Here is a 113,413-nt window from a genome sequence, read left to right as displayed (position 1 = left end):
CGCTCATGGCGTACCGAATGGCCTACATCGCTCGTCGGGTCGGCTCGGATCGCAGGCAATCTGGAGGCGGCTGGCTTCAGTCGCTCAGGAGCTCTCAGTGCTCGTTGACCGCGGCGCCGAGCTTGATCAGGCTCAGTGAGCGGTTCGCGGTCTCGCGCAGGCGGCAGTAGCTCGCGTCGCCCGGGTACATGCCGGGCTCGACCTTGTCGAAGACCGCGCAGAAGCGATCACGCGAGGCGGCGAAAGTTTTCTGCGAGTCATTGACCGCCTTGATCACGTCGGCGAACCCGCCGGCCTGAACCTTCTTTAGCGCCTCATTGGTTTTCTGCGTCCAAACGGCGAGTTCGCGCGCCGCGCAGGCTTTCCATTTGGCGACATCGTCATTCGCGCCCTCTGCCGCTTTGATGCAGGGGTCGGCGACGAGCCCGACGCACGCGCCGCCGAAACCGCCGGTTTTCTCCGCGGTCTTCAGGCAGCCATCGATCACCGCAAGGTCGGCTGGAGCGGTGCCCTGGGCGAAAGCCATCGATGCGAGCGGGAGGCTTGCGGCGAGCATCGCGGCGGCAAGTTTGAGCTTCATTGGAGATCTCCGTTCGGCGCACCGAAAATATGGAAAACAATACCACTGCGAGCGCATGAAGCTCAGCGAGACGGTAGACCGGCGGGTGTGGCGGAAGGGCCGGACGGCGCGTGGGAAGGGAAAACGAGGGGGTATGCTGCTTCGGCTACGCCCTCTCCAATCGATGCCTTTGAATGCGCCTTGACCTGACTTACGAGATTTTCGACCAATAGGTGATACATGCAACTTTGGTCATCGAAGGCCCAGCGTTGGTTCACCTGAATGTGGAACAGGAGCTACGCTGACGAATAATGACGGCGGGACCGGTTAAGGCACGCACGGGCACTGCCTCTTGGGCGTTAAAATTTTCAAGTCGGAACAGCCGCTTGGAGGCTTTCGAAGCCGGCCGTCGGGCCGATTTTTCATTCCGCCAAACCCCATCGATTGCACCGTCCGAATTTACCCCACTTTAGACAAACTGGCCCTAAGTCAGCGGGCAGGCTCGCATCCGGCCGTCGGCGAGCACGGAGCCATCGGGCTCGCTTTGGCGTGAGGGAAACGGTGGATCAGCACCAGGTCTGGCACGAGCCGGCATTCGACAGGGTTGCGAACGCGATCAGCGCGCTCTTCCTGAGATCGGGAATTTATCTGTTCCTGATCTCGTTCATTTGCCTGTTCTATGTCTTGAACGCACCGCTTCTGCTCGGTCACTACGATCTGGGCTGGCATCTGGCGGCCGGGGATCTCATCCGGGAACGCAACGCCATCCCGCTCCACGACCCCTGGTCGTTCACCCACGGCGACAAGCCGTGGCTCAATCTGTCCTGGCTCTGGGACGCGCTTGCCAGTGCGACGCTTCAATACGCGGGCTTCGGCGGCCTCGTCCTGTCGACAGTGGCCTGTGGCGCAGCGATTGCCGGCATCCTGACTGCGATCTCTCTCGGGTACGGCGCCTCGGCGATCGCGGTTTGCGTGGCGGTCTTCCTCGCCTGCCTGCTCTATCCGGCCTACGAAGTTGCGCCGAACATGTATCTCGCGGTCGCGCCGAATACATGCACGATGCTGTTCTGCGTCGTCTTCTATCGCGAATGCCTGCGACGCACGCGATGGTTCGTGCTTCCCGTGTTGATGGCGTTTTGGGCCAATCTGCACGGCGGTTTCCTGCTCGGGTTTTTCGTGATCGGCGTCTTCTGCGGCGCCGCCTTGCTCAGAGCGGCCTGGGCCGATCTCAGGGTCCTCGTTCTCGCGGGGATCGGGTGCCTTGCTGCGACGCTCGTCAATCCGCTCGGCTGGAATATCTATGCCGGTGCCGCCGCGACGATGGGGCACTTCGTCCAGGGTAATATTACCGAATGGCGGTCCTACTACGCCAACATTGAAATACCCGGCAGCATTCCCGGTATCCTGTACATGCTGGCCTTCGTCGCGCTCGAGCTTCGCTACAGAAACTCCAGGCCAATCCCGCTCGAACCGAGATTGATGTCCTGGCTGTTCCTGATTCTCGGATTGTATCAGTTCAGGTACATCGCGTTCTTCTTCATCTTCTCGACCGCGCCGATGGCGCTTCACCTCAGCCGCTTGCTGCCTCGGCGTCTCACCGACGTTGACGTGCGTGGAGCGTTGCTGGCTGCCGGCATCGTCGGTCTCGGCACCCTGCCGCTGGCTTACTTGCGTGTCGCGCCCGCGCTCGCACTGCCGACGATGCTGTCGAGCGAAGATGCCGGTTATCTGCAAAAGCATCTCACCGATGCGCGGGTCCTGAATCATTGGAATATCGGCGGCTACCTGATTTTCGCAACGCACGGCACCGTTCGCCCGTTCGTCGATGGCCGCGCCGCGACCGCCTATCCGGACGATCTGCTGCACGACTATTTCAAGCTGGTGAGCTGGGAGATCGACGAAGCGGCGTGGGACGCGGTGCTCGATAAATATCGAATCGACGCCGTGCTGTGGGTCAAGGCGCACGAACAGCTGCGGCAGTTCCTGGTGGAGCGGCGAGGCTGGCGCGAGCAATACACCGGCGCTTACGTGACCGTTTACGTCAGGCCCCAATCCGGTTTGGCTGGCGAAGCCAAAAGACGATGACGACCAGCGCCGCAGCTCTGCCCGCCATCGCGCCCGCGGCCAAAGCCGAAAGCTTCGCGACGCGGTACGGCGCCTTGTGCGCATTGCTGCTGCTGGCTGCGGCAGTCCGGCTGCCGCTCGCCTTCTGGCCGAACATCGTTCACGTCGACGAGCTGTATCAATATCTGGAGCCGGCCTGGCGCCTGCTTGGCCACCAGGGGGTCGTCACCTGGGAATGGCGCGACGGCATCCGGAGCTGGTTTCTGCCGACCTTGTTCGCAGGGCCGGTCGCTCTCGGAGACTGGCTTGCGCCGGGCGGGTGGGGCGCCTTCGTCGTGCCTCGCCTGGTGGTCGGGCTCGCCTCGCTCTCGATCGTCGTCACGGCCTGGCATTTCGGCGAACGCATCTCCCGGTCGCATGCCGTCGTTGCGGCGTTTGCCGCCGCGGTCTGGTTCGAGTTGGTCTATTACGCGCCCCACACGCTGAGCGAACCGCTGGCGACGGCCGTGATCCTGCCGGCGGCTTATCTGCTGACGGGCGAACTCGCGCGCCACCGGCTCTTCACAGCGGGCGCATTGCTTGCTCTCGCCTGCGTCTGGCGCTTTCAATATGTGCCGGCTTGCGCGGTGTTTGCGTTGGCGGCGTGCTGGCGCGACCTGCGAAACGCGATCGCCCTGGTCGCGGGCGGATGCGTGGTCCTGGTGCTGTCCGGCGCCCTCGACCTGGCCCACGGCTCACCGCCGTTTGCGTGGCTTGTCCGGAATATCCAGCAAAACCTCCTGCATGACCGGGCATCGGAATTCGGTGACGCGCCGGCGGCCGCCTACGTCCTGCAGGCTTCGATTCTGTTGTCGGGAGCGACACTGCTGATGCTGCTGGCGCTCTGGCGCGGCTGGCGACATGCCCCCCTGCTGATCGTCGCGGCCGTCGTCAACGTCGCGTTTCACAGCATGATCGTGCACAAGGAATACCGGTTCATTTTCCTGTCGATCGCCCTGCTGATCATCGCGGCGGCACTTGGCTCCGCCGATTGGGTCCAGATGGTGCGCCGGCAAAATCCGTGGCGCTCACTTGCCGTCGTATGTGGCGGCTGGCTGCTGCTCTCGCTCGGTCTGTCGGGCGCAACGCTCATCATGCGTGACAATTGGATGCGCGGCATCGGCGTGGCCCAGTTGATGGCGGAGCTCGAGGCCGATCCTGAATTTTGCGGTCTGGCCCTGTACGGGATCAACTATCCCTTTGTGCCCGGACGCGGGCAGCTCGCGGCCCGCCGGCCGATCTATTCCTTTTATCGGGACGACCCCCTGGCCAAGGGGCGACTTCCGGCTGTGGTGAAGACGCACCAGGCCGGGTTCAACCGCATCATCGGCCCGGCGAGCCTGGCCAGCGAATTGCCGGCGGATTTCTCGCAACGAAGTTGCGCAATGATGAGCGATGACAAGCCGGCCTGCGTCTTCGCGCGGCGCGGCGCTTGCGATACGTTCGCCAGCCCCTTCGGCGTCAATGACGTGCTCGTGCGCCTGAACTACTAGCCGCGTCGGATGCTTGCGCCGGCGGCTGCCAGCGGATACATCGCGGCCGGCCCTCGCCAGCGTCTGTCCCGGGGATTAGCCTGCAAAAGCGCACCGATTCGATTGAGGTTTGAAACGTCATGACCGTACGCCTGCACCGCGGCGACCTGCCCGATCTGTCCCGCTACACCGGAGCGGTGGCGATCGACACCGAGACCATGGGCCTGAACCCGCATCGCGACCGGCTCTGCGTGGTGCAGCTCTCGCCCGGCGACGGCAGCGCGGACGTGGTGCAGATCCCCAAAGGTCATACCGACGCGCCGAACCTGAAGGCGCTGCTGGCCAATCCCGCGAACACGAAAATCTTCCACTTTGCGCGGTTCGACGTCGCGGTGCTGTATCAGACGTTTGGCGTCATGACCGGGCCGATCTACTGCACCAAGATCGCCTCCCGCCTGATCCGCACCTATACCGACCGCCATGGTCTCAAGGACCTCGTGCGCGAGGTGCTCAATGTCGATCTCTCCAAGCAGCAGCAATCGAGCGATTGGGGTTCCGACAGCCTGACCGAGCCGCAGCTCGCCTATGCCGCCTCCGACGTGCTGCATCTGCACGGCTTGCGCGAGCGGCTCGATGCCATGCTGGCGCGGGAAGGCCGCACCGCGCTGGCCAAAGCCTGTTTCGACTTCCTGCCGACCCGCGCCTTGCTCGACCTCCAGGGCTGGGCCGAACAGGACATTTTCGCGCATTCCTAGCGTTTCGCGGAACGGCCAGGTGGGGCGGTCGCCCCGTTTCAGACACTTTCGTGACGGCCTGTCGCTGGCTGCATATTTTGGCGCTGCCGGCTACAATGGGGCGCCCGCCAGCCGGACCAGGCGGGCGACACCTCAGGAGCCCAGGTGAATTCGGCCCATAATGTCACCTACGACGCCGCGCTTGCGGCGAAGTTCGCCAGCGCGGCGCGACACAGCCGCCTGGTGCGGATTCTGCGCGTCGCGGTGCCGGCGACAGTGGCTGCGGCGATGGGTCTGCTCGTCCTCATCTCGACCATCTTCAACCCATTCCAGATCCCCGTGAAGCTCGACTCCGGAAATCTCGTGGTGACAGGCACCAAGATCACGATGGAATCGCCGCATATGTCCGGCTTCACTCCGGATCAGCGGCCCTATGAGCTCTGGGCCAAGACCGCGACCCAGGACATCACCGATCCCGATCATGTCGATCTCCATGATCTGCGCGCGAAAGTGCTGATGGAAGACCAATCGACCCTGTTCCTCGATGCCCGCACCGGAAGGTTCGACAACAAGCAACAGCAGCTCGACCTGCACAAGGACATCTTCCTGCGCACCTCGACCGGCTACGAGGCGCGGCTGAACTCGGCCTTTGTCGACATGGGCAAGGGCACGGTTTCCTCGGATGAGCATGTCGACGTCAAGCTGACCAACGGAACGCTGACCGCCGATCGGCTGCGGATCACGGAGGGCGGCGACGTCATCCGCTTCGAAGGCAATGTGGTGATGCACCTCGACAAGCTGGACGATCCCGCCGCCGCTCAGCCTGCGCCGGCCGAACCCGCGCCGGCGGCGAAGACACGTACGCCCCAGAACAAGTCCGCCAATTCAAAGTGATTTTCATGATCAGGTTTTTCCCGCGCAACGACAAACGGCGCGTCATCCTTGGCGCGGCCGCGCTCGCCGTCGGCATCGCACTGATCGCAACGGGTGTGGCAAGCGCGCAGAGCACGATGCAAGGCGTGCCTAACGCGATGCAGGGTTTTTCGCAGAACCGCGATCAGCCGATCCAGATCGAAGCTGCCTCGCTCGAGATGCGCGACAAGAAGAAGGAGGCGACCTTCTCCGGCAATGTGAAGGTCATCCAGGGCGACACCACCATGACCTCGAAGACGCTGGTGGTGTTTTACGATTCGGGCGGCGACAAGCCAGCCACGCCACAGCCTGCGGCAAAGGCGACAAAGGGGGCGCCGATGCAGTCGGCGACGCCGGGCCCGGGCGGCAACTCCTCGATCAAGCGGCTGGAGGCGCGCGGCAATGTCGTCGTCACCCAGAAGGACCAGGTGGTAACGGGCGAGACCGCCGTGTTCGACACCCGCACCAACCTCATCACCATGCTTGGCGGCGTCGTCTTGACGCAGTGCAAGAACGTGCTGCGCGGCGACCGGCTGGCGGTCGACATGACCACGGGCGTGTCGCGTGTGGAATCCGACAGCGGCCGGGTGCAGGCGCTGCTGCCGCAGGGCGGCGGCAATGATTGCGGATCCGGAGGCGCGGGCAAGCCCGGCGCGGGACCTCTGCAATTGCCTGGCGCAACCAAGCCCAAATGAGCTGAAGCCAGTCAAAGTAAATTTGAAGAATGATTTCAGATGGTTGGGTTGATCCCTCCCGATCCGAGGTTGAAGCTTGCGCGCCGAGACTGTATCTAGCGCGAAGGGCTTTCGAAGCGGGGTTCGCCGCTTTTCGGGCGTGTTTCACTGGGCATGAGACATCCCTTCATTCATGCTGCGTCGGCGAATCCTGAGGCCGGCGCGGCAGATCGCGCGAATATCGCGCAGGATCGTCGCGAAAGGCTAGAAGGCGGGGATGGTCGATCTCTTCAGCATGTTCCGTCGGCGCCCCGCCAAACGCGGCCGGCCAGGATTTGCGCGCCAGGACATCACCGCGCTCGGCGACAGCGTCGGCGGTCTCGTGGCGAGCCCAGTGCGGGACGCGCCGCCGATCGCCCGTAACCAGCCGATGCATGCACCCGATCAGTTCCAAGGGGACTATCAAGGCGACTATCAGGCCGAGCCGCCTCGGGCCCAGGCGGTTCACCCCGTGCGGGCTGCCGGCAGGCCCAACGGGTCCGGCGGGCCGCAGCTCTTGAAGAGGCCGGGCTTCCTGGCTGTGCATAGCGTGGAAAAGAGTTTTGGCAGCCGCCAGGTCGTGCGCGGCGTCAGCATCTATGTGCGCCGCGGCGAAGCGGTCGGCCTGCTCGGGCCCAACGGCGCCGGCAAGACGACCGTGTTCTACATGATCACCGGCCTGATCAAGGCCGATCGCGGCGCGATCGAGCTCGACGGCCACGATGTCACCAAGCTGCCGATGTATCAGCGTGCGCGGCTCGGCATCGGCTATTTGCCGCAGGAAGCCTCGATCTTCCGCGGCCTCACCGTCGAGCAGAACATCCGCGCCGTGCTCGAAGTGGTCGAGCCCTCGCGCAAGAAGCGCGAGCAGCAGCTCGACTCGCTGCTCGACGAATTCAACATCACGCGCCTGCGGAAATCGCCGTCGATCGCGCTGTCCGGCGGTGAGCGGCGCCGCGTCGAAATCGCGCGCGCGTTGGCGACGCGTCCGAACTACATGCTGCTCGACGAGCCCTTTGCCGGCATCGATCCGATCGCGGTCGGCGACATCCAGGACCTCGTCCGCCATCTCACCAACCGCGGCATCGGCGTGCTGATCACCGACCACAATGTGCGCGAGACGCTCGGCCTCACCGATCGCGCCTACATCGTCTATGCCGGTGAAATCCTGACCGAGGGGAGCCCGGATGAGATCGTCGCCGATCCGGACGTGCGCCGCCTTTACCTTGGCGAGGAATTCCGCCTCTAGCCCGTTTTTCCAATTCGTCAAGACGTGTACATCGGGCTTGGACTAGGATAAGCAAAAATCGGACCAACTTTTTGGGATCGGTTCTTGCTTCATGGCGCTTTCGCAGAGATTAGAGTTCCGGCAATCGCAGTCGCTGGTCATGACGCCGCAGTTGATGCAGGCGATCAAGCTGCTGCAATTGTCCAATCTCGATCTCACGACCTTCGTCGAAGAGGAACTCGAGCGTAACCCGCTGCTGGAGCGGGCCAATGACGAGCCGCCTGCGGGCGAGGGCCCGGCCGAGACCGGCCAGTTCAACGACAGCGACGGCGGCCACAACGACGAGCCCGGCGGCGGCCCGGGTGAAGCCTTCGAGCCCGGCCAGGAAGAGTGGATGAGCAAGGATCTCGGCACCCGCGCCGAGATCGAGCAGACCATGGACACCGGGTTGGACAACGTCTTCTCCGAGGAACCGGCCGAGGCGGCCGCGCGCAACGCCCAGGATGCGGCGCCGACCACCTATACCGAATGGGGCGGCGGCGCCTCCGGTGACGAGGACTACAATCTCGAAGCCTTCGTCGCCGCGGAGATGACGCTCGGCGACCATCTCGCCGAGCAGCTCTCGGTTGCCTTCACCGGCGCCGCGCAGCGCATGATCGGCCAGTATTTGATCGACCTCGTCGACGAGGCCGGCTATCTGCCCCCGGATCTCGGCCAGGCCGCCGAACGGCTCGGCGCATCGCAACAGGACGTCGAGAACGTTCTTGCCGTGCTGCAGAAATTCGATCCGCCCGGCGTCTGCGCGCGCAATCTGAGCGAATGCCTGGCGATCCAGCTCCGCGAGCTCGACCGCTACGATCCCGCGATGCAGGCCCTGGTCGAGCATCTCGATCTCCTCGCCAAGCGCGACGTCGCGGCCTTGCGCAAGCTCTGCGGCGTCGACGACGAGGACATCGCCGACATGATCGGCGAGATCCGCCGGCTCAATCCCAAGCCCGGCATGAAGTTCGGTACGGCGCGGCTCCAGACCATGGTGCCCGATGTCTATGTCCGTCCGGGTCCCGACGGCGGCTGGCATGTCGAGCTCAACAGCGACACCTTGCCGCGCGTGCTGGTCAACCAGACCTACTATTCGCAGCTCTCGAAGAAGATCGGCAAGGACGGCGACAAATCCTATTTCACCGACGCGCTTCAGAACGCGACGTGGCTGGTGCGCGCGCTCGACCAGCGCGCCCGCACCATCCTGAAGGTCGCAACCGAGATCGTGCGCCAGCAGGACGGCTTCTTCACCCATGGCGTGGCGCACCTGCGACCGCTGAATCTGAAGGCCGTCGCCGACGCCATCCAGATGCATGAATCCACGGTGTCGCGCGTCACCGCCAACAAATACATGGCGACCAATCGCGGCACGTTCGAGCTGAAATATTTCTTCACGGCCTCGATCGCCTCGGCCGATGGCGGCGAGGCGCATTCGGCCGAAGCCGTGCGTCACCACATCAAGCTGCTGATCGATGCGGAGGCGCCGTCCGCGATCCTGTCCGACGACACCATCGTGGAACGCTTGCGCGGCTCGGGCATTGATATCGCCCGCCGCACGGTCGCGAAGTACCGCGAAGCCATGCGCATTCCTTCCTCGGTGCAACGCCGTCGCGACAAGCAGAGCGCTCTTGGTAACGTCCTCTCCACCGCCATGGCCGATCGCTCCCGCAATCCCGAACCAGCCTGATTGCGCCGGCGCCAAATCGCGCTACTCTCGATCTGCTATCCGGCCGAAATCCAGGCCAGGCACGGACCAAGCGAGGTTCACATGACTCTCCGCATCTCGGGAAAGAGCGTCAATGTCGGCGAGGCCCTGCGCGGCCGCGTCACCGACCGGACTGAAGAGGTCTTGCGCAAATATTTCGACGGCAATTATTCCGGCCACATCACGCTGAGCAAGGACGGCTTCGGCTTCCGCACCGACTGTGCGCTGCATCTTGATTCGGGAATCACGCTCGAGGCCGATTCGAACGCACCGGATGCCTATGCCAGTGCCGACCAGGCCCTGGTGATGATCGAGAAGCGGCTCAAGCGCTACAAGAGCCGCCTCAAGGACCGCTCCGCCCGCAAGGCCCATGTCGCCTCCGCGGCGCTGGCCGCCATGGATGCCACCAGCTACGTGCTGGAGGCCCCGGGCGAAGGTGAGGACGAGGACGAGATCACCGGCTACAGCCCCGTCATCATCGCCGAGGCCACCACCTCGCTGAAGCCGCTGTCCGTCAGCGAAGCGGTGATGGAACTCGACCTCAGCGGGGCGCCCTGCTTGGTGTTTCAGCATGGCTCCTCGGGCCGGGTGAACATCATTTACCGCCGGGCCGACGGCAATGTCGGCTGGATCGACCCCCCGGGGGTCAAGACGGATGGCAAGGCCTGAGGCCGTTGGGCGACACCCTGCGGCCCTGCGCCGGGGGCCTCTTTCCGCCTCAATAATGACCGGGGCAAAGCTGCACGCGGGAGTTGGCACCGGGATTGCGTTGGAGTAGAAGCCCCCCACATCAGGGGCGAGCTAAGTCCGCCTCCTGCTTCAACTTCTTGACGTCGGCCCGCCCAGGTTCTTTGTCCAGGCTGGCCAATTCGGAACCTGACGTTTTCATTCACCTCGGAAGACTTCCATGCCGATTACCGATCTGGTCGCGCCCGAGGCGATTCTCCCGGCATTGAAGGTCAACAGCAAGAAGCAGGCGCTTCAGGAACTCGCGGCCAAGGCCGCCGAGCTGACCGGGCAGAACGAGCGTTCCGTGTTCGAGGTGCTCCTGCAACGCGAGAAGCTCGGCACCACAGCGGTCGGCTACGGCGTCGCCATTCCCCACGGCAAGCTGCCCAAGCTGGAAAAGATCTTCGGCCTGTTCGCACGTCTCGATCGTCCGATCGATTTCGAATCGATGGACGGCCAGCCGGTCGATCTCGTCTTCCTGCTGCTCGCCCCCGAAGGCGCCGGCGCCGATCATTTGAAGGCACTGGCCCGCATCGCCCGTCTCCTCCGCGACCAAGACATCGCCAAGAAGCTTCGCGCCTCGCGCGACGCCCAGGCGATCTATTCGGTGCTCGCCCTGCCGCCGGCGACTGCGGCGTAACCCTTCTCCCTCGAACCGACGCAGCGCCGTCTGCGACTTATTGTCAGCCGGGTGCTGCGATATTTCCTCTCCGGCACGTTTCGGGGCGGGGATTTTTCAAGATGATTTGCGGTTCGATCGGGCGGGTTTTCGGTCTGCTTTGCTCCGCCACCATTATCGCCACCGCCGTGGCCCGCGCCGACGAGGCGTCCAACGATCGCGTCATCGCGGAGAAGACCGAGATCATTGCAGCCGACCCAACCAATGCGGTCGCTTACGAGCTGCGCGGCGAAGCCTACTATATCAAGCACGACTGGAATCGGGCCTTCGAGGATTGCAGCGCCGCGATCCGGATCGATCCGAATTTCGGGCGGGCCTATAATTGCCGCGGTCGCGCCTATTCTGCCAAAGGCGATCGCGATCACGCCATGATCGACTACAACGAGGCCATTCGCCTCGACCCAAATTATGGGCCGTCCTACACCTCGCGCGCCGAGGGCTATTTCAGCAGGGGCGATTTCGATCGCGCGATCGCCGACTTCACCGAGGCCATCGAACGCAGCCCCAAGCAGGCTTACCGTGCGCTCGTCATGCGAGGGGAGGCGTATGCAGCGAAGGGCGACACCGATCACGCCGTCGCCGATTACAGTGAGGCGATGCAGCGCAATCCGGCCGCCGCCTGGCCCTACGAGTTGCGAAGCACCATTCGCTCCCACAAGGGCGAGATCGATGCAGCTCTGGACGATTGCGACAGCGCCGTCCGCCTGGAACCCGGAAATGCCGGCGGCCACTACTGCCGGGCCATGGTGTTCCTGAAGAAGGACGATGCCGACAGCACCATCCGGGAACTGGATGACGTGACGAGGATGAGACCGTCTTTCGCAAAGGCCTATCTCGTTCGCGGCGTCGTCCTGCACGGAAAGGGCGACGACAAACGCGCCCTTGCCGATTTCGACGAAGTAATCCGATTACAGCCGGGGAATTGGGAGGCCTACAACAGTCGCGCCGGTCTGTTTCGGGACATCGGACAGCACGATCGCGCGCTCGGCGACTACAACGAGGCGATCCGGCTCGATCCGAACAGCCAGCTCGCCCTGGTCAATCGTGCCCTCCTCTACATGATGATGTCCGACCCAAAACATGCGCGCGCGGATTTCAACAGCGTGCTCGCGCTGCCACTGAGCGACAAATGGGCCGTGGACACGGCGCGCGAAGGACTCGGCTTTGTGAAGTGATCGCGGAGCCGGGGCCGCCATCTTCCGTGGGGCTTGGGACGATCTGCTTTGCTACAAACTCGACATCGCTTCGAGAGTCACGGGTGGCCGCATGAGCGTCTCGTCGCCGTGGCAGTAGAATTTGTGCGTCCACGGATCAAACACCGGCACGCGCGCTTCGACGAATTCGTCGATATCACGTGTAACAACAATCAGATCCTGTAGCGCGGCGATAGCCGCGATGAACAAGTCAGGCTGCCCGAACGTATGGCGGCGCTTGCGGCCCTCGACGACCATCGTTTTCCACCGCACGATGACATCTTCGGTGATGGGAAGAACCCGCCCCGCAAACAGCGGTCGCAGCGTGTTGTCTAACCACGATCGAAGGTCTGCGCGTCTGGTGGGATCGGACAGTTGTTCGATGCCGTAGACGATTTCGGCGAAGGTGACCTCGGTGACATAGAGATCACCGCCGTTTTGGCTGGCGACAAAATCGGCAACGTCAGGATTGGGTTTGGGCCGGCGTAGTTCCGAAACCACACTGGTATCGAGCAGCCATCCTCTCAAAGCTCGACGTCCCGAACTTTGGATTTGATCGTCAGGCGTTCAAATTCCACATCGCCCAACGGCGATTTGGCAAGGACCGAAACGATGTCGCGGCCGCTCACGGGACGTTGGAGGCGATCGAATTCCTCTGCCGCGATAATGACCGCGGCGTCCTTCCCGTGCAGCGTAACGCGCTGCGGTCCGGTGCGTTGGGCCTCCCTGACGATCTGGCTGAGGTGAGTCTTCGCATCCTGAAGGCTCCATCGCCCGGATTGGGGGCGCTTCTTCGACGAGGGACCCTTTGTCGACATGCTGTGCCTTCTGGTCGGATCAACCAGAATTTAGAGTATCCGAATTCGGCCGTCAAAGCAAAACGGGCACACCTTCCTGCGAAGGCATGCCCGCTTAAAACTCTATTCGTGCGACGTGCGCGTGCTCAGTGCACGCTCACCGCTTGCAGCTCGTTGCTCCAGGCGTTGGCGATCGCGGCTTCGCGGCTGTCGGTCAGCATGATCGGCGTGCCGTCGGCGGCGTGGAGCGCGAAGAGCTTGAGGCCCGGCGCGATCTTCGGCGCTTCGGGAAACAGGCCCGGCACATCTTCGGATCGGATCTGCTTCACATAGGCGATATGGCCTTCGCCGAGGGTTGCCAGCGTCTCTGCCGAGACGTTCTTGGCTTCGTATTCGAACGCAACGTGACCTTCACTCATGGTCTCGACTCCTTCACAGAAACTAAGCGGTCGAGTCCGCTACTCGTTCCATTATTCGTGCTCATTGATAGCGATTGTCTTAACGATCCTCTCCGGTTCCGGCCGGGCAAGATCGATCGCCAGCAATCCGTTCTTCAGATCCGCACCCAGCACCAGCATCCCCTCCGCCAGCACGAAGGTGCGCTGGAAGTGGCGCGCGGCGATGCCGCGATGGATGTATTGCCGGGTCTTGTCGTCCTGCTGCCGTCCGCGAATGACGAGCTGGTTTTCCTCAATGGTTACATCGAGTTGGTCGCGGGTGAATCCGGCGACCGCCAGCGTGATTCGCAAACGCTCGGGCTGGCCCTCCGACCGGTCGCACCTCTCGATATTGTAGGGAGGGTAACCGTCGGCACCTTTGACGACCCGATCGAGCACGCGCTCGATCTCGTCGAAGCCCAGAAGGAACGGACTGGAAAGCGTGGGAACACGAGACATAGTTTACAAAGTCCTCTCGAAGCGACTTTGGTGCATCAGGGCCCGTACAGGCACCCCTTGATCAGCAATATGGGCATATCCGCGTGTGGGTTCAAGGACGTAGCCGGGGGCTGTGGATGGGCCATTTCCGCTTACGTGCACCGTTGCTTCCGCATCGTCATGGCCGGGCTTGTCCCGGCCATCCACGACCTTTACTCGCGCGTGAAGAACGTGGATGCCCGGGACAAGCCCGGGCATGACGACGAGTTAGCCGGCCGAATTCTCTCAACGAAAACAAACCCCCTTCTACTGTGCATGGGGTTGTTTTCGCGCTTTTTGAGAGATCGACCTGCGGAACCGGTCAGGCCTCGATCCGCGTCCGTCCGTCGCCGCTGAACAGATGCAGCTTTTGGCGCATTGCTGCGACGCGGATCTTCTCGCCGATCGGCGGTGCCTCGGAGCCGGGAATGCGGACGATGACCTCGCCAGGCGGCAGTTCGCCGGGATTGGCGGCGATGCGCTGCTCGTCCTGAGCCCGCGTGCCGTAGACGAAGGTTTCGGCGCCGACGCGCTCGATCGCTTCCACGGTGAGCGGGAGCGCGACGCCGCCGGCAGGGGTCTGGTCGGTGATGACGAAATCCTCCGGGCGGATGCCGAGGATGCCGGCGTCGGTGCTGCCGAGCTGCGACTTGATCTCGTCGGCGCGGATCGACATCAGGTTCATCGGCGGCGCGCCGATGAAGGAGGCGACGAAGGTCGTTGCCGGCTTCTCGTAGATTGCGAGCGGATTGCCGACCTGCTCGACCTGGCCGCCATTCATCACCACGAGAATGTCGGCGAGCGTCATCGCCTCGAGCTGGTCGTGGGTGACGTAGATCGACGTCGTGTTGAGCCGGCGCTGCAATTTGCGGATCTCGACCCGCATCGCGATGCGGAGCTTTGCGTCGAGGTTGGACAGCGGCTCGTCGAACAGAAACACCTTGGGCTGGCGCACGATGGCGCGGCCCATGGCGACGCGCTGGCGCTGGCCACCGGAGAGCTGGCGCGGCTTGCGCTCCAGCATCGACGTGAGCTCGAGCACGCGCGCGGCTTCATCGACGCGGGTCTTGACCTCGGCCTCCTTCATGCCGCGGTTGCGCAGGCCGTAGGCCATGTTGTTGAAGACGCTCATATGCGGATAGAGCGCGTAGTTCTGGAACACCATCGCGATGTCGCGGTGGGCGGGCTCGATCTGGTTGACGATGCGGCCGCCGATGTCGATCTCGCCGCCGGTGACGGTTTCGAGCCCTGCGACCATGCGCAGCAATGTCGACTTGCCGCAGCCGGAGGGCCCGACCAGCACGCAGAATTGTCCGTCGCCGACATCGACGTTGACGCCCTTGATGGCTTCGAAGCCGCCGGGGTAGGTTTTGCGGACGTTGCGCAGGGTGACGTTAGCCATGGGATTTACTTTTCCGTCTCCACGAGTCCGCGCACGAACAATTTCTGCATCACGACGACGACGAACACCGGCGGCAGCATCGCAAGCACGGCGGTCGCCATCACGATCGGCCATTCGGTCAGCGCGTCGGTGGTGGTGATCATCTTGCGGATGCCGACCTGGATGGTCTGCATGTCGTCACGGGTGGTGATCAGCAGCGGCCAGAGATATTGATTCCAGCCGAGGATGAAGAGGATCACGAACAGCGCCGCCATATTGGTGCGCGACAGCGGCAGCAGCGTATCCCAGAAGAAGCGCAGGGGACCGGCGCCGTCGATGCGCGAGGCCTCCAGCAGCTCGTCCGGCACCGTCATGAAGAACTGGCGAAACAGCAGCGTCGCGGTGGCCGAGGCGATCAGCGGCAGCGACAGGCCCGCATAGCTGTCGAGCATATGCAGATCGGCGACGATCTTGTAGGTCGGATAGATGCGGACCTCGACCGGCAGCATCAGGGTGATGAAGATGATCCAGAAGATCGGCATCCGGAACGGAAAGCGGAAATAGACGATCGCATAGGCCGAGATGATCGAGATCGCGATCTTGCCGACCGCGATCAGCAGCGCCATCACCAGCGAGTTCAGCATCATGTTGCCGACGGGCTCGCGGGTCGAGCCGCTCGTGCCGACGAAAATGGTCTGGTAGTAGACCTCGAAGAAATGACCGCCCGGCAGCAGCGACATCTGCCCGTTGGCGATCAGCGCGTTGTCCTGGGTCGAGGCGACGAACGCGATGTAGACCGGGAAGGCGACGATCGCGATCCCGATCCAGAGGATGATGTGGGCGACGTAGCGCCGGAAGCCCTCTTCCTCGACCATCAGTAGGTCACCTTGCGTTCGACGAACCGGAACTGGATTCCGGTGAGCACGATGACCATGACCATCAGGATCACCGACTGCGCGGCCGAGCTGCCGAGATTGCCGCCGAGCAGGCCGTCGGAATAGACCTTGTAGACCAGCGTGACCGTCGACGTTCCGGGACCGCCGCGGGTCATGGTGTCGATGATGCCGAACGTGTCGAAGAAGGCGTAGACGATGTTGACCACCAGCAGGAAGAAGATGGTCGGCGACAGCAGCGGGAAAGTCACGGTCCAGAACCGCCGCATCGGGCGCGCGCCGTCGATTGCGGCGGCCTCGAACACGCTCTTCGGGATCGCCTGCAGGCCGGCGAGGAAGAACAGGAAATTATAGGAGATCTGCTTCCACGCGGCGGCGAGGATGATCAGCGCCGCGGCCTGGTCGCCGTCGAGCAGCGGATTCCAGTCGATGCCCATGTTGCGCAGATAGCGCGAGAGCACGCCGAGCGAGGGATGCAGCATGAAGATCCAGAGCACGCCGACCACGGGCGGCGCCACCGCATAGGGCCAGATCAGCAGCGTGCGGTAGAGCATCGAGCCACGCAGCGGCTTGTCCGCCATCACGGCGAGCAGCAGCGCGAAGGACAGCGACGAGACGGCGATGGCGAACGAGAAGAAGAACGTTCGGACGATTGCCTCGAAATAGGCCGCGTCCTTGAACAGCTCGATGTAATTCTCGAACCAGACAAAGGTGGTCGACAGCCCAAACGCATCCTGGAGCAGGAAGGACTGGATCACCGCCTGCAGGGCCGGCCAATAGAAGAAAATCAGGACGATCGCGAGCTGCGGCGCAACCAGCGCGTACGGTAACAGCCTTGACTGGAAAATGGCTTGCTTTTGCATGATGCCAGCAGAGCGGCAGGCCGGGTCGCGGCCTGCCGCTCATTGCCTCACTTGACGGCGGTCTTTTCGAACTGCCGCAGCATCGTGTTGCCGCGCTCGACGGCGGCATCCAGCGCCTGCTTGGCGGTCTTCTTGCCGGCCAGCGCCTGTTCGATCTCTTCCGACCAGACGTCACGGAGCTGCACCATGTTGCCGAGGCGCAGACCGCGCGAATTCTCGGTCGGCTCCTTGTTGGTCAACTCGAGCAGCGGCGTCTCGAGATAGGGCTGATCCTTGTAGAAGCCCTCTTCCTTGGCCTTGGCGTAGGCCGCCTTGGTGATCGGCAGGTAGCCGGAGGCCTTGTGGATATAGACCTGGCGATCGGTGTCCGAGAGGAAGGTCAGGAATTTTGCGACGCCCTTGTATTCCTCGGCCGATTTGCCGCCCATTACCCACAGCGAAGCGCCGCCGATGATCGAGTTCTGCGGCGCGCCCTTGACGTCCGGATAATACGGCATCGGCACGGCGGTGAAGGCGAACTTGGCCTGCGCCTTGACGTTGCCGAAGAACGCCGAGGAGGTCAGGTAGAGCGGGCATTCGCCCGAGGTGAAGCGACCTTCGCCGGTGTTGGTGCGGCCCGCATAGTCGTAGGTCTTGGTCTTCTGCAGCTCGACCAGGGTTTCGAGATGCTTGACCTGAAGCGGTCCATTGAACTCGAGCACGGTGTCGAAGCCGTCGAGGCCGTTGGCCTTGCTGGCGAGCGGCACGTTGTGCCAGGCCGAGAGCTGCTCGAGATTGACCCAGGTGACCCAGGAGCCGGAGAAACCGCAGGTGTCGTGACCGGCAGCCTTCAGCTTCTTGGCGGCCTCGAACGTTTCGGGCCAGGTCTTCGGGATCTCCACGTTCGCCTTCTTCAGCTCGTCGAGGTTCACCCACATCACGGTCGAGGACGAGTTGAAGGGGAACGACAGCATCTCGCCCTTCGACGTCGAATAATAGCCGGTGATGGCGGGCAGGTAGATCTTGGGATCGAACTTCTCGCCGGCGTCGGCCATCAGCTTGTAGACGGGCTTCACGGCGCCGGTCGCGGCCATCATGGTCGCGGTGCCGACTTCGAACACCTGCATGATGTGCGGAGCGTTGCCGGCGCGGAACGCCGCGATGCCGGCGTTCATCGTATCGGGATAGTTGCCCTTGTAGGTCGGGATCACCTTGTAGTCGCTCTGCGACGCGTTGAAATCGGTGGCGAGCTTGACGATGACGTCGTTGTTGGCGCCGGTCATCGCGTGCCACCACTGGATTTCGGTCGCGGCCAAGGCCGGCGAGGCCGATAGTCCAACCGTGAGCGCAATAGCGGCAGCCGCTCCAAAGTGTCTAAGAGCCATCAAGTAAACCTCCCTTGGCCGTTCTCTTGGGCCGTCAAAAATGATCGCTTGCGCTAGCAGCGCCATATGACGTTCACATGACTGTGTAAGCGGCCGAAACGAAAGCGGCAAGCGCGGCAAAAGGGAAGTCGTCAAATAGGCGAATGCCGCGCGCGCAGCGTCCTCCGTTCGCGGTGCACAGAGCGCCCGCGCCGCAGTGCGGCATTGCCGTCGGATGTGGAAGGCGAGGCGCTAGCGCTTGCGCTCGGGTCCGCAGACCGTGCCCTGCTCGACCATCGCGTCGATCTCGGAGCTGGAGTAGCCGAATTCGCCCAGCACCTCGGCCGCGTGCTGGCTGAATTTCGGCGGCAGGCGACGCAGGCTCGGCTTGCTGCGATCGAGCCGGATCGGCGACGCCACGCCCTTGTACCAATCCTTCTCGATGATATCGCCGCGGGCGATCGTGTGCGGGTTGGTCAACGCCTGGTCGATCTTCTGCACGGGGCCTGCGGGCAGGCCGGCGGCGAGCAGGCGATTGCACAGCGGCTCGGCCTCGTGCTGGCTGAACACGGCGGCGAGCTCGGCGCGCAGTGCTTCGCGATTGGCGATGCGGTCCTTGTTGCGGGCAAAGCGCGGATCGGTGCCGAGCTCGGGCTTGCCGATCTCCTTGGCGAGCTTGCGGAAGGTGCCGTCATTGCCAACGCCGATGAAGATGTTGTCGGTCTTGGTCGGGAAGATCGCATAAGGCACGAGGTTGGGATGCTCGTTGCCGGTGAGCGCCGGCGGCTTGCCATGCATGAAATAATTCGCGGTGTGCGGATGCATGATGGCGAGACCGGTCTCGTACAGCGTGGTCTCCAGGAACTGGCCCTGGCCCGAGCGCTGCCGCTCCGACAGCGCCATCAGGATCCCGATCGCCGCATAAAGGCCGGTGCCGATGTCGACCAGCGGCACGCCGATGCGCATCGGTCCGCTCTCGGGCGAGCCCGTCGCCGCGATCATGCCGGTCATGGCCTGGATGATGGCGTCATAGCCGGGATTGCCGCCGCGCGGGCCGTCGGCGCCGAAGCCGCAGATCCGGCAATGCACGAGGCGCGGGAATTTCTCGCGCAACACCTCGTTGCCGATGCCCCATTTCTCCAGCGTGCCCGGCTTGAAGTTCTCGATCAGGACGTCGGCACTCTCCAGCATCTTGAGCAGTACGGTCCGGCCGCCCTCGGAGGCGAGGTCGAGGCCGATCGAGCGCTTGTTGCGGTTGATGCCGATGAAATAGGCCGCGTCTTCTTCGTGGAAGGGAGGGCCCCAATCGCGCACCTCGTCACCTGCGGGCGGCTCGACCTTGATCACGTCGGCGCCATGGTCGGCGAGGATCTGGGTGCAATAGGGACCGCCGAGCACGCGCGTGAGATCGATCACGCGCAGGCCGCTCATTGCGCCCGTGGCGGCTCCAGAACTGGCGGCTTCAGTCATGCCTTCGCGTCCCCTGTGTCGATGTGATCACAGGCCTAACGAGGTTCGTCCGAGCCGGCAATGGCTTCCCGCGTAGGGTGTCATGCAGACCGCTCGCCGCAATCCCGCGGGATGGCAAATCAAGGAAAGCGGCCGGTCCGAGGGCATCCCGGGCCAGCCGCTTCAGCTAGCCAATCAGACGACCGTCAGGCGAACGTCGACATTGCCGCGCGTCGCGTTGGAATACGGGCACACCTGGTGCGCCTTCTCGACCAGCGCCTCGGCTTCCGCGCGGGCGAGGCCCGGCAGCGAGACGGCGAGGTCGATGTCGAGACCGAAGCCGCCGGCCGCGCGCGGGCCGATGCCGACGGTCGAGGTCACGGAGGCGTCGGCCGGAACCTTGGGGCCGCCCTGCGAGGACACGAACTTCATCGCGCCGATGAAGCAGGCGGCATAGCCTGCCGCAAACAGCTGCTCGGGATTGTTGCCGGCACCGCCTCCGCCGCCGAGTTCCTTCGGCGTGGTGAGCTTGACGTCGAGCGCGCCGTCGAGGGTCGCAGCATGGCCGTCGCGGCCGCCGGTGGCCTTTGCGCTGGTCTTGTAAAGGACGTTCACTGACATTTTCGTCTCCCTGTGTTTTTCGGGTGGGCTAGGATCCTTATCGCAAACAATTAGATTGTGCGCAATTGAAATTATGGGGCCTCACATTTAATTGTTCGCAATTGAATATGCCGCCGGCCGGCCCCAGAATGGAGCAAGTCCTGTGAGATTCTCCATGCCCCGGAAACATTCGGCAGCGGACGCGCCGCTGCGCCTCGAAAACCAGATCTGCTTCGCGGTCTATTCGGCCGCGCATGCCTTCAACCGCGTCTACAAGCCGCTGCTGGACCGGCTCGGCCTGACCTATCCGCAATATCTGGTGATGCTGGTGCTGTGGGAGCGCGACGACGTGCCGGTCAAGGACATCGGCGAAAAGCTGCACCTGGATTCGGGTACGCTGACGCCGCTGCTCAAGCGGCTCGAGGCGGCCCATCTCGTCAAGCGCACGCGCTCGAGCGAAGACGAACGTCAGGTGCTGATCGCATTGACCGCGCAGGGCCAAGCCTTGAAGGACAAGGCGCGCGCCGTGCCGCAATCGATCCTGGCGGCGTCGGACTGCTCGGTCTCGGAACTGGTCGCGATGAAGGACGAGATTGTGGCGTTGCGTGACAGGTTGAATGCGGTGATCGGGGAGTAGGATTAGAGGTGCTTCTTCGCGAAAGCGCGACCCGAACCAGATTTCAGATATCGCTCGAAGGCGACAGCGCGTGCCGCGTCATCAAACGCGAAATAGGTCCGAATTCGCCAAGGCCCGTACTTCGACGTGTGTGGCACCTCGCCGGCGTTATGCTTTGCCAAACGGGCTCGTAAGTCGTCGGTGATGCGAACGTAGAAGTGCTCGGAATCAAGGCTTTCGAGGATATAGACGTACTTCATTCCGCTTCCTCCCTGAAGGCAGGATAGCAGTTCCCGGGCGCCATAAGGTGCTTGCTTCGTCCGCCGTCGCCCTTCGGGCTATGGCGGGACAGCCTTCGCTCACTTCGCTACGAGGGACTTCCCGGGCTTGCCGAGCCGTAGCTGGCGAAGCCAGCGAAGGCTGGTGGAGCCAGGCGGGATCGAACCGCCGACCTCTTGCATGCCATGCAAGCGCTCTCCCAGCTGAGCTATGGCCCCTTAACCGTCCGACGCGCCTTGGGCGACGCGTCGGGAAAGACCCAGAACCACAGTTCTGGAATTATCTCAAGTCTCTTCGTCACCGCCGACATCACCAATGATGTCGGTGACGTCCTCATCGCCTTCTTCGTCGTCGGCGATAAAGGTCGAATCATCGTCGTCATCGTCCTCGATGGTCTCATCGACTTCGATGTCGTCCTCGGATTCGGGCACGACGGCCTTGACCTTGCCGGTGTTCTCCTCCGCATCGGCCTCCTCGAGCGAGACCTCCTCGACCTCCGCCGGCTCCGGCGTGGCGTCGGCGGCAGCGGCTGCGTGGCGGGCTTCGGCGCCGCGGGGTGCGCGAGCCGGCGCGATGGGCGCGATCGGCACGACTTCACCGGTATAGGGCGAGATCACCGGATTCTTGTTGAGGTCATAGAACTTTTTGCCCGTGGTCGGGCAAATACGTTTAGTTCCGAGTTCGGACTTGGCCACGGCAGAGGAATCCTGGAAATGTCTGAAAAGCGGTGCTTCACTTGGCTAGTTGGCGGCCCGCTGTCAATAGCGCATTGCGGGAGAACGACATGCCCGTGACGGCGGGGGGACCATGTGGTACCTGCCCCGCGAGTCCCGCAGGGACGTTTCGGGCCTATCCAAGGACACAAACTTGACCGATTCCGACAAGCCGACGCCGCTCCAATCGCGCGCCAGCGGTCCCCTGACCGGGAAAGTACGGGTGCCCGGAGACAAGTCGATCTCCCACCGTGCCCTCATCCTCGGCGCGCTCGCGGTCGGAGAGACGCGGATTTCGGGCCTCCTGGAGGGCGAGGACGTCCTTAACACCGCCAAATCCATGCAGGCGCTTGGCGCCAAGGTCGAGCGCACGGGAGATTTCGCCTGGAAGGTGAACGGCGTGGGTGTCGCGGGCTTCGCGGAGCCCAAAGCGCCGCTGGATTTCGGCAACTCCGGCACCGGCTGCCGGCTCGTCATGGGCGCCGTCGCCGGCTGCCCGATCTCTGCGATTTTCGACGGCGATGCCTCGCTGCGCACCCGGCCGATGCGCCGGATCCTGGACCCGCTGGAAAAGATGGGTGCGAAGGTCGTCGCCGGCGGCGAGGGCGGCCGTCTGCCGCTGACCGTCCAGGGTGCGCGCGATCCGCTGCCGATCACCTACAAGACGCCGGTGGCCTCGGCTCAGATCAAATCCGCCGTGCTGCTCGCGGGCCTGGCCGCGCCGGGCACCACCACCGTCATCGAGACCGAGGCCAGTCGCGACCACACCGAGCTGATGCTCAAGCATTTCGGCGCCGAGATCAGCTCGGTGCGGGAAGGTCAGCACGGCCGCCGTATCACGCTCGTAGGGCAGCCTGAGCTGCATGGCGCCAATGTCGTCGTGCCCGCCGATCCCTCGTCGGCGGCGTTCCCCATCGTTGCTGCGCTGATCGTCGAAGGCTCCGACCTCGTCCTGTCCGATGTCATGACCAATCCGCTGCGCACCGGTCTTTTCACCACGCTGCGCGAAATGGGTGCCTCGATCGAGGAAAGCGAAGTTCGCGGCGACGCCGGCGAGCCGATGGCAAAGCTGCGCGTACGCGCCTCGAAACTGCGCGGTGTCGAGGTGCCGCCGGAGCGCGCACCGTCGATGATCGACGAATATCTGGTGCTGGCGGTGGCGGCCGCCTTTGCCGAGGGCACGACCATCATGCGCGGCCTCCAGGAGCTGCGCGTCAAGGAATCCGACCGTCTCGAAGCCACTGCCGCCATGCTCCGGGTCAACGGCGTCAAGGTCGAGGTCTCCGGCGACGATTTGATCGTCGAAGGCCGCGGCCACGTTCCCGGCGGTGGCGTTGTGGCCACCCACATGGACCATCGCATCGCGATGTCCGCGCTGGTGATGGGCTGCGCGTCGGACCAGCCGGTGACCGTCGACGACACCGCCTTCATCGCCACCAGTTTTCCGGATTTCATCCCGATGATGCGTTCGCTTGGGGCCGATTTTTCATGATCATCGCCATCGACGGGCCCGCGGCGTCGGGCAAGGGCACGCTCGGCAAGCGTCTTGCCCACCATTACGGCTACCGTCATCTTGATACCGGCGTGATCTATCGCGCGGTGGCCTATTCCCTGATGCAGTCCGGTCATGATCTCCGGGACGAGGCAGCGGCGGTCGCTGCGGCGCTGGAACTCGATCCCGAGAAGTTCGGCAATCCCGCCCTGAAGACCCAGAAGGCCGGCGAGGGCGCCTCCATCGTCTCGGCGATCCCAAGGGTGCGCGAGGCCCTGGTCAGCTTTCAGCGGCAATTCGCCGCCGATCCGCCCGGCGCCGTGCTCGACGGTCGGGATATTGGAACGGTGATCTGCCCCCATGCCGACGTGAAGATCTTCGTCGTGGCCGACCCCAAGGTCCGCGCCCGCCGCCGGACCATGGAGGCCAAGGCGCGGGGCGAGGAGGCCGACGAGGCGGCCGTGCTCGCCGACATCATCCAGCGCGACGAACGCGATAAGAACCGGGCGATCGCGCCCCTGAAGCCGGCCGCGGATGCTTACTTGCTAGATAACTCCCAACTGGATATAGAAGGCGGCGTCCGGGCCGCCATCGACATTATCGAGGCCGTCCGAGCGGGCCGGTCGCGGGGTTAAGCCGCTGCCGTCATTGGAGGAAGCGCCCGCTCCCGCTCTTTGAGGTCGATACTCTCGGTCCCCGCTCGGGCCGACGCGATCCAGGTTCCGGACAAAAGATTTCCACGTATCGAATGCGCGGGCCTCAGCCGGCCCGCTTCCGCTGTTCCGCCCCCCAGGTCGGAGCAGCGAGCGGTCGCTCGAAGGTTCTGCGGACCTTCCGACACTGCGCGTACGATGCGCCCTAGAACCCAACGGCCGGCACGACATCCGCAACTGGAGAACAAATGGCTTCGACTTCTGCTGATACCTATAGCCCGTCGCGCGACGATTTCGCCGCGATGCTCGACGAGTCCTTCGCAGGCGGCAACCTGCAGGAAAGCTCAGTCATCAAGGGCAAGGTTGTTGCAATCGAAAAGGACATGGCCGTCATCGACGTCGGCCTGAAGACCGAGGGCCGCGTTGCCCTGCGCGAATTTTCCGGCCCCGGCCGTGACAGCGAGCTCAAGGTCGGCGACGAGGTGGAAGTGTTCCTCGATCGGATCGAGAACGCCCTCGGCGAAGCCGTGCTGTCGCGCGACAAGGCGCGCCGCGAAGAGAGCTGGGGCAAGCTCGAGAAGGCCTTCCAGAACAACGAGAAGGTCAACGGCGTCATCTTCAACCAGGTCAAGGGCGGCTTCACCGTCGACCTCGACGGTGCCGTGGCCTTCCTGCCGCGTTCGCAGGTCGACATCCGTCCGATCCGCGACGTTGCGCCGCTGATGAACAACTCGCAGCCGTTCCAGATCCTCAAGATGGACCGTCGCCGCGGCAACATCGTCGTGTCGCGCCGCACGGTTCTCGAAGAGACCCGCGCCGAGCAGCGTCAGGAGCTGGTGCAGAACCTCGAAGAGGGTCAGGTCATCGACGGCGTGGTCAAGAACATCACCGATTACGGTGCGTTCGTTGATCTCGGCGGCATCGACGGTCTGCTGCACGTCACCGATATCGCGTGGCGCCGCGTCAACCATCCGACCGAGGTGCTCTCGATCGGCCAGACCGTGAAGGTCAAGATCATCAAGATCAACCACGAGACGCACCGCATCTCGCTGGGCATGAAGCAGCTGTTGGACGATCCGTGGCAGGGCATCGAAGCCAAGTACCCGCTGGGTGCCCGCTTCACCGGTCGCGTCACCAACATCACCGACTACGGCGCGTTCGTCGAGCTCGAGCCGGGCATCGAAGGCCTGATCCACGTCTCCGAGATGTCGTGGACCAAGAAGAACATGCACCCCGGCAAGATCGTTTCGACCTCGCAGGAAGTCGAAGTGCAGGTGCTGGAAGTTGATTCCGTCAAGCGCCGCATCTCGCTCGGCCTCAAGCAGACCATGCGCAACCCGTGGGAGGTCTTCGTCGAAGGTCACCCGACCGGTTCGACGGTCGAGGGCGAGGTCAAGAACAAGACCGAGTTCGGTCTGTTCCTGGGCCTCGAGGGCGACGTCGACGGCATGGTCCATCTCTCCGACCTCGACTGGAAGCAGCCGGGCGAACAGGTGATCGACAACTACAAGAAGGGCGACATGGTGAAGGCCGTGGTGCTCGATGTGGACGTCGAGAAGGAGCGCATCTCGCTTGGCATCAAGCAGCTCGAAGGCGACCCCTTCGCCGAGCCGGGCGATGTCAAGAAGGGTGCGGTCGTGACCTGCGAAGTGATCGAAGTGAAGGAGAGCGGCATCGAGGTGAAGATCACCGGTACCGACTTCACCACTTTCGTGAAGCGCTCGGAGCTCGCCCGTGACCGCAACGATCAGCGCGCCGAACGTTTCGCCGTCGGCGAGAAGGTCGATGCCCGCGTGATCCAGTTCGACAAGAAGGCCCGCAAGGTCCAGGTGTCGATCAAGGCGCTCGAAGTCGCCGAAGAGAAGGAAGCCATCGCGCAGTACGGCTCCTCCGATTCGGGGGCGACGCTCGGCGACATCCTCGGCACCGCGCTCAAGAACCGCGACACCAAGTAAGCGAAACGCAGGTTTCGCTGCATCAAAGCCCCGGCGCAAGCCGGGGCTTTTTTTGTTGTTGAGGCCGTAGCCCGGATGGAGCGAAAGCGAAATCCGGGATTCGTGCGGCCGGCGGGATTGTCCCGGATTGCGCTCCGCTCCATCCGGGCTACGGACTCCAATCGGGCTACGCCGCAGCCGGCCTTGTTTTCTTCTAATTGCGCCGCAATTGATGTATCCAGATAAGCCAATGCTGACGCTGCGACGGCACAACGCGCTTGGCCTTTCATTTGGAGATATTGAGATGTCGCTCGATTCGGACATCATCGTCGATCGCCGCAGGATCCGCCGCAAGCTGACGTTCTGGCGCGTATTGGCCGCACTGATCGCGATCGCCGCGATCGCAGGCTTCGCGCTGGTCGCGACGCCGGGTGCGCGCGGCACGTTCGCGTCCGCCGGCTCGATCGCACGGGTCCAGATCGATGGCCTGATCCGCAGCGATTCCGATCGCACGCAGGCGCTCGAACGGCTGGAGAATTCGCAGGCTGCCGCCGTCATCGTTCACGTCAACTCGCCGGGCGGTACCACCGCCGGCTCCGAGCAGCTCTATGATTCGCTTGTACGGCTGAAGGCAAAGAAGCCGCTCGTCGTGGTCGTCGAAGGCCTCGCCGCCTCCGGCGGCTACATCACCGCGATCGCGAGCGATCACATCATCGCCCAGCAGAGCTCGCTGGTCGGCTCGATCGGCGTGCTGTTCCAGTTTCCGAACGTCTCGGAGCTGTTGAAGACCGTCGGCGTCAAGGTCGAGGAGGTAAAATCCACGCCGCTGAAGGCCGCGCCCAACGGTTTCGAGCCGACCAGCCCCGAGGCACGGGCGGCGCTCGATGCGCTGGTGAAGGATTCCTATGCCTGGTTCAAGGGATTGGTGAAGGAACGGCGTGGCATGGATGACACGCAGCTCGAGAAAGTGGTTGATGGCCGTGTCTTCACCGGACGCCAGGCCATCGATCTCAAGCTGATCGATCAGATCGGCGACGAGAAGACCGCGGTGACCTGGCTGGTCGAGCAGAAGGGCGTCAAGAAGGGGCTCTCCGTGCGCGATTACAAGCTGCAGCCACGCTTCAGCGATCTGCCGTTCCTCAAGGCGGCGGCCGCAGTGACGCTGGAAGCACTGGGTTTAGGCTCGATTGCGCATCAAATCGCGCAAACCGGCGTCGTGCAGGCGATCGATCGGCTCGGAATGGATGGGATGCTGGCTTTGTGGCAGCCGGCGGCGTCGAACTGACCGGAACCGGGCGAGCCCCAGAGGTTTTTCCCGTTCGGCGCGTGCAGGGCCAGCCCGCTTTTTCGGCATTTGTCACGTATTTTCACGACGCTCAACCTTCATTTAGCGTCTTGACAGATCACGGTATTTTCACGGAAATGGTCGTCCGCACGCTCCCGGGTCCTATCTCTCGATGATCAAATCCGAACTTGTTCAGCGTATCGCCGAGCACAACCCGCATCTGTACCAGCGGGATGTCGAGAACATTGTGAATGCGATTCTCGAAGAGATCGTAGCGGCTCTCGCGCGCGGTGACCGCGTCGAGTTGCGCGGCTTCGGTGCCTTCTCGGTCAAGCATCGCCCTGCACGCGCAGGGCGCAATCCGCGCACCGGCGCCCATGTGCCTGTCGATCAGAAGAGCGTTCCGTTCTTCAAGACCGGCAAGGAAATGCGCGAACGGCTGAATCGCGACCATCCGGATCCAGGCGCGCCAGACTGAGGTTCACCTCAGGGTTTCCCGCGGTCGCCAGCGATGCGGCCGCAAGCTTGATTCAAGGCGAGCGAGCCGAGATGCGAAAATTCCTGACCGCGCTGGTCGTGATTCCGCTGGGCCTGGTCCTGATGGTCTTTGCCGTCGCCAACCGGCATTTCGTCACGGTCTCGTTCGATCCCTTCGTTTCCAACGACCCGTCATTCTCGGTCACGCTACCGCTGTTCCTGCTCCTGATCGTGGTGGCCGCGCTCGGGGTGGTCGCGGGCGGTTGTGCCGTCTGGTTGGGCCAGCGGCACTGGCGGCGTGCGGCGCGCCGGCATGACGCGGATGCCCGGGCCGCGCGAGGCGAGCTGGCTGATCTGCGGGCCCAGTCTGCCGCAGCAAGGCCCGAGGCCCAGCGCCTCCCCGTTCCCTCCGGTGTGGGGCTTTACGGGCCCGTCGGGCGAGACAAGCAGCGCGCGACGTTGTAGAAGCGGCCGCAACCGAAAAGCCCGTCTTCCGGCCGCGGACCTGCGGCCTCCATTTGCTTTGAGCCCATATCCGTCGAGAACATGTCCCTGCTCGTCAAAATCTGCGGCCTGTCCACGCCCGAGACGCTCGAAACGGCGCTCGATGCGGGTGCCGACATGGTGGGATTCGTGTTCTTCCCGCCGTCGCCGCGGGATTTGTCGCTGGAAGCCGGCCGGGAGCTCGGCCGGCAGGTGAAGCGGCGCGCGCTCAAGGTCGCGCTCACCGTCGATGCCGACGATGCGACGCTCGACAACATCATGGACGCGCTGTCGCCGGACATTTTCCAGCTTCATGGCACGGAGAGCGTGGCCCGGCTGCGCGACATCAGGCAACGGTTCGATCGCCCGGTGATGAAGGTCGTGCCGGTCGCGACCTCAGCCGATCTCGCCGTGCTGCCCGGTTACGCAGAGGTTGCCGAACGCATCCTGTTCGACGCGCGCGCACCGAAGGACGCAACGCGGCCGGGCGGCCTCGGTGCACCGTTCGATTGGCATCTGCTCGGAAACCTGGAGCTCGCGTTGCCGTATATGGTCTCGGGCGGCCTCAGCGCCGACAACGTCGCCGAGGCCGTTCGCGTCACCCGCGCCGGCGGTGTCGATGTCTCCTCCGGTGTCGAGAGCGCCCCGGGCGTGAAAGACCCCGAGATGATCAAGGCCTTCATTCGCGCCGCGCGCGCAAGCCAAGATGCAAGTCAAGAGTTGAGCGTCCGATGAATGTTGTAAAACCAAATTCCTATCGCAGCGGCCCCGACGAGCGCGGCCATTTCGGCATTTTCGGCGGACGCTTCGTTGCCGAAACCCTGATGCCGCTGATCCTCGATCTGGAGAAAGCCTACACCGAGGCCAAGGCCGACCCGGCCTTCCAGACCGAGATGAACGGCTATCTCAAGAATTACGTCGGCCGGCCTTCGCCGCTCTATTTCGCCGAGCGTCTGACCGAGCATCTGGGCGGCGCGAAAATCTACCTCAAGCGCGAAGAGCTCAACCACACCGGCTCGCACAAGGTGAACAACGTGCTCGGCCAGATCATGCTGGCGCGGCGCATGGGCAAGAAGCGCATCATCGCCGAGACCGGCGCCGGCCAGCACGGTGTTGCCACCGCGACGCTGTGTGCGCGCTTCGGCCTGGAATGTATCGTGTACATGGGCGCCGTCGACGTCGAGCGGCAGCAGCCCAACGTCATCCGCATGGAGATGCTGGGCGCGACGGTCATTCCAGTGCAGTCGGGCACGCGCACGCTGAAGGATGCCATGAACGAGGCGCTGCGCGACTGGGTCACCAACGTGCACAACACGTTCTATTGCATCGGCACGGTCGCAGGGCCCCATCCCTATCCGACGCTGGTGCGCGACTTCCAGTCGATCATCGGCAACGAGACCAAGGTGCAGATGCAGGAGATCGAAGGCCGCCTGCCCGACTCGCTGGTCGCCTGCATCGGCGGCGGCTCCAACGCGATGGGCCTGTTTCATCCGTTCCTCGACGATTCCACCGTCGAGATCTTCGGCGTCGAAGCTGCGGGCCACGGGCTGACACAACTGCATGCGGCGTCGATAGCCGGCGGCCGTCCGGGCGTGCTGCACGGCAACCGCACCTATCTGCTGATGGATGCGGACGGCCAGATCCAGGACGCGCATTCGATCTCCGCCGGGCTCGATTATCCCGGCATCGGCCCCGAGCACTCCTGGCTGCACGAGATCGGCCGCGTGAACTATCTCTCCGCGACCGACGACGAGGCGCTCGCGGCGTTCCAGCTGCTGTCGAAGCTGGAAGGCATCATCCCCGCGCTCGAACCGGCACATGCCATCGCCAAGGTGATGGAGCTCGCGCCGAAGCGGACCAAAGATCACCTGATGGTCGTCAACCTCTCCGGCCGCGGCGACAAGGACGTCCCGCAGGTCGGCGACATCCTGAGGGGCAAGAGCAAGTGACCACGCGTATCGACACCCGTTTCGCCGAGCTGAAGAAAGCCGGTCGCGCGGCCTTCGTCACCTTCGTGATGGCCGGCGATCCCGATCCGGCGACCTCGCTGGAAATCATCAAGGCGCTGCCGAAAGCGGGCGCCGACGTGATCGAACTCGGCATGCCCTTCACCGATCCGATGGCCGACGGTCCCTCGATCCAGGCGGCCGGCCTGCGCGCGCTCAAGGCCGGCATGACGCTGAAGAAGACGCTCGATCTCGTGCGCGGCTTCCGCAAGGACGACAACACCACGCCGGTCGTGCTGATGGGCTACTACAACCCGATCTACATCTATGGCGTCGACAAATTCCTGATCGATGCGAAGAGTGCCGGCATCGACGGCCTCATCATCGTCGACCTGCCGCCGGAGGAGGACGACGAGCTCTGCCTGCCCGCGATGAAGGCCGGCCTCAATTTCATCCGCCTGGCGACGCCGACCACCGACGACAAGCGACTGCCGGCCGTGCTCGCCAACACCTCGGGCTTTGTCTACTACGTTGCGATCACCGGCATCACCGGCGCGGCGGCCGCGGACTCCACGGCCGTCGGCGAGGCCGTTATCCGCATCAAGCGGCACACCAAGCTGCCGGTCTGCGTCGGATTCGGTATCCGCACGCCGGAGAATGCCCGCGCGATTGCCTCGCATGCCAATGGCGCCGTAGTCGGCACGGCGCTGGTCGACGCCCTCAAGAACAGCCTCGATGCGGACGGGCACGCCACCGGCAAAACCGTCAATGCCGTCGCCGAGTTGACGGCGGCACTGGCCCAGGGCGTCAAGGGCGCGCAACAGGCGGCGGAATAGGCCATAATTCCGCTGCCAAGTCCGACGAGCAAGTCCGACGAGCAAGGCGGACGATCCGGCGGCTTGCCGGGCCGGGTCCCGGCCGCCATATATCCTTCAGGTGGTCCCCAGGCGGGATCGCACATCGGAGCAAACCATGAACTGGCTTACCAATGTGGTCCGGCCGAAGATCCGCAACATGCTGCGGCGGGAGACGCCGGAGAATCTGTGGATCAAGTGCCCGGATTCCGGACAGCTCGTGTTCTACAAGGACGTCGAGGCCAACCAGTTCGTCATCCCCGGCTCGAACTATCATATGCGCATGAACGCGGTGGCGCGTCTGAAGTCGATTTTCGACAACGAGACCTGGTACGACGTCGCGCTGCCCGACGTCACGCCCGATCCGCTCAAGTTCCGTGACGAGAAGAAGTACGTCGATCGCATCAAGGATGCCCGCGCCCGAACCAACCTCAACGACGCGATCAAGGTCGGCTACGGCAAGCTCGAAGGTGCCGCCGTCGTCGTCGCCGTGCAGGATTTCGACTTCATGGGCGGCTCGCTCGGCATGGCCGCGGGCGAAGCCATCGTGCGCGGGCTCGAGCTTGCGGTCGAGAAGAAGTCACCCTTCATCGTGTTCGCCGCCTCGGGTGGCGCGCGCATGCAGGAAGGCATCCTGTCGCTGATGCAGATGCCGCGCACCACGGTCGCGGTGCAGATGCTGCGTGAAGCGAAACAGCCCTACATCGTCGTGCTGACCAACCCGACCACCGGCGGCGTCACCGCGTCTTATGCGATGCTCGGCGACGTGCAGATCGCCGAACCCGGTGCGCTGATCGGCTTTGCCGGCGCGCGGGTCATCGAGCAGACCATTCGCGAAAAACTCCCCGAGGGGTTTCAGCGCGCCGAATACCTCAAGGAGCACGGCATGGTCGACATGGTCGTGCATCGCCACGAATTGCGTCCGACCCTGGCGCGGCTCTGCCGCCTGTTGACCAGGGCGCCGGCGCTGGAGAGCGCATCGAAACCGGTGCAGCCGGTCGTGAGCCCGGCGCAGATCGTATCGGCTCCTGAAACGGCGCCGGCCGCGCCGCACGCGTGAACGCTTCCTCTGACAGCGCAAAGCGGTCGCTCGACGAATTGATCGGGCGGCTGTCGGCCCTGCATCAGAAACGCATCGATCTCGGGTTGGAGCGGATGCACCGCCTGCTCGATCGGCTCGGTCATCCCGAGCGCAAGCTGCCGCCGGTGATCCACATCGCCGGTACCAACGGCAAGGGCTCGACGCTCGCTTATCTGCGCGCGACGCTGGAGGCCGCCGGCCTGCGCGTCCACGCCTACACATCGCCCTATCTCGTTCGCATCAACGAATGTTTCCGGCTCGGCCGCGTCGGGGGCGGCGTGCTCGTCAGCGACGACGAGTTGCGCGCGGCGCTGGAACAGGTCGAGCGTGTCAATGCCGGCGAGCCGGCCACCGTGTTCGAGCTCAAGACGGCGGCGGCGTTTCATCTGTTCGCGCAAAACCCGGCCGATGTGGTTCTGCTGGAGGTTGGCCTTGGCGGCCGGCTTGATTCAACCAACGTCATCGACGCGCCGGCGGCCTGCGTGATCACGCCTGTCAGCATGGACCACATGGATTTCTTGGGCGACACCTTGACGTCGATCGCGGGCGAAAAGGCCGCGATCATCAAGCGTGGCGTGCCCGTGGTGTGCGCCGAGCAGTCGGGCGAGGCGATGGCCGTGATCGAGGCGCAGGCCAGGCGCATGCGCGCGCCGTTGTTTGCCGCGGGCGAGAGCTGGCACGTCAATGTCGAGCATGGGCGGCTGGTTTATTCCGACGAGCGCGGCTTGATGGACCTCACCGCGCCGCGCCTGTTCGGCCGCCACCAATTCGACAATGCCGGCCTCGCCATCGCGACGTTGCGGGCCACCAACGCCTTCAAGGTCAACCAGGCGGCGTTCGAAGCCGGGATCGTCGGTGCGGAATGGCCGGCACGGATGCAACGCATTGCGTCTGGAGAGCTGCTCGCTTGGGGGCCGCAGGGATCGGAGATCTGGCTCGACGGCGGCCATAATGCGGAAGGCGGCCGCGTCGCGGCGGCCGCGCTTGGCGATCTCGAAGAGCGGGTGTCGCGGCCGCTGGTCGTGATCGCGGGCATGATGGCCAACAAGGACGCGCAAGGTTTTCTCGCCAATTTCGCCGGTCTGACCCGTCACATCATCGCGGTGCCGATTCCCGACACCGACAACGCGATGCCGGTCGACCGCCTCACGGATGCCGCCCGCAGCCTCGGCATGCGCGTCGAGCCCGCGCCCGGCGTCGAGGCCGCACTGCGCGCCTTGGCGAAACTCGCCTACGAGGTGCCGCCGCGCATCCTGATCACCGGCTCGCTCTATCTCGCCGGCCACGTGCTCGCCATCAACGGCACGCCTCCTGCATAGAGGTTGGGTAGCCCGGATGGAGCGCAGCGCAATCCGGGCCCGAACCAAAAGCGACAAAGGCCCCGGATTACGCTGCGCTCCATCCGGGCTACAGGAATCTCCATGCGTTTTGCAGCGATTGCCGACGTCCACGGAAACTACCTCGCGCTGGAAGCTGTGCTCGCCGACATCCGCGCGCAAGGCGTCTCCGACATTGTCAATCTCGGCGATATGCTGAGCGGCCCGCTCGATGCGCGCCGCACGATCGAGATTCTGATGAAGCTCGATGCCGTGCACGTGCTTGGCAATCACGACCGCTATCTGCTTGACCGTCCGCCGGAGAAGATGGGCTCGTGGGATCGCCCGGCCCATGCAGCGCTCGATGCCGCGCAACTCGACTGGCTGCGCGCGCAGCCGATGACGCGCGTGTTTCGCGAGCAGGTTTTCATGTGTCATGCGACGCCCGACAATGACGAAGTCTACTGGCTCGATACCGTGCATCCCGACGGCGCGGTGGCGCTGTCGCCGCTCGATCGCATCGAGCAGTATGCGCAAGGCATCGCGCAATCCCTGATCCTGTGCGCCCACACCCATCTCGCCCGTGCCGTGCGCCTTCGCGACGGAAGGCTGATCGTCAATCCCGGCAGCGTCGGCGGCCCGGGCTTTCGTGACAAGCATCCGTTCCCGCATGTCGTCGAGGCCGGCACACCTCACGCGCGCTATGCAATCCTCGAGTTAACGGATGGTGCCTGGCAGGTCACGTTCCGCCATGTCGTCTACGATCACCAGACGATGGCGGCGCTCGCTCTCCGTAACGGCCAGCCGGAGTTGGCAAACGCGCTGGCGACGGGATGGATCGGATAGTGGTCGGTTCGTAGCCCGGATGGAGCGAAGCGCAATCCGGGAATCGCACCACAAATGACGACCGCCCCGGATGACGCTGCGCTCCATCCGGGCTACCGGCTACAGCTGTTTCAACAGCTTCATCGGATCCGCCACCTTCTGCTTCAGCTGCTCGAAGCTGCATTGCCGCGGGGCCTTGTCGGGGCGCCAGCGCAGGATCGAGGTGCCGTGGCGAAAGCGCTCGCCGCTGAAATGATCGTAGCAGACCTCGATCACGAGTTTCGGCTTGAGCGGACACCACTTTGCCGAGCGATCGGTGGACCAGCGGCTCGGCCCGCCCGGCGCGTTGCCGGTGAAGCCCGGCTCGCCGATCAGCGCCTCCAGCCGATCGGTCAGGTCAGGCTTTTCCGTCGCCTTGATTGCCGAGGTAAAACCGACATGGTGCAGGAGACCTTCGTCATCGTAGAGTCCGAGCAGCAGCGACCCCACCACCTTGCGCCCGGCGATCTTGTTGGTGGCATAGCGGAAGCCGCCAACCACGCAATCGGCGCTGCGGAATTTCTTGATCTTCTGCATGCCGTCGCGATTTCCCGCCTGGTAGAGCAGGTCGATGCGCTTGGCGATGACGCCGTCCGAGCCGCCGCCGGATTGCGCCAGCCATTTTTTCGCGATGGCATAGCTCGTCGTCACCGGTGAGAGGCGGAAGAGGCTGCCTTTCAGATTGGCTTTGGCAAACGCTTCCAGCGCCGGTCGTCGTTCGCTCAGCGGCTGCTCGGCAAGCTGTTTCTCCCTGGTCGTCGCAAGCAGATCGAAGGCGAGATACAGCGCTGGCGTTTCCTGCGAGAGCTTCTTCACACGGCTCGCCGCCGGGTGAATCCGTTGCAGCAGCGCGTCGAAGGAAAAGCCTTTGCCGTGCGGTACGACGATCTCGCCGTCCAACGTGAAGCGATCCGCCTTCAGCTTTAGCGCCGCGGCGACGATCTCGGGGAAATAACGCGCGAGGTCCTCGCCGGATTTCGAGCGCAGATCAATGCTGCCGCCAGCGCGCGACAGCAGGCAGCGGAAGCCATCCCATTTCGGCTCGTATTGCCACTCCTTGCCGCGCGGGATCGCATCGACCGAGCGCGCCTCCATCGCCACGAGAGATGTCGATTTTCGCGCGCGTCTTGCAGGGGGAGGCACAGGCAGGGACTCGTCTTACGCTGGAACTGTCCCATCAACGCAAAACGGCCGGCTTTCGCCGGCCGTCTCCAAAAATAATTTCGTGCGAGGCGGATCAGACCGCGGAGGTGATCCACTGCTGCAGCTTCGCCTTCGGTGCCGCGCCGACCTGGCGGGAGGCCATCTCGCCGCCCTTGAAGATCATCAGGGTCGGGATCGACATCACGCCATATTTCGACGCGGTCTTCGGGCTCTCGTCGACGTTGAGCTTCACGATCTTGACCTTGTCGCCCATCGCGCCGGCGATCTCGTCGAGCGCGGGTGCGATCATGCGGCAGGGGCCGCACCATTCGGCCCAGAAATCGACGACCACGGGGCCGTTTGCCTTGAGCACTTCGGCTTCGAAATCGGTGTCAGAAACCTTACCAACGGCCATGGGAGTACCTCGTACCTGAGAGAAGGGCGCGACGGGAATCGCGCCCGAGATCATGGCGTCAACCTATGAATGGCTCCTTGCCGGGTCAAGGACGCTCACACCGAGATGAAGAGATGCCAGCGCCGCGTCCAGCGCGGGAGCCGAAATCTCCATATATTCAAGGGCCTCGGTCCAGAGCAGGACGGCGCGGACCGGCTTTTGGGGATAAAGCTTCGAAAGCACCGCCCGATATAGCGCCAGCTGCCGGACATAGGCGGCGGGCGCCGCGGCGGCGCTCTTGGGAGCCGCCTGATTGGTCTTGAAATCGACGATCAGGATCTCATCCGGCCGAACGACCAGCCGGTCGATCTGGCCGGACACCAGCGCTGGGGTGCGGCCCGGCCGTTCCAGCCGGCCGACGATCGCGACCTCCGCCCGGCTGCCGGCGGCAAACACCGGCGCAAACCGCGGCTCGGCGATCAAGGCGAGCACCTTGTCGGTCAGCCCGGCACGGTCGGCCTCCGCCCAGTCCGCGGCATTGCGCGCCATGAAGCCGAGCGCGGCCTCGCGCCGGCGCTCAGCGGCGATGTCGGGGAGCGATTGCAGCAGCCGATGCACCAGCGTGCCGCGTTGCAGCGCGAGCGCGCGGGACTGCACCGATTCTCCCGACAGCACGGTGCGGCCTTCCCCGGACGGCTGGCCGGAGGGGCGCACCGGATCGTCGTCGATGGTCTCCCGGGGTGCCGGCGTCCGCAGCCAGTCCGGGAGCGCAGTCTTCTGGTCCAACGAGGCAGCGGGCGTGCCCAGCGCCACGACATCCTCCGGTCGGGAGAAGCGCGTTACCTTTCCCAGCGGCGTCTCGATCGTCTCTTTCGCCAGGCCCGAGCCGGCGAGCCCGGTGTCGACCAGATCGTACCAGCTCAGCTTGCGGACGGTCTTCATGTTGCCGGGCATGCAGCCGCCGATGATGAGCCGGTCGGCGGCGCGCGTCATCGCGACGTAGAGCAGGCGGCGATATTCGTCCTCGGTCTCCTCGAGCATCGCCTTGCGGGCGTCGGCGACGGGCTTGGGATCGTCCGCCTTGCGTCCGGCCCAGACCACCACCTCGCCGCCATTGCCGCGCGGGACGTGGATCAGCCGCAGCCGCTGCGAATCCGCGGGCGACGACGTGGTGTCGACCATGAACACGACCGAGGCCTCCAGGCCCTTGGCGCCGTGCACGGTCATCACCCGCACCTCGTCGCGCGAGATCTCCATGTCGCGCTTCACCTCGGTATCGGCCGAGCGCAGCCAGGCCATGAAACCCTGCAGCGAGGCCGGCGCCTTGCGCTCATAATTCAGCGCCAGCTCCAGGAATTCGTCGAGCGCGTCATTGGCCTCATGACCGAGCCGGCGCAGCACGCGCGCGCGTCCGCCGTCGCCCCCGAGCAGCCAGGCGTAAAAGGCGAACGGCGTCTCCTCGCGGGCTCGGGTTTCGCAGGCTTCGAGGCGTCGCAACGCCGCGGTGAATTTTTCGCTTGTCGCGGCATGCTCGCTAAGCGCGCGGCGCAGCGATCCCTTGCGATCCCAGGCCAGCTGGAACAGATCGTCGTCGTCGAGCCCGAACAGCGGGCTCTTCAGCGCCACCGCGAGCGCGAGATCGTCCTGAGGCAGCAGCAGCGCGTCCGCAAGATTCATCAGGTCGATGATTCCGATGTGCTCGGTGAGCTTGAGCCGATCGGCGCCGGCGACCGGAACGTTGGCGTGCTTCAGCGCCTGGATCACCGCGTCGAACGCATTGCCGCGCCGGCGCACCAGGATCAGCATGTCGCCATAGCGCAGCGGACGCCGCTCGCCCTCGTGCCCGGTCAGCGTGCCGCTCTCCACCAGCCGCTTGATCTCGGTCTGGATCCGGCGCGCGAGCTTCACCTCGGGGCTGGTGGCGGCGACGCCGTCGAACGGCGCGCGCCAGCCCTCGATCTCCTGCCTGTCGTCGGCTTCCGCAAGGTCCCACAGCTCGATCACGCTCGGGCCGGCATCGCCGAGTGCATTGTGCAGGGGATGACCGGTCTCGACCGAATGGATGCTCTTGTAGATCGCGGGCTCGCGGAAGACGTGGTCGACCGAATGCAGGATCGCGGCGCCGGAGCGGAACGAATAGGTGAAGGCGACCGGATCGAATTTCAGTCCGGCCGCCGTGAACTTGCGGTGCAGCTCGCGTCGGCGAGCATCGAATTCCCGGGGCTGAGCCCCCTGAAACGAGAAAATCGACTGCTTCTCGTCGCCGACGGCGAAGACGGTGCGGTTCAGCCCTTCGCGCGCGCCCTCGCCGGCGGTGAATTCCGAGATGATGTGCGCGACGATGTCCCATTGCCGCGGACTGGTGTCCTGGGCTTCGTCGATCAGAACGTGATCGACGCCGCGGTCGAGCTTGTAATGCACCCAACCTGAAGAGACGCGATCGAGCATCGCCAGCGTCCTGTCGATGAGGTCGTCATAGTCGAGAAGCCCGCGCTCCTGCTTCTCGCGGCGGTAGTTTGCGGCAGCCGCGGTCGCGATATGCAGCAGGGCTGCGGTGCGATCGCGCATGGTCACCGCACGGCGCTTCTCGACCAACCCACTGACGCGCTGCGCCTCGTTCTCGAACAAGCGGGCGACGGACGGGTTGTGATCGCAAAACTTCTTGGTCAGTACCGCCTTGCGCGGCAGCTTTTCGTCGGTCAGGAAAACGCTGAGATAGGCATCGACCTGCGCGGCGCCGGAAAAGATTTTTGCCTCGCGGAGCCGGCAGGCCTGGTCGTTGTCGGACTTGCTGCCGTCCTCCAGTGCAAAAGCGATGTCGTCCCAGCGCGATCGCGGCAGGAACGGACCGTCGACAATCTCCGTCTCGACGTCCTCGATCCGGTCGCTCGCGTCCACGCCCAGCGCGGCTGCCATCTGCGCGGTAGCCAGCTCCGCGCTGCCGGCTTCGTCGGTCCAGGCCATGAAATGATCGCGGCTCAGGCAGGCCTCGCGCACCACTTCCTTGAAGGTCACGTCGGCCGCGCTCGCCATCGCGGTCAGCAGCGCGCGGCCGGTGATGCTTTCGGGGTCGCGCGCGGCCTCCAGCAGCACCTTCAGATTGGCGCGTTCCATCATGTCGGTCTGGTCGCGCTCGTCGATCACGGCGAAGCGCGCGGGAACGTTGGCCTCGAACGGGAACTGTTGGAGAAGGCGGGTGCACAGCGCGTGGATGGTCTGCACCTTGAGCCCGCCGGGCGTCTCCAGCGCACAGGCGAACAGCTTTCGTGCGTCGCGCCGCAATTTTGCAGTGGGGTGCGGGATGCCGACCGCGCGGATCGCCGCATCGAGTGCGGTGTTGTCGAGGGTCACCCAATGCCCGAGCGTGGTGAACACGCGCTCGGCCATATTGGCGGCAGCCGCTTTGGTGAAGGTGATGCAGAGAATCTTTTCCGGCGGCACGCCCGAGAGCAGCAGGCGGATCACGCGCTGCACCAGCACATGCGTCTTGCCAGAGCCGGCATTGGCCGACACGAAAGCCGACGCGGTCGGATCCGATGCCCGCGCCTGTCGCGCGCGCACCTCATCCGGGATGGGGCGCGGTGCCTTCACCATTCCTCGATCCCCAATCCACCGGCCGCGGACCATTCCTTGATCCGGGCAAGATCGTCATAGGCGCCGTAGCGGTTCGTCCACATCGGCAGGTTCAACGAGGTGTAGGGCTGGTTCTCGTCCTCGAAGGCGCGAATCAGCGCCTCGAGCTTGGCCCTGGCCTCGGCAGCCGCGGTGTCCGGCGGCTGCGGCTCGTCACCTTGCCTATATTTGAGCTCGAGAATGCGTTCTTCGCCCGGCGGATTGTTACCGCTCAGGCGCACATAGACGAGCTGGCTCACGGACGCGCCGGCGTCGATGTCGGGAAAACCGCCTTCGCGCAGGATCGCGGCTTCCAGCGTGAGCTGCGGCGACAGGCCCATGCGGACCTGCTTGCCGGTCGGCGGCTGGCCGGTCTTGTAGTCGAGGATGACGTAGCCGCCGCCCTGGCGCCGTTCGATGCGGTCGGCGCGGGCGGAGAGACGAAAGCTGCGCCCATGGTCGAGCGGGATCGAGATCTCGCCGCGAGTTTCCGCGGCGATCGCCTCGATCGCGTCGCGCCGCGCCGTCTCCCATTCGCCGAACCAGCGCGCGATCCGCTGGAAGCGCGGCCACCACAGCGCCCGCGCCTCGGGTCGCTCCATCAGCGGCGCGAAGTATTTTTCGCCGATCGCACGCAACACGGGCGCGGGATCGTCGGGCAGATTCGTGGCGTAGCGTTCCGTGAACTCCCCGAGCGCATCATGGATCGCCGAGCCGCGGTCGGCGGCCGACAGCGGCATGTCGACGGGATCGAGCGCGTCGAGCCGCAAAATGTGTTTTGCGTAGATCGTGTAGGGATCGCGGAGCCAGTCCTCGATCCCGGTCACAGACATCCTGAGCGGCCGGGTAGCGCGTGGCGGTCGCGGCTCGGGCTGCTTGATCGGTCTCACCTCGTCGGGCTGGTCCAGCGCGGCTGCGAACTGCACGTATTTCTCGCCCGCGCGAATCGCGGCCTTCCAGTGCGTATCGCCCGCGACCGCCTCCAACCGGTGCAGGAAGCGCGAGGCGACCGCCGGCGCACCGCCAGCCTTGGCGGAGTGGGTGAGAATGACCTCGTCGCCACCGAGCAGTTGCGCAAAATCGTGGGCGGAGAGGCCGATACGGCGTTCCGGCAGATCGAGGCCCAGCTGATGCCGCATCGGCCGGCTCAGCCACGGATCGACGCGCGGCGCCGGTGGCCAGACGCCCTCGATCAACCCGCCGACGATGATGCGGTCGGCCTGCATCAGGCGGGATTCCAGCGGGCCGTAGATCTGGAGCCGCGCGCCGGGCCTGTCCCGCCGCCGCACCGCGCGATCGCTGAACGCGGTCTGGAATACGTCCGCGTAGTCGGGCAGCGTGACCATCAATCCGCTGGTGGTGCCGCCGCGCAGGAGATCGTCGAAGGCGCTCGCGAGCGCGAGGCCCTCGCGCTCCTCGAATGCCAAGGAAATGCCCTGCTCGTCGCGCGACAGCTCGATCATGATCTCGCGATGCCGATGCGCGAGCTCGGCGAAGTCATACGGCTTTGATGAAGCAAGACTCTCGATCGGCGCCAAGGCTTGTCGCAAGCCATCGATCAGCGCCTGAATGCGATCGAGATCTTCCGCCTTGAGACGTGCCCGCGGCTCGGCCTTGTGCAGCGCGGAGACCTCGCTGCGCCACAGCTTTGCCAGCTCCTCGCGAAAGCGATTGAACTCGCGCAACAGGCCGGCGGTGCCCGCAGGCGGCCGCGTGCCGCGCAACAAAGCGAGCTCCAGGCTTTCGATCGCCGTCTTCCATGCGCCGGGCGCCCGGCCGAGCCGGCACAGCGGATGCTTCAGCATCGCCAGCAGCGTCGGCGGCTCCAATCCCTTGGTCGCCGCCTCCGCTGTCAGCCGCGCAAAGACGCCGGCGGAGGTTTCCATCAGGACGTCGCCGCCGGAATCATCGAATGCGAGATCCCACCGGCTCAGCGCGGCCATCACGCGCCGCGCCAGCGCGCGATCGGGCGTGACCAGCGCCGCGGATTTGTCGAGATGCCGCGCCTCGCGCATCGCAATGGCGATGGCGAGCGCTTCCATTTCAGGGTTGGGAGCTTCGACAACCGCGAGGTTCTTCATGCCGCCGGTGATCTTTACGGCCACATCCGGCTGCTTCAACCGGTCGTGCCAGATCTCGGTCTTGGCCGACGGCCGCATCGATTCCGAGGCGAGCAGATCGCGGCCGCCTTCCGCCGGAGGCTTGAGGATATCGACGTCGCTGCGCTTGATGCCAAAACGATCCAGCAACGCGTGCATGGCGTATTGCGGATGGTTCGAGACCGGATGCTCCGCGAACTTGCCGAGCGAGTCGCGGACGCCGCCGATGCTGCGCCAGGCATCGTCGTCGAGATCAGTGTCGAGGCCGGGCAGCACCACGGCCCCATGCGGCAGTGAGGCGACTGCGTGGAGAAATCTTGCCGTGGCCGGCATCGAGCCGGTCGAGCCGGCCGCGATCACAGGGCCATGGGGATGCGCGGTCAGCCGCCTGGCTTCGGCATCGATCAGGAGGTCGCGGCGGGCAGCGGGCTCGATGCGTTTGATCTCGGCGAGATGACCGGGCCAGGCGATGCGCGCGATGCGCAAAAATTCAAGCGAGTGCTGCCAATACCGGTCGAGCATATCAGGCACGAGGCCGTCGAGCGCGCTCCAGTCGACGCCCCGCGTGACCATGTCGTCGATCAGCCGCGCGAGATCGGACGCCAGTGCCAGCGTCGAGGCGGGGCCGCCGACGACCAGCGGAGACAGCACCGGGCCTTTGGCCCAAGCTGCGACGAGCTGCGCCAGCGTCAGCCGCCGTTCGAGCTCGCCGAGCCGCGGCGGAATGTCGAGCGGCGTTGCGCCCGAAAACTGTTCGCCCTCATCGGCGAAAGCGAGTTCATCCTCGTCGATGTCGCCGAGCGCGACGATGCGCGGCAGCACGACCGCGTCCGCCTTCATCTCGTCGAGGAAGATCTCGCGGACGATTCGCATGGCGCGTCGTGTCGGCAGGTACAGCGTGGCATCCGCCAGCCGTGCCGGCTCCTTGCGCGCCTCAAAGCCGTCGACCAGCCGACCGTCGAGCAGGCTTGCGACGACGGTGCGCAGAAACGGAACTGAGACTGGAACGCTGAAAACGCGCATGAGCTGCCTGATTCGGGAATCAGGCGCCAATATAGGGAGGCGGAGTCAAATGGATATGGGTGGAGGGGGGATAGTCCCCGCTGTTCGCGGCACCTGGACCGGTGTCATCATCCGCGAAGGCGGATGATCCAGTATTCCAGAGACGGTGGAGATTCAGCCGAGAAGCCGCGGCGTACTGGATGCCCCGCCCCCCGTACGCAATTGCGCACTAGGCGGGGCATGACGGCGCGGCTTACGCCACACTCTCCAGAAACGCCTCTTCCGCCGCGTGGACGGCATCAGGCGTGCCGACATGCATCCAGACACCGTCGAGGCGAAGGCCGAACAGCCGCTCCTGCTCGTTGGCACGGTCGAACATCTTGGTCAGCGAGAACTCGCCCGTCGGGGCATCGGCGAAGATCGACGGCGACAGGATCGCAGCGCCGGCATAGACGAAGGGCACGACCTCTTTTTCCTTGCGCTTGCGCAGGGCGCCGTCGGCCAGCATGCCGTAATCGCCGCGGCCGCTATAGCCGATGCTGGTCGCCGTCGGCGCCATCAGCAGCAAAATGTCCATTCGCGCGGGATCGAAGTTTTCGGCGAGCCGCGTCAGGTTCGAGCGCACGCCGTCGATCCACAGCGTGTCGGAATTGACGTGAAAAAACGGTGCGTCCCCGAGCAGTGGCAGTGCCTTGACCACGCCGCCGCCGGTGCCGAGCACCTGATCGCGCTCGTCCGAGATGGTCACGCGCGGATGCTGGCGGGATGCGGTGTGATCGATGATCTGGTCCGGCAGATAGTGCACGTTGACCACCGCCTCGCTCACGCCGGCCTGGCCGAGCTTGTCGAGCACGTGGTCGAGCAGCGGCTGGCCGGCCACCGGAACCATCGGTTTCGGCATCCTGTCCGTCAACGGACGCATGCGCAGGCCGAACCCTGCGGCGAGCACCATGGCTTTGGTCGGTTTGACGGACATCCTTCGCTTTCTCAGACCTACTGATTTCGCGTTCGCAGCAATCCTAACACGAGGTTCGACTGACCGCACCGCGTCTTAACCGCCTTAACCACCTGCCGTGACGCTTGTGCGACGGGTGTTGCCGTTACGCCCCGATGGATGTGGAACGCGCCTTTTTCTTCTTGTCGCCGAGCTTGAGAAAATTGACGCCGATCTGGTCGCCATTGACCCAGGCGAGCTCGCAGCGCCGGTACGCGAGCCCGGTGGACGACAGCAGCAGAAAGAATTCCTTCAGGTGCAGACCTTCGACGGAGCCGTCGATGGTCAGCTTGGCGCCGCTGTCGGAGACGTCCTCCATGGTGCAGTCGCGCCGCCAGGTGCCGTCGATACCCATCATCTGGGCCGCGATCCCGCGCTCGAAAACAACCCGGCTATTGCCGCGCTGGTCCGTCTTCACCGCCATCTGCCCTGCTCCAGCCCCGTAATCATCCGGCTGCTTCGTTCCCAGATTACCGGCGTCTCGGCTAACAGCCGGTAAATCGGCCCCCGAATCAGCCGTTTTAGCCCCTGCTGGCCTTTCGGCCTTGGCCTCAGCCCTGGGCCTGTCTTTGGGGCGGCGGGACGTTGGCGAGATACCAGTCGCGCAGATGAGCGAGCGCGGGATGCGCCAGGGAGCGCTGGAGATAGGTCCAGATCCGCGGCTGGTGACGCAGATAATGCGGCTTGCCGTCGCGGCGGTTGAGGCGGGCGAAGGTGCCGAGCAGACGCGTGTTCCGCTGCGCCGACATGATGGCGTAGAGCTCGGCGAAGCCGGCCGCGTCGAAGCTCGCGTCGCTGGCGCGGCGTGCCTTGATGTAGCGCGACAGCAGTGTCAGTTCGATCGCCTCGGGCACGTCGATGCGGGCGTCCTGGAGCAGCGACACCACGTCGTAGGATTGAGGCCCCAGCACGGTGTCCTGGAAATCGATCACGCCGACGCGTTCGATGCCGGTGCGATTGCTGAGCCAGATCAGGTTCGGCGAGTGATAGTCGCGGATGATCCAGGTCTTCGGCGAGGCCTGCGGCTTTTGCAGCAGCTCGCGCCACATCGCGAAAAATTCGGCGCGCTTCTCGTCGTCCAGCGGGGCATTGCGATCGGGCAGGTACCATTCCGGCATCAAGCCGATTTCAATCAGCAGCGCTTCGGCATCGAAGACGGGAATAGTGTAGGTCTGGCCCCCGAGCGGCAACGTTTCCGGCAGCGTCTTGCCGTGCAGCACGGCCAGCAAATCGACCGCGGCTTCGTAGCGTTCGGCGATCGGGCGCGGCGGATCACCCTCGATCACACCTTCGCTGCCGAAGTCTTCGCTGATCAGGAATCCGTGGTCGAGGTCGCAATGATGGATCGCGGGCGCGGAGATTCCTTGCGCGCGCAGGCCCTCGTCGATGGCGACGAAGGGTTTGATGTTTTCGGCGAGATGCACCGCGGCGCTGTAGGATTTTCCGTCGTACATGGCAGCGCCATCCGGGCGCTGCGGAGAATTCATGAGGATGACGATCTCGTCGTCGCGCAGCAGCCGCGCATAGGAGCGGGTCGAGGCGTCGCCCGCCATGCGTTTGCGCGTTGCCTCCATGTAGCCGGATGCATCGAGGAATTCGCGCAGCGCCCGTAGCCGCGCGACGATGGCGGCAGCCTTGCCATGGCCGGTGATGTCGGCGGCGCGTGCATTCGAGCCCAATGCCGGCCGGTGCGTCAGCGCGATGTCGATGCGGTCTTGAGGCATCGCCGACGGCGCGCGCTCCGGCCATTCGATCAGGACGAGGGTTGCTTCCGGCAACGGCGCCAGCCCGATCTCTTCGAGCTCGCTCTCGTCCTCGACGCGGTAGAGGTCGGCATGCATCACCGGGAATGGCGGCAGCTCGTAGCCCTGCACCAGCGTGAAGGTCGGGCTCGGCACTTCCAGTGCATCGTCGCCGGCGAGGTAGCGGATCATGGCCCGCGCCGCCGCGGTCTTGCCGGCTCCGAGATCGCCGGTGAGCGTGATGACATCGCCGGGGCCGACCAGCAGCGCGAGGTCGGCCATCAATTGCGCGGTGGCCGTCTCGTTGTGGAGCGCGACGGAGAATGTGGTTGACGCAGTCATTCGGCGGCGTCGCGATGCGCCGCCTGGTCGGTCGGGAAGTCACAGATCACGACCGTGCCCCTGCCCACGATCGAATCGACCCGGATATTGCCGCCATGCAGCTCGACGAAGGAGCGCACCAGCGACAGGCCGAGCCCGGCGCCGCGGTGACGCGAGCCTTGCGAGCGACTTTCGAACCAGTTGAACACCTTGTCCTTCATGTCGGCAGGTATTCCAGGCCCGGAATCTGTCACGGTGAAGACCACACTGCGTTCGGTGCGGCGGGCGCTGATGCCGACGGTGGAATCCGGGGGAGAAAACCCGACGGCATTGGCGAGGAGGTTATAGAGCACCTGCACCACGCGCTTCTCGTCGCCGGTGAAGCTGCCGACATCGGGCGCGATCTCGACCTTGAGGCGGATGCGGTCGGTGGCGAGCCGGTCCTGGAGACCCTCGGCGGCGAGCTCGATGGTCTTGCTGACGTCGACCGGGCCGAGTTCCAGCTTCATGGCGCCGGCGTCGATGGTGGCGAGATCCAGGATGTTGTTGGTCAGCGCCAGCAGCGCATTGGTCGATTTGGTGACGTAGTCGAGATACTCGGCCTGTTTCGGCGTCAGCGGCCCGGTCGAGGGATCGCTGAGGAAATGCGCGAAGCCGATGATGGTGGTGAGCGGCGAGCGCAGCTCGTAAGAGACGTGGTGGACGAAATCCACCTTCATCTGGTCGGCCGCCTCCAGCGCCTCGTTGCGCTCGCGCAGCGCGCGCTCGACGTTCTCGGTGTCGGTGATGTCCTGGAACGTCAGCATCGTGGCGCCGTCGTGCAGGGGCCGGATCATGCCGTCGAGCACGCTGCCGTCCTTGCGCTCCAGCTTCAGCGGAATGTCGGCGCGGCTCTCGATCGAGGTGACGGCCTCGCGGATCTGTCGCCAGACGATCGCGTCGTCGAACAGCTGATGGCACCAGCCCTCGACCGTCTGGATGTGCGGCTCGTCGCGCATGGCGTCAACGGACAGCTTCCACATCCGGACGAAGGCCGGGTTGAACAGCTGCGCCTTGCCGTTGCTGCCGAACACCGCGACGCCCTCGGCGAGGCTGTCCAGCGTCTCGCGCTGGACCCGGATCATGCCGTCGAAGCGGCGGGCGAGCTCGAGGCTCTCGGTGACGTCGTCGAACAGGTAAGTCACGCCGCCTTCGGGATTCGGCGTGGTGACGACGGAGAGCGCGCGGCCGTCGGGCAGGTACCAAGTGTCCTTGGCAGCCTCGACCGCGCGATAGGCCTCGTGCAGCTTGGCCTTCCAGGCGCGGAAGTCCGGCTGTTCCGGCAATTTGCGCGCGGCGCGGAGCTTGTCGAGCACGCTGGAATCATCGGGGTTGGCGTCGAGAAAGGTACGGTCGAGGTCCCACAGCTGGCGGTAGGAATCATTGTAGAAGGCGAGCCGGCGCTGGCCGTCGAACACGGCAACGCCGGAGGAGAGCTGGTCGAGCGTGCGGCGATGCGCTTCCGCCATCCGCACCAGCGCCGAGCTCAACGCATCCGCCTCGCTGGCATCGATGGCAACGCCGACATTGCCGCCGCCGACATTGACGGCGCGCACGTCATAGATGCGCCGCTCGCCACCGATCACGATCGGCAGGCGCGAGGTGAAATTGGCCGCTTCCTTCAGTCCCCGCTCCATCGCGCTCCGGTCGGCGCTGTCGAGCAGCTCGAGCTTGCGCTCCTGGGCGTCGGTGATGCTGGCCGCCTCGGTCGCACGGACATAGGCGGGGTTGGCGTAAGCCAGCGCGCCGTTCTCGCCCTTGGCCCAGATCGGCCAGGGTGCGGCGGTCGCAAAGCCGCGCAGCATCTCCGTCTCGTCGGAGAGTGCCTTGTAACGCAGATTGGTCTCGGCCAGATCGCGGCGGAGCCCTGAGAGTTCGCGAATCCTGACGATGGCCTGGCCGCCGATGGCGCGGCCGATCGCCTCCAGCGTGTGGCCATGCGCGGTGGTGAGCGTCAGCTGGAACCCGTCGCCGCGGTCGCGCAGCGCATCGACGGCGTGATCCATCCGGAGCGCCGGTTCCGGCGGCAACCAGGTTCCAAACGCCAGCACGCGTTGTGGAGAGGAGTCGCGCGGCAGCACCATGGAGGTGTCACCGGAGATCTGCGCGCGATTGTCGCCGGCCGGCCAGGAGATCAGGATCTGCGGCTCGGCGAACAGCAGTGCGCCGAAGCGGTCGGCCTGGAGCTGGAGTTCCCCGATCCGTGCGCGCAGCCGCGCCTCGTTCTTCGCCGTGCGCACGCGCGTGCGCATCAGGAGGATCGCGGCCACCACCGAGAAGCCGAGCAAGGCCAGCGCGGTGGCCAGCACCGCGAGCTCCTGCCGGTTGAAATCCAGCAACGATGAGAGTGTGTCGACGAGGTCGGCGGCTTCAGCCGGCGCAGCCGGCAGCAGCGCTGCGAGAGCGCTTCCCAACAAGCCGTTGCGCACGAGCGATGTGCACGACAGCAGCGTCCGACGCATCGACACGATCACGCCTGACATAGTTGCCCCAAGATCGCACGAATTTGCGCGCGGCGACCCCCGTCGCGCGCGAATCAAACGACAATACCCTCACCGTGACTCCAGCGGTAAGAGTCCAGATCGTGAACGCAAAGGCGGTCCCAAAAAAATGCGGGGCGCGGTGTTCCAATTCACGTAGTTCCTCGGTGATTCGGCCGGATGTGCCGCGCCTAGCGGCCGGTCGAGCCGAATCCGCCGGCGCCGCGGTCGGTTGCCGACAATGTCGCCACGGGAACCAGCGCGGCCTGCACCATTGGCGCGATCACCATCTGCGCGATGCGCTCGCCGCGCTTGACCACGAAGGCGGCCTGGCCGTGATTGATCAGGATCACCTTGATCTCGCCGCGATAGTCCGCGTCGATCGTGCCCGGTGAGTTCAGTACGGTGACGCCGTGCTTGGCCGCAAGCCCGGAACGCGGCCGCACCTGCGCCTCGTAGCCGGGCGGCAACGCCATCGCGAGGCCCGTCGGCACCAGCGCGTAGTGGCCGGGCGCAAGCGTCAGCGGCTCGTTCTCGGCCACCGCCGCCATCAGGTCGAGACCGGCGGCATCATTGGTCTGATAGGCCGGCAGCGGCAGCCCCTCCGCATGGGGCAGGCGTTGCAGTTCGACCGTGATTTTGGTGCTCAAGACGCGGGCTCCGGGGCTTTGTCGTTCAAGGATTTGCCGGTCACGCTCCTTGCGATATGCGCGACCAATTCAATGGCGACCTGTTCCTTGGTCATCACCGGCCAGGAATCAACTGCAATCTCGCCATCCTTCTCATCGTTCTTCTCACCGCTCTTGCGACTGATGAGGTGCACGGTGTTGCGGTCCCCGCCCATCACCCCGGTTGCGGGGGAGACGTCGTTGGCGACAATCCAGTCGCAGCCCTTGCGGGCAAGCTTCGACTTGGCGTTGTCGATGAGGTGCTCGGTCTCGGCGGCAAAACCGATCACCAGCGGCGGCCGCGTGTCGGTCAGTTTCGAGATCGTCGCCAGGATATCGGGGTTCTCGACCAGCTGGAGCGGCGGCATGCCGGCCGAAGTCTTCTTCAGCTTCTGCTCGCCTTCATTGACGACCCGCCAGTCGGCGACGGCGGCGGCGAAGATCGCGATGTCAGCGGGGAGCGCGGCCTGCACCTGCTCCAGCATCTGTCGTGCCGATTCCACATGCTTGACCGTCACGCCCTGGGGATCGCGAAGCTCGACCGGGCCGCTGACCAGGATCACCTCGGCGCCTGCGGCTTGTGCGGCGGCAGCGATCGCAAAGCCCTGCTTGCCGGAGGATCGGTTGGCTATGTAGCGCACCGGATCGATCGGCTCGTGGGTCGGGCCTGCGGTGATCAGCACGCGCTTGCCGGCGAGGGGGCGCGGCACCGGCGGCCGCAGCAGGCGCTCGGCGGCGGTCGCAATTTCGATCGCCTCGGACATGCGGCCGATCCCGGCTTCACCTGCTTCCGCCATCTCGCCGGAATTCGGCCCGATCAGCATCACGCCGTCGCGCTGAAGCTGCGCGACATTGCGCCGTGTCGCCGCGTTGTTCCACATCAGCGGGTTCATCGCCGGCGCGAGCAGGACCTTGCGGTTGGTCGCGAGCAGGATGGCGCTGGCGAGATCGTCGGCATGACCGTTGGCGATCTTGGCCATCAAATCCGCGGTCGCGGGCGCTACCACGATCAGGTCGCACTCGCGCGCGAGCCGGATATGACCAGCGTCGAACTCGCTCTGGGGATCGAACAGGTCGGTGTAGACGCGCTCATGCGAGAGCGCGCTCACGGCCAGCGGCGTGACGAATTGCTGCGCCGCCTTGGTCAGCACGCAACGCACCTCGATCCGCCGCTCCTTGAGCCTTCGGATCAGGTCGAGCGATTTGTAGGCCGCGATCCCGCCGCCGATGATCAGGGTGACGCTGGCTTCTGGGACGGCGCCGGCGCGTTGGGGCAGCGGGGTGACCGAGGCCGCGGGCGGCGCCGTGAATGGCGTCAGGGGCTCCTCGCGGCCCTCGATCAGCTCCCCGAGGATGACCCGGACCTCTTCCTCGACCGACCTGCGGTTCTTGGCCGAGCGCAGGCGGAGGAAAGTTTTGACGTTCTCGTCGAGCTTGCGGATGGTCAGACTTGCCATGGCACTCTCCGGCGCGGAATGATAGCGATGCTATCACTCGCATGATTGCACTGCAATCAAAGATTCCGGACGGCGATCAGGATGCCGATGAAGGTCGCGGCGATGATCCAGAGCGCCACGGTGCGCCAACGGTTCTTGCGGCCCTCGCTGCGGCCCATCGCCGCGATGCTCTCCGGCGACAGCCGGATCCCCTCCCGGGTCATGGTCTCCAGCTGTTCGAGCACCGCAACCGAGCGCGCGGCGATATCAGGCAGACGCATCAGGATGCGCGCGAGATCGCCGGTGCCGGAGATCGCGCCCTGGACCCGGCCGATCGGGCCGAGATTGCGCTCGATCCATTCCCGCACCACGGGGTCGGCGACCTTCCAGATGTCGAGCCTGGGATCGAAGCCGCGTGCCACACCCTCGACCACCACCATGGTTTTCTGGAGCAGGATCAGCTCGGGCCGTGTGGTCATGTCGAACAGGCCGGTGACCTCGAGCAGCAGCGTCAGCAGCCGCGCCATCGAGATCTCTTCCGCCGTGCGGTTGTGAATGGGCTCGCCGATGGCACGGATCGCTTGCGCGAAGTTCTCGACCGAGTGATGCGCGGGCACATAGCCCGCCTCGAAATGCACTTCGGCGACACGGCGATAGTCGCGGGTGATGAAGCCGAGCAGGATCTCGGCGAGGAAGCGCCGCTCCTTCATGCCGAGCCGGCCCATGATGCCGAAATCAACCGCGACGAGACGGCCCGCGTCATCCAGGAACAGATTGCCCGGATGCATGTCGGCGTGGAAGAAGCCGTCGCGCAGCGCGTGGCGCAGGAAGCTCTGAATCACCTTGCGGCCGAGATCGGGCAGGTCGACCTGCGACTCGGCCAGGCGCTTGTGATCGTTCAGCGCGATGCCGTCGATCCACTCCATCGTCAGCACGTTGTGCGTGGTACGGTCCCAGTCGACGGTCGGTACGCGGAAATCAGGATCGTCGCGCGTGTTCTCCGCCATCTCCGATAGCGCCGCGGCCTCGAGGCGCAGGTCCATCTCCATCGCGACCGAGCGAGACATGGTGTTGATGACTTCGATCAGGCGCAGGCGCCGCGCCTCGGACGAATAGGATTCGGCCTTGTAGGCGACGAAGAAGAAGTCGGAGAGGTCGCGGCGGAAGCGTGCGGCCACGTTGGGGCGCAGCACTTTCACGGCGACCGCCTTGTGGATGCCGTCGCGCAGGACCTCTCCGCGATGCACCTGTGCGATCGAGGCGGCTGCGACCGGCGCACTGAGGCTCACGAACACATCGGTCAGCGGCCGTTCCAGCGACGTCGCGATCACGGCTTCCGCTTCGACTTGCGAAAACGGCGGCAGGCGATCCTGCAGGCTTTCCAGATCACGCGCCATGGCAACGCCGACCACATCGGGACGCGTCGCCAGAAATTGTCCGAGCTTGAGATAGGCCGGGCCCATCCGGGTCAGCGCGCGCGACAGCCGCGGGCCCTGCTTCGGACCGCGCCGCTCGATGATACGCGCAAGTTTCAGCGCGAGCTGTCCGTGCGGCGGTACCAGACTCGGATCGACGGCGCCGAACACGCCCTCGCGTGCGAATACGAACGCGGCGCGCATCAGGCGCGCACTATGGGTTATGGCAGAGATCACAAACGCCAGCCCGAATGCAGTGCGACGATGCCGCCGGACAACATCTGCCAGTTCACGCGGGCGAAGCCGGCGTTGCGGATCATGTCGGCGAAGGCGTTGGGTCTTGGAAACTTGCGGATCGATTCGACCAGATATTGGTAGGACTCGGCGTCTCCCGTGATCATGCGGCCGAGCGGCGGGATCACCTTGAACGAGAACAGGTCATAAAGGCGATCGAGCCCGGGCATCTCGACGGTGGAGAATTCCAGACAGAGGAAGCGGCTGCCTGGCTTGAGCACGCGATAGGCCTCGGCCAGCGCAAGGTCGATCCGAGGCACGTTGCGAATGCCGAAAGCGATCGTATATGCGTCGAAGCTGCGGTCGGCGAAGGCGAGCGCTTCGGCATTGCCCTCGACGAAATCGACCTGGGTCTCGAGATGGCGCTTTGCGGCGCGCTCGCGGCCGACCTCCAGCATCCCGGAATTGATGTCGCAGACGGTGGCATGGAAGCCCGCGCCTGCGGCCTTGGCGGCGCGGAACGAGATGTCGCCGGTGCCGCCGGCAACGTCGAGCAGCGCGAACGGCCGGTCGCCTCTGGGCGGGTCGAGCGCGGTGATCATGATGTCCTTCCAGACCCGGTGCAGGCCACCGGACATCAAATCGTTCATCAAATCATAGCGCGACGCCACGCTGTGAAACACATCGTTCACCAGCGTCTGCTTGTCGCCCAGGGGCACGTCCCTGAAGCCAAAATGCGTGGTTTCGCCCGGCCGATCCATTACTCTACTCCACGAGGCGGACCATAGCGCGCCCGCCGCAATGGCGCTATCACACCGCCCTCATAAGGTGAATGCCTGACCATGCCCGAATTGCCCGAAGTCGAGACCGTCCGCCGCGGCCTTCAGCCTGTCATGGAGGGTGCGAAAATCCTGGTCGCGGAGGCCCGCAGGCCCGATTTGCGCTTTCCCTTCCAGCCCGACTTCGTGGCGCGGCTGAAGGGACAGGTCGTCACGGGGCTCGGCCGCCGTGCAAAATATCTCATGGCCGATCTCGCCTCCGGCGACGTGCTGTTGATGCATCTGGGCATGTCGGGCTCGTTTCGCGTCATCAAGCCGGACAACGAGGCTCAGCCCGGCGAGTTTCACTATCCGAAGGCCAAGGACTCCACGCACGATCACGTGCTGTTTCGGATGTCCTCCGGCGCCGACATCATCTTCAACGATCCGCGCCGCTTCGGTTACATGAAAGTGATCGCGCGCAGTGCCCTCGACGACGAGCCGCTGTTGCGCGGGCTCGGCCCCGAGCCGCTCGGCAACGAATTCGACGCAGCGATGCTGGCGCGGTCCTGCGCTGGCAAGACCACGAGCCTGAAAGCCGCGCTGCTCGATCAGCGCGTGGTCGCGGGGCTCGGCAATATCTATGTCTGCGAAGCCCTGCATCGCTCGCATCTGTCGCCGCGCCGGATCGCCGCGACGCTCTCGACCAAGAAGGGCGAGACGACGGACCACGCGAAGCGACTGGTCGGCGCGATCCACACCGTGCTGAACGACGCCATCAGGGCCGGCGGCTCCAGCTTGCGCGATCATCGCCAGACCTCGGGTGAGCTCGGCTATTTCCAGCACTCGTTCAAGGTCTATGACCGGGAGGGCGAGAAATGCACCACGCCGCGATGCGGCGGCACCGTGAAGCGGTTTACCCAGAACGGCCGGTCGACCTTCTGGTGTCCGAAATGTCAGAAGTGAAAGGCTATGCAGACACTGCAGCTTGAAACCGAACGGCTAATCCTGCGTCCGCTCGCGTTGTCTGATGCGCCGGCGATCCAGCGTCATTTCGACAATTGGAGTATCATTCGGCATCTCTCCACTGTCGTGCCCTGGCCGTATCCAGACGATGGCGCAGAAGCTTTCGTCAAACTGCAGTTTGACAAGGTCTCAGCCGGAGAGGAGATTTATCTTTGGGCGCTGGTGCTGAAGGGCGGCGACGGTGAGGCGATTGGAAACATTCATTTCCGGCCCCGTGCCGAAGGCCTGAAAGGCCATCGCGGCTTCTGGCTAGCCGAGCCTTACTGGCGGCGCGGGTTGATGACGGAAGCGGTCGCCGCGGTGAACGACTTCGCCTTCATTACGCTGGGCCTTGACCATTTCTACGTCTGCAACGCGGCCACCAACGAGGCCTCGCGCCGGGTCAAGCAGAAGACCGGTGCAGAGTTCGTCGGATTCGTCGAACTCGCGCATCACGGCGGACAGTCGAAAGCGGAGAAATGGATCGTGCGGCGTGAAGCCTGGCTGCGCGAGAGAGGCAATGTGCGGCTGGATTGAGCCAGCCGGGGCGGGGGTAGCGCGCTCCTCTCCTGCAAGTGCCGTAGCCCGGATGGAGCGAAGCGCAATCCGGGATCTTCGTGCAACGGATGGAGACGTCCCGGATTGCGCTTCGCTCCATCCAGGCTACGAAAGCGAATTCGCTGCGCTCGCAATGCCGATGGATGGAGTTTCCCAAAAACGCGAAGCGAAGCAATCCGACCGGGCTGGTGGCCGGATTGCTTCGTCGCTAAGGCCCCTTCCGGATGGTGAAGGGCCGGCTGGCGTCTGAGCGATTGCCCCGCTCAGGACGCCAGTATCGTGGTCTCGTCGGCTGCAAGCTCGGCGGCGACGTGCAACATTCCGTCCGCGGCCGCGATGACCTGGTCGATCAAGACATTGGTGGTGGCAGCGAGCTCGAGCCGGGTCTCGATCCAATGCCAGAGGCCGCGGATCTCCTCGGTCGACTTGCCGTTCGGGGCGAATTCGCTGACCGCAAGGCCGCTCGCAAGCGAGTCCTGGTGGTCGTTGCGCATCACGATCAGGGGCCGCGCGAGCACCTCGGCGAGATCGAGCGCGGCTTCCTCGGCGAGGGCATTGGCGGCATTGTCGATGCGCTGGCCGCGGATCGGGGTTTGGTTCAGCACGAAGCTGTAGGGGCGCTTCCAGGCGCGCGCGACGCTGAGCGTCGAAACGGTCGCCTCGATGTCGGCGACGCTCGGGCGGGCCGGGATCAGGCAGAGGTCGGAATGGCGGATCGCGGCGGTGGTCGCGGCGCTGAGGCCGGCGGCGGTATCGACGATGGCGAGCTGGAGGCCGCTGTCGGCGAGCATCTTCAGGCGCGGCTCGATATCGGCGGCGTGATAGATCGGCTCGACGACGAGATCATCGGTGGTGCGGCGGCGCTGCCAGTTGGACAGTGTGCCCTGCGGGTCGGTTTCGATCAGGCGAACGGTGAAGCCGGCCTGCTTGGCTGCCAGCGCGAGGCCGATGGCGAGCGTGCTCTTGCCGCTGCCGCCCTTTTGGGTGGCCAGTACGATCGTGTGCATTGAAGATCAATCCTTTGGAGTGCTTGGGTCTCGGGAAACGCCACGCGAACGTGCATCAATCTCGATGCTGAGCTCTTCTCGCTCAGGACGTGCCGGCCCAATCCAAAGGGGATCGCGGAGGTCCGAATCAGCAGTCACGATGATGTCGCAATCCGGAATGCCAGCGAATCCGTACCATTACTGGACCCGTACTCGTACGTGTGCTGTGCTTGCTGCCGTGAATAAGAAGGACAAGAGGCATGGGCGGAAACTGGCGCGACCGGACGGCGACGAATTTTGAATGCCAGAAGATGCCCGCGGTATCGAGCCGCGGCATGGTGGTCAGCAACCATCCACTGGCCTCAAGCGCCGGCGCGGAGATGCTGACCGCCGGCGGCAACGCCATCGACGCCGCAATAGCGACCCTGTTCACGCTGACCGTGGTCGAGCCGATGATGGTGGGCATCATCGGCGGTGGCATGGCGCACATCCGGCTCGCCGACGGCAGCCACCGTTTCATCGACGGGCAGAGCACCGTGCCCGGGGCGGTGCTTGACACCAGCTACACCCCCACGCCGGGTTCCGCGCATGACGTGTTCGACACCGTCGGCAATGAAAATCTCAACGGACCAAAGGCGGTCGCCACACCGGGTTCGCTGAAAGCCTGGTGCGAGACGTTGCGCCGCTTCGGCACCATGAACCTCGCCGACGTCATGCAGCCCGCGATCAAGCACGCCGCGCGCGGCTATGCGGCGACACCCTATCTGCACGAATGCATCAGCGAGAGCGCCGCCGAGATGCGCAAGGACAAGCCGATCGCGGCGATCTATCTGCCAGACGGCGAGCCGCTCAAGGTCGGCGAGCGCGTGGTACAGGCCGAATATGCCGAGACGTTGCGGCATATCGCCGACCACGGCGAAAAGGCGCTCTATGAGGGGCCGCTTGGCGACATCCTGGTCGACCACCTGGAAAAGGCCGGCGGCTTCATCCGGCGCAACGACCTCACCGGCTACAAGACCGTCGAACGGCAGCCAATCCGCGCCGATTACCGAGGCTGGACCATCTTTGGCCCGCCGCCGCCCGCGGCCTCGGGCGTGCATATCGCGCAGATGCTGAACATCCTGGAGGGTTACGACATCGGCAGCCTCGGCTTCGGCACACCGGAAACGATCCACTATCTCGCCGAGGTCCTGAAGATCGCCTTCGCCGATCGCGCCGCCGCCAGCGGCGATCCTGATTATGTCGGCGTCCCCGTGGAGCGGCTGACCTCGAAGGCCTATGCCGAGGAGCGCCGTGCTGCCATCGATCCGGCGCGGGCGCAGAGCTGGGGCGCCGGCGTGTCGCAGCTTGAAGGCACTCACACCACGCACATGACGGCGGCTGACGCGTTCGGCAACGTGGTTGCGACCACGCAGACCATCAACAATCTGTTCGGCGCCAAGATCATGATCCCGGGCCTCGGCGCCATCGCCAACAACTACATGAACCTGTTCGATCCGCGTCCAGGCCACGCGCTGTCGCTGGCGCCGGGCAAGCGGGTGACGACCTCGATGTCGCCGATGATGGCGCTGCATGACGGCAAGCTGCGCTATGCGCTGGGCTTGCCCGGCGGAAAACGAATCTTCCCGAGCGCGATGCAGGCGCTGCTCAATCTGATCGACCACGGTATGAGCTTGCAGGAAGCAGTCGAGGCGCCGCGGGTCTGGACGGAGGGCAATGCGCTCGAAGTCGAGCAGAAGGTGCCGGAGAGCGTGCGCGCGAAGCTCGAGCGCCTCGGCCACAAGGTGCAGCCTGTTGCGACAGTCGCCGGCGGCATGAACGGTATCGCCTTCCACGACGACGGCACCATGAGTGGCGCCGCTTGCTGGCGTGCGGACGGCACGCCGGTCGGGATTTCCGGCGGTCTCGCGAAGGCCGGGATCAGGTTCAGGCTGAGCTAATGGCGCGCTGGGTCGCGAGCTCGGTCAGCTCTTCCGCTTGTGGAGAGGTTGCGCGCCTTCGGCGAGCTTACTTCCGCACGCAGATCACGCGCACGACGGCGGCTTTCGCATCTGTGGACATGCCGTTCGCGGTGACGGCGCTGGCTTTCAGGAAATCACGTACGGTTTCCGCGGAGACCATCACCGCCAGCGACGCCGGCACCGACGTCGCGGCGCCCGCAACCATCGCCGGCTTCAACAGTGCGATGCCGGCGAACTTGCCGTCGCCGTCGATGGCGGCGCTGCCGGAGAAGCCGACAGCGGGTGGCGGTGAGAGCGGGGAATCGCCGCCACCGACAGATGCCAGCGCAGCCTTGAGGCTCGACACACCGGCGGCTCCGCCCTGGCTCTGCGGATCAGCGATACCGACGATATCGACGCTCGTCTTCGCCGCGCCGCTATCGAGGCTGAACGGCTTCAGACCGTGGGCCCCGTAGATATGCAGCAGCGCGAGATCGTGTTCCCGGTCCTCGGCGAGACGATCGGCGCTGCCATAGCCGGCGACCGTGATCGCGAGACAGGAATCGGTGACGAGGCGGTCGGTGACGATCGCACCATCGTCGCTGATGACGAGGCCGGTGCCATATTCGACGGTCTTGCGCGGCGGCGGCCCGGCTTGCGGCCCTGACGGAAACGCGTTGAACGCGCTCGACATCGCGATCACGACCGGCTCGACCGTGTTCTCGGTGGCCTGGTCGTAGAGGATCGTCATGATGCGGACTTCATCGCCCCGAGAAGTGCCGCGCATGTAAAATTTCTTCAGGCCCTGCAGACCCGACAGCACGAAGAAGTCCGGCTTCACCACGGTGTAGTCGACCTTGCGACCCGGCTCTTTCTTCTCCGCTTCGGCAAGCTTGGCTGCGGTCGGGTTCGCCTCCTTGCGGCGGCTGAGCAGCACCTGCACCGTACCGGTGGGCGAGGTCCATTTCGAGCCGTTGGCGTCGGTCGCCTGCTGCGGCACCAGTTTCGAGGGAATGCCAAGCCGCGCGCCGCTGGTCATCTCCGTCACAATCTTCCAGCCGACGCTCTCCTGTTTGCGGCGCGCGGTCTCGGCGAGCGCGGCGCGTTCCTGCGGATTGAGCACGCCGGTCGGCTTGCCGCCCTTCGCCTTCTGATACTCCTTGATCGCCTCGACCAGCCGCGCGCTGACGTCGCCGGTGATGGCGCCGTTATATTGGCCGACCCAGGCGAGGTCGGACTGCAGCGACAACCGCTCCGCCTGCGCCATGGCATCGGCCGTCGCAGCCGGCGTCTGCAATGCAGGAGGCCGGATCGGAACGGTCTGGACCGGCTTCGGCTTGGTGCCGGGGATCTGCGGTGTCGTCATCTGGGCGTGTGCGCCTGTCGCAGCCGCAAACATCAGTGTTGCCGCAAGCATCGATCTCATGACAAATCCAGCCAGCCCATTGAACGCAATGCCATTGAAGCACATCTCGTTGGTCGCGAACAATGTTGCGGTGGTTCAGGCGGGCAGGAGAGGTCTAGCTCCTCATCCTGAGGAGCCGCGTAAGCGGCGTCTCGAAGGATGAAGGCCGTGCAGCTGCAGCGGGGCCTTCATGGTTCGAGACGGCGCTTCGCGCCTCCTCACCATGAGGGGAGGATCTGGAAGGATAACGATGCTGAGCCCGGACGAACTCGAACGTTATGCCCGCCATATCGTGCTGCGCGATGTCGGTGGTCCCGGCCAGGCTGCGCTGAAGCGGGCCTCCGTGCTGGTGATCGGCGCTGGCGGGCTCGGTGCGCCCGCCTTGATGTACCTTGCGGCTGCCGGCGTCGGTACGCTCGGCGTGGTCGACGACGATGTGGTGTCGCTGTCGAACCTCCAGCGCCAGGTCATTCACACCACGCCCGATATCGGCCGGCACAAGGTCGAGAGCGCGGCCGAACGGATCACGGCGCTCAATCCGCATGTCAGCTTCGTCGGCCACGCCACCTGGCTCAATGCCGACAATGCGCTGGCGCTGATCGGCGACTATGACCTCGTGCTCGACGGCTCCGACAATTTCTCCACCCGCTATCTGGCCTCGGACGCCTGCTTCTTCGCCAAGAGGCCGCTGATCACGGCGGCGCTCGGCACCTTCGATGGCTCGCTCACCACGATCCGCGCCCATGAGAAGAACGAGCAGGGCGAATTCAATCCGACCTATCGTTGCCTGTTCCCGGAGGCGCCGCCGCCCGGGACCGTGCCGGCCTGCGCCGAAGCCGGCGTCATGGGCGCGCTGGCGGGCGTGATGGGCTCCATGATGGCGCTGGAGGCGATCCGCGAGATCGTCGGCTTTGGCGACGGCCTGGTCGGCCGTCTCCTGATGATCGATGCGCGCGCGATGCGCTTCGAGACGCTGCGTTACGCGCGCGATCCGGCCAATCCGCTCAATGGCGATGGGCCTGTGATCACTGACCTCAGCGCCCATCGCACCTGATCGCAGCCGCTACGCCGTGGCCGGTTTCTCACTGTCGAGATGCGCCATCTGCTCGGCGGCGTAACGCGTACCGGCGGCGACATCGGGTGGGAAGGCCTTTGCCAGCACCGCGAGATGAGCTGGCGTCAGCGTGACCCTGGCCGCACCAAGTGCCTCGCTGAGGCGGTTGCGGGTGCGGGCACCGACCAGCGGCACGATCTCCTTCCCTTGCGCCGCCACCCAGGCGATCGCGACTTGTGCCGGCGTCGCGCCAATCTCGGCGGCGATGGCGCGCAGCTGCTCCACCAGCGCCAGATTGACGTCGAGATTCGATCCCTGGAAGCGCGGCGTCATCAGCCGGTAGTCCTTGCCCGACTTGCCGGAGTCCTTCGACCAATGGCCGCTGATGAGGCCGCGCGCCAACACGCCGTAAGCCGTGATGCCGATGCCGAGCTCGCGGCAGGTCGTCAGGATGTCGCGCTCGATGCCACGCTCGATCAGCGAATATTCGATCTGGAGATCGGCGATCGGGTGCACGGCATGCGCGCGGCGGATGGTGTCGGAGCCGACCTCGGACAGGCCGATATGCCTGATGTAGCCGGCCTTCACGAGATCGGCGATGCCGCCGATGGTCTCCTCGATCGGAATGTTGGGATCGAGCCGCGCCGGACGGTAGACGTCGATGTAGTCGGTGCCGAGTCGCTGCAGTGAATAGGCCAGGAAGTTCCTCGTAGCGGCCGGCCTCGTGTCCATGCCGGTGAATTCGCCGGCAGGACTGCGCAGCGCACCGAATTTGACGCTGATCTGCACCTTGTCGCGCGGCACGTCCTTGAGCGCTTCGCGCACCAGCATTTCATTGTGGCCCATGGCGTAGAAATCGCCGGTGTCGATCAGGGTGATGCCGGCATCCAGCGCGGCGTGGATCGTGGCGATGCTCTCGCCGCGATCGGCGGGGCCGTAGACCTCGGACATGCCCATGCACCCGAGGCCGAGGCTTGAGACGGTCGGGCCGGTTGAACCGAGTTTGCGCTGTTCCATGATGGCTCTCCTCGAAAAGGCGCTGACTGCGCCGCGTGACGAGGCCTGATATGCGCCTGATCGATTGCGCCGATAAGCTGGACAATCGAGAATGGCTTGTTCACATTAGCGAACAATGACTGAGCCCGACCTGCGTGATCTCGACGTCTTCGTGGCGGTCGCCCGCACCCGCAATTTCCGGCGCGCTGCGGTCGAAATTCGCGTGTCGGTGTCGAGCCTTAGCCAACGATTGCGGGACCTCGAAGAGCGCCTCGGCGTCCGCCTGATGAACCGCACCACCCGCAGCGTCGCCCTGACCGAGGCGGGCGATCTGCTGCTGTCGCGCTTGGCGCCGGCGCTGCGCGATGTCGGCGACGCCCTGGATCAGGTCCGCGGCCTGCGCGAAGTGGCCTCGGGCAGGCTGCGCATCAACGCGCCGCCGCCCGCGGTCGATCTCGTGCTGGCGCCGATGATCGGGCCGTTCCTTCAGGCCTATCCGCAGGTCGACCTCGACATCGTCTCCGAGAGCGGGTTCGTCGATATCGTCAGCGCGGGCTTCGATGCCGGCGTGCGCTATGGCGAGCATCTCGCGCAGGACATGGTCGCGATCTCGCTGAGCGGCCCGCAGAGCTATGTCGTGGTCGCTTCGCCCGATTACCTCGCGCGCCGCGGCAAGCCTGAGCATCCGAAGGATCTGCTCGACCACGATTGCATCCGCGCCCGCTACTCCAGCGGTGTCATGCATGATCTGGAGTTCGAGAAGGCCGGTCAGCTGGTGAAAGTCGATCCGCCGGCAAAGCTGATCTCGACCAACATGGGCCTTTCCATGCGGGCTGCGCTCGACGGCGCCGGTGTCTGGGCGACGCTTGATGGTTATGTCGGCGAAGCCCTGAAGTCGGGCGCGCTGGTCAGGCTGCTCGAAGACTGGTGCGAGCCGTTTCCGGGCCCGTTCCTGTATTATCCAAGCCGGCGCCAGACCCCGCCGGCACTGCGGGCCTTCATCGATTTCGTTGCCGACTGGCGCAAGCGCGAAACACGCAACAAATAGACGTCACAGCATGCTTGGCAGCACGCGATCCGGCGGCTTGTGGGCGTCGAGGAAGGTGCGGATGTTGATGATCACCTTCTCGCCCATCTCGACGCGGCCCTCGATCGTGGCCGAGCCCATATGCGGCAGCAGCGTCACCTTGCCGGCCTTGGCGAGCCGCACCAGCTTCGGGTTCACTGCAGGCTCGTGCTCGTAGACATCGAGGCCGGCGCCGCCGATCTCGCCGCCTTCGATCAGCTTGATCAGCGTGTCCTCGTCGGTGACCCCGCCGCGCGCGGTGTTGACGATGTAGGCATCCTTGCGAATGAGCTTCAGGCGGCGCGCCGACAGCAGATGGTAGGTCGCCGGCGTGTGCGGACAGTTCACCGAGATAATGTCCATCCGCGCCAGCATCTGGTCGAGGCTTTCCCAATAGGTCGCGCCCAGCTCTTCGGCGATCTTCGGCGCCACCGGCCGCCGGTTGTGATAGTGGATCTGCAAGCCGAAAGCGCGGGCGCGGCGTGCGACCGCCTGGCCGATGCGGCCCATGCCGATGATGCCGAGGCGCTTTCCGCCGATGCGATGACCGAGCATCCAGGTCGGCGACCAGCCCGGCCATGGTTTTCCTTCCGTCAGGATCGAGGCGCCTTCGATCATCCGCCTGGGCACGGCGAGGATCAGCGCCATGGTCATGTCGGCGGTGTCTTCGGTCAGAACTTTCGGTGTGTTGGTGACGGTGATGCCGCGGGCATGCGCGGCCTCGACATCGATGTTGTCGACGCCGTTGCCGAAATTGGCGATCAGTTTCAGCCTGCAGTCGGGCTGGTTGACGATGTCGGCGGAGATGTGATCGGTCACGGTGGGGACCAGCACGTCGGCGGTGCGGGCGGCTTCCGCGATCTGCTCGGGCGACATCGGCGCGTCGTCGAGATTGATCCGCGCGTCGAACAGCTCGCGCATCCGGGTCTCGATCGAGTCCGGAAGCTTGCGCGTCACGACGACGAGGGGCTTTTTCTTCACCGACATGTCCTGCCCTCATGAGGCGTTGCAAGCCGCCTCTGTCACCAAAGGCCGGCCGTTGAGGCCTCATTAACCCGGTTGTTCGACACTGCCTTTTGCCGTGTCGTCCCCGGCGTTTCCTTCAAGCTCTCCCGACATTTCCGGCCGGAAAATCGGGACAAACCGGTTGTTCAGACGTCCGTCCTCTCTAGCAGAAGGCCGGGCCAAGACAAGAACCACGGGCAAGGGCTCGGGAACACCCGCGTGGGGCGGGTCAGGGGCGACGGCGGCCTGGTTTTGGAATTTGGGGTGAGGGCCCGGCTCGGCCGGACCTTCGACAGGAGACGGGTTGATGGCGTTGGGGCGTTTTTGTTCGGTGATGGCGCTCGTTTGCACCTGGTTGAGCGCTTCGGTCAGTCCCGGGCATTCGGCAAAGGACAGCACACCCCAGACGGCCTCGGGCCTGCCGGTGCCGCGCTACGTCAGCCTGAAATCGGATCACGTCAACGTCCGCGCCGGCCCGACCAAGGACAATGACGTCGCCTGGGTCTACACCCGCTCCGGCCTGCCGGTCGAAATCACCGCCGAGTTCGAGAACTGGCGCCGGGTGCGCGATTCCGAGGGCGCCGAGGGCTGGGTCTATCACTCGCTGCTGTCGGGCCGCCGCACCGCGGTCGTCACGATGAAGCACAAGGACGAGCTCGCGCCGATCTACGATCGCGCCGATCCCGACAGCGCGGTGGCCGCAAAGCTCCAGGCCGGCGTCGTCACCCAGGTGAAGAAGTGCAGCGCAAACTGGTGCCACGTTCTCGGCAACGGCTTTGACGGCTGGATTCAGCAGGAGCGCCTCTGGGGCGTCTACTCGGACGAGCAGGTGAACTGATCTGGTTGTCGTCCCGGCCTAGTGCGCAACTGCGCACGGGGGGCCGGGACCCATAACCACAGGCAGTAGTTTGAGGAAGACTGGTAGTTGCCCGGTCGTCCCGCGATACAGATTGCTGCGATTATCTATAAATCACGCGGTATGGGTCCCGGCCTTCGCCCGGACGACGCGAGATTCGAAGCTCAGCGCTTCTTGCGCAACCGTACGACCATGTCGATGCGGGCGATCTCGTAACCCGCGGGCACCTCCGGCATCTTGGACAGCGCCAGATGCGGATCCTCGATATCGACCAGCTCATGGCTGTTCTCGAGGTAGTAGTGATGGTGGGTGGTGACGTTGGTGTCGAAATAGGTCTTGGTGCCGTCGACGCTGACCTGACGCAGTAGACCGGCGTCGGTGAGCTGGTTCAGGGTGTTGTAGACGGTCGCCAGCGAGACCGGCACCTTGGCCAGCGTCGCTTCTTCGTAGAGCATTTCAGCCGTGAGGTGACGTGCACCCTTGCCGAACAGGAGCCAGCCGAGCGCCATGCGCTGGCGCGTCGGGCGAAGCCCTGCGGACTGGAGCATTTCGTTGACGTCGTGCCACGGGCAACCGGTCAAAGCCGGCTGGCGGCCGGACATAAGAGCCGCCGCATGGGCCTCTTCGTCGCGATTGGGCGCGTTATTTTCGTTCATTTCCAGCTTCGGGCACGCGTGAACACTGTGATCCCCAAACATATATGGAGAGATAGATGCAGATGCAAGTTTCTCGCAACTAGAGTGGTTCTAATCAGGTAGGGAACCGGCTTGCTGGCCCGTCATTTTACCTTCATGAGAGCGCTTTGCTACCCGAAAAGGCCTGTGTTAGAGAGCCCGCGGTTCCGCTTAACCGATTTTGGCGCGACCCGGCATTGAAGGCCGCTCGCTATCGATCCAGGGTCCTTCGGTATTCTCGTCCGACAATGGCAACAGATGTTGCCTTTCGAGCAGGAGAGGGCCCATTTTCGCCGGAAACGCCGCTCAATCGGGGTTTGAACACAAAGGCTTCCGCATGCTGAACAGGCGCAACGGTTACGAATATGAAGATCTGCTGGCATGTGCCCGCGGCGAGATGTTCGGCCCTGGCAATGCGCAATTGCCGCTGCCGCCGATGCTCATGTTCGACCGCATTGCGGACATCAGCGAGACCGGCGGTGAATTCGGCAAGGGCGTGGTGCGCGCCGAGCTCGACGTGAAGCCCGACCTCTGGTTCTTCGGCTGCCACTTCAAGAACGATCCGGTGATGCCCGGCTGCCTCGGGCTCGATGCGCTGTGGCAAATGGTCGGCTTTTATCTGGGCTGGAGCGGCGGTGAAGGTCGCGGTCGCGCGCTTGGCCTGAACGAGCTGAAGTTCAGCGGCCAGGTGCTGCCGGAGGCCCGCAAGGTTGTGTACAACATCGATATCAAGCGCGTGATGCGTTCAAAGCTGGTGCTCGGTATCGCCGACGGATGGCTTTCGGTCGATGACCAGATTATCTATCGCGCGAAGGATTTGAAGGTCGGCCTGTTCAAGCAGGGCACGAGCCTGGGCTGAGCGCATCACCACGAAGACAACGATTGAGGCGAGGCTGTCATGAGGCGGGTTGTGGTCACCGGGATGGGCATTGTCTCCTCCATCGGAAACAACACCCAGGAAGTGCTTGCGAGCCTTCACGAGGCGAAGTCGGGCATTTCGCGGGCTGAGAAATATGCCGAGCTCGGCTTCCGTTCGCAGGTGCAGGGTGCACCGACGCTCGATCCTTCGACGGTGGTCGATCGCCGCGCCATGCGTTTCCTCGGTCAGGGCGCGGCGTGGAATCACGTCGCGATGGAACAGGCGATCCAGGATTCCGGTCTTTCGCCTGACGAAATTTCCAATATTCGCACCGGCATCATCATGGGCTCCGGCGGCCCGTCGGCGCGCACCATCGTCGAGGCCGCCGACATCACCCGCACCAAGGGACCGAAGCGCGTCGGGCCGTTTGCAGTGCCGAAGGCGATGTCCTCCACGGCCTCCGCGACGCTTGCGACCTGGTTCAAGATCAAGGGTGTGAACTATTCGATCTCGTCCGCCTGCGCCACGTCGAACCATTGCGTCGGCAACGCCTATGAGACGATCCAGATCGGCAAGCAGGACGTCATCTTCGCTGGCGGCTGCGAGGAGCTGGACTGGTCGCTGTCGGTGCTGTTCGACGCCATGGGCGCGATGTCCTCGAAGTACAACGACACGCCTGCCACGGCCTCGCGTCCCTACGACGTCAACCGCGACGGCTTCGTGATTGCCGGCGGCGCCGGCGTGCTGGTGCTGGAAGAGCTCGAGCATGCCAAGGCGCGTGGCGCGCGCATTTACGGCGAGATCGTTGGCTACGGCGCGACGTCCGACGGCTACGACATGGTCGCACCGTCAGGCGAGGGCGCCGAGCGCTGCATGCGCATGGCGATGTCGACCGTGAAGACCAAGGTCGACTACATCAATCCGCACGCGACATCGACGCCGGCCGGCGATCCGCCGGAGATCGACGCGCTCCGCAGGGTGTTCGGAAGCGGCGAGAAGTGCCCGCCGATCTCGGCGACCAAGGCGCTGACCGGTCACTCCCTGGGCGCAACCGGCGTGCAGGAAGCGATCTATTCGCTGCTGATGATGAACAATGGTTTCATCTGCGAGAGCGCCCACATCCAGGAACTCGACCCCGCGTTCGCCGATATGCCGATCGTGCGCAAGCGCATCGACAACGTCAAGATCGGCACCGTGCTGTCGAACTCCTTCGGCTTCGGCGGCACCAACGCCACGCTCGTGTTCAGCCGGCTGGATGCGTGACGTCCTTGCGGACGCGCTGGTAATTTTCTCGTCATGGCCGGGCTTGTCCCGGCCATCCACGTCTTGGTCCCGGCTTCGAAGGGCGTGGATGCCCGGGACGAGCCCGGGCATGACGAAAGCGGAAAGCGATCGAAACGATGCAGGAATTAATGAAAGGCAAGCGCGGTCTGATCATGGGCATCGCCAATGATCATTCGATCGCCTGGGGCATGGCGAAGACGCTGCATGCCCATGGCGCCGAGCTTGCCTTCACCTTCCAGGGCGAGGCCCTGGGCAAGCGCGTCAAGCCGCTCGCCGAGCAGCTTGGCGTCGACATGGTGCTGCCCTGCGACGTCGAGGACATCGCCAGCGTCGACGCCACATTCACGGCCTTGCGCGAAAAGTGGGGCCGGCTGGATTTCGTGATCCACGCGATCGGCTTCGCCGACAAGAACGAGCTCAAGGGCCGCTACGCCGACACCAGCCGCGAAAATTTTTCGCGCACCATGGTGATCTCCTGCTTCTCCTTCACGGAAGTGGCAAAACGCGCCGCCGAGCTGATGACGGAGGGCGGCAGCATGATCACGCTGACCTTCGGCGCCTCGGAACGCGCGATGCCGAACTACAACGTGATGGGCGTGGCCAAGGCGGCGCTGGAAGCCTCGGTGCGCTATCTTGCGTCAGATTTCGGACCGCGCGGCATCCGCGTCAACGCGATCTCCGCAGGCCCGATCCGCACGCTCGCCGGCTCCGGCATCGGCGAGGCGCGCGCGATGTTTGCCTTCATGCAAAAACATTCGCCGCTCCGCCGCGGCGTCACGCTCGATGAGCTCGGCGGCTCGGCGCTGTACCTGCTGTCGGATCTCTCCGGCGGCGTGACCGGCGAAATCCATTATGTCGATAGCGGCTACAACACCGTCCTGATGCCGCGGCCGGACGATTTGAAGGCGCCGGAGTAGCTCTCGTAGAGTGGGCAAAGGCGCGCAAGCGACGTGCCCACGATTTCTTAAAATTGGGCCACGAACGGTTCTTCGGCCAGTATCTGCCGTCACCGCTCAACCATCGCGGCTATGTTTTGCCGCGAGCGACGTGTTGATCAGCGCGCGTCGCTGTTGCGTGTCGCTCGTTGAAACCCGAGCAAGAGCGGCAGCGTCTTGTCGAGGCTTTCCGTCAGCATGGCGCGCACGCCGTCGCGCAGTGCGGGATTGTCGGCGGCATCTTCAGGGCGGGTTGGAAACGATTCTGCGGGTAGTTCGCGATAGGGGCCGCCGATCTGCACGCCCAGAAGCCTCTGCACCATGAGGGAATGATGCGTGTTGATCAGCGCAGAACTCTGTCTGACAACGGAAAAGTCGCGCCCGTCGAAGATGCGGACAAACGCCAGGGCGTAGAGATAGATGCGACGCCCGAGCACCACATCATGGTTGAGGATGCCGAAGCCGCGGACCGTATAGTTGGATGACCCGAAAGGGCTGATTGAATTGAGGATCTGGATGTAGTGCCGGCAATTCGTTCCTTTCACGACCTCGCGCATGTATTGGGCCAGCTCCGCATTGAGATCGCGGAACAACCTGTCCTTCAATGTATCCTTGGACTCGTCGTGGGGAGGAAATTTCGCCGGGTTGTAGGGGATTCTCAGAACGGATACGCCGGCAGGGATCGCGGCGCGAGTCCGCGCGAAGATCAGATCATTGAGTCCCCAGCCCGGGATCGGGACGACCGTCTTCTTGTTCTGAAATACGGTCAGGCCGGTCGTCAACACGGTGAACTCATCGCCGGTGGTGACGACGACCCCGAAGTCGCACAGGCCACCGACCACGGGAGCAGGCTTGGCCGTCCGCGTGGTTGTCTTGCCGTTGGCTTGCTTGACGGCTGATCCTGCCGTCTCCGTCCCTGGTGGTCCCGATTTGGTCTGCGCCCAGGCAGATGTCGAAAAGCACCACACGACAGCCGCAAGGACGACGAGCCGGGCCAAAACGTCAAATGCAGCCCAGCCGCAGGAACCGGACGAGCGATAGCCTTTGTCGCGTCCCCTCGGCAAAGGCGCTTACTCGCCCTTGATATACGCGGGTAGATACTGGTCCAGCTGGGCCGTGAGCAGGCCGCGTGTGCTGTCACGCAGCAATGCACTGCTGGTCACCTGTTCCGGAGTTTTGGGAAATTCGAGATTGTTGAGGATTTGCATATTGTCGTTCTTGTTGGAGAAACTCGAAGCAATCACATCGCCGAAGCTGCGGGTAGGCGCCCGATGGATGTCGAAAGTCCGTCCGTCAAAAACGTTGATGCGGAAATAGGAAACCACGACGCCGCGCCCGGAAGGGCTCGCCCAATTCTTGTAGACCCCGAGGCCCTCGATTGATTGATTGGTGCCATCAACCGAAACGCGGGCTTTCGTGGCTACGACGTAACGTTCGCAATTCGAAGTTCCGGCGATCTGCCGCACCAGGGCCGTCAGGTCGTCACGGTCCTTGCGGAACAGTTTCGCTTCCGGATGATAGTACGGCCTGAAGGCTCCGCTTGCGTAAGCGATCTTTCGGACAGCGGTGCCGGGCGCCGCGGCGCGAACCCTCGCGACAAACAGATCATCGATACCCCACGTCTCGATCGGCGCCTCCATGTACTCGTTGCCGAGCATCGTGAGGCCAACATGTTGCACCGAGAACTGGTCTCCGATCGCGGAAATGACGCCGATCTGACAGGGGCCGCTCTCCGCCGCGACTGGCTGTTGTGCAGCCGGTTTGGCCTTCGGCGCCGCCTTCTTCACTGCCTTCTTGGCCGGCGCCGCCGTCTGAGCGGGAGGCGCGGTGGTTGCGGGAAGGGTTTGCGCGGCTGCCGTAGTGAGCAGGGACAGCACCGCGATCAGCGAGACAGCAATTCGAAACATCGATTCCGGGAGATCAGGGGCAGGAGGACGGCGGATACGCCACACTAAATTGGAACCGTGACAACCGCAAGCTGCACCAAGCGGCCACTGCCTATCCGGCGGGCCGCTGCCGCCGCCACCGATAATACTTCATCATGAACCCGTTCGACGGCTCGACCTCTTCCTTCTCGAACACAAAGCCCTCGCGCTCGTACCAGCGCCAGGCTTTTTCGTTCTCGCGGACGCAGCGCAGAGACATCTCATCCGGCATTTGCGTGCGCGTGAAGGCGAGCAATTGGCGGCCGAGCGATTGGCCCTGATAGGCGGGCGCGACGAACAGCATGTCGAGATAGAATTTAGGCAGATGCAGCGCCAACATCGCGGCAATCGTGCCGTTGTCGTCGGCGACGAACAGGCTCCAGCCGTCCTCGATCTCGCGCCGGATGCGTGCACGCAGGTTCGCCAGCAGGAAGTCGCTCGTCTCGCCGAGCCCGGTCGAGACCCAGCTCTCCATCCAGACACGGCCGATCTCGTCGTATTCGTCCGCTCGGGCCCGGCGGATGAGGAGGTGGGGCATCAAGGCCTCAGGTTGGCTTGCTGCGCACGGATGGACGCGCGCGAACCTTGCCCGCCGACAGGCACACCACCTCGGAGATTTGCAGCAGTTGCCGCGCCAGCGGGCTGGTCTTGCGCCAGACCATGCCGATGGTGCGCGACGGCTGCGGGTCGCGGAAGCGTGCCAGCGAGACTGAGGCCGATCGCGTCTCCACCGACACGGCCATCTCCGGGATCAAGGTGACGCCGATGCCGGCGCTGACCATCTGGACCAGCGTCGACAGCGAATTGGCATCCAGCATCTCGCGCGGCGGCGCCGATTGCATGTTGCAGAATGACAGCGCCTGATCGCGGAAGCAGTGCCCCTCTTCGAGCAACAGCAGCCGCATCTCGCGCATCATCTCCCGCGATGGTGCCGGCGTTCCCTCGTCCGCGCTCGGCCGCACCAGCAGGAATTTTTCCTCGAACAGGGCGACCTCGGTGAGCGAGGGCTCGGACACCGGCAACGCCACGATGGCGGTGTCGAGCCGACCTTCCACCAGTTCCTGGATCAGCCGCGGCGTCATCGTCTCGCGCACGCGGATGTCGAGCTCCGGATGCATGCGCGTCAGATTCTTGGTGATCGTCGGCAGCAGATAGGGCGCGATCGTCGGGATCATGCCGATGCGCAGCCGTCCGGAGAACCGGTCCTGCGAGGCGCGGGCGAAATCGCCGAGTTCGTCGACCGAGCGCAAAATGTCGCGGACGCGCTGCGCGAGCTCCTCGCCGAATCGGGTCAGCGCCACCTGCCGGGCGCTGCGCTCCAGCAGCAACCCGCCGAGCGCCTCCTCCAGCTCCTTGATCTGCATTGACAGCGCCGGCTGCGAGATCGAACAGGACTCAGCCGCGCGGCCGAAATGACTGTGACGCGCCAGGGCGTCGAAATACCGGAGCTGGCGCAGGGTGAGGTTTAGCATCAGAAAATCTTATCGCTGCGATCATTAAAGTCAACTTCCCCTGATCGAACGCGAAGCTTAGAGTGCTTCTACCTGGTCAAAGGCGCGAGTTCGACGCCACCAGAGGAGGTATTCATGGACGACTCTTCAAAGTGCCCGTTTTCGGGTGGAAAACGTGTGCCGGCGAACCGCGATTGGTGGCCGACCCAGCTCAGCATCGAGATGCTGCACAAGAATTCGGCCAAGTCCGACCCGATGGACAAGGACTTCGACTACGCCAAGGAATTCAAGTCGCTCGACCTGAACGCGATCATCAAGGACCTGACCGCTCTGATGACCGAATCGCAGGAATGGTGGCCCGCTGACTTCGGTCACTACGGCGGCCTCATGATTCGCATGGCCTGGCATAGCGCGGGCACCTATCGCACCACCGACGGTCGCGGTGGCGCCGGCGCCGGGCAGCAGCGTTTCGCGCCGCTCAACAGCTGGCCCGACAACGCCAATCTCGACAAGGCCCGCCGTCTACTCTGGCCGATCAAGCAGAAGTACGGCCGCAAGATCTCCTGGGCCGATTTGATGGTGCTGGCCGGCAACGTCGCGCTGGAATCGATGGGGTTCAAGACGTTTGGCTTTGCCGGCGGCCGCGTCGACGTCTGGGAGCCGGAAGAACTGTATTGGGGTCCGGAAGGCACGTGGCTGGGCGATGAGCGCTACAGCGGCGAACGCCAGCTCGCCGAGCCGCTCGGTGCGGTGCAGATGGGCCTCATCTACGTCAATCCGGAAGGCCCGAACGGCAAGCCGGATCCGATCGCCGCGGCAAAGGACATCCGCGAGACGTTCGCCCGCATGGCGATGAACGACGAGGAAACCGTCGCGCTGATCGCCGGCGGTCACACCTTCGGCAAGACCCATGGCGCCGGCGATCCGTCGCTGGTCGGACCGGAGCCGGAAGCGGGCGCGCTCGAGGATCAGGGCCTCGGCTGGAAGAGCAAACATGCGTCGGGCCACTCGGGCGACGCTATCACCAGCGGTCTCGAGGTGACTTGGTCGCAGACCCCGACCAAGTGGAGCAACTACTTCTTCGAGAACCTGTTCAACTTCGAATGGGAGCTGACCAAGAGCCCGGGCGGTGCGAACCAATGGACGGCAAAGGGCGCCGACCCCGTGATTCCCGACGCTTTCGACAAGTCGAAGAAGCATCGGCCGACGATGCTGACGACCGATCTCTCGCTGCGTATGGACCCGGCCTATGAGAAGATCTCGCGCCGCTTCCTGGAGAATCCCGATCAGTTCGCGGACGCCTTCGCCCGTGCCTGGTTCAAGCTCACCCATCGCGACATGGGTCCGGTCGTGCGCTATCTCGGCCCGCTGGTGCCGAAGGAAACGCTGATCTGGCAGGACCCGATCCCCGCCGTGAATCACGAGCTGGCCAGCGAGCAGGATATCGCCTCGCTGAAGACCAAGATCCTGGCCTCGGGTCTGTCGGTCTCGGAGCTGGTCTCGACCGCATGGGCGTCGGCCTCGACGTTCCGCGGCTCGGACAAGCGCGGCGGCGCCAACGGCGCACGCATTCGCCTCGCCCCGCAGAAGGACTGGGAGGTGAACGAGCCGGCTCAGCTCTCGAAGGTTTTGGGCAAGCTCGAAGCGATCCAGAAGGACTTCAACGCGTCATCCGGTGCGAAGAAGGTCTCGCTGGCGGACCTCATCGTGCTCGGCGGCACCGCCGCGGTCGAGAAGGCCGCGAAGGATGCCGGCATCGACGTCAAGGTTGGCTTCACGCCGGGCCGCATGGATGCCTCGCAGGAGCAGACCGATGCCGCTTCGTTTGCTCCGCTGGAGCCGCGGGCCGATGGCTTCCGCAACTTCATTGGCAAGCGGCAGCAGTTCATGATGCCTGAGGAAGCTCTGGTCGATCGTGCGCAGCTGCTCCGGCTTACCGGCCCGGAGATGACGGTGCTCCTCGGCGGTCTGCGCGTTCTCGGTGCCAATGCGAACGGTTCGAAGAACGGCGTCCTCACCTCGAAGGTGGGAACGCTGAGCAACGACTTCTTCGTCAACCTGCTCGACATGAGCACGCAGTGGACGCCGGCCGGCACCGACGGCACCTATGAGGCCCGCGACCGCAAGACCAACGCGGTCAAGTGGACCGGCACGCGCGTCGACCTGATCTTGGGTGCGCACTCGCAGCTTCGCGCCTACGCCGAGGTCTATGCCACGTCGGATTCCAAGGAGCAGTTCGTCAAGGACTTCGCCAAGGCCTGGACCAAGGTGATGAACCTCGATCGCTACGACATCGCGGCCTGATTCCAAAGCTCAGCAAGCGACAAACAAAAAGGGCGGCCGCGAGGCCGCCCTTCGTGTTTCTGGCAGGTGGCGAGATTTACTCGCCGGCCGCTTCGCGCGCGGGCTGCTGGCTCTCGCCCTTGCCCTCGAGGTCTTCGCCGGTCTCCTGGTCGACCACTTTCATCGACAGGCGGGTCTTGCCGCGGTCGTCGAAGCCGAGCAGCTTGACCTTGACCTTGTCGCCTTCCTTGACGACGTCGGAGGTCTTCTGCACGCGCGCCGAAGCGAGCTGGCTGATGTGGACGAGACCGTCCTTGGAGCCGAAGAAGTTCACGAAAGCGCCGAACTCCATCACCTTGACGACGGTGCCGTCATAGATCTGGCCGACTTCCGGATCGGAGGCGATCGACTTGATCCACTTGATCGCGGCCTTCATGGCCTCGCCGTCGTTGGAGGCGACCTTCACGGTGCCGTCGTCCTCGATATTGACCTTGGCGCCGGTCTTCTCGACGATCTCACGGATCACCTTGCCGCCGGTGCCGATCACTTCGCGGATCTTGTCGGTGGCGATCTTGAAGGTCTCGATGCGCGGCGCGTATTCGCCGAGCTCGGCACGGGCGTTGGTGAGCGCCTTCGACATCTCGCCGAGGATGTAGATACGCCCATCCTTGGCCTGGCCGAGCGCGACCTTCATGATCTCCTCGGTGATGCCCTCGATCTTGATGTCCATCTGGAGCGAGGTGATGCCCTGCTCGGTACCGGCGACCTTGAAGTCCATGTCGCCGAGATGGTCCTCGTCACCGAGGATGTCCGAGAGAACCGCGAAGCGCTTGTCTTCGAGGATCAGGCCCATCGCGATGCCCGCGGTCGGCCGCTTCAACGGCACGCCGGCGTCCATCAGCGCGAGCGAGGCGCCGCAGACCGAAGCCATCGACGAGGAGCCGTTGGATTCGGTGATCTCCGACACCACGCGCGTGGTGTAGGGGAATTCGTGGTGCGGCGGCAGCACCGGGTGGATCGCGCGCCAGGCGAGCTTGCCGTGGCCGATCTCGCGGCGCTTGGTGCCGCCGAGGCGGCCGGTCTCACCGACCGAGTAGGGAGGGAAGTTGTAGTGCAGCAGGAACGTCTCTTTGTACGTTCCCGACAGCGCGTCGATGTACTGCTCGTCCTCGCCGGTGCCGAGCGTGGTCACGACCAGCGCCTGGGTCTCGCCGCGGGTGAACAGCGCCGAGCCGTGGGCGCGGGGCAGCACGCCGACTTCGGCGACGATGTTGCGCACGGTCTTGGAATCGCGGCCGTCGATGCGCTTGCCGGTGTCGAGGATGTTCCAGCGAACGATCTTGGCTTCGAGCTCCTTGAACACGCCGCCGATGCGCAGCTTGTCGTATTTCGGCTCCTGGCCTTCCGGGAAGTAGTGCGCGATCACCTTTTCCTTGACCTTGCCGACCGCGGCGTAGCGATCCTGCTTGACCGGAATGGCGTAGGCGGCGCGCAGTTCCTGCTCGACCATGCCGAGCATTTCCTTTTCGAGCGCCGAATTGTCGATCGTGGTGACCTCGCGCGGCTCCTTCGCGGCCTTTTCGGCGAGCTCGATGATCGCGTTGATCACGGGCTGGAAGTGGCGGTGACCGAACATCACGGCGCCGAGCATGATCTCTTCGTTCAGCTCCTTGGCTTCCGATTCCACCATCAGCACCGCGTCTGCGGTGCCGGCGACGACGAGGTCGAGCTGGGTGTCGACCATCTCGTCGAGGGTCGGGTTGAGGATGAACTCGTCATTGGCGAAGCCGACGCGCGCGGCGCCGATCGGGCCCTTGAAGGGAGCGCCCGACAGGGTCAGCGCGGCCGACGAGGCCACCAGCGCGACGATATCGGGATCGTTCTCCATGTCGTGCGAGAGCACGGTGACGATCACCTGGGTCTCGTTGCGCCAGCCGTCGACGAACAGCGGACGAATCGGACGGTCGATCAGGCGGGAAACCAGCGTTTCCTTCTCGGTTGGACGACCTTCGCGCTTGAAATAGCCGCCGGGAATGCGGCCGGCCGCGTAGGTCTTCTCCTGGTAATCGACGGTCAGCGGCAGGAAGTCGACGCCTTCGCGCGGCGACTTCGCGGCAACGACGGTGGCGAGCACCACGGTCTCGCCGTAGGTCGCGACGACTGCGCCGTCGGCCTGGCGGGCGATCTTGCCGGTTTCGAGCTTGAGAGGGCGTCCACCCCAGTCGATCTCGACTGAATGCTTATTGAACATAGAGGTCTTCTTTCATGGGTTCTCGAAAGAAGGACGGGTCGAAAAACAAAAACCATGCGCAAGATTGCGGGACGTTGATCGAAGCGGGCGATCAGCGTCCTGCGATCCTGCCATGGTTTTTGGATTTCGGATGGCGTCCATCCCTTCGGGTCATACGGGCGCCTTGCCCGTTGTGCCCAGCCGCCGGATTGCTGCTGGACTGTCAGTCGGCACGAACGCGAACACCGAAGCGCGGTGCTCGCCCATCATGCCCCGGATACTCGCCGTCACTCGAGTATGATCCGGAAAAGTGCAAAGCGGTTTTCCGACAAGATCATGCTCAAACAACAATCCAAAGTGCGATTTTATCGCGCTTTGGGCTCGCATCCGACGCGCACGCAGCCTCGACGAAAAACCTTTAAACAAACGCTTTCGTTCGAAATCACGCGCGAAAACGCGCGCCGGTTGGCGCGCGCAAGAACTCTTAACGACGAATGTTGTGCTTCTCGAGCAGCGCCTTGTAACGCGCCTCGTCCTTCTTCTTCACATAGTCGAGGAGCGAGCGGCGGGTCGAGACCAGCTTCAAGAGACCGCGACGCGAATGGTTGTCCTTCACGTGGGTCTTGAAATGGTTGGTGAGGTTGGCGATGCGTTCCGACAGGATCGCGACCTGAACCTCTGGCGAGCCGGTATCGCCGGCCTTGTTGGCATTCGTCTTGATGACTTCCGCTTTGCGTTCTGCGGCAATCGACATCGGTCAATTTCTCTCGTTGCGATCGGCGCTGGCAGTCAGGCCGGTCAGGTTGAACACACGCTTGGGGATGATTTCGCCATTGCCGACTTCGGCAAGCGCGAGAAGTCGGCCTGCCACCGTGACATAGACTGTGCCGCTACAAGTGGGCGCATCCCGTCCGCGCAACAAAACGGCTTGGCCCCGATGGAGCCTTGCCGCATCAGCCCGAGTGACGGCCAGTGCCGGGATGTCGTCCAGCGCGGTCTCAACGGGCATAAGCGCGTCGGCGAGGCTACCCTCGCCGGACGCGGCTCTATCGCACAAAGCCTCCAGCTGATCCAGCGGAATCATGTCGTTCTCGCCAAATGGGCCGACCAGGGTCCGCCGCAGCGCGCAGATATGGCCGTAAGTGCCGAGAATCCGGCCCATATCGCGGGCCAGCGCGCGAACATAGGTGCCCTTGCCGCATTCGGCCTCGAACACGGCATGGTCGCTATCCGGTTGATCTACAAGGCTTAAACGGTGAATCTCGACCGGGCGGGGGGCCAGTTCCACGATCTCGCCGTCGCGGGCAAGGTCGTAGGCGCGCTCGCCCTGGACCTTGATCGCGGAATAGCGCGGCGGAATCTGCTGGATCATCCCGGTGAAACGGGGCAGCAGGGCCTCGATGGCCTCCCGGGTCGGGCGCTGGTCCGAGGTTGCGGTCGCCCGGCCCTCGATGTCGTCGGTGTCGCGCTCCTCGCCCCAGCATACCGTGAACCGGTAGCGCTTGCGGCCATCCATGACGAAGGGGACGGTCTTGGTGGCCTCGCCGAGCGCGATCGGCAAGCCACCGGAGGCGAGCGGATCGAGCGTGCCGGCATGGCCGGCGCGTTTGGCGTTGAACAGGCGCTTGAGCACGGCAACGGCCTGCGTCGAGGTCATGCCGATCGGCTTGTCGAGCACGACCCAGCCGTGGACGTCGCGGCGGTCGCGGCGCGGCTGGTTGCCCTTCTGCTTGTTGGCGCGCGGATCGTTGTTGACGCGGCGCGGCTCCTGAGGCGGCTGAGAATTGCCGCCCATGTCCGCAAAATTATTTTTCTGCACGTCGAGCTGATCGGCCTCTTCGCCGCCGATCGTGCCGTGAGCCGGGTCCATCGTCATCGTTCTTCTTCCCGATCCGAATCCGGATCCTGTTCCAAGTCCTGTTCGAGGTCCTTCTGCACCGCGGGTGTTCGCAAAAGCTTCTCGATCCGTTCCGCTTCGTCGAATCGTTCGTCGACGCGGAAGCGAAGGTCAGGTGCAAATTTCAGGTTAACGCGCCGCGCGACCTCGCCGCGCAGGAATTTCTTGTTGCGCTCGAGCGCAGCGAGGACGATCTCGGTATCGCGGCCACCGAGCGGCATCACATAGACTGTTGCGAGCTTCAGGTCGGGCGACATCCGCACCTCCGGCACGGTGATGATGTGACCTTCGAGGTCTGCATCATGCACGCTGCCTTGCGCCAGAATCTCGGCTATCGCATGGCGAACCTGCTCGCCGACCCGCAACTGACGTTGCGAGCCGCCGGACGCGGAACTCTTTTTCTGATGATGGCGGGGCATGGTCTGAAAATCACCTCGTCATGCCCGCGTTTGGGGCACTGGCACTGTCATTTGTCTTGCTGAAACGAAGAGGGGTGGATGGCCGGAAAAAAATCCGGCCATCGCACTCCCGCAATTCAGTTCAAAAAAGATCCAGGCGCTTCGGTAAGATTTGGACTTACAGGGAGCGCTGGATCGTCTCTACGCGATAACACTCGATGACGTCACCGGCGCGCATGTCGTGATAGTTCTCGAAGGCCATGCCGCATTCCTGACCGGACTGGACTTCCTTCACTTCGTCCTTGAAGCGCTTCAGCGTCGACAGCTTGCCTTCGTGCACGACGACGTTGTCGCGGATCAGACGCACATTGGCGCCACGTTCCACGGTGCCGTCGGTGACGCGGCAGCCGGCGACCTTGCCGACCTTGGAGATGTTGAAGATCTCCAGGATCGCGGCATTGCCGAGCATGGTTTCGCGCAGGGTCGGCGCGAGCAGGCCGCTCATGGCCTTCTTCACGTCGTCCACGAGGTCGTAGATGATGTTGTAGTAACGGATCTCGATGCCGTTGCGCTTGGCGGCCGCAGCGGCCTCCTTGTTCGCACGAACCGAGAAGCCGATGATCGCGGCGTTGAAGCCTTCCGCGAGCGTCACGTCCGATTCCGAGATGCCGCCGACACCGGCATGCAGGATACGCGCGGCGACCTCGTCGGTGCCGAGCTTCTCCAGCGAGCCGAGGATCGCTTCCAGCGAGCCCTGCACGTCGGCCTTGATGATCAGCGGGAATTCCTTGCGGCCCGCCGTCTTCAACTGCGACATCATCTGCTCGAGCGAGCCGCGCATGCCGGAGATCGAGGCAGCCGCGTTCTCGCGCTTCTGGTGCGCGCGGTAGCTGGTGACCTGACGGGCGCGGGCTTCGTTCTCGACCACGGCGAGACGATCGCCGGCTTCCGGCGGGCCGTTGAAGCCGAGCACCTCGACCGGCACCGACGGACCTGCCTCCTGCACCGTCTCGCCCTGATCCGAGATCAGCGCGCGGACGCGGCCCATTTCGGCGCCGGCGACGATGATGTCACCGACACGGAGCGTGCCGCGCTGGACCAGAACGGTCGCGACCGGACCGCGGCCGCGATCGAGCTTGGCTTCGATCACGGTGCCTTCGGCCGGACGATCCGAATTGGTCTTGAGGTCGAGGATGTCGGCCTGGAGCGCGATCATCTCGAGCAGCTTGTCGAGATTGGTCTTGTTCTTCGCCGACACTTCGACGTCGACGACTTCGCCGCCGAAGGATTCCACCTGCACCTCGTGCTGGAGCAGCTCGGTGCGCACGCGCTCGGGCTTGGCGTCGGGTTTGTCGATCTTGTTGATGGCAACAATGATCGGCACCCGCGCCGCCTTGGCGTGGTTGATGGCTTCGATCGTCTGCGGCATCACGCCGTCGTCGGCCGCAACCACCAGCACGACGATGTCGGTCACCTTGGCGCCGCGGGCGCGCATCGCGGTGAACGCGGCGTGGCCGGGCGTGTCGATGAAGGTGATCTTCTTGCCGCTTTCGGGCGACAGCACCTGATAGGCGCCGATATGCTGGGTAATGCCGCCCGCTTCGCCGGAGACGACGTTGGCATGGCGGAGCGCGTCGAGCAGCGAGGTCTTGCCGTGGTCGACGTGGCCCATCACGGTCACCACCGGCGAGCGCGGCTCGGTGTCGGTGGAATCGTCGATGGCGTCGAACAGGCCTTCTTCAACGTCGGAGGCGGCAACGCGCTTGACGGTGTGACCAAGCTCCTCGGCGATCAGCTGCGCAGTGTCGGCATCGATCACGTCGGTGATCTTGTGGATCGCGCCCTGCTTCATCAGCATGCGGATGATTTCCACCGCGCGCTCCGACATGCGGTTGGCGAGCTCCTGGATCGTGATCGCTTCCGGAATGACCACCTCGCGGATGAGCTTTTCTTTCGGCTCGTTCGCGGCATGGCCCTTCAGGCGCTGGGTGCGGCGGCGGAACGAGGCGATCGAGCGCTCGCGGACGTCGTCGGCATTGAAGGCGGTGACGACCGTCAGGCGGCCGCGCTCCTTCTGCGGGCCGGGCTTGTGAGTGGGCTTGGGAGCGACCACAGGCCGCGCAGCGCCGCCGGGGCCGCGACGGATCTGGCGCGGACCCTCGTCCTCGTCCGGTCCGGCCGCGACAGCGGGGGCGCGGCCCACCGGGCCTCCCGGCCGCTGCGTGGTCGTTCCGGGCCGCGCGGTCGTTGTTCCCGGGCGTGCCGTGGTGGTTGTGCCGGGGCGCGCCGTGGGCGCTCCGGGCCGCGCTGCAGGAGCGGCCGAGGTCGTGGTTGCAGGGCGCGCCGCAGATTGCGGTTGCTCGCCTTCGCCAAAACGCTTCTTGGCCTCGGTTTCGGCCTTCCGCTTGGCTTCCTCTTCGTGGCGGTGACGCTCCTCCTCGGCCTTGCGGCGGGCTTCGGCGGCCTCGCGATCGGCACGCTCGGCGCTTTCGCGGACCGCGCGGCGCTGGGCCTCTTCCTCGGCATGGCGGCGCTCTTCGACTTCGCGCACCTTGGCATCGGCCAGCGCGCTGGCGCGGGCGGAACGTTCGTCCTCAGTCAGCGTGCGCAGCACCACGCCGGAGCCGGCGTTGCGCGGCGGCGCGGGGCGGGCCGGAGCAGGCTTGGGCGCGGCGGCGGCCGGCGCGGGCTTCGCCACCTCGGCCACCTGCGGCTCGGGGCTGCCGTCGACACGGCGCTTGCCACGCTTCTCGACCACGACCTGCTTGCTACGGCCATGACTGAAGCTCTGGCGCACGGTGCCCGTTTCGACGCGCGGCTTGAGCGATAGCGTCTTGCTCGGAACGCTCAGCTTCTTGTCGCCAGGGGTCTTGGTATCAACCATTAAGCAGTCCTAATCCTGATCTTGTTGTCTTGTGCGTTGCCGCACCGTGCTATCGGGTGGTCGTTGTCTCTCAGAAATCCTGGCCGGGCTTTTCGGCAGTCCTGTCAGCGTCCGCCATCCGGTATCGGACCAGCATCTGGCTACGTGACAGGAATGACTTGCTCGCCGGGCCCGCGAGCAGGGCAGCATGTATCACATTTGACCGGGTAAGTGCCAAATCCAATTCTGTCGATTTTAGTGCGGTGACGACGGGAATCGGCGGCTTGGCGCCGCGATTTCCCTCATTTTGACGCGCCAGCATGTCCAATTTGCGGATTCCGTCCGCGGCCCCGTCGCTGGCATGGATCAGGACCTCGACCGTACCTTCCCGAAGCGCGCTTTCGACCTTGCCGAAACCGGCCACGATCTGGCGCGCCTTGGCGGCAATCCCAAGGGCTTCGACCACGCTCCGGACCAGGAGCGCCTCGACGTCGGCGGGAAGCGTCTGAGGAATGCGCAGCTCGCGCTTGAAGGCTTTGGTGAAATGGTGACGCCGAACGGCTTCCGCAACCACCTCGCGCGAGGCGGTGACCCACATGCCGCGTCCGGGCAGCTTGCGCTTGAGATCGGGAACTACTTGCCCTTGGGGCGAGACGACGAAGCGGATCAGCTCGTCGATCGGCCGGACCTCGCGGCTGACCGCACACATCCGCATGGTCGCGGACCTTTCGGTCCGCGGTCCATGGTCGAGTTCGGGGTCAGTATCGGCGAGCATCCGGGTGACATCCTCCTTCGCCTTAAGCCGGCTGATCTTCGGTCGCCTCGGCCTCTTCGGCGGGCTTGGCGAGATCGGCCTCGGTGATCCAGCCGGCCTTGACGCGGGCCTGCATGATCATCGCTTCGGCATCGTCACGGGAAATTTCGAGGCCATCGAGCGCGCCCGGATATTTGGTCTGCTCGCCGCCTTCCTTGCGCTCGGTCCAGCCCACCAGATCGTCCGTGGCGCAGCCGGCGAGGTCGTCGACCGTCTTGATGTCGTTCTCGCCGAACTTCACCAGCATCTTCGAGGTGACGCCGGGCACGTCCTTGACGGCGTCCTCGACGCCGAGCTCCTTGCGCCTGGCCTCGAGCTCGGCTTCCAGCTGTTCGAGATATTCACGGGCGCGGTTCTGCAGTTCCTGCGCGGTCTCCTCGTCGAAACCTTCGATGCCGGCGAGTTCCTTGACGTCCACCATCGCGAGTTCCTCGACCGAAGTGAAGCCTTCCGACGCCAGCAATTGGCCGACCACTTCGTCGACATTGAGCGATTCCATGAAGACGCGGGTGGAGTTCTCGAAATCGGCCTGGCGGCGCTCCGATTCCTCCTGCTCGGTCAGGATGTCGATGTCCCAGCCGGTGAGCTGCGAGGCCAGACGCACGTTCTGGCCGCGGCGGCCGATCGCCAGCGAGAGCTGGTTGTTGGTGTCGGGCACGACGACCTCGATGCGCTCGCGGTCTTCGTCGATGACGACCTTGGAGACTTCGGCTGGCGCCAGCGCGTTGACCACGAAGGTCGCGATGTCGGGCGACCAGGGGATGATGTCGATCTTCTCGCCCTGCAATTCGTTCACCACCGCCTGCACGCGCGAACCGCGCATACCGACGCAGGCGCCGACCGGATCGACCGAGGAATCACGGGAAATCACGCCGATTTTGGCGCGCGAGCCGGGATCGCGGGCGACTGCCTTGATCTCGACGATGCCGTCATAGATCTCGGGCACTTCCTGCGCGAACAGCTTTGCCATGAACTGCGGATGGGTGCGGGAAAGGAAGATCTGTGGCCCGCGGGTCTCGCGGCGGACGTCGAAGATGTAGGCCCGGACGCGGTCGCCGTTGCGGAACACTTCGCGCGGCAGCATCTCGTCGCGGCGGATGATGGCCTCGCCGCGGCCGAGATCGACGATCACGCTGCCGTATTCGACGCGCTTGACGACGCCGTTGACGATGTCGCCGATGCGGTCCTTGAATTCCATATATTGCCGGTCACGCTCGGCCTCGCGCACCTTCTGCACGATCACCTGCTTGGCCGACTGCGCGGCGATGCGGCCATATTCCAGCGGCGGCAGGGTGTCGGCGATGGTGTCGCCGACCTGGGCACCGGGATTGGCGCGCTGCGCATCCACCAGCGAGATCTGGTTGGAATGGTTTTCGACCGTCTCGACCACCAGCATGTGGCGCGACAACCGGAGCTCGCCCTTCTTCGGGTCGATCTCGGCGTGAACGTCGGTCTCGCTGCCGTAACGGGCCCGCGCCGCCTTGGCGATGGCATCCTCCATCGCCGCGATGACGATGCCGCGGTCGATCGATTTCTCGCGCGCAACGGCGTCGGCGATCTGAAGCAATTCAAGTCGATTGGCGCTGACTGCCATGGCTAGTCTCCTTCGTCAGGATCGATCTCGCCCCGTCGCGCGCGTTCGGCGGCCAGGCGATGTTTCTTGGTATTGGTCGGAGCCGGCTTCTTCGTAGTTGCCGGCGCCGGCTTCTTAGCCGGCTTGGTGTTCTTGGTCGTTTTTTCGCTGATGCTGGCGTGCGGTGCCGCCGGCGGCTCCAGGCCGAGATTGCGGCGCATCTCGCGTGCCTGGGCCTTGCCGCGGCGCATGGATTCCGCGATCAGCTCGTCGGTCAGCACCAGTCGCGCCTCGGCGATATCTTCCATCGTCAGGAGAACTTCGGCAGCCTCGGCCGCCTTGACGTCGTCGCGATGTAGATGCACCTGGTCGCCTTCGACGGGGCCGATCGTGCCGCGGAACCGCTTCCGCCCCTCATGGGCGACCGCCATCTCGATCTTCACCAGATGGCCGGCATAACGCTCGAAATCGGAGCGGCGCACCAGCGGGCGGTCGATCCCCGGCGAGGAGATTTCCAGCCGATAGGCGCGATCGACGGGATCGGCGACGTCGAGCACGGGCGACAGCGCCCGCGAGATCGCCTCGCAATCCTCGATCTGCATGGAGCCGTCCGGCCGCTCGGCCATAACCTGCACGGTGCAGCCGGATTCCCCGGAAATGCGGATTCGCACCAGGCGGTAGCCCATGCCTTCGAGCACCGGCCCGGCGACCGCGGACACCCGTGCCGCCACGCCCGGCTCGACTACGAGCCTCGGCTCGGCCAGCAATTCGGCATCCGTGGAACCAGAGTTCGGTTCGGTCATGTCAGAGGTCAAGGCGCTCGATATGGTTAAGGCTTGGTTTAAGATCTCAAAGCTCGCTTCGGAACTCTCCCGACAGATCGCCGGGCCGCACATCTCCCACCAAGCCGCGTTCAGGTAATAAAAAAGAGCGGGTCCTTTCGGGCCCACTCTCACTACGCGGATCGTATGAGAAGATGAATTGGCGCTGATATAGCCCTTTCCGTCTTCCCGGACAAGGCCCATGCAGGGCCGGCTGGGCTTTTTGCGCCCGGCCTGCGGCCTCGCGCAACGCTTCCTTCACCTCCGAGGCCTAAATTCCTGATTGTGGGGCGGCTTGGACTAAGGGCGCACCCGCGGCGTGCCCCGTACGAGTTTGCGTTTTCATGACCGTTGCCACGTCGCTCATTCCCGGACTGGACGATATCGTCAAACGCGGCGACCCGCGGCGTCGCGGCGAGATCGCGCACGCCATCTCCCAATTGTTCTTTCAGGACGCCGAGAACCTCCGTCCCGATGTCATCGATCTCTTCGATAATTTGCTGATCGATCTCGTCCCGCATGCCGAGCTCGCCTCGCGCGTCGATCTCGCCGAACGCTTCTCGCGCCTGAACAACGCGCCCCGGCATCTCGTGAGTCAGCTCGCGCGCGAAAACGAAATCGCGGTGGCGGGCCCCGTGCTGCGCCATTCGCCCGTGCTCGACGACGCCGCTCTCGTCGAAATTGCGCGACTGAAGGGCCAGGGCCATCTGCTCGCGATGAGCGAGCGACCCACGCTGTCGGCTGTCATCACCGACGTGCTGATCGAGCGCGGCGATCGCGACGTGGTGCGCCGCGCCGCGGGCAATTCCGGCGCGGTGTTCTCGCCTGGCAGCTATTCGGAGCTGATCAAGCGTGCCGCACAGGATGGCGTGCTGACGCTCAGGATCGGCCAGCGTAGCGATCTTTCGGGCGAGAACCTGAAACAGCTTCTCGACGGTACGCTCGACGTCATCCGCCGTCGCCTCTCGAGCGTGGTCAATCCCGTGCGCCAGGTCGAAATCAAGCGCGCCATGGCGGCCATCGAGGAAGCCACGCTGCCGCCCGGACCGCGTCGCGATTTCTCGGGAGCGCAACGTACGATTCTGGCCTTGCATCGCGGGGGCCATCTTGGCGAGAGCGCGCTGTTTGGCTTCGCGAAGGCCCACAAATACGAGGAGGCGATCGCGTCGCTCTCGGCGATGTCCGGCGTCCGCCTCTCTGTCCTCGACCGCCTGATCACAGGTGACCGCTACGATCCAATTCTGGTTCTGGCGCGTGTGCTGAATGTCAGCTGGCCGACGGTGCGTGCACTGATCCTGATGTGGTACGGCCCGAATCGCACGCCAGCCGATGCCGATCTTGAGCAGGCGCGCGCCAATTTCACGCGGCTGATGCCGACGACCGCCGAGCGCGTCGTGAATTTCTGGCGCAACCGGCAGACGATCTAAACCCGCCTGAATCGCAGATACGCCGCCTTGCGGCCTTCGCGCGTGGCCTTTCGGCCATAGCGCGTCATCGTGTATCCGTCCCACGGCAGGCGAAAATCATCGGCGCGCTCCGCGAGCCAGACAAAGTCCTGCGAGCGCGACAGATGCGACAGCGTCCAGGCGCAGTAATCGTCGATGTCGCAGACGAAACGAAATTCGCCGCCGGCTTTCAACACGCGCGCCATCGCGGCGATGGTCCGGTCCTGGACGAAGCGCCGCTTCCAGTGCCGCCGTTTCGGCCAGGGGTCGGGATGGATCAGGTCGATCCGCGACAGCGAAGCCTTCGGCAGCCAGGCCAGGAGCTCGGCGGCATCACCTGCGAACAGGCGGATGTTGCCGATCTCGGCGGCCTCGATCTGCGCGAGGATCTTCGCCATGCCGTTGACGTAAGGCTCGCAGCCGATGAAGCCGGTCGTGGCGAAGTTTTGCGCTTCCGCCGCAAGATGCTCGCCGCCGCCGAAGCCGATCTCAAGCCGCAAATCGTCGACGGCAGGGACGAAGATCACGCGGGCATCCGCCGGTGCTTCGCGGTCGATCGCGAGCGCAAGACGCGGCAGCAGATGATCGATCAGCTCGGCCTGGTGTTGCCTGAGCTTGTGGCCCTTGCGGCGCCCGAAGAAAGCGCGCTCGCTGTCCTCGCGATCGGGATCTGATTTGCGCTCACTCATCGTAGCGTCTGATACAGGCGATGGAGCAGCCGCGCGCGCGGTTCGAGCGACGAGACGTAGAGCTGCTCATAATGTGTGTGCGCGCCCTTGCCGTCGACGCCGAGCCCGTCGAGCGTCGCGGTGTGGGCGGCGGTGAAATTACCGTCCGAACCGCCGCCGGTGTGAACGTCGACCAGCTCGAAACCGATCTCCGTGGCAACGGTCTTTGCATGTTCGTACAGCGAGGCGCCGGCATTGCTCTTCTCGTAAGGCGGACGATTGAGCCCGCCCGTGACCTTGACGGTGACGCCATCCGTCCTTGATGTCAGGGCGAGGATCTTGCCGACGAATTCATCCGCGTCCTTGAAGCTCGGCACGCGCACATCGATTTCGGCATGGGCTTCTTCCGGCGTCACATTGGGCCGCGTGCCGCCGCGCACGACGCCGACATTGACGGTGACGCCGCGCGCCAGATCATTCATCGCTTCCAGCGCCAGGATCACGTTGGCGAGCTCGCGGATCGCGCTGCGGCCATCCTGGGGCCGCGTGCCGGCATGCGCGGGCACGCCCTTGATGAACACTTCGAATCGCCCGACGCCCTTGCGGCCGGTGACGATCTTGCCGCCATCGCGGGCCGGCTCCGTCACCAGGACGTATTTCGCCTTGCGCCCTTCGGTCTCGATGAGTGCGCGAGAGGTGGGGCTGCCGATCTCCTCGTCCGAGGTGAATAGGTGGGTGATGCCGAGCGGCGAGCGATCGGCCGTGGCGCAAAGCGCGCGAAAGGCGTGGTGGGCGATGTAGGCGCCGCCCTTCATGTCGTAAATGCCGGGACCGAACGCGCTGTCGCCTTCGACCTTGAACGGCAGGCGCTCGATGAATCCCATGGGGTGAACGGTATCGAGGTGGCTCAGCACCAGGATGCCGGGCCGGTCCTGGCCCCAGGTCGAGCGCGCCACGAGATGATCGCCGCAGCCATCGACGCCGGCGATGCGCTCGAGCGTAACAGGGAGATCGCGGTATTGCTCCGCGACTATTGAGACCAGCTTGTTGACCTGTTCAGGTGCGTCCGTTGGCGTCTCGACCTCTACCCAGCGGCGGATGCCATCGAGAATAGTTTGGGAATCGAACCAATTGGAGCTGACCATGAGTGCATCTGTGCCTTTGAATCGCATCATCGAGGAAGACGCGCATCAAAGCGCGGCCGCAAATGACGACATAGGCCAGATTTGACGCAGCCTCAAATCGGATTGAGATGCCGCGTCAGCGCTTGTCGGGGCCTTCGCGAGCCGCGATCTGCTCGACGAGATCGACGATCGAGCGGCGCATCTTCGAATCGGTGATTCGGGTGAACGCCTTGGTCAAGGCCAGTCCTTCGGACGTCGCGAGAAAATCCGAGACGTAAGACGGCGATGCGCCTTCTGCGAAGCCGTCCGGCCCCGCCACGCCGCTCGGACCGCCCTCGAACAGGAAGGACACCGGCACCTGGAGAATTTCGGCAATTTGCTGGATGCGGCTCGCGCCGACCCGGTTTGTGCCCTTCTCGTATTTCTGAACTTGTTGGAAGGTCAGGCCCAAAGCTTCACCGAGCTTTTCCTGGCTCATGCCCAACATGATGCGGCGCATCCGCACGCGACTGCCGACATATTTGTCAACAGGGTTGGGCGCTTTCGACATTTCCTCAGCCCTCCAAACATCACCTTCGGCGCAATCAGGAATGCCTCAGGTGTAAGCAACGTCAAAATCAGACCCTGTTATTGGAAAACATTGCGGAGAAATTTAGCAATGCCCACTGTCTTTTGCAGCCGGTGCAGAATGAGGAGGCCGCGTGCAGTCTGTCAACCGTGGGACTACGGTTGTCAAAAGTTATCGGCCGCGGCTGCGTGATCAGGGATGCCGTTTGGCAACACGTCGGCGGACCGCCCAAAACACGGCGAGCGCGACAAGCATGGCCGCGGGTACATCGCCCACGCGCGCATAGATGGTCGGCGGGATCGCGGCGGGCAGATTTGCATCCAAAACGCCTTCGATCCCGAGACCGAGACTGGCGACGATGCGTCCCACCGGATCGATTACCGCGGAAACGCCGGTATTGGCGGAGCGAACCAGCGGTAATCCGAGCTCGATCGCGCGCATCCGCGCCTGTTCGAGGTGTTGGTAGGGGCCGGTCGAGATTCCGAACCAGCCGTCATTGGTGAGATTCACGATCCAGCCCGGACGCTCATTGGGTCCAGCCACTTCGCCGGGGAAGATTGCCTCGTAGCAGATCAGCGGCAGCGCGGACGGCGCGCCGGGGACCGCCAGCGCGTGGCGCACGGTGCCGGCAATGAAGCCACCGCGCACACGCGTGAGTTGCTCGAAACCGAGCTTCTCCATCAGGCCCTGGTAGGGAAGAAACTCGCCGAACGGCACCAAATGCAGCTTGTCGTACATGGAGAGCACGCTGCCGTCGTGGTCGATCACGTAGATCGAATTATAGGCGCGTGTGATCGGCGTGCCCCGCGGCAGGTCGGGCGCGCGGACCGAGCCCGTGATCAGCACCGTGCCCTTGGGCAGAAGCTCCGCGATTTGCGCCATCGCATCGGCTTCGCGAGTGAGGAAGAACGGAAAGGCGGATTCCGGCCAGATCAGGATGGTGGCATCGCGCACGCCGGTCGATTGCGGCCCGGAGGCGCGGTCCGACAAGGCCAGATATTTCTTCATCACCTCCGCCTTGGCGGCGTAGTTGAATTTCGCGTCCTGCTGGAGATCCGGCTGCATAAGGCGCAATTTGGTGCCCGCGACCATCGTGGTCGGATGCAGCGACAGGCGGATCGCGCCGAAGATACTCATGACCAGCAGGAGCGCCACGGCCGCGGCCGGTGCGCGCCACGCCAGGCGGCGATCGGGCGTGCGGTCGATCAGCGCCGCGGGGCTCGCGAAGATCGCAACCGTCAGGAACGTCATGCCCCAGAGGCCGATCAGCGACGCCGTTTGTGCCAGCGGCAGCGGCTCGGACAGCGCATAACCGAACGCGTTCCAGGGAAAGCCGGTCAGCGCATGACCGCGCAGCCATTCGGTGATGGTGAGACTTGCCGCGAGCGCAAGCACGCGCGTGGCGTTCTTGGTCCAGAGCAGGCGGGCGAGCGCAAAGCCCATTGCCGTGAAGATGGACAGATAGGCCGGCAGGCCCAGCACGGCGAACGGCGTCAGCCAGGCGAACACATCGGCATCGACGAAGAAGGCGTAGCCGATCCAGTAGAGGCCGGGCACGAAATAGCCGAGGCCGAACCAGTAGCCGGTCAGCGCCGCGGCGGGGACGCCGCGATACCGGCCGGCGCCGGCGCCGTCGATCAGCCAGACCAGCACCGGGAAGGTGATGAAAAGCACCGGGAAGGCGTTGAACGGCGCCAGTGCCAGCACCGAGAGCGCACCGGCAGCCATCGCGACGAGCGCGCGCTTCCATCCCCAGGTCAGGATGATGGCAAGCGCGATCTGGCGAAATCGCTGGAAAGGGCTCACTGCGGACCGGTCCCGTCGCTTGGCGGCGGGGTGGGCGTGTCGCTGGCCGACGGCTGGCTGCCATCCGGCGCAGCCTCGCGGCGCCGGCTTTCGCGCTGGGTGCGCGGCGCGGGGCGCTCCTTTCGCGTCGAGATCCGCAGTCGCTTGACCCGGCGCGGATCGGCATCGAGCACCTCGATCTCGTAATGGCCGGGGCCCGAGATCACCTCGCCGCGCACCGGCAGGCGCCCGACGAAGCTGACGAGATAGCCGCCCAGCGTCTCCACTTCCTCGCCGGCCTCGCCGGTGACGAAGTCCTCGCCGATCACGGTGCGGACGTCGTCGAGGCTGGCGCGGGCGTCGGCGATGAAGGCGTTGTCGGGCAGCCGCACGATCGAAGGCGGCTCGTCGCTGTCATGCTCGTCGTCGATCTCGCCGACGATCTGCTCGACGATGTCCTCGAGCGAGACCAGGCCGTCGCTGCCGCCATATTCGTCGACCACCAGCGCCAGATGGATGCGAGTGGCCTGCATCTGCGCGAGCAGGTCGATCGCCCGCATCGACGGCGGCACGTAGAGCAGCTTGCGGATGATGCGCGCTTCTTCGAGCGGCAGCGCGAGATCGACCGTCCGCAGATCGAGCCCGGCCGGCAGCGGTTTCTTGCGCTTGGTTTTCGTGACCCCCGACACGCGCGCACGCGCGGTCATGAAGGCGAGCAGATCGCGGATATGGACGATTCCGACGGGATCGTCGAGCGTCTCGTTGTAGACCACGAGGCGCGAATGGCCGGCGCTCTCGAAGCGGTCCATCAACTCGCCCAGCGGGATGTCGCGCTTCACCGCGACGATGTCGGCGCGATGCACCATGACATCGGCGATGCGACGCTCGTGCAGGCCGAGGATGTTGCGCAGCATGGTGCGCTCGACCGTCGAGAAGCCGGTGTCGTCGGGCGTCGTGGCGTCGAGCACAACCTGGAGGTCGTCGCGTACCGAACCCGCCTTCCAGCCGAACAGGCTGCGAATGGCACGCAGCAGCCAGCCTTCCGCGGTCGGGCGCATCACCTCGCCTGAGGTCACCACGACCGGTAAATTGGCCGTGTTGCGCGGATTGTCCTGAATCGGGTCGGAATCCGGCATCTCAATGCGTCCCTGGGCGGTCGGCATAGGGGTCGGGAATGCCGAGATGAGCCAGGATCTCTCGTTCGAGCGCTTCCATTTCCTCGGCGTCGTCTTCGTTTTCGTGGTCGTAGCCGACCAGATGCAGGAAACCGTGCACGGCGAGATGGCTCAAATGATGATCGAACGGCTTTTGTTCCTCGTCCGCCTCACGCCGCATGGTCTCGTAGGCGATCGCGATGTCGCCGAGCATGCGCGGCGCATCGCCCGGTTTCCAGTCGCCATCCGGCTGCAGCGCGGGAAACGACAGTACGTTGGTCGGCTTGTCGATGCCGCGCCAGTTGCTGTTCAGGGTGCGGATGCCGGCATCATCGGTCAGCATCACCGCCACTTCCGCCTCCGCAACGTCTTCGTCGACATTCTCGGCGGCGGCCGCCACGGCGCGCTGGATCACGGCTTCGGATTCGGGCTCCCGCTGCCAGCAATCGGCGACGACGAGGACCTCGGTGATGGGAAGGTTGGGGTGTGACATTGTCCTTGTTCCGAACGAAGGGGCGCTGTGTCCGCGCCCGTATGGTCCGGTTGCTGCCTCGTCAGGATTTACCGGCGGCCGGCCGCTGCGGCGCCCCTTCGTAGGCGGAGACGATCCGCGCCACGAGTTCGTGGCGGATCACGTCTTCGGCCTTGAAATGAACTTGCGCAATGCCTTCGACGCCGCTCAGCAGGCGCGTCGCCTCGGCGAGGCCCGAGGTCTGGCCGTTCGGCAAGTCGATCTGCGAGGGATCGCCGGTGACGATCATGCGGCTGTTTTCGCCAAGGCGGGTCAAAAACATCTTCATCTGCATCGACGTGGTGTTCTGCGCCTCGTCCAGGATGATGGCCGCATTGGTCAGCGTGCGACCGCGCATGAAGGCGAGTGGCGCGATCTCGATCTCGCCGGTCTGCAGCGCGCGCTCGACGATGCGCGCGTCCATCAGGTCATAGAGCGCGTCGTAGATCGGGCGAAGATAAGGATCGACCTTCTCGCGGAGATCGCCGGGCAAAAAGCCGAGCCGCTCGCCGGCTTCCACCGCCGGGCGCGACAGGATGATCTTGTCGACTTCCTTGCGCTCGAACAGCTGCGCGGCATGCGCGACCGCGAGCCAGGTCTTGCCGGTGCCGGCGGGGCCGATGCCGAACACCAGCTCGTGGCGCTTCAGCGCGCGGATGTAGGAATCCTGCGCCGCCGTGCGCGCACGCACCGGGCGCTTGCGCAAATTGATGCTGTCGAAGGTGGATTTGGCCGACTTGGCGTCGAACTCGAACAGCGAGCCCTGCGCGATCACGGCTCGGATCGCGCCCTCGACCTCGCCCTGGTCGAGATCCTGTCCCTTCACGGCCTGGGCGTAGAGCGTCTCGAGCACCCGGCGCGCGGCATCGCAGCCGTCGCGCGAGCCGCCAATCGTGATGTGGTTGCCCTTGGAATCGACGACGACGCCGAGCCGCCGTTCGATCTGTGCCAGATGCTGGCCATAAGGGCCAACTAGCGCGGATGCGGCGCGGTTGTCATCGAAATCGATGACGACCTGGGTCTCGGGCGGAATCTGCATGTCGCGGTCAAATTTGCGGCTGGGAGCGATGGAAGAAGGCGAATCCGATGCGCTTTTGGGCAAGGGTTCAGGCTCCAGTGGCGATGGGCGATAAAGCGGGCTCGTGCGCCATGGCGAGCTCACCGAGGAAGCTGTAGCGTTCAAGGCTGTCGATCCGGACCGGCAGGATCTGTCCGATGATGTCGGGCGAGGCCATCACATGCGCGGGCTGGAGGAATGCGGTGCGGCCGACGATCTGGCCGTCCTTGCGGGCTGGACGCTCGAACAGCACATCGACCGTTGAGCCAATCGCAGCCTTGTTGAAGGCCGATTGCTGGCTGTCGATCAGTTCCTGGAGCCGCTCCAATCGCTGGTCCATCTCGGAGGGGGACACCGTCTCCTGCATGTCCGCGGCCGGCGTTCCCGGCCGGGCGGAGTATTTGAACGAATATGCCGCAGCGTAGCCGATTTGCGTGACAAGCGCGAGGGTCGCGAGAAAATCTTGCTCGCTCTCGCCCGGGAAGCCGACGATAAAATCTGATGAGAAAGCAATGTCTTGGCGTGCCGACCGGAAACGGTCGATGACATCAAGATAATCATCGGCGGTATGTTTCCGGTTCATGGCGGCCAAAATCCGGTCCGAGCCCGACTGCACCGGCAGGTGCACGAACGGCATCAAGGCATCGAGATCGCGATGGGCTGCAATCAGACTGTCATCGACGTCGCGCGGATGGCTGGTCGAATAACGCAGCCGCGCGACGCCCGGGAGCGCCGCGAGGTGCTCCAGCAGCCTGCCGAGCGGCCAGCTTTTTCCGTCCGGTCCCTCGCCGTGATAGGCGTTGACGTTCTGTCCGATCAGCGTGAGCTCGCGGACGCCATTCTCAGTGAGCCGCTTCACGTCGTCGACGATCTTTGTCACCGGCCGCGAGACTTCCGAGCCACGCGTGTAAGGCACGACGCAGAAGGTGCAGAACTTGTCGCAGCCTTCCTGCACCGTGACGAAAGCGGAGATGCCGCGGGCGCGGATCGCGCCGGGCTTGGGCTGGGCGAGAAAGCCGAACTTGTCCTGAGCCGGGAATTCGGTCTCGATGGCGCGGCCCTCATTGCCGGCGCGCTTCAACAGCTGCGGCAAATGATGATAGCTCTGCGGTCCCACCACGACGTCGACCGCGGGTGCACGGCGCACAATCTCCTCGCCCTCGGCCTGTGCCACGCAGCCCGCGACCGCGATCTGCATGGTACGCCCGTCGCGTGCGGCGGCGTCCTTGGCGACGCGCAGGCGGCCGAGCTCCGAATAGACCTTTTCCGAGGCCTTCTCGCGGATATGGCAGGTGTTGAGGATGACGAGGTCGGCGTCATCAGCGCTGGCCGTCTCCACGAATCCTTCCGGGGCCAGCGTGTCCACCATGCGCTGGGCATCGTAGACGTTCATCTGGCAGCCATAAGATTTGATGTGCAGCTTGCGCGGCGGCGTCATGGAACCCGGAAATGAGGTGGGAGGACTGCCCTCAGATATAGGCTGGGAAGGCGAAAATCCAGCGATTGGGGGTCTTTTCGGTCGTCATTCCCAGGCGCGACGCAGTCGCAAACCCGGAATCCAGAGGTTTTGGCACGAGATTCCGGGTTCGATGCTGGCGCATCGCCCCGGAATGACGCCGAGAGGAGGGATTCAGCCCGCCAGAGTGTCCGCCGCGACCCGCCGGACCAGCTCCGGCAATTGCCGCATATCGTCGAACGTCAATCCGGCCCCGGCGGCCCGGAGTCTTTCCGCGTGGCCTGGCGGGCAATGGCTGCCACCGTGAAAGCCCAGCACGGGCATCCCGGCGGCATGCGCGCCGGTCACCCCGGGGACGCTGTCCTCGATCACGAGGCACCGCTGCGGCGCGACTTTCATCCGCGCGGCGGCGAACAGAAAAAGATCGGGCGCGGGCTTGCCGCGCGCGACCTGGCTTGCGGAAAAGATGTTCGGAGCGAGCAGATCGTAGAGACCGGCGCAGGTCAGGCCGTGGTGGATCTTCTCCGGCGTGCCGCTCGACGCAACGCACTTGGGCAAATCGATTGCGCCAATCGCTGCGGCCACATGGGTGATCGACTGCAAATCGCTGGCATAAAATTGCAGCGTCGCCGCATTCACTTGGCTTTCGAGATCATCGGGAAGATTGCGGCCGATCTCCTGTTCGACCATTCGCCGTGCGTCTTTCTCGGATACGCCGAGAAAGCGGACCAGCACCTGCTCCGATGTGATCGGATAGCCGTGCCTGGACAACACATCCGCATGCGCGCGACAGGAGATCACCTCGCTGTCCACGAGCACGCCGTCGCAATCGAAGATGACGAGATCGATGGCCACTTAACTTGTGGGTTTGTCGTCGTCGAGCGGGACGCAATAGAGCTCGAGCCGATGATCGACCAACTTGTAACCGAGCTTGCGGGCGATCTCCGCCTGGAGCTTCTCGATCTCCTCGGAGGTGAACTCGATCACCTTGCCGTCGCGCAGGTTGATGAGGTGGTCGTGATGGCTGTCGCGCATCTGCTCGTAGCGCGCGCGGCCTTCGCGGAAGTCATGGCGCTCGATGATGCCCGCATCCTCAAACAGTTTGACGGTACGATACACCGTCGAGATCGAGATCTTGTCGTCGACGGCGACACAGCGGCGATACAGTTCCTCGACATCGGGATGATCGACCGCCTCCGCGAGCACGCGTGCGATGACACGGCGCTGCTCGGTCATGCGCATGCCGGTGGCGGCACAGCGCGCCTCGATGCCGGACGCCTTGGAAGCGGGGGAAGGTTTAAGACCAGTCATGTGATGTCCGCCTGACGGGGCGCTTTCTGCCATCAATGTTACGACAAGTCACGTCGCATCAGAAGTGCGTTCAATTGTTCCCCGTTCGGCTGCTTATAGTAGCGTTCGCGGCGTCCGACCACCATGAATCCGGCTCGGTCGTAGAGCCGCCGCGCCGGCTGGTTATTTTCCTCGACCTCGAGAAATATTGTGCGCACGCCGCGGCCTGCCAGGTGGCCGAGATGGGTCATGAGCAGCGTGCGAGAGAGGCCGCGTCCGCGATGGGCCTGGTCGACCGCGATCGAGAGGATCTCCGCTTCGTCCGCGCCGATCCGCGACACCGCGAAGCCCACGGTGTTGCGGCCGAGGCGCAACCGGTGCACCAGCGTGTTGCGCTCGCTGAGCATGCTCTCGAACTCGCCTTCGCCCCAACCGCGCGCGAAGGAGTCGCCGTGGAGCTGCGCGAGCCGTGCGACGTCGCGCGCGACAGCCGGCTCGACGACGGCCGTGCCGCCGCGCCACCATTCCGAGAACCATCTCATCATGAGCTTGCGGCTTGTGCTGCAAGCGGCAGTTGTGTGGACGGCTTTGCGTCGGGCGCCCGCAGATAGAACGGCCGCGCCGGATTTGTCGCGGGATCGGCCGCGGCGCCAAGCCATGCGACCCAGCCGATGTCGGGCGCGGGCTGTGCGTCCACCGCGACCGGCTGCGGCATATCTTTCGGCCAGCGCTCGGCGAGGATCTTCGCGGCGTTGCCGACCAGATGCGGCGCGCCGAATTGCGAAGCCGCGATCGCCTCGTCGATGGGAGCGACGCCCGGCCGCACCAGCTGACTGCCGTCACCGGCCACGATCTGGAAGTAGACGTGATCGTGCCGCGCGTCGATCGCTGAGATCACCGGCGCCGCTCCGCTTTGGCCGACGACGCCGGCGGCATAGGCCGACAAGGTGGTCAGACCGACGGCGGGCCGCTTCGCAGCAAGCGCGAGGCCTCGGGCCGCCGAAATGCCGACGCGCAGGCCGGTGAAACTTCCGGGGCCCATGGTGACCGCGATGCGGTCGAGCGCGGTGAAGGCAAGATTGGCTGAGTGCATCACGCGCGCGATCATCGGCATCAACGCTTCGGCGTGGCCGCGCTTCATCAGAAGCTGCTCCTGCGCGAGGAGCTGGCCGGAATCGGTGTCGAGAACGGCAACCGCGCACGCTTCCAGCGCGGTATCGATGGCGAGGATCAGCATGGAACGATCATAGCATCATCCCGGTCGTCATGGCCGGGCTTGACCCGGCCATCCACGACTTTGCGCCCCAGCCTACATCGGCCGGACTTCGACCACGTCGGGGACGAAGTGCTTGAGCAGGTTCTGGATGCCGTGCTGGAGCGTCGCGGTCGACGACGGGCAGCCGGCGCACGAGCCCTTCATGTTGAGATAGACGATACCGTCCTTGAAGCCGCGGAAGGTGATGTCGCCGCCGTCATTGGCAACCGCCGGGCGCACGCGGGTCTCGATCAGATCCTTGATCATGTCGACCGTCTCGGCATCGGCCTCGTCGAAGAATTCGTCCTCGTCGTCGAGATCGACATCGCTCGCGGCAGCACCGTCCGCGAGCAACGGCGCGCCGGACATATAGTGCTCCATGATGGCGCCGAGGATCGCGGGCTTGAGCTGTTGCCATTCACCGTTCGCCTTGGTCACGGTGATGAAGTCCGATCCGTAGAACACGCCGGTGACACCGGGGACCTCGAACAGCTTTTCGGCGAGCGGCGAGCGTGCGGCCGATTCGCGGCTCGCAAATTCCATCGGCCCGCCGTCGACCACGACGCGGCCGGGAATGAACTTCAGCGTGGCGGGATTGGGAGTGGCTTCGGTTTGAATGAACATGGTTTTCTCCAGACGTCGCCGGTTCAAGGCCGGCGCGTGCTCTATCCACTAGCAGATGGCGACGGCGAACGCACGGTCAAGGGGTAAGTTGGCCGTTCACCTGTTATATCAGCGGGTTAGTGTAGGGGTGCCAAACTCCCGCGGCGTCATGGCCGGGAGCCCGGGCATGACGAGCGCCTGAGTTTACGACAGCGAATCCACGCTCTGGTCGCTCAGCGCGCCGGAAATGACCGTCACCGGCACCGGGAACGTGCCCAGCGCGTGCGCGAGCAGCGAGACTAATGGCCCCGGGCCTTCCGCGCCCGGATTCGCGGCGAGCACCAGCATGGCGATGTCGGGGTCCTCGTCGATCACCGCCAGCAGCTGTTCCATTGCGGCGCCTTCGCGGATCACCCGTTCCGGCGTGATCGCGGCGATGCCGTTGGCGCGGCCGGCGGCACGGTCGAGCGCGGCTTCGGCCGCCTCCTGCGCCTCGGCGCGCATGATGTCGGCGACCCCCAGCCATTCCTGGCTCTGCTGCTCGGGCTCGATGATGCGGAGCATCACCACGCCGCCGCCGGCGCGGATCGCCCAGCGGCTGGCGTAATAGACCGCGCGATCCCATTCGGCGGTGTCGTCGACGATGACGAGGCATTTGGGCTTGTGACCCGGCTCGAAGCAAAGTCGCTTGCTGGTCATGCATGTCCCGGAATGTGCACGGCTGACATGCTGCCACACTCCGTCGTGCTTGGGGAGAGCGGAAGCGGCCGGCGCCGTGACGTCGGCCGCGTTTTCGCGAACGCGCTTTAGCGCCGGCGGATGAAGCCGACGATGTCCTTCGAGAGCTTCATGGTCTCGTCGGCAATCGCGCGCGCGCGGTCGGCGCCGTCGTTCAGGATCGCGTCGATATGGCCGGGGTCGGCGACGAGGCGCTTCATCTCGCCGGCGATCGGCGCGAGCTTGGTGACGCACAAATCTACCAGCGCGTTCTTGAAGCTGGAGAACTGGCCGCCGCCGAAATCCCTGAGCACGTCGGCCTTGGAGCGGCCCGAGAGGGCGGCGAAGATGCCGACGAGATTGTCGGCCTCGGGGCGCGCTTCCAGACCCTTCTCCTCGGTCGGCAGCGGCTCCGGATCGGTCTTGGCCTTGCGCACCTTCTGCGCGATGGTGTCGGCGTCGTCGGTCAGATTGATGCGCGAATTATCCGACGCGTCCGATTTCGACATCTTCTTGGTGCCGTCGCGCAAGCTCATCACGCGCGTGGCCGGGCCCGTGATCAAGGGTTCCGGCAACGGGAAGAACAGGCCGTCATTGGCGCCGAGGTTGCGGATCGAGTCGCCGAAGTCATTGTTGAACTTCTGCGCAATGTCGCGCGAGAGCTCGAGATGCTGCTTCTGGTCCTCGCCGACCGGCACGTGGGTGGCGCGGTAGAGCAGAATGTCGGCCGCCATCAGCACGGGATAGTCGAACAGCCCGACGGACGCGTTCTCGCGGTCCTTGCCGGCCTTCTCCTTGAACTGGGTCATGCGGCCGAGCCAGCCCATGCGCGCGACGCAGTTGAAGATCCAGGCGAGCTCGGCGTGGCCCGAGACCTGGCTCTGGTTGAACACGATGTGCTTGCTCGGGTCGATGCCGCTGGCGATGAACGCTGCGGTCACCTCGCGGGTGTTGCGCGCGAGCTCGACCGGTCCACCCCAGACGTCCACGCCCTGCGTGATCGCGTGCATGTCGACGACGCAATAGATGCAGTTGTGGGTTTCCTGCATCTTCACGAAGTTGACGATCGCGCCGAGATAATTGCCGAGGTGCAGATTGCCCGTCGGCTGGACGCCCGAAAAAACCCGTTCAACGAATGGCATGGCAGCTTTCCTGCAAGATACGGGGCGTCGTTTCCAACAGCGGCGCTGCCCCGTCAAGGGAATTTCGCTAACCTCAGGCGCCGGGATCGGGCCGGGCGGGGCGTTTCAAGGCACCGACCGCTTCGCGCCAGGACGTGACGCGGAGGATTTGCAGGAGCAAGCCATAGACGACGATTCCGGCGGCGATCTGTGATCCCAGCGCCATGAAGCGGATGAGCCCATGGGCCTCCGAAGGCAAGAAGCCTGCGGTCAGCCATAGCAGGCCGCCCATGGCGAGCGCGGCGAGCACGATTCGCGGTAGCCGCTTGCGGGCGGCGGCATCGACCGAGAAGCCGAATTCACGCGTGCCTTTCCGGAGCAGCGAGATCGCGCTGCTCCAGGCGCCGGCGGCAATGCTGGCGGCGATCCCGCTCGCGCCGAAGAAATGACCGAGCAGGATCGCGAGCGCGACCGCGACCACGAACCCTTTGGCAGTCGCAAGCAGCGGCGTCATCGTGTCGCCGCGCGCAAAATAGGCCGGGGACAGCGCCTTGATCAGCACATGAGCCGGCAGGCCCAGCGCCAGCCACATCAGGGCGCGCGCCGTGGCCGCGCTGTCCTCCGCGCCAAAGGCGCCGTGTTCGAACAGCAGCCGCACGATCGGCTCGGCCAGCACGATCAGGCCGAGCGTCGCCGGCAGCGCCAGCCCGGTCGCGAGTTCCAGCGCTCGCGATTCCGCATGCGCAACCGTATCACGATCGCCGCTCCTCACCGCGCGCGTCAGCTCCGGCACCAGCACCGTACCCATGGCGACGCCGACAATGCCAAGCGGCAGCTCGATCAGGCGGTTGGCGAAATAGAGCCAGGAGACCGCGGCAGGCGTGGCGGAGGCGATGATCGCGCCGGCCACCATCAGCCATTGCGGGCCGGAGCTCGCGATCATGCCCGGGATCGCCTTGGCGAAGAAGCCGCGCATGTCCTTGTCGAAGCTCACGCGCAGCGGCGTCGCCAGACGCGCACTTCGCTGTGACAGCAGCATCAGGAGCTGCAACAGGCCGGCGATGCCGACGGTGGCCGCCAGCATCCACGCGGCGACGGTTGCATCGGCGTGCCCCAGCAGGAGTGCTGCGATCGCGGCGATCAGCGCGATGTTGAACAGCAGCGGCGAGAACGCGGTGAGTGCAAAGCGTCCCTGCGCGTTGAGCAGGCCCATCAGCACGGTGACGGGTCCCGCGAAGGCGAGATAGGGCAGCATCAGCCGCGCATTCTGGACGCCGAGATCGAGCGATGCGCTGCCGATGAAGCCCGGCGCGATGATCATGATGATCAGCGGCATCAAAAGTGCAATCACGATTGAGATTGCGATCAGGCACGCGCTGACCGTACCGAGCACGCCTCCCGCGAACGCCGCCGCAGCCGCCTCGCCTTCGCGGTCACGAACGCGCAACCAGGCCGGGATCAACGCCGCATTCAGGGCGCCCTCGCTGAGCAGGCGCCGCACCACATTGACGAGCTGAAATGCCGCCAGAAACGCGTCCGCCACGGCGCCGGTGCCGAGCAGCGCCGCGATCAGGGAATCGCGTGCAAAGCCCAGCAGCCGTGAAGCCAGTGTCCCCGTCGAGACGGTCAGGAAGGAGCGGATCATCGGAACTGCATAATACCGTTGCTTGCCCGTGAAGGGCCGGTCGTGATAGGCCGCGAGCCAGATTTCAGACCGACAGGAAGCGGATTTCCGCGGGTATCGCAATCCGCCAAACAGGATCAAGGTGAATGGCTGACGTGAAATATGACGTTCTCGGCATCGGCAACGCGCTGTTCGACGTGCTGGTCAAGACCGACGAAGCCTTCCTGGGCAAGCACGGCATGACCAAGGGCAGCATGTCCCTGATCGACGAGGCGCGGGCCGCCGCCATCTACAAGGACATGGGCCCGGCGACGGAAGTTTCCGGCGGTTCGGCTGCCAACACCATCGTCGGCATCGGCAGCCTCGGGGCCCGCGCCGCCTATGTCGGCAAGGTCAAGGACGACCAGATCGGCAAGCTCTACGTCCACGACATCCGCGCGGCCGGCGTCGCCTTCAACACGCCCGCCGCGAAGGACGGCCCTGCGACCGGCTGCTCCTACATCCTGGTGACCGAGGACGGCGAGCGCACCATGAACACCTATCTCGGCGCTGCGCAGGATCTGTCGCCGGCCGACATCGACCCGGCCGAGATCGCCGCCGCCGGCATCGTCTACCTCGAGGGCTATCTCTGGGACCCCAAGAACGCCAAGGACGCCTTCGTCAAGGCGGCCAAGATCGCCCACGATGCCAAGCGCAAGGTGGCGCTGACATTGTCGGATTCCTTCTGCGTCGATCGTTATCGCGACGAGTTCCTCGGATTGATGCGCAACGGCACTGTCGATATCGTGTTCGCCAACGAGTCCGAGCTGCATTCGCTCTACCAGACTTCCGATTTCGACACCGCGCTCAAGCAGTTGCGCAACGACGTCAATCTCGGCGTGGTCACCCGCAGCGAGAAAGGTTGCGTGGTGGTGACGCCAACTGATGCAGTCGCAGCGCCGGCGTCTCCGATCGCGAAACTCGTGGACACCACCGGCGCCGGCGACCTCTTCGCTGCCGGCTTCCTGTATGGCCTGGCGCGCAGCCTGTCCCACAAGCAATGCGGCGAGCTCGGGGCGCTCGCTGCCGCCGAAGTGATCCAGCACATCGGCGCCCGTCCGCTTGTGTCGTTGAAGGAGCTCGCCGGGCAGCGCGGGCTGACGGTTTAAGGGGGAATAGCCTCATCCTCGCTGTCATCGCCCGGCTTGGCCGGGCGATCCAGTACTCAGAGACGGATGTGATCAATCGAGAGGCTCCGGCGTACTGGATTCCCCGCCTTCGCGGGAATGACGGCAGGGACATCACGCAGTCTTCGCGGCTTTCAGCCCTAGCCGTTGCTCCACGTCGTCGCGCATCAGGAATTTCTGGATCTTTCCGGTCACAGTCATCGGAAACTCGTCGACGAATTCCACATAGCGCGGGATCTTGTTGTGGGCGATCTGGCCGTCGCAGAAGGCGCGCACCTCTTCCATCGTCAGCGTCTCGCCGGACCTGACCCGGATCCAGGCGCAGAGTTCCTCGCCGTAGCGGGTATCCGCAACGCCGAAGATCTGCACGTCCTGAATCTTGGGATGGCGGTACAGAAATTCTTCGATCTCGCGGGGATAGAGGTTCTCGCCGCCGCGGATCACCATGTCCTTGATGCGGCCGACCATGTTGCAATATCCCTGGTCGTCGATGACGGCGATGTCGCCGGTATGCATCCAGCCGTTGGCGTCGAGCACATCGGCGGTCTTCTCCGTCTCCTCCCAATAGCCCAGCATCACGCTGTAGCCGCGGGTGCAGAGCTCGCCCCGTTCGCCGCGCTTGACGATCTTGCCGTCGAGATCGACGATTTTGACCTCGACATGCGGATGGATTCGCCCGACCGTCGAGACGCGGCGATCGAGCGGATCGTCGACGGCGCTCTGGAAGCTGACCGGGCTCGTCTCGGTCATGCCATAGGCGATCGTGACCTCGCCCATGTTCATCTCGCTATTGACGCGCTTCATCACTTCGATCGGGCAGGGTGCACCGGCCATGATGCCGGTGCGCAGCGATGTCAGATCGAAGCTTGAGAATTCGCCGTGGTCGAGTTCGGCGATGAACATCGTCGGCACACCGTACAGCGCGGTGCATTTTTCCTGCTCGATCGTCCGCAGCGTCGCCAGCGGATCAAACCCTTCGCCGGGATAGACCATCGTCGCGCCGAGCGTGACGGAGGCGAGGTTGCCCATGACCATGCCGAAGCAATGATAGAGCGGCACAGGAATGCAGATGCGGTCCTGTTCGGTCAGGCGCATGGCGCGGCCGACGAAATAGCCGTTGTTGAGAATGTTGTGATGGGTCAGCGTCACGCCCTTGGGCGATCCCGTCGTTCCGCTGGTGAACTGAATGTTGACGGCATCGTCGAATTGCAGGGAGGCACCGAGCGCGGCGAGCTGTTCGCGGTGCAGGGGTCCGGCCATGCCGGCGACCTCGTCGAACGGAATCGTGCCCGGACAGGCGGGGCCGCCGATCTGGATCACGATGCGCAAGGCCGGTAGCCGCGCGGCGCGCAATTGCCCGGGCTTGGCGCTTGCAAGCTCCGGCAACAGCGTGTTGAGCATGTCCATGTAGTTGCTGGTCTTGAACGCCGTCGCGGTGACGATGGCGCTGCATCCGACCTTGTGAAGCGCGAATTCCAGCTCGCTCAGCCGGTAAGCCGGATTGATCGTCACCAGGATGAGACCGGCCTTGGCGGCGGCAAACTGGGTCAGCGTCCATTCCGGCCGGTTCAGCGACCAGATGCCGATCCGTTCGCCGCGTTCGAGGCCGAGCGCGACAAAGCCGGCGGCGAGCGCGTCCACCCGCGCGGCAAGCTCCCTCCATGTCCACCTCACGCCGTGGCTGGGCGAGACCAGCGCCTCGCGATCGCCCCAGCGCCGCGCGGCCTGATCGAGGCTGCGCCCAATGGTGTCGCCGAGCAGCGGCGTGTCGGAGATGCCGCAAACGTAACTGTCGGCTTTGTCTGCCAAGATCGTGTCCTCCAGTCAGGTGCGTGGACGGCCGGGACAACAAGCCCGGCCGTCACGCGTCGTGAGAGCTAGGCGCGCCTCAGGCCGCCTTCTGCCCGCTGCCGGCATCGAGTCCGGCATAGACGCCGCGCTCGAAGCCGGCAAAAGCCTCGAGACATTTTGCGTCGGCGAACGGCAGCAGCTGCATCAGGATCACGCCGGTGACGTCGCGCGCCGGGTCGATCCAGTAATAGGTGTTGGCGAGGCCCGCCCAGGCGAGGCTGCCCGCGCTGCGTCCCTCGGCGGTCTTCGCGGTGTTGATCATGAAGCTGAGGCCCCACTTCTTCACCTGCTCCGGATAGAGATCGACGTCGTTGGTGTACATCGGCGCCGCCGTGGTCATCTTGCCCATGGCGAGGTCGCCGATGTGGTTCTGCCCCATCGTCGCGATGGTCTCGGCCTTCAGCACCTGATTGCCGTTACAGCGGCCCTTGTTGAGGATCATCTGGGTGAACCTGATGTAGTCGGCCGCGGTCGAATAAAGGCCGCCGCCACCCATGTGGAATTCCGGCTCCTGCTCGAGCTCGAACGGGATCGCAGCGAGCTGGCCATCCTCGCCGCGCGCATGCATGCCGACGAGGCGCTTGCGCATGTCGGCGGTGATCTTGAAAGCGGTATCGCTCATGCCGAGCGGTGCGAACAGATTGTCGCGCAGATAGGCATCGAGGCGCTTGCCGCTGGCGGCTTCCACGGCCTTGCCGACGAAATCGATATTGGTGCCGTATTCCCAGCGCGTGCCGGGATCGGTCATGATGGGCGTCTTCAACGCCGCGTTCTGGCAGGTGGTGATGGCGGGGATGCCGTTCTTGTCCAGATAGACCGCGAGATCGCCGTTCCACATGTTGTAGCAGAAGCCTGCCGTGTGGGTCATGAGCTGGCGCAGCGTGATCGGCCCCTTGGCCGGCCGCAGCTTGGCCTCGCCCTTGGCATCGAAACCTTCGAGCACCTGCGGCTTGGCGAGATCGGGCAACACCTCGCCGATCGGCGCATCCAGCGACAGCTTGCCTTGCTCGACCAGCTGCATCGCGCCCGCCGATGTCACCGCCTTCGTCATCGATGCGATCCAGAACACGCTGTCGGCGGTCATCGCATCCGGCTTGGACAGGTCGCGTTTGCCGAACGCGCCCTGATACAGCACGTCGGTACCGCTGGCGGCGATGGCGACGACGCCGGGAATCTCCATGGCCTCGCTCTTCTGGCGCAGAATCTGGTCGATCTCAGCTTTGCCCTGCATACGCGTTTCCTCCGGTTTGATTATTGTTGGAAGCGATCGATTGTCCTCCCGCGTGCGCCGCGCGGCAAGCACATCCACGTACCTGCCGCGGTCGCGATGTCGTGACTTGACGGTCGGCTCCCCGCGCACGACGACAAGGCGGCTGAACTACAACACACCGTCACAATCTGCGGTGGATGGCCGCAGCCAGCCGTGACCGTGGATGGGTGCTGGCGATATGTTTCGACTGTTTGACGCACTTGAAACATTTTGTGAGCTGCGGCGTTCAGCTCTCGGCCGATCGACGGCCAACGTTAAGACTTGATGCAAATTTCGCGGCCGCCCACCGGCCGCGAGGGGGACCTCAGATGATTTCGACCTGGAGCGAATGGAAGCGCTATCCCCGTCCCGGACGGGGCGAAAATCTCGAAGCGCCGATCGCGCCCGGGATCTACGAGGTCCGTATCGCCGGCACCGGTGCGCTCTATTCGTTCGGCGCGGTCGACAATCTGGCGCAGGCGCTGGCGCTGCTGCCGGTCGGTTCAAAGTCCTGGTTCGGCCGCCGCAACGCATCCGACGTCCCTGATCTCGAATACCGGACCTGCGCGACCTCCTCGAAGGCCGACGCCAAGGCCGCCGCCGAGCGCATGATCGGGCGGCGCGAGACCTATCTGAGCGGCGCGGCGTAAGTCCGCCGCTCCGAGCCTGGCTCCCAGCAGATGTGCGTTGCGGGACGGTGCATTGCGCGCCGCTTCTCCCTATATTCCGGCCGAACCGGAACAGCCCGCAAAAGCCCCTTGGGAGTAACGCCATGACCCCGACCGCCGCCGCACGTGCTCAGCACGCCACGTCCAATCTGCGCGACCGGTTGAAGGACCCGTCGCTGCTGAAGGAGGCCTGCTACATCGACGGCGCCTGGGTCGGCTCGCCGGTCTTCGCCGTCAACAATCCCGCGACCGGCGTCGAGCTCGCAAAGGTTCCGCAGCTTTCGGCCGATGACGCCACCAAGGCGGTCGAGGCCGCCGAACGCGCCTTCCCGGCCTGGGCCAAGCACACCGCCAAGCAGCGCTCCAATATCTTGCGCAAATGGTTCGAGCTGATCATCGCCAATCGCGAGGACCTCGCGCTGATTCTCACCTCCGAGCAGGGCAAGCCGCTCGCCGAAGCGCTCGGCGAGGTCGACATCGGCGGCGCCTATGTCGAATTTTTCGCCGAGGAGGCCCGCCGCGTTTATGGCGAGACCATTCCGACGCAGCGGCCGGATGCGCGCTTGCTCGCGATCAAGCAGCCGATCGGTGTCTGCGGCGCCATCACGCCGTGGAATTTCCCGAACTCGATGATCACGCGAAAGGTTTCGCCGGCGCTTGCGGCCGGGTGCACCGTGGTGCTGAAGCCCGCCAATGAAACGCCGCTGTCGGCGCTGGCGCTTGCCGCGCTCGCGGAGAGAGCCGGCGTGCCCAAGGGTGTGTTCAACATCGTCACCGGCGATGCAGCGCCGATCGGCAAGGTGCTGTGCGAGCATCCGGCCGTGCGCTTCGTCGGCTTCACCGGCTCGACCGCGGTCGGCAAGATTCTCTACCGGCAGGCCTCCGTCGGCGTGAAGCGGCTCGGGCTCGAGCTCGGCGGCAACGCGCCGTTCGTGGTGTTCGACGACGCCGATATCGATGCGGCGGTCGAAGGCGCCATCGTCTCGAAATACCGCAACATGGGCCAGACCTGCGTCTGCGCTAACCGCATCTACGCCCAGGACAAGATCTACGACGAGTTCGTGCAGAAGCTGTCGAAGAAGGTCGCGGCGATGAAGATCGGCGACGGCACGGAAACCGGCGTCACGCAGGGCCCGCTGATCAATTTGAAGGCGGTCGGCAAGGTCGAGCGCCACATCGCCGATGCCGTCAAGCGGGGTGCCAAGGTCGTCACCGGCGGCAAGCGCAGCGAGCTCGGGCGCTCGTTCTTCGAGCCGACGGTCCTTTCCGACGTCACGCCGGACTCGCTGGTGGCGCAGGAGGAAACCTTCGGCCCGCTCGCACCGGTGATCCGCTTCAAGGACGAGGCCGACGTGATCGCGATGTGCAACGCCTCGCCGTTCGGGCTCGCCTCCTACTTCTACTCCCGCGATCTCGGCCGCGTCTGGCGAGTCGCCGAGGCGCTGGAGTCGGGGATGGTCGGCGTCAACACCGGCCTGATCACCACCGAAGTCGCACCCTTCGGCGGCGTCAAGGAAAGCGGCCTCGGCCGCGAAGGCTCGCATCACGGCATGGAAGAATATGTCGAGATCAAATACGTGATGATGGCGGGGGTTTAGGTCGCCGTCATTCCTCCACGTCATTGCGAGCGAAGCGAAGCAATCCAGAATCTTTCCACCGAGACAGTCTGGATTGCTTCGTCGCAAGAGCTCCTCGCAATGACGAAGCTACGGCCTCGCTACCGTCGCAGCACCGCGATCGTCCGGTTCGCAAAGGTCAGCCGCTCCGCCATTACCGACACGAAATAGGTCAGCAGCTTGTGGCTGAGCGCGGGATCCTCGGTCTTGATGGCGTCGAACTGATGCGTATTCAACACGTAGAGCACGCTGTCGACTTCGGCCTGGATCGTCGCGCTGCGCGGTGTCTGTGACACCAGCCCCATCTCGCCGATCGTGGTGTAGCGGCCGAGGCTGCGCACGCGCGTGGTGCGGTCGTCGTCGGCCGGAATCATGATGCCGACGCGCCCGTCGAGGATGAAATGCATGGAATCGGCGGGATCGCCGGCCTGCACGATGACCTCGCCGGCTTCGACCTCGATGCGCTGGCAGCGGCGGATCAGCTCGTCGGCGCCATCCTCGCTGCCGAGCATTCGCGTGAACCAGTCGCGCAGGCTGGCTTCTTCCTGCGCCAGCTCCTGATGCTGCGAGATGAGCTCGTTCTCGCACCATTCCAGCGCGCGATCGAGCTCGGGGATGATGGTGACGCCCTCGCCGACGAAGTCGCTGGAGCGCAGCACCTTCTCGGCCGCAGCCGACAGGTGCACCAGGATCAGCTCGACGCCGAGTTCGCCGGCGCTGCGCTTGATCTGGGCAAAGCTATAGGCGGCCGATGAATCCACGCCGGTGACGAGCTTGAAGTCGAACAGCAGATAGCGGCATTCGGGGCGCTCCTGAAGCAGTCGCTTGACGTGCTGGTAGAGCCGGTTGGCGGAGCCGAAGAACAGATAGCTCTGGAGATTGAGGCCCTGGATCTTGCCGCCATGGGCCAGCAGCACGTCCTGGTCGTCGCGCGAGCGGTCGAGCGAGGAGCGGTACTCCGAGCCGTCGAAACTGTACTTGATCGACTCCACCCGCGCGGCGCTGAATGCAAACGTCGCGCAGCCGATGATGACGCCGATCAGGATGCCCGGAACGAAACCCCAGGCGACGATGATCGCGATGATGGCGATCAGCGACAGATATTCCAGCTTCGACAGCCGCTTGCGCGACTCGATGATCCATTTGTGCAGCTGGTCGGCGCCGAGATAGAGCAACAGGCCGCCGAGCACGAATTTGGGGATGAAGCCGAGCAGCTCGGGTGCGACGGCGAGCACCAGCAGCGACAGCGCTGCGGCGGTGAGGCCGGACAGGCGCCCGCGGCCGCCGCTGGAGAAATTAAGCATCGAGCGGCTGGTCGAGCTGCAGCCGGGGTAGCCGCCCAGCATGCCAGTCAGGATATTGGCGGCACCGGTGACGTTCAGCTCACACTCCAGATTGGCTTCGCGATGCGTGGCCACCTCGATCCCGGTGGTGTTGAACAGCGTACTGGAGGCCGTGACGAAGATGACCGCGACGACGTTGCCGAGCAGGTCCGGTATGACAAACCAGGGATAGCGGGCGAGATCGTCGGTGTGCCAGGGCAGCACGAAGACCGCTTGCGGTGGGGACTGAAAGGTCCAGCCCAATGTGTGCGCCTCATCGAAGGAAACGCCGGTGATCCAGAACGCCAGATGCGCGGTGAGCACGCCGCCGACCAGGATGATCGGCAGTCCGAACGGGCTGCGCGAGCGGTGCCAGGTGAGATACAGCACCAGCGCCATCGCGCAGGCGGCACCCAGCTCCAGCAGGATGGTGCGGTTGGCGAAGTGCGACAGTGTCGCCAGTTGCAGCGGGTGGTCGGTGATCACCCGGACCGCACCCATGACGATGAGAAGTCCGGTTGCGCCCAGGAAGCCGCCGACCACCGGATAAGGCACGTAGCGGATGGCGCGGCCAAGCCGCGTCAGGCCCAGCCCACACAGCACCAAGCCTGTCAGCATCGTCGACAGGCCGAGCGTGATCAGGATCGGTGACAGCAACGGCGCCGACAGGTGCGCCGTCTCGATGCGTTCGACCACTGAGGCCGCCAGGATTCCCGTCACCGCCGCGGTCGAGCTGTCGGGGGCTGCAATCGCGAAGGGCAGGGAGCTGCCGAGCCCGACGACGGCCGCAAGCACCGCGGAGCTGACGAAAGTGGCCGTGATGCCGTAGGACAGATAGGGCGACAACGGCCCCGCGAAGATCAGCAGCGAGTAGGACAGACCGAACGTGACGGTCAGGACGCTGGCGGCGCTCCCGCCCAATATATCAGTCAGCGCACGTTTGAGGGCCGGAGTGAGCCCGGCCGACGGAGTGAAGCCAATTGCTGGATCTGTCACGCCGTAACACTCGCTCGTGAATATTCCGCTTCCGAGAGGTAGACGACTCGGACGGTAGCGCAACAAGTTTCTTTCAAATGTGGAGTACCCTACACTGGGAGCATTCGGTGGGGATGCGGTCCACGGCGTGCGAACGGCCAATCATGCGCAGCAGGCGGATGGAGAGCCACCGAGCAGGCACACATACTCGGTGTCGTCCCGGCGAAGGCCGGGACCCATACCCCCACGGAGATGTGTGGCGAAGATCGGTTGTTCGGGATTAGAACCGTCAGCGATCGATAGACCTCGCGGTATGGGTCCCGGCCTTCGCCGGGACGACGATAAAACCTGCGCTAGATCTTGAGTTCGCTCCCCGTCACCCGGCGATATGCTTCCAGATACCGCTTGCTGGTCGCGTCCACCACGCTTGCGGGCAAAGGCGGCGGCGGGGCGTCGCCGTTCCAGCGGCCGGCGCGGCGCTCGACGTCGAGATAGTCGCGCAAGGGCTGCTTGTCGAAGCTCGCCTGCGGCTGGCCCGGCTTGTAGGCGTCGACGGCCCAGAACCGCGAACTATCCGGCGTCATGACTTCGTCGATCAGGATGATGCGGCCGTCCTTGTCGCGGCCGAATTCGAACTTGGTGTCGGCGATAATGATGCCCTGCTCGCGGGCGAGCTCCTCGCCGAGCGTGTAGATCGCGCGGGTCATGCTCTCCAGCGTGTAGGCCGTCTCGTCGCCGACGACCTCGCGCATTTTCGCGACGGTGATGTTCTCGTCATGGCCGGTCTCGGCCTTGGTCGCCGGGCTGAAGATCGAAGGCTCCAGCTTCTCGCTCTCGACCAGACCCGCCTTCAGCCTCTCGCCGGCCAGTGTGCCGCTTGCTGCATATTCCTTCCAGGCCGAGCCCGAGAGATAACCGCGGATCACGCATTCGATCGGAAATACCGTGGTGCGGCGGCACAGCATGGCGCGGCCGAGAATTTCGGCGCGATGCGGCTTCAACGCCGGCACGGCGGCGATGATCTCGTCAGTGTCGGCGCTGATCATGTGATGCGGCACCACGCCTTCGAGCTCGTTGAACCAGAAGGCGCTGATTTGCGTCAGCACCGCGCCCTTCATCGGGATGGTCTCGCCCATCACGACGTCGAAGGCGCTGATGCGATCGGTGGTGACGAGCAGCAGACGGTCGTCGTCGACGGCGTAGATATCGCGCACCTTGCCGCGCCCGATCTTGGGCAGGGGCAGGTCGCTGGAGAGCATGGCGGTCATCGGCAGAACTTTCGGAGCAAGGCCTTGCGACGGGACATCCGGCCGCGCCTGATCGCGCGACCGGAAACCGGGATAGCCTATTCCGGCAGCGGAATGAACTCATGTTCCTGCGGAACCGCAGCGAAGCGGCCGGTTTTCCAGTCCTGCTTGGCCTGCTCGATCCGCTCCTTGCTGGAGGAGACGAAATTCCACCAGATGTGGCGCGGACCCTCCAGGGCGTCGCCGCCCAGAAACATCATCCGCGTGGCCTTGAGCGCCTTCACCGTGATGCGGTCGCCCGGGCGGAAGATCAGCAGTCGCGGCCCTTCGTAGCGCTCGTTCGCGATCTCGACCTCGCCGTCGACGACGTAGATGGCGCGCTCCTCATGATCGGGATCGAGCGGCACGGTCGCGCCTGCCACCGCCGTGACCTCGGTATAGAACCAGGGCGACACCATCGTAACAGGCGAGGTGACGCCGAAGGACGAGCCCGCGATCACCTTCGCGGTGAAGTCGCGCTCGGTGACCATCGGCAGGTCACCCGCGCCGTAGTGCTGGAATGACGGGGCGATTTCTTCCGATCCTGCCGGCAGCGCGATCCAGCTTTGCAGGCCCAGCATCTTCTGCCCCGCGGCGCGTTGTACATCCGGCGTGCGCTCGGAATGCGCGATGCCGCGGCCAGCCGTCATCAAATTCATCGCGCCGGGCTGGATCTCCTGGATGTTGCCCTCGCTGTCGCGATGCATGATCGCGCCGTCAAACAGATAGGTGACGGTGGCAAGCCCGATATGTGGATGCGGCCGCACGTCCATGCCCTTGCCGGAGACGAACTGCACCGGCCCGAAATGGTCGAAGAAGATGAAGGGTCCGACCATCTGCCGCTTGCCATGCGGCAGCGCGCGCCGCACCGCGAAGCCGTCGCCGAGATCGCGCGTGCGCGGCACGATGACGAGATCGAGCGCATCGCAGGACATGGGATCGCCGAGGACGGGATCGTTCGAGGGTTGCCAGCTCATGGTAAAACTCCGTCTGAATTGCTTGGGCTCGATACTAGCAGGATTCCGCGCCAGCGTCGCGGCTAAGCCCGCTGTCACGCCCCGCGAAGGCGGGGCATCCAGTACGCCACGTCCACTCGGCTCGATCACTGCCGTCTCGGAGTACTGGATCGTCCGGTCAAGCCGGACGATGACAGCTGTGGTGCGGATGGTGCTTGAAAAAATCAACCCGACGGACGATGTTCGGCTCGCTCATACCGATCAGCCACAGCATCTGATGACGTCAGCCGCCCTTGAACTCGCATTCCGCGCCGCTTCTGTGGCGTTGCTATTAGTGCTGGCGGCATCGCTTGTCAGCGATTTCCGCACTGTGCTGGCAGCCCGGCTCGGTGCGGCCTTTGCTCTCGGCTCGGCCGCGCATGCTGTGAGCTATTCTGTCGGAACATCATCGCTGGTCCCGGCATGGCATGCGCCGCTGATCGCGGTGTCGACCGGCAATATCGTGGTGTTCTGGCTGTTCACGCGCGCGCTGTTCGACGACGAGTTTCGCCTGCACCGCTGGCACGGATTGACCTGGGGGCTGGTGACAGCCTTCAGCTTCGTCAGCTGTCTCTGGATCGCACCCGGCGGACATGTCCGGTTCGCGGTCACCGCGGTGAACCTGATCGTGCTCGGCTTCATTGCGCTCGCGATCATGCAGACGATCGCCTCATGGTCGGCCGATCTGGTCGAGCGCCGCCGCCGTGTTCGCGTCTTCATCGTCTGTGCTGCCGCGCTCTATGGCGGATTGAACGCGCTGCTCCAGATCCTTGTCGTCGGCAGTGACATCGGCGACGTCGCCAACACCATCAATACCGGCGTGCTCGCCGGCATAGTCGCGGCCATCGCTTATGCAATGATGCGCGTCGACGGCGCCGACCTGTTTCCGGCTGCCGCGGAGGCTGCGCCGGTCATTGCAGCGAGCCAGCCTGTGGGCGAGGACGCCGCCGACCAAAAGCTCATCGACGCCCTGATGCGGCTGATGGCGGACGAGCGGATCTATCGCCAGGAGAACATCAGCATCGGCGTGCTGGCGGCTCGGCTGAAAATTCCCGAATACCGGCTGCGCCGGCTGATTAACCAGAGGCTCGGCTACCGCAATTTCAATGTGTTCCTGAACAATCACCGGATCGAGGAGGCCAAGGCCGCGCTGGCCGATCCCGCCCAGGCCGAGGTCCCCGTCATCACCATCGCGATGGATTCCGGCTTCCAGTCGCTCGGCCCGTTCAACCGCGCCTTCAAGGCCGTGACCGGCGTGACGCCGACGGAATATCGGCGGCTCAAGGTGAATGCCGTCTAAGCTTTAGGGCACTGTAATATCTAGGTTATTTTGGAATCGGCGAGCGTCTCGCGGATTTAGCTATGCCGTTTTCCAAATCCGGCGAGCGGGCATCGCGTGAATGCCGCTTCGTCTCCGGCACGCGTCTCAAGCCGGAGCAAGCCCGTGACCCGCCGCAAGATTGTCCTTCTCGCCACCACCATCGCCTTTGCCGGCCTCGCGCTCGGCGCGGTTCGCGCTCATGACGTGCCCAGGGTCGCCACCGGCTTCATCGCCGACGTGCTCTGTTCCGAGACGTTTGTCTCGGGCCTCGATGTCAGGCGCAATCAGATCGAGACCGTTGATGCGATGCCGGGCGCCGGTCTGCTGACCTGGGCGATGGACTATCAGGTCGATCGCGCACGCAAGGACGTCACGGTGACGCTGTTCGGCATTGGCCGCAGCCATGCCGTCTATCGCGAGGGCCTCGGCTGTACGCTCGAGCACGGCGCTGAGATCGCCGACCTCAGGCTGCCGCCTGATGACAGGCAGCCGGCGTTGTTGCCCGAGATCGCCGGCCCCGCGCTCGTGTCGCCACAGAGCCCGGAGCTGTCAGCCGCGCTCGATCGCGCCTTCGCCGAGCCGACTTCGTTGCCATATCGCCGAACCCGCGCGATCGTCATCATGAAGTCGGGCCGCATCATCGCCGAGCGTTATGCGGACGGCATCGGACCGGAGACGCCGCTGCTCGGTTTCTCCATGACCAAGTCCGTGATCTCGGCTCTCACCGGGATCCTCGTGCGTCAGGGCAGACTGAAGCTCGACGGGCCCGCACCGGTTGCCGCCTGGACAAATCCGGACGATCCGCGTCACGCCATCAGCGTCGATCAATTGCTGCGCCACACCGCCGGCCTTGCGCTCGGCAGCTCGCTTCAGGCCTCGCTCGGCTCCGCGTTCGAGCCGGTCAATCGCATGAAATTCACCGAAGACGACATGGCCGCTTATGCCGCGAGCATGCCGCTTGCGACCGCGCCGGGCACCGTGTGGAATTATCACGATGGCAACACCATCCTGCTCGCGCATCTGATCCGCAACGCTGCCGGCGGCAATCCTGCGGATGCGCTGGCCTTCGCGC

102 protein-coding genes and 1 tRNA gene (1 of these 103 cut by a window edge) are annotated in these 113,413 nt (G+C 64.6%); 39 read left to right on the top strand and 64 right to left on the bottom strand.

The window, feature by feature from the left end; translation table 11 throughout:
* Positions 1-94 precede the first annotated feature (94 nt).
* Entirely contained in the window at positions 95-580 is a 486-nt protein-coding gene (locus AC0L3J_RS03175; protein ID WP_456766975.1) for a lysozyme inhibitor LprI family protein, read from the bottom strand.
* Positions 581-1,120: 540 nt separating this feature from the next.
* Between AC0L3J_RS03175 and AC0L3J_RS03170 the strand changes: the two genes are divergently transcribed.
* From AC0L3J_RS03170 to AC0L3J_RS03125, 10 genes are all read left to right on the top strand, one after another.
* Complete coding sequence (locus AC0L3J_RS03170) at positions 1,121-2,644, top strand: hypothetical protein (RefSeq protein ID WP_473345895.1); 1,524 nt, start codon at positions 1,121-1,123, stop codon at positions 2,642-2,644.
* Entirely contained in the window at positions 2,641-4,155 is a 1,515-nt protein-coding gene (locus AC0L3J_RS03165; RefSeq protein WP_473346070.1) for a glycosyltransferase family protein, read from the top strand. The genes AC0L3J_RS03170 and AC0L3J_RS03165 overlap by 4 nt, the downstream gene beginning before the upstream one ends.
* A 119-nt stretch (positions 4,156-4,274) precedes the next feature.
* Entirely contained in the window at positions 4,275-4,889 is a 615-nt protein-coding gene (locus AC0L3J_RS03160; protein ID WP_027514742.1) for a ribonuclease D, read from the top strand.
* Positions 4,890-5,033: 144 nt separating this feature from the next.
* Positions 5,034-5,762: an LPS export ABC transporter periplasmic protein LptC gene (gene lptC / locus AC0L3J_RS03155; RefSeq protein WP_027566182.1), complete on the top strand. Its 729-nt coding sequence runs from the start codon at positions 5,034-5,036 to the stop codon at positions 5,760-5,762.
* A gap of 5 nt (positions 5,763-5,767) precedes the next feature.
* A complete protein-coding gene (locus AC0L3J_RS03150) occupies positions 5,768-6,475 on the top strand; it encodes an LptA/OstA family protein (protein WP_473345894.1) in 708 nt (235 codons plus the stop codon).
* A 256-nt stretch (positions 6,476-6,731) separates the two neighbouring features.
* On the top strand, positions 6,732-7,742 hold the full coding sequence (gene lptB, locus AC0L3J_RS03145) for an LPS export ABC transporter ATP-binding protein (RefSeq protein ID WP_473288271.1): 1,011 nt from the start codon (positions 6,732-6,734) through the stop codon (positions 7,740-7,742).
* Positions 7,743-7,833: 91 nt separating this feature from the next.
* Positions 7,834-9,447, top strand: a complete 1,614-nt coding sequence (gene rpoN, locus AC0L3J_RS03140) for an RNA polymerase factor sigma-54 (protein ID WP_473345893.1) — start codon at positions 7,834-7,836, stop codon at positions 9,445-9,447.
* A gap of 81 nt (positions 9,448-9,528) precedes the next feature.
* On the top strand, positions 9,529-10,134 hold the full coding sequence (gene hpf, locus AC0L3J_RS03135; RefSeq protein WP_456766981.1) for a ribosome hibernation-promoting factor, HPF/YfiA family: 606 nt from the start codon (positions 9,529-9,531) through the stop codon (positions 10,132-10,134).
* Positions 10,135-10,372: 238 nt separating this feature from the next.
* Positions 10,373-10,834, top strand: coding sequence for a PTS IIA-like nitrogen regulatory protein PtsN (gene ptsN, locus AC0L3J_RS03130; RefSeq protein WP_027514736.1), 462 nt, complete (start codon positions 10,373-10,375; stop codon positions 10,832-10,834).
* Positions 10,835-10,935: 101 nt separating this feature from the next.
* Positions 10,936-12,048 carry a tetratricopeptide repeat protein gene (locus AC0L3J_RS03125; RefSeq protein WP_473345892.1) on the top strand — a complete coding sequence of 371 codons (1,113 nt, stop codon included), beginning with the start codon at positions 10,936-10,938 and terminating at the stop codon, positions 12,046-12,048.
* A gap of 51 nt (positions 12,049-12,099) precedes the next feature.
* On the opposite strand, the gene AC0L3J_RS03120 is transcribed toward AC0L3J_RS03125, so the two are convergent.
* The 10 genes from AC0L3J_RS03120 to AC0L3J_RS03075 all read right to left on the bottom strand — a co-directional run bounded on the left by AC0L3J_RS03120 (position 12,100) and on the right by AC0L3J_RS03075 (position 20,327).
* Positions 12,100-12,594: a PIN domain-containing protein gene (locus AC0L3J_RS03120; RefSeq protein WP_473345890.1), complete on the bottom strand. Its 495-nt coding sequence runs from the start codon at positions 12,592-12,594 to the stop codon at positions 12,100-12,102.
* The gene (locus AC0L3J_RS03115) at positions 12,591-12,884 is read right to left on the bottom strand and encodes a type II toxin-antitoxin system Phd/YefM family antitoxin (RefSeq protein ID WP_473345889.1); all 294 of its coding nucleotides are present in this window, start codon (positions 12,882-12,884) and stop codon (positions 12,591-12,593) included. Before AC0L3J_RS03115 ends, AC0L3J_RS03120 begins: the two co-directional genes overlap by 4 nt.
* A gap of 125 nt (positions 12,885-13,009) precedes the next feature.
* A complete protein-coding gene (locus tag AC0L3J_RS03110; RefSeq protein ID WP_284274347.1) occupies positions 13,010-13,282 on the bottom strand; it encodes a BQ00720 family protein in 273 nt (90 codons plus the stop codon).
* A gap of 51 nt (positions 13,283-13,333) precedes the next feature.
* The gene (locus AC0L3J_RS03105) at positions 13,334-13,759 is read right to left on the bottom strand and encodes an Hsp20 family protein (RefSeq protein ID WP_007598583.1); all 426 of its coding nucleotides are present in this window, start codon (positions 13,757-13,759) and stop codon (positions 13,334-13,336) included.
* A 340-nt stretch (positions 13,760-14,099) separates the two neighbouring features.
* Entirely contained in the window at positions 14,100-15,179 is a 1,080-nt protein-coding gene (locus tag AC0L3J_RS03100) for a sn-glycerol-3-phosphate import ATP-binding protein UgpC (RefSeq protein ID WP_473345888.1), read from the bottom strand.
* Positions 15,180-15,184: 5 nt separating this feature from the next.
* Positions 15,185-16,033: a sn-glycerol-3-phosphate ABC transporter permease UgpE gene (gene ugpE, locus AC0L3J_RS03095; protein ID WP_211395093.1), complete on the bottom strand. Its 849-nt coding sequence runs from the start codon at positions 16,031-16,033 to the stop codon at positions 15,185-15,187.
* Positions 16,033-16,914 (bottom strand): sn-glycerol-3-phosphate ABC transporter permease UgpA, encoded by an 882-nt coding sequence (gene ugpA, locus AC0L3J_RS03090; protein WP_354200327.1) that lies wholly within the window; start codon positions 16,912-16,914, stop codon positions 16,033-16,035. The genes ugpE and ugpA overlap by 1 nt, the downstream gene beginning before the upstream one ends.
* Before the next feature lie 47 nt (positions 16,915-16,961).
* Complete coding sequence (gene ugpB, locus AC0L3J_RS03085; RefSeq protein ID WP_473345887.1) at positions 16,962-18,278, bottom strand: sn-glycerol-3-phosphate ABC transporter substrate-binding protein UgpB; 1,317 nt, start codon at positions 18,276-18,278, stop codon at positions 16,962-16,964.
* A 231-nt stretch (positions 18,279-18,509) separates the two neighbouring features.
* Positions 18,510-19,727, bottom strand: coding sequence for a CaiB/BaiF CoA transferase family protein (locus AC0L3J_RS03080; protein WP_473345886.1), 1,218 nt, complete (start codon positions 19,725-19,727; stop codon positions 18,510-18,512).
* 174 nt (positions 19,728-19,901) lie between these two features.
* Positions 19,902-20,327: an organic hydroperoxide resistance protein gene (locus AC0L3J_RS03075; protein WP_007598424.1), complete on the bottom strand. Its 426-nt coding sequence runs from the start codon at positions 20,325-20,327 to the stop codon at positions 19,902-19,904.
* A 154-nt stretch (positions 20,328-20,481) separates the two neighbouring features.
* Between AC0L3J_RS03075 and AC0L3J_RS03070 the strand changes: the two genes are divergently transcribed.
* A complete protein-coding gene (locus tag AC0L3J_RS03070; protein WP_473345885.1) occupies positions 20,482-20,943 on the top strand; it encodes a MarR family winged helix-turn-helix transcriptional regulator in 462 nt (153 codons plus the stop codon).
* Between the two features lie 2 nt (positions 20,944-20,945).
* On the opposite strand, the gene AC0L3J_RS03065 is transcribed toward AC0L3J_RS03070, so the two are convergent.
* The 3 genes from AC0L3J_RS03065 to AC0L3J_RS03055 form a co-directional block, all read right to left on the bottom strand.
* Positions 20,946-21,182 carry a GIY-YIG nuclease family protein gene (locus AC0L3J_RS03065; protein ID WP_473345884.1) on the bottom strand — a complete coding sequence of 79 codons (237 nt, stop codon included), beginning with the start codon at positions 21,180-21,182 and terminating at the stop codon, positions 20,946-20,948.
* 161 nt (positions 21,183-21,343) lie between these two features.
* Positions 21,344-21,419: transfer RNA gene (locus tag AC0L3J_RS03060), tRNA-Ala, on the bottom strand.
* Between the two features lie 66 nt (positions 21,420-21,485).
* Complete coding sequence (locus tag AC0L3J_RS03055) at positions 21,486-21,896, bottom strand: TIGR02300 family protein (RefSeq protein ID WP_007598417.1); 411 nt, start codon at positions 21,894-21,896, stop codon at positions 21,486-21,488.
* A 112-nt stretch (positions 21,897-22,008) separates the two neighbouring features.
* Between AC0L3J_RS03055 and aroA the strand changes: the two genes are divergently transcribed.
* The 12 genes from aroA to AC0L3J_RS02995 all read left to right on the top strand — a co-directional run bounded on the left by aroA (position 22,009) and on the right by AC0L3J_RS02995 (position 34,281).
* Positions 22,009-23,406, top strand: coding sequence for a 3-phosphoshikimate 1-carboxyvinyltransferase (gene aroA / locus AC0L3J_RS03050; protein ID WP_473345883.1), 1,398 nt, complete (start codon positions 22,009-22,011; stop codon positions 23,404-23,406).
* A complete protein-coding gene (cmk, locus tag AC0L3J_RS03045; protein ID WP_027514724.1) occupies positions 23,403-24,041 on the top strand; it encodes a (d)CMP kinase in 639 nt (212 codons plus the stop codon). The genes aroA and cmk overlap by 4 nt, the downstream gene beginning before the upstream one ends.
* A gap of 266 nt (positions 24,042-24,307) precedes the next feature.
* Complete coding sequence (gene rpsA, locus AC0L3J_RS03040) at positions 24,308-26,014, top strand: 30S ribosomal protein S1 (RefSeq protein WP_027566167.1); 1,707 nt, start codon at positions 24,308-24,310, stop codon at positions 26,012-26,014.
* Positions 26,015-26,297: 283 nt separating this feature from the next.
* Positions 26,298-27,278 carry a signal peptide peptidase SppA gene (gene sppA / locus AC0L3J_RS03035; RefSeq protein WP_473345882.1) on the top strand — a complete coding sequence of 327 codons (981 nt, stop codon included), beginning with the start codon at positions 26,298-26,300 and terminating at the stop codon, positions 27,276-27,278.
* A 172-nt stretch (positions 27,279-27,450) separates the two neighbouring features.
* Positions 27,451-27,756, top strand: coding sequence for an integration host factor subunit beta (locus AC0L3J_RS03030; RefSeq protein ID WP_007598410.1), 306 nt, complete (start codon positions 27,451-27,453; stop codon positions 27,754-27,756).
* Between the two features lie 71 nt (positions 27,757-27,827).
* Positions 27,828-28,220: a lipopolysaccharide assembly protein LapA domain-containing protein gene (locus AC0L3J_RS03025; protein WP_473345881.1), complete on the top strand. Its 393-nt coding sequence runs from the start codon at positions 27,828-27,830 to the stop codon at positions 28,218-28,220.
* Positions 28,221-28,301: 81 nt separating this feature from the next.
* Positions 28,302-28,973 carry a phosphoribosylanthranilate isomerase gene (locus tag AC0L3J_RS03020; RefSeq protein ID WP_473345879.1) on the top strand — a complete coding sequence of 224 codons (672 nt, stop codon included), beginning with the start codon at positions 28,302-28,304 and terminating at the stop codon, positions 28,971-28,973.
* Positions 28,970-30,187 (top strand): tryptophan synthase subunit beta, encoded by a 1,218-nt coding sequence (gene trpB, locus AC0L3J_RS03015; protein WP_473345878.1) that lies wholly within the window; start codon positions 28,970-28,972, stop codon positions 30,185-30,187. Before AC0L3J_RS03020 ends, trpB begins: the two co-directional genes overlap by 4 nt.
* On the top strand, positions 30,184-31,020 hold the full coding sequence (gene trpA / locus AC0L3J_RS03010) for a tryptophan synthase subunit alpha (protein ID WP_473345877.1): 837 nt from the start codon (positions 30,184-30,186) through the stop codon (positions 31,018-31,020). Before trpB ends, trpA begins: the two co-directional genes overlap by 4 nt.
* Before the next feature lie 136 nt (positions 31,021-31,156).
* Positions 31,157-32,098 carry an acetyl-CoA carboxylase, carboxyltransferase subunit beta gene (accD, locus tag AC0L3J_RS03005; RefSeq protein WP_275168838.1) on the top strand — a complete coding sequence of 314 codons (942 nt, stop codon included), beginning with the start codon at positions 31,157-31,159 and terminating at the stop codon, positions 32,096-32,098.
* Positions 32,095-33,438 (top strand): bifunctional folylpolyglutamate synthase/dihydrofolate synthase, encoded by a 1,344-nt coding sequence (locus AC0L3J_RS03000; protein ID WP_473345876.1) that lies wholly within the window; start codon positions 32,095-32,097, stop codon positions 33,436-33,438. Before accD ends, AC0L3J_RS03000 begins: the two co-directional genes overlap by 4 nt.
* Before the next feature lie 102 nt (positions 33,439-33,540).
* Positions 33,541-34,281 carry a metallophosphoesterase family protein gene (locus AC0L3J_RS02995; protein ID WP_473345875.1) on the top strand — a complete coding sequence of 247 codons (741 nt, stop codon included), beginning with the start codon at positions 33,541-33,543 and terminating at the stop codon, positions 34,279-34,281.
* Between the two features lie 99 nt (positions 34,282-34,380).
* On the opposite strand, the gene AC0L3J_RS02990 is transcribed toward AC0L3J_RS02995, so the two are convergent.
* The 12 genes from AC0L3J_RS02990 to ubiE form a co-directional block, all read right to left on the bottom strand.
* Positions 34,381-35,394: an ATP-dependent DNA ligase gene (locus AC0L3J_RS02990; RefSeq protein ID WP_473346068.1), complete on the bottom strand. Its 1,014-nt coding sequence runs from the start codon at positions 35,392-35,394 to the stop codon at positions 34,381-34,383.
* Positions 35,395-35,536: 142 nt separating this feature from the next.
* The gene (gene trxA / locus AC0L3J_RS02985) at positions 35,537-35,857 is read right to left on the bottom strand and encodes a thioredoxin (RefSeq protein ID WP_007598398.1); all 321 of its coding nucleotides are present in this window, start codon (positions 35,855-35,857) and stop codon (positions 35,537-35,539) included.
* 63 nt (positions 35,858-35,920) lie between these two features.
* On the bottom strand, positions 35,921-39,430 hold the full coding sequence (addA, locus tag AC0L3J_RS02980; protein WP_473345874.1) for a double-strand break repair helicase AddA: 3,510 nt from the start codon (positions 39,428-39,430) through the stop codon (positions 35,921-35,923).
* Positions 39,424-42,570 (bottom strand): double-strand break repair protein AddB, encoded by a 3,147-nt coding sequence (addB, locus tag AC0L3J_RS02975; protein ID WP_473345873.1) that lies wholly within the window; start codon positions 42,568-42,570, stop codon positions 39,424-39,426. The genes addA and addB overlap by 7 nt, the downstream gene beginning before the upstream one ends.
* Positions 42,571-42,802: 232 nt before the next feature.
* Positions 42,803-43,525, bottom strand: coding sequence for a nucleotidyltransferase family protein (locus AC0L3J_RS02970; protein WP_473345872.1), 723 nt, complete (start codon positions 43,523-43,525; stop codon positions 42,803-42,805).
* A 124-nt stretch (positions 43,526-43,649) separates the two neighbouring features.
* Positions 43,650-43,967 (bottom strand): PilZ domain-containing protein, encoded by a 318-nt coding sequence (locus AC0L3J_RS02965; RefSeq protein WP_018455771.1) that lies wholly within the window; start codon positions 43,965-43,967, stop codon positions 43,650-43,652.
* A gap of 127 nt (positions 43,968-44,094) precedes the next feature.
* Complete coding sequence (tsaE, locus tag AC0L3J_RS02960) at positions 44,095-45,627, bottom strand: tRNA (adenosine(37)-N6)-threonylcarbamoyltransferase complex ATPase subunit type 1 TsaE (protein ID WP_473345871.1); 1,533 nt, start codon at positions 45,625-45,627, stop codon at positions 44,095-44,097.
* Entirely contained in the window at positions 45,624-48,128 is a 2,505-nt protein-coding gene (locus AC0L3J_RS02955) for a sensor histidine kinase (protein ID WP_473345870.1), read from the bottom strand. Before AC0L3J_RS02955 ends, tsaE begins: the two co-directional genes overlap by 4 nt.
* A 188-nt stretch (positions 48,129-48,316) precedes the next feature.
* The gene (gene dut / locus AC0L3J_RS02950; RefSeq protein WP_473345869.1) at positions 48,317-48,775 is read right to left on the bottom strand and encodes a dUTP diphosphatase; all 459 of its coding nucleotides are present in this window, start codon (positions 48,773-48,775) and stop codon (positions 48,317-48,319) included.
* The gene (gene coaBC, locus AC0L3J_RS02945) at positions 48,772-50,250 is read right to left on the bottom strand and encodes a bifunctional phosphopantothenoylcysteine decarboxylase/phosphopantothenate--cysteine ligase CoaBC (RefSeq protein WP_473345868.1); all 1,479 of its coding nucleotides are present in this window, start codon (positions 50,248-50,250) and stop codon (positions 48,772-48,774) included. The genes dut and coaBC overlap by 4 nt, the downstream gene beginning before the upstream one ends.
* Positions 50,251-50,306: 56 nt before the next feature.
* Positions 50,307-51,881, bottom strand: a complete 1,575-nt coding sequence (gene ubiB / locus AC0L3J_RS02940; protein WP_473345867.1) for a 2-polyprenylphenol 6-hydroxylase — start codon at positions 51,879-51,881, stop codon at positions 50,307-50,309.
* Complete coding sequence (gene ubiE, locus AC0L3J_RS02935) at positions 51,878-52,639, bottom strand: bifunctional demethylmenaquinone methyltransferase/2-methoxy-6-polyprenyl-1,4-benzoquinol methylase UbiE (RefSeq protein WP_027566148.1); 762 nt, start codon at positions 52,637-52,639, stop codon at positions 51,878-51,880. Before ubiE ends, ubiB begins: the two co-directional genes overlap by 4 nt.
* A gap of 81 nt (positions 52,640-52,720) precedes the next feature.
* Here ubiE and mutM point away from each other — a divergent pair, with 81 nt between their 5' ends.
* Positions 52,721-53,602 (top strand): bifunctional DNA-formamidopyrimidine glycosylase/DNA-(apurinic or apyrimidinic site) lyase, encoded by an 882-nt coding sequence (gene mutM, locus AC0L3J_RS02930; RefSeq protein ID WP_473345866.1) that lies wholly within the window; start codon positions 52,721-52,723, stop codon positions 53,600-53,602.
* Positions 53,603-53,608: 6 nt separating this feature from the next.
* Positions 53,609-54,178 carry a GNAT family N-acetyltransferase gene (locus AC0L3J_RS02925; RefSeq protein WP_473345865.1) on the top strand — a complete coding sequence of 190 codons (570 nt, stop codon included), beginning with the start codon at positions 53,609-53,611 and terminating at the stop codon, positions 54,176-54,178.
* 284 nt (positions 54,179-54,462) lie between these two features.
* Here the strand turns inward: AC0L3J_RS02925 and AC0L3J_RS02920 are convergent, their stop codons facing one another.
* Positions 54,463-55,206 carry a nucleotide-binding protein gene (locus tag AC0L3J_RS02920; protein ID WP_473345864.1) on the bottom strand — a complete coding sequence of 248 codons (744 nt, stop codon included), beginning with the start codon at positions 55,204-55,206 and terminating at the stop codon, positions 54,463-54,465.
* A gap of 239 nt (positions 55,207-55,445) precedes the next feature.
* Here AC0L3J_RS02920 and ggt point away from each other — a divergent pair, with 239 nt between their 5' ends.
* Complete coding sequence (gene ggt / locus AC0L3J_RS02915) at positions 55,446-57,125, top strand: gamma-glutamyltransferase (RefSeq protein WP_473345863.1); 1,680 nt, start codon at positions 55,446-55,448, stop codon at positions 57,123-57,125.
* 67 nt (positions 57,126-57,192) lie between these two features.
* On the opposite strand, the gene AC0L3J_RS02910 is transcribed toward ggt, so the two are convergent.
* Positions 57,193-58,551 (bottom strand): serine protease, encoded by a 1,359-nt coding sequence (locus AC0L3J_RS02910; protein ID WP_473345862.1) that lies wholly within the window; start codon positions 58,549-58,551, stop codon positions 57,193-57,195.
* A gap of 229 nt (positions 58,552-58,780) precedes the next feature.
* Here AC0L3J_RS02910 and AC0L3J_RS02905 point away from each other — a divergent pair, with 229 nt between their 5' ends.
* Positions 58,781-59,584 carry a HesA/MoeB/ThiF family protein gene (locus tag AC0L3J_RS02905; protein WP_473345861.1) on the top strand — a complete coding sequence of 268 codons (804 nt, stop codon included), beginning with the start codon at positions 58,781-58,783 and terminating at the stop codon, positions 59,582-59,584.
* Between the two features lie 9 nt (positions 59,585-59,593).
* On the opposite strand, the gene AC0L3J_RS02900 is transcribed toward AC0L3J_RS02905, so the two are convergent.
* Positions 59,594-60,601 carry an aldo/keto reductase gene (locus AC0L3J_RS02900; protein WP_473345860.1) on the bottom strand — a complete coding sequence of 336 codons (1,008 nt, stop codon included), beginning with the start codon at positions 60,599-60,601 and terminating at the stop codon, positions 59,594-59,596.
* Between the two features lie 115 nt (positions 60,602-60,716).
* Here AC0L3J_RS02900 and AC0L3J_RS02895 point away from each other — a divergent pair, with 115 nt between their 5' ends.
* Entirely contained in the window at positions 60,717-61,628 is a 912-nt protein-coding gene (locus AC0L3J_RS02895) for a LysR family transcriptional regulator (protein ID WP_473345859.1), read from the top strand.
* Between the two features lie 3 nt (positions 61,629-61,631).
* Here AC0L3J_RS02895 and AC0L3J_RS02890 read toward each other — a convergent pair whose 3' ends face one another.
* A complete protein-coding gene (locus tag AC0L3J_RS02890) occupies positions 61,632-62,633 on the bottom strand; it encodes a 2-hydroxyacid dehydrogenase (protein WP_007598360.1) in 1,002 nt (333 codons plus the stop codon).
* A gap of 325 nt (positions 62,634-62,958) precedes the next feature.
* Between AC0L3J_RS02890 and AC0L3J_RS02885 the strand changes: the two genes are divergently transcribed.
* Positions 62,959-63,489: an SH3 domain-containing protein gene (locus tag AC0L3J_RS02885; RefSeq protein WP_456767017.1), complete on the top strand. Its 531-nt coding sequence runs from the start codon at positions 62,959-62,961 to the stop codon at positions 63,487-63,489.
* Between the two features lie 182 nt (positions 63,490-63,671).
* Here the strand turns inward: AC0L3J_RS02885 and irrA are convergent, their stop codons facing one another.
* Positions 63,672-64,163, bottom strand: a complete 492-nt coding sequence (gene irrA, locus AC0L3J_RS02880) for an iron response transcriptional regulator IrrA (protein ID WP_473345858.1) — start codon at positions 64,161-64,163, stop codon at positions 63,672-63,674.
* Between the two features lie 355 nt (positions 64,164-64,518).
* Here irrA and fabA point away from each other — a divergent pair, with 355 nt between their 5' ends.
* From fabA to fabI, 3 genes are all read left to right on the top strand, one after another.
* Positions 64,519-65,040, top strand: a complete 522-nt coding sequence (gene fabA, locus AC0L3J_RS02875) for a bifunctional 3-hydroxydecanoyl-ACP dehydratase/trans-2-decenoyl-ACP isomerase (RefSeq protein ID WP_456767018.1) — start codon at positions 64,519-64,521, stop codon at positions 65,038-65,040.
* A gap of 39 nt (positions 65,041-65,079) precedes the next feature.
* On the top strand, positions 65,080-66,303 hold the full coding sequence (gene fabB / locus AC0L3J_RS02870) for a beta-ketoacyl-ACP synthase I (protein WP_473288304.1): 1,224 nt from the start codon (positions 65,080-65,082) through the stop codon (positions 66,301-66,303).
* Positions 66,304-66,440: 137 nt separating this feature from the next.
* Positions 66,441-67,241 (top strand): enoyl-ACP reductase FabI, encoded by an 801-nt coding sequence (gene fabI, locus AC0L3J_RS02865; RefSeq protein WP_473345857.1) that lies wholly within the window; start codon positions 66,441-66,443, stop codon positions 67,239-67,241.
* Between the two features lie 137 nt (positions 67,242-67,378).
* Here the strand turns inward: fabI and AC0L3J_RS02860 are convergent, their stop codons facing one another.
* The 4 genes from AC0L3J_RS02860 to AC0L3J_RS02845 all read right to left on the bottom strand — a co-directional run bounded on the left by AC0L3J_RS02860 (position 67,379) and on the right by AC0L3J_RS02845 (position 70,656).
* Positions 67,379-68,257, bottom strand: a complete 879-nt coding sequence (locus tag AC0L3J_RS02860; protein ID WP_473345856.1) for a hypothetical protein — start codon at positions 68,255-68,257, stop codon at positions 67,379-67,381.
* 72 nt (positions 68,258-68,329) lie between these two features.
* Positions 68,330-69,211: a hypothetical protein gene (locus tag AC0L3J_RS02855; RefSeq protein WP_473345855.1), complete on the bottom strand. Its 882-nt coding sequence runs from the start codon at positions 69,209-69,211 to the stop codon at positions 68,330-68,332.
* A 46-nt stretch (positions 69,212-69,257) separates the two neighbouring features.
* Positions 69,258-69,722, bottom strand: a complete 465-nt coding sequence (locus tag AC0L3J_RS02850; RefSeq protein ID WP_473345854.1) for a GNAT family N-acetyltransferase — start codon at positions 69,720-69,722, stop codon at positions 69,258-69,260.
* 7 nt (positions 69,723-69,729) lie between these two features.
* Positions 69,730-70,656, bottom strand: coding sequence for a hydrogen peroxide-inducible genes activator (locus AC0L3J_RS02845; protein ID WP_018455793.1), 927 nt, complete (start codon positions 70,654-70,656; stop codon positions 69,730-69,732).
* Between the two features lie 114 nt (positions 70,657-70,770).
* Between AC0L3J_RS02845 and katG the strand changes: the two genes are divergently transcribed.
* Positions 70,771-72,939, top strand: coding sequence for a catalase/peroxidase HPI (gene katG / locus AC0L3J_RS02840; protein WP_473345853.1), 2,169 nt, complete (start codon positions 70,771-70,773; stop codon positions 72,937-72,939).
* Between the two features lie 76 nt (positions 72,940-73,015).
* On the opposite strand, the gene pnp is transcribed toward katG, so the two are convergent.
* From pnp to rimP, 8 genes are all read right to left on the bottom strand, one after another.
* Positions 73,016-75,169: a polyribonucleotide nucleotidyltransferase gene (pnp, locus tag AC0L3J_RS02835; RefSeq protein WP_007598347.1), complete on the bottom strand. Its 2,154-nt coding sequence runs from the start codon at positions 75,167-75,169 to the stop codon at positions 73,016-73,018.
* A 463-nt stretch (positions 75,170-75,632) separates the two neighbouring features.
* A complete protein-coding gene (gene rpsO, locus AC0L3J_RS02830) occupies positions 75,633-75,902 on the bottom strand; it encodes a 30S ribosomal protein S15 (protein WP_007598346.1) in 270 nt (89 codons plus the stop codon).
* Positions 75,903-75,905: 3 nt separating this feature from the next.
* Entirely contained in the window at positions 75,906-77,024 is a 1,119-nt protein-coding gene (gene truB / locus AC0L3J_RS02825; protein WP_473345851.1) for a tRNA pseudouridine(55) synthase TruB, read from the bottom strand.
* Entirely contained in the window at positions 77,021-77,464 is a 444-nt protein-coding gene (gene rbfA, locus AC0L3J_RS02820; protein ID WP_473345850.1) for a 30S ribosome-binding factor RbfA, read from the bottom strand. Before rbfA ends, truB begins: the two co-directional genes overlap by 4 nt.
* Before the next feature lie 157 nt (positions 77,465-77,621).
* Positions 77,622-80,327 carry a translation initiation factor IF-2 gene (infB, locus tag AC0L3J_RS02815; protein WP_473345848.1) on the bottom strand — a complete coding sequence of 902 codons (2,706 nt, stop codon included), beginning with the start codon at positions 80,325-80,327 and terminating at the stop codon, positions 77,622-77,624.
* 70 nt (positions 80,328-80,397) lie between these two features.
* Positions 80,398-81,081 carry an RNA-binding protein gene (locus AC0L3J_RS02810; protein ID WP_473345847.1) on the bottom strand — a complete coding sequence of 228 codons (684 nt, stop codon included), beginning with the start codon at positions 81,079-81,081 and terminating at the stop codon, positions 80,398-80,400.
* A gap of 22 nt (positions 81,082-81,103) precedes the next feature.
* Positions 81,104-82,714, bottom strand: a complete 1,611-nt coding sequence (nusA, locus tag AC0L3J_RS02805; protein WP_007603900.1) for a transcription termination factor NusA — start codon at positions 82,712-82,714, stop codon at positions 81,104-81,106.
* Positions 82,715-82,716: 2 nt separating this feature from the next.
* Entirely contained in the window at positions 82,717-83,496 is a 780-nt protein-coding gene (gene rimP / locus AC0L3J_RS02800; RefSeq protein WP_473346066.1) for a ribosome maturation factor RimP, read from the bottom strand.
* Positions 83,497-83,858: 362 nt separating this feature from the next.
* Here rimP and AC0L3J_RS02795 point away from each other — a divergent pair, with 362 nt between their 5' ends.
* Complete coding sequence (locus AC0L3J_RS02795) at positions 83,859-84,941, top strand: DUF2336 domain-containing protein (RefSeq protein ID WP_456767031.1); 1,083 nt, start codon at positions 83,859-83,861, stop codon at positions 84,939-84,941.
* On the opposite strand, the gene AC0L3J_RS02790 is transcribed toward AC0L3J_RS02795, so the two are convergent.
* The 16 genes from AC0L3J_RS02790 to murJ all read right to left on the bottom strand — a co-directional run bounded on the left by AC0L3J_RS02790 (position 84,938) and on the right by murJ (position 99,913).
* A complete protein-coding gene (locus AC0L3J_RS02790; protein WP_473345846.1) occupies positions 84,938-85,648 on the bottom strand; it encodes a tRNA (guanine(46)-N(7))-methyltransferase TrmB in 711 nt (236 codons plus the stop codon). The genes AC0L3J_RS02795 and AC0L3J_RS02790 overlap by 4 nt on opposite strands.
* Positions 85,645-86,802, bottom strand: a complete 1,158-nt coding sequence (locus AC0L3J_RS02785) for a M20 family metallopeptidase (protein ID WP_473345845.1) — start codon at positions 86,800-86,802, stop codon at positions 85,645-85,647. Before AC0L3J_RS02785 ends, AC0L3J_RS02790 begins: the two co-directional genes overlap by 4 nt.
* Positions 86,803-86,887: 85 nt before the next feature.
* Positions 86,888-87,301 (bottom strand): helix-turn-helix domain-containing protein, encoded by a 414-nt coding sequence (locus tag AC0L3J_RS02780; protein ID WP_007598327.1) that lies wholly within the window; start codon positions 87,299-87,301, stop codon positions 86,888-86,890.
* Positions 87,302-87,511: 210 nt separating this feature from the next.
* The gene (gene lnt, locus AC0L3J_RS02775) at positions 87,512-89,125 is read right to left on the bottom strand and encodes an apolipoprotein N-acyltransferase (protein WP_473345844.1); all 1,614 of its coding nucleotides are present in this window, start codon (positions 89,123-89,125) and stop codon (positions 87,512-87,514) included.
* Positions 89,122-90,240, bottom strand: coding sequence for a hemolysin family protein (locus AC0L3J_RS02770; RefSeq protein ID WP_473345843.1), 1,119 nt, complete (start codon positions 90,238-90,240; stop codon positions 89,122-89,124). Before AC0L3J_RS02770 ends, lnt begins: the two co-directional genes overlap by 4 nt.
* A 1-nt stretch (position 90,241) precedes the next feature.
* On the bottom strand, positions 90,242-90,751 hold the full coding sequence (gene ybeY, locus AC0L3J_RS02765; RefSeq protein WP_473345842.1) for an rRNA maturation RNase YbeY: 510 nt from the start codon (positions 90,749-90,751) through the stop codon (positions 90,242-90,244).
* A gap of 61 nt (positions 90,752-90,812) precedes the next feature.
* Positions 90,813-91,871 carry a PhoH family protein gene (locus AC0L3J_RS02760; RefSeq protein WP_473345841.1) on the bottom strand — a complete coding sequence of 353 codons (1,059 nt, stop codon included), beginning with the start codon at positions 91,869-91,871 and terminating at the stop codon, positions 90,813-90,815.
* Positions 91,872-91,875: 4 nt separating this feature from the next.
* Entirely contained in the window at positions 91,876-93,264 is a 1,389-nt protein-coding gene (miaB, locus tag AC0L3J_RS02755; protein WP_473288321.1) for a tRNA (N6-isopentenyl adenosine(37)-C2)-methylthiotransferase MiaB, read from the bottom strand.
* A gap of 192 nt (positions 93,265-93,456) precedes the next feature.
* A complete protein-coding gene (locus AC0L3J_RS02750; protein ID WP_473345840.1) occupies positions 93,457-94,137 on the bottom strand; it encodes an HAD family hydrolase in 681 nt (226 codons plus the stop codon).
* Positions 94,138-94,593: a Fur family transcriptional regulator gene (locus AC0L3J_RS02745; protein WP_007598312.1), complete on the bottom strand. Its 456-nt coding sequence runs from the start codon at positions 94,591-94,593 to the stop codon at positions 94,138-94,140.
* A gap of 38 nt (positions 94,594-94,631) precedes the next feature.
* Entirely contained in the window at positions 94,632-95,117 is a 486-nt protein-coding gene (gene rimI / locus AC0L3J_RS02740) for a ribosomal protein S18-alanine N-acetyltransferase (RefSeq protein WP_473345839.1), read from the bottom strand.
* The gene (gene tsaB / locus AC0L3J_RS02735; protein ID WP_473345838.1) at positions 95,114-95,809 is read right to left on the bottom strand and encodes a tRNA (adenosine(37)-N6)-threonylcarbamoyltransferase complex dimerization subunit type 1 TsaB; all 696 of its coding nucleotides are present in this window, start codon (positions 95,807-95,809) and stop codon (positions 95,114-95,116) included. Before tsaB ends, rimI begins: the two co-directional genes overlap by 4 nt.
* Positions 95,810-95,881: 72 nt before the next feature.
* Positions 95,882-96,451, bottom strand: coding sequence for a NifU family protein (locus AC0L3J_RS02730; protein WP_275168744.1), 570 nt, complete (start codon positions 96,449-96,451; stop codon positions 95,882-95,884).
* Between the two features lie 183 nt (positions 96,452-96,634).
* The gene (locus AC0L3J_RS02725) at positions 96,635-97,129 is read right to left on the bottom strand and encodes a universal stress protein (protein ID WP_007598307.1); all 495 of its coding nucleotides are present in this window, start codon (positions 97,127-97,129) and stop codon (positions 96,635-96,637) included.
* 107 nt (positions 97,130-97,236) lie between these two features.
* Positions 97,237-98,289 (bottom strand): tryptophan--tRNA ligase, encoded by a 1,053-nt coding sequence (gene trpS / locus AC0L3J_RS02720; protein WP_473345837.1) that lies wholly within the window; start codon positions 98,287-98,289, stop codon positions 97,237-97,239.
* 73 nt (positions 98,290-98,362) lie between these two features.
* Positions 98,363-99,913 carry a murein biosynthesis integral membrane protein MurJ gene (gene murJ / locus AC0L3J_RS02715; protein ID WP_473345836.1) on the bottom strand — a complete coding sequence of 517 codons (1,551 nt, stop codon included), beginning with the start codon at positions 99,911-99,913 and terminating at the stop codon, positions 98,363-98,365.
* A gap of 125 nt (positions 99,914-100,038) precedes the next feature.
* On the opposite strand from murJ, the gene AC0L3J_RS02710 reads away from it, so the two are divergent.
* Positions 100,039-101,040 carry an adenosine kinase gene (locus AC0L3J_RS02710; RefSeq protein WP_473345835.1) on the top strand — a complete coding sequence of 334 codons (1,002 nt, stop codon included), beginning with the start codon at positions 100,039-100,041 and terminating at the stop codon, positions 101,038-101,040.
* Between the two features lie 132 nt (positions 101,041-101,172).
* On the opposite strand, the gene AC0L3J_RS02705 is transcribed toward AC0L3J_RS02710, so the two are convergent.
* Positions 101,173-102,867: an AMP-binding protein gene (locus AC0L3J_RS02705; protein WP_473345834.1), complete on the bottom strand. Its 1,695-nt coding sequence runs from the start codon at positions 102,865-102,867 to the stop codon at positions 101,173-101,175.
* 79 nt (positions 102,868-102,946) lie between these two features.
* A complete protein-coding gene (locus AC0L3J_RS02700) occupies positions 102,947-104,140 on the bottom strand; it encodes a serine hydrolase domain-containing protein (RefSeq protein ID WP_473345833.1) in 1,194 nt (397 codons plus the stop codon).
* A 347-nt stretch (positions 104,141-104,487) separates the two neighbouring features.
* Here AC0L3J_RS02700 and AC0L3J_RS02695 point away from each other — a divergent pair, with 347 nt between their 5' ends.
* Both AC0L3J_RS02695 and AC0L3J_RS02690 read left to right on the top strand, forming a co-directional pair.
* Positions 104,488-104,808 (top strand): hypothetical protein, encoded by a 321-nt coding sequence (locus AC0L3J_RS02695; protein WP_007603877.1) that lies wholly within the window; start codon positions 104,488-104,490, stop codon positions 104,806-104,808.
* A gap of 122 nt (positions 104,809-104,930) precedes the next feature.
* Entirely contained in the window at positions 104,931-106,424 is a 1,494-nt protein-coding gene (locus AC0L3J_RS02690) for an NAD-dependent succinate-semialdehyde dehydrogenase (RefSeq protein WP_473345832.1), read from the top strand.
* 119 nt (positions 106,425-106,543) lie between these two features.
* On the opposite strand, the gene AC0L3J_RS02685 is transcribed toward AC0L3J_RS02690, so the two are convergent.
* From AC0L3J_RS02685 to AC0L3J_RS02675, 3 genes are all read right to left on the bottom strand, one after another.
* Positions 106,544-108,760, bottom strand: a complete 2,217-nt coding sequence (locus AC0L3J_RS02685; RefSeq protein ID WP_473345831.1) for an SLC26A/SulP transporter family protein — start codon at positions 108,758-108,760, stop codon at positions 106,544-106,546.
* 332 nt (positions 108,761-109,092) lie between these two features.
* Positions 109,093-110,007: a phosphoribosylaminoimidazolesuccinocarboxamide synthase gene (locus AC0L3J_RS02680; protein WP_473345830.1), complete on the bottom strand. Its 915-nt coding sequence runs from the start codon at positions 110,005-110,007 to the stop codon at positions 109,093-109,095.
* 77 nt (positions 110,008-110,084) lie between these two features.
* Positions 110,085-111,002 carry a pirin family protein gene (locus tag AC0L3J_RS02675; RefSeq protein ID WP_473345828.1) on the bottom strand — a complete coding sequence of 306 codons (918 nt, stop codon included), beginning with the start codon at positions 111,000-111,002 and terminating at the stop codon, positions 110,085-110,087.
* Between the two features lie 256 nt (positions 111,003-111,258).
* Between AC0L3J_RS02675 and AC0L3J_RS02670 the strand changes: the two genes are divergently transcribed.
* Both AC0L3J_RS02670 and AC0L3J_RS02665 read left to right on the top strand, forming a co-directional pair.
* Positions 111,259-112,320, top strand: coding sequence for an AraC family transcriptional regulator (locus AC0L3J_RS02670; RefSeq protein ID WP_473345827.1), 1,062 nt, complete (start codon positions 111,259-111,261; stop codon positions 112,318-112,320).
* Between the two features lie 144 nt (positions 112,321-112,464).
* On the top strand, positions 112,465-113,413 hold the 5' portion of the coding sequence (locus AC0L3J_RS02665) for a serine hydrolase domain-containing protein (protein ID WP_473345825.1). The gene runs 476 nt beyond the window's last position; the window shows 949 of its 1,425 coding nt (coding positions 1-949); its start codon is at positions 112,465-112,467; its stop codon lies off the right edge, out of view.

The sequence above is a fragment of the Bradyrhizobium sp. Kon37 genome, assembly GCF_055807535.1.
Note: the sequence above shows the minus strand (reverse complement) of the source record. Positions and strands in the feature narration are given on the sequence as shown.

What these genes read in the sequence shown, in the direction of transcription:
- AC0L3J_RS03175 (WP_456766975.1), bottom strand. Translation starts at nt 580, where the DNA reads ATGAAGCTCAAACTTGCCGCCGCGATGCTCGCCGCAAGCCTCCCGCTC.
- AC0L3J_RS03165 (WP_473346070.1), top strand. Translation starts at nt 2,641, where the DNA reads ATGACGACCAGCGCCGCAGCTCTGCCCGCCATCGCGCCCGCGGCCAAA.
- AC0L3J_RS03160 (WP_027514742.1), top strand. Translation starts at nt 4,275, where the DNA reads ATGACCGTACGCCTGCACCGCGGCGACCTGCCCGATCTGTCCCGCTAC.
- AC0L3J_RS03150 (WP_473345894.1), top strand. Translation starts at nt 5,768, where the DNA reads ATGATCAGGTTTTTCCCGCGCAACGACAAACGGCGCGTCATCCTTGGC.
- lptB (WP_473288271.1), top strand. Translation starts at nt 6,732, where the DNA reads ATGGTCGATCTCTTCAGCATGTTCCGTCGGCGCCCCGCCAAACGCGGC.
- rpoN (WP_473345893.1), top strand. Translation starts at nt 7,834, where the DNA reads ATGGCGCTTTCGCAGAGATTAGAGTTCCGGCAATCGCAGTCGCTGGTC.
- hpf (WP_456766981.1), top strand. Translation starts at nt 9,529, where the DNA reads ATGACTCTCCGCATCTCGGGAAAGAGCGTCAATGTCGGCGAGGCCCTG.
- ptsN (WP_027514736.1), top strand. Translation starts at nt 10,373, where the DNA reads ATGCCGATTACCGATCTGGTCGCGCCCGAGGCGATTCTCCCGGCATTG.
- AC0L3J_RS03125 (WP_473345892.1), top strand. Translation starts at nt 10,936, where the DNA reads ATGATTTGCGGTTCGATCGGGCGGGTTTTCGGTCTGCTTTGCTCCGCC.
- AC0L3J_RS03115 (WP_473345889.1), bottom strand. Translation starts at nt 12,884, where the DNA reads ATGTCGACAAAGGGTCCCTCGTCGAAGAAGCGCCCCCAATCCGGGCGA.
- AC0L3J_RS03110 (WP_284274347.1), bottom strand. Translation starts at nt 13,282, where the DNA reads ATGAGTGAAGGTCACGTTGCGTTCGAATACGAAGCCAAGAACGTCTCG.
- AC0L3J_RS03105 (WP_007598583.1), bottom strand. Translation starts at nt 13,759, where the DNA reads ATGTCTCGTGTTCCCACGCTTTCCAGTCCGTTCCTTCTGGGCTTCGAC.
- AC0L3J_RS03100 (WP_473345888.1), bottom strand. Translation starts at nt 15,179, where the DNA reads ATGGCTAACGTCACCCTGCGCAACGTCCGCAAAACCTACCCCGGCGGC.
- ugpE (WP_211395093.1), bottom strand. Translation starts at nt 16,033, where the DNA reads ATGGTCGAGGAAGAGGGCTTCCGGCGCTACGTCGCCCACATCATCCTC.
- ugpA (WP_354200327.1), bottom strand. Translation starts at nt 16,914, where the DNA reads ATGCAAAAGCAAGCCATTTTCCAGTCAAGGCTGTTACCGTACGCGCTG.
- ugpB (WP_473345887.1), bottom strand. Translation starts at nt 18,278, where the DNA reads ATGGCTCTTAGACACTTTGGAGCGGCTGCCGCTATTGCGCTCACGGTT.
- AC0L3J_RS03080 (WP_473345886.1), bottom strand. Translation starts at nt 19,727, where the DNA reads ATGACTGAAGCCGCCAGTTCTGGAGCCGCCACGGGCGCAATGAGCGGC.
- AC0L3J_RS03075 (WP_007598424.1), bottom strand. Translation starts at nt 20,327, where the DNA reads ATGTCAGTGAACGTCCTTTACAAGACCAGCGCAAAGGCCACCGGCGGC.
- AC0L3J_RS03070 (WP_473345885.1), top strand. Translation starts at nt 20,482, where the DNA reads ATGCCCCGGAAACATTCGGCAGCGGACGCGCCGCTGCGCCTCGAAAAC.
- AC0L3J_RS03065 (WP_473345884.1), bottom strand. Translation starts at nt 21,182, where the DNA reads ATGAAGTACGTCTATATCCTCGAAAGCCTTGATTCCGAGCACTTCTAC.
- aroA (WP_473345883.1), top strand. Translation starts at nt 22,009, where the DNA reads ATGTGGTACCTGCCCCGCGAGTCCCGCAGGGACGTTTCGGGCCTATCC.
- cmk (WP_027514724.1), top strand. Translation starts at nt 23,403, where the DNA reads ATGATCATCGCCATCGACGGGCCCGCGGCGTCGGGCAAGGGCACGCTC.
- rpsA (WP_027566167.1), top strand. Translation starts at nt 24,308, where the DNA reads ATGGCTTCGACTTCTGCTGATACCTATAGCCCGTCGCGCGACGATTTC.
- sppA (WP_473345882.1), top strand. Translation starts at nt 26,298, where the DNA reads ATGTCGCTCGATTCGGACATCATCGTCGATCGCCGCAGGATCCGCCGC.
- AC0L3J_RS03030 (WP_007598410.1), top strand. Translation starts at nt 27,451, where the DNA reads ATGATCAAATCCGAACTTGTTCAGCGTATCGCCGAGCACAACCCGCAT.
- AC0L3J_RS03025 (WP_473345881.1), top strand. Translation starts at nt 27,828, where the DNA reads ATGCGAAAATTCCTGACCGCGCTGGTCGTGATTCCGCTGGGCCTGGTC.
- AC0L3J_RS03020 (WP_473345879.1), top strand. Translation starts at nt 28,302, where the DNA reads ATGTCCCTGCTCGTCAAAATCTGCGGCCTGTCCACGCCCGAGACGCTC.
- trpB (WP_473345878.1), top strand. Translation starts at nt 28,970, where the DNA reads ATGAATGTTGTAAAACCAAATTCCTATCGCAGCGGCCCCGACGAGCGC.
- accD (WP_275168838.1), top strand. Translation starts at nt 31,157, where the DNA reads ATGAACTGGCTTACCAATGTGGTCCGGCCGAAGATCCGCAACATGCTG.
- AC0L3J_RS02995 (WP_473345875.1), top strand. Translation starts at nt 33,541, where the DNA reads ATGCGTTTTGCAGCGATTGCCGACGTCCACGGAAACTACCTCGCGCTG.
- AC0L3J_RS02990 (WP_473346068.1), bottom strand. Translation starts at nt 35,394, where the DNA reads ATGGAGGCGCGCTCGGTCGATGCGATCCCGCGCGGCAAGGAGTGGCAA.
- trxA (WP_007598398.1), bottom strand. Translation starts at nt 35,857, where the DNA reads ATGGCCGTTGGTAAGGTTTCTGACACCGATTTCGAAGCCGAAGTGCTC.
- addA (WP_473345874.1), bottom strand. Translation starts at nt 39,430, where the DNA reads ATGGTGAAGGCACCGCGCCCCATCCCGGATGAGGTGCGCGCGCGACAG.
- addB (WP_473345873.1), bottom strand. Translation starts at nt 42,570, where the DNA reads ATGCGCGTTTTCAGCGTTCCAGTCTCAGTTCCGTTTCTGCGCACCGTC.
- AC0L3J_RS02970 (WP_473345872.1), bottom strand. Translation starts at nt 43,525, where the DNA reads ATGTCCGTCAAACCGACCAAAGCCATGGTGCTCGCCGCAGGGTTCGGC.
- AC0L3J_RS02965 (WP_018455771.1), bottom strand. Translation starts at nt 43,967, where the DNA reads ATGGCGGTGAAGACGGACCAGCGCGGCAATAGCCGGGTTGTTTTCGAG.
- tsaE (WP_473345871.1), bottom strand. Translation starts at nt 45,627, where the DNA reads ATGACTGCGTCAACCACATTCTCCGTCGCGCTCCACAACGAGACGGCC.
- AC0L3J_RS02955 (WP_473345870.1), bottom strand. Translation starts at nt 48,128, where the DNA reads ATGTCAGGCGTGATCGTGTCGATGCGTCGGACGCTGCTGTCGTGCACA.
- coaBC (WP_473345868.1), bottom strand. Translation starts at nt 50,250, where the DNA reads ATGGCAAGTCTGACCATCCGCAAGCTCGACGAGAACGTCAAAACTTTC.
- ubiE (WP_027566148.1), bottom strand. Translation starts at nt 52,639, where the DNA reads ATGGATCGGCCGGGCGAAACCACGCATTTTGGCTTCAGGGACGTGCCC.
- mutM (WP_473345866.1), top strand. Translation starts at nt 52,721, where the DNA reads ATGCCCGAATTGCCCGAAGTCGAGACCGTCCGCCGCGGCCTTCAGCCT.
- AC0L3J_RS02925 (WP_473345865.1), top strand. Translation starts at nt 53,609, where the DNA reads ATGCAGACACTGCAGCTTGAAACCGAACGGCTAATCCTGCGTCCGCTC.
- AC0L3J_RS02920 (WP_473345864.1), bottom strand. Translation starts at nt 55,206, where the DNA reads ATGCACACGATCGTACTGGCCACCCAAAAGGGCGGCAGCGGCAAGAGC.
- ggt (WP_473345863.1), top strand. Translation starts at nt 55,446, where the DNA reads ATGGGCGGAAACTGGCGCGACCGGACGGCGACGAATTTTGAATGCCAG.
- AC0L3J_RS02910 (WP_473345862.1), bottom strand. Translation starts at nt 58,551, where the DNA reads ATGAGATCGATGCTTGCGGCAACACTGATGTTTGCGGCTGCGACAGGC.
- AC0L3J_RS02905 (WP_473345861.1), top strand. Translation starts at nt 58,781, where the DNA reads ATGCTGAGCCCGGACGAACTCGAACGTTATGCCCGCCATATCGTGCTG.
- AC0L3J_RS02900 (WP_473345860.1), bottom strand. Translation starts at nt 60,601, where the DNA reads ATGGAACAGCGCAAACTCGGTTCAACCGGCCCGACCGTCTCAAGCCTC.
- AC0L3J_RS02895 (WP_473345859.1), top strand. Translation starts at nt 60,717, where the DNA reads ATGACTGAGCCCGACCTGCGTGATCTCGACGTCTTCGTGGCGGTCGCC.
- AC0L3J_RS02890 (WP_007598360.1), bottom strand. Translation starts at nt 62,633, where the DNA reads ATGTCGGTGAAGAAAAAGCCCCTCGTCGTCGTGACGCGCAAGCTTCCG.
- AC0L3J_RS02885 (WP_456767017.1), top strand. Translation starts at nt 62,959, where the DNA reads ATGGCGTTGGGGCGTTTTTGTTCGGTGATGGCGCTCGTTTGCACCTGG.
- irrA (WP_473345858.1), bottom strand. Translation starts at nt 64,163, where the DNA reads ATGAACGAAAATAACGCGCCCAATCGCGACGAAGAGGCCCATGCGGCG.
- fabA (WP_456767018.1), top strand. Translation starts at nt 64,519, where the DNA reads ATGCTGAACAGGCGCAACGGTTACGAATATGAAGATCTGCTGGCATGT.
- fabB (WP_473288304.1), top strand. Translation starts at nt 65,080, where the DNA reads ATGAGGCGGGTTGTGGTCACCGGGATGGGCATTGTCTCCTCCATCGGA.
- fabI (WP_473345857.1), top strand. Translation starts at nt 66,441, where the DNA reads ATGCAGGAATTAATGAAAGGCAAGCGCGGTCTGATCATGGGCATCGCC.
- AC0L3J_RS02850 (WP_473345854.1), bottom strand. Translation starts at nt 69,722, where the DNA reads ATGCCCCACCTCCTCATCCGCCGGGCCCGAGCGGACGAATACGACGAG.
- AC0L3J_RS02845 (WP_018455793.1), bottom strand. Translation starts at nt 70,656, where the DNA reads ATGCTAAACCTCACCCTGCGCCAGCTCCGGTATTTCGACGCCCTGGCG.
- katG (WP_473345853.1), top strand. Translation starts at nt 70,771, where the DNA reads ATGGACGACTCTTCAAAGTGCCCGTTTTCGGGTGGAAAACGTGTGCCG.
- pnp (WP_007598347.1), bottom strand. Translation starts at nt 75,169, where the DNA reads ATGTTCAATAAGCATTCAGTCGAGATCGACTGGGGTGGACGCCCTCTC.
- rpsO (WP_007598346.1), bottom strand. Translation starts at nt 75,902, where the DNA reads ATGTCGATTGCCGCAGAACGCAAAGCGGAAGTCATCAAGACGAATGCC.
- truB (WP_473345851.1), bottom strand. Translation starts at nt 77,024, where the DNA reads ATGACGATGGACCCGGCTCACGGCACGATCGGCGGCGAAGAGGCCGAT.
- rbfA (WP_473345850.1), bottom strand. Translation starts at nt 77,464, where the DNA reads ATGCCCCGCCATCATCAGAAAAAGAGTTCCGCGTCCGGCGGCTCGCAA.
- infB (WP_473345848.1), bottom strand. Translation starts at nt 80,327, where the DNA reads ATGGTTGATACCAAGACCCCTGGCGACAAGAAGCTGAGCGTTCCGAGC.
- AC0L3J_RS02810 (WP_473345847.1), bottom strand. Translation starts at nt 81,081, where the DNA reads ATGCTCGCCGATACTGACCCCGAACTCGACCATGGACCGCGGACCGAA.
- nusA (WP_007603900.1), bottom strand. Translation starts at nt 82,714, where the DNA reads ATGGCAGTCAGCGCCAATCGACTTGAATTGCTTCAGATCGCCGACGCC.
- rimP (WP_473346066.1), bottom strand. Translation starts at nt 83,496, where the DNA reads ATGACCGAACCGAACTCTGGTTCCACGGATGCCGAATTGCTGGCCGAG.
- AC0L3J_RS02795 (WP_456767031.1), top strand. Translation starts at nt 83,859, where the DNA reads ATGACCGTTGCCACGTCGCTCATTCCCGGACTGGACGATATCGTCAAA.
- AC0L3J_RS02790 (WP_473345846.1), bottom strand. Translation starts at nt 85,648, where the DNA reads ATGAGTGAGCGCAAATCAGATCCCGATCGCGAGGACAGCGAGCGCGCT.
- AC0L3J_RS02785 (WP_473345845.1), bottom strand. Translation starts at nt 86,802, where the DNA reads ATGATGCGATTCAAAGGCACAGATGCACTCATGGTCAGCTCCAATTGG.
- AC0L3J_RS02780 (WP_007598327.1), bottom strand. Translation starts at nt 87,301, where the DNA reads ATGTCGAAAGCGCCCAACCCTGTTGACAAATATGTCGGCAGTCGCGTG.
- AC0L3J_RS02770 (WP_473345843.1), bottom strand. Translation starts at nt 90,240, where the DNA reads ATGCCGGATTCCGACCCGATTCAGGACAATCCGCGCAACACGGCCAAT.
- ybeY (WP_473345842.1), bottom strand. Translation starts at nt 90,751, where the DNA reads ATGTCACACCCCAACCTTCCCATCACCGAGGTCCTCGTCGTCGCCGAT.
- miaB (WP_473288321.1), bottom strand. Translation starts at nt 93,264, where the DNA reads ATGACGCCGCCGCGCAAGCTGCACATCAAATCTTATGGCTGCCAGATG.
- AC0L3J_RS02745 (WP_007598312.1), bottom strand. Translation starts at nt 94,593, where the DNA reads ATGACTGGTCTTAAACCTTCCCCCGCTTCCAAGGCGTCCGGCATCGAG.
- rimI (WP_473345839.1), bottom strand. Translation starts at nt 95,117, where the DNA reads ATGATGAGATGGTTCTCGGAATGGTGGCGCGGCGGCACGGCCGTCGTC.
- tsaB (WP_473345838.1), bottom strand. Translation starts at nt 95,809, where the DNA reads ATGCTGATCCTCGCCATCGATACCGCGCTGGAAGCGTGCGCGGTTGCC.
- AC0L3J_RS02730 (WP_275168744.1), bottom strand. Translation starts at nt 96,451, where the DNA reads ATGTTCATTCAAACCGAAGCCACTCCCAATCCCGCCACGCTGAAGTTC.
- AC0L3J_RS02725 (WP_007598307.1), bottom strand. Translation starts at nt 97,129, where the DNA reads ATGACCAGCAAGCGACTTTGCTTCGAGCCGGGTCACAAGCCCAAATGC.
- trpS (WP_473345837.1), bottom strand. Translation starts at nt 98,289, where the DNA reads ATGCCATTCGTTGAACGGGTTTTTTCGGGCGTCCAGCCGACGGGCAAT.
- murJ (WP_473345836.1), bottom strand. Translation starts at nt 99,913, where the DNA reads ATGATCCGCTCCTTCCTGACCGTCTCGACGGGGACACTGGCTTCACGG.
- AC0L3J_RS02710 (WP_473345835.1), top strand. Translation starts at nt 100,039, where the DNA reads ATGGCTGACGTGAAATATGACGTTCTCGGCATCGGCAACGCGCTGTTC.
- AC0L3J_RS02700 (WP_473345833.1), bottom strand. Translation starts at nt 104,140, where the DNA reads ATGCAGGGCAAAGCTGAGATCGACCAGATTCTGCGCCAGAAGAGCGAG.
- AC0L3J_RS02695 (WP_007603877.1), top strand. Translation starts at nt 104,488, where the DNA reads ATGATTTCGACCTGGAGCGAATGGAAGCGCTATCCCCGTCCCGGACGG.
- AC0L3J_RS02690 (WP_473345832.1), top strand. Translation starts at nt 104,931, where the DNA reads ATGACCCCGACCGCCGCCGCACGTGCTCAGCACGCCACGTCCAATCTG.
- AC0L3J_RS02680 (WP_473345830.1), bottom strand. Translation starts at nt 110,007, where the DNA reads ATGACCGCCATGCTCTCCAGCGACCTGCCCCTGCCCAAGATCGGGCGC.
- AC0L3J_RS02675 (WP_473345828.1), bottom strand. Translation starts at nt 111,002, where the DNA reads ATGAGCTGGCAACCCTCGAACGATCCCGTCCTCGGCGATCCCATGTCC.
- AC0L3J_RS02670 (WP_473345827.1), top strand. Translation starts at nt 111,259, where the DNA reads ATGACGTCAGCCGCCCTTGAACTCGCATTCCGCGCCGCTTCTGTGGCG.